The organism is Sphingomonas chungangi, from assembly GCF_013778325.1.
GTDB classification, from domain to species: Bacteria; Pseudomonadota; Alphaproteobacteria; order Sphingomonadales; family Sphingomonadaceae; genus Solisphingomonas; species Solisphingomonas chungangi.
The window spans coordinates 387533-500798 of the sequence record NZ_JACEIB010000006.1; the positions used below are offsets into that span (position 1 = coordinate 387533).

113 protein-coding genes and 5 pseudogenes (1 of these 118 only partly in view) are annotated in these 113266 nt (G+C 63.7%); 64 read left to right on the forward strand and 54 right to left on the reverse strand.

What is annotated here, in order from left to right; genetic code table 11:
* The 7 genes from HZF05_RS10145 to HZF05_RS10175 form a co-directional block, all read right to left on the reverse strand.
* Window positions 1-544: the 5' portion of a class I SAM-dependent DNA methyltransferase gene (locus tag HZF05_RS10145; protein ID WP_246331858.1), read on the reverse strand. Its footprint begins 41 nt before the window's first position; only the first 544 of its 585 coding nucleotides appear in the window; the start codon lies at window positions 542-544; the stop codon falls past the left edge of the window.
* Window positions 541-1173, reverse strand: a complete 633-nt coding sequence (locus HZF05_RS10150) for a PIG-L deacetylase family protein (protein WP_246331860.1) — start codon at window positions 1171-1173, stop codon at window positions 541-543. The genes HZF05_RS10145 and HZF05_RS10150 overlap by 4 nt, the downstream gene beginning before the upstream one ends.
* Before the next feature lie 32 nt (window positions 1174-1205).
* Window positions 1206-2315 carry an acyl-CoA dehydrogenase family protein gene (locus HZF05_RS10155; RefSeq protein ID WP_160365940.1) on the reverse strand — a complete coding sequence of 370 codons (1110 nt, stop codon included), beginning with the start codon at window positions 2313-2315 and terminating at the stop codon, window positions 1206-1208.
* A complete protein-coding gene (locus tag HZF05_RS10160) occupies window positions 2312-3364 on the reverse strand; it encodes a glycosyltransferase (protein ID WP_160365941.1) in 1053 nt (350 codons plus the stop codon). The genes HZF05_RS10155 and HZF05_RS10160 overlap by 4 nt, the downstream gene beginning before the upstream one ends.
* Window positions 3361-4278, reverse strand: a complete 918-nt coding sequence (locus tag HZF05_RS10165; protein ID WP_160365942.1) for a glycosyltransferase family A protein — start codon at window positions 4276-4278, stop codon at window positions 3361-3363. Before HZF05_RS10165 ends, HZF05_RS10160 begins: the two co-directional genes overlap by 4 nt.
* Window positions 4275-5390, reverse strand: a complete 1116-nt coding sequence (locus HZF05_RS10170; RefSeq protein ID WP_160365943.1) for a glycosyltransferase — start codon at window positions 5388-5390, stop codon at window positions 4275-4277. Before HZF05_RS10170 ends, HZF05_RS10165 begins: the two co-directional genes overlap by 4 nt.
* A 287-nt stretch (window positions 5391-5677) precedes the next feature.
* The gene (locus tag HZF05_RS10175; RefSeq protein WP_160366162.1) at window positions 5678-6241 is read right to left on the reverse strand and encodes a ferritin-like domain-containing protein; all 564 of its coding nucleotides are present in this window, start codon (window positions 6239-6241) and stop codon (window positions 5678-5680) included.
* 732 nt (window positions 6242-6973) lie between these two features.
* Here HZF05_RS10175 and HZF05_RS10180 point away from each other — a divergent pair.
* From HZF05_RS10180 to HZF05_RS10250, 15 genes are all read left to right on the forward strand, one after another.
* Window positions 6974-7492: a YciE/YciF ferroxidase family protein gene (locus HZF05_RS10180; RefSeq protein WP_160365944.1), complete on the forward strand. Its 519-nt coding sequence runs from the start codon at window positions 6974-6976 to the stop codon at window positions 7490-7492.
* Between the two features lie 140 nt (window positions 7493-7632).
* On the forward strand, window positions 7633-7905 hold the full coding sequence (locus tag HZF05_RS10185; RefSeq protein WP_220129790.1) for a DUF3175 domain-containing protein: 273 nt from the start codon (window positions 7633-7635) through the stop codon (window positions 7903-7905).
* Between the two features lie 36 nt (window positions 7906-7941).
* Window positions 7942-8520, forward strand: coding sequence for a cysteine hydrolase family protein (locus HZF05_RS10190; protein WP_160365946.1), 579 nt, complete (start codon window positions 7942-7944; stop codon window positions 8518-8520).
* Between the two features lie 25 nt (window positions 8521-8545).
* Entirely contained in the window at window positions 8546-9439 is an 894-nt protein-coding gene (locus tag HZF05_RS10195; RefSeq protein ID WP_160365947.1) for an SDR family oxidoreductase, read from the forward strand.
* Window positions 9440-9455: 16 nt separating this feature from the next.
* Window positions 9456-9749: a plasmid stabilization protein gene (locus HZF05_RS10200; protein WP_160365948.1), complete on the forward strand. Its 294-nt coding sequence runs from the start codon at window positions 9456-9458 to the stop codon at window positions 9747-9749.
* Entirely contained in the window at window positions 9746-10654 is a 909-nt protein-coding gene (locus HZF05_RS10205; RefSeq protein ID WP_160365949.1) for an SMP-30/gluconolactonase/LRE family protein, read from the forward strand. The genes HZF05_RS10200 and HZF05_RS10205 overlap by 4 nt, the downstream gene beginning before the upstream one ends.
* Window positions 10651-11856, forward strand: a complete 1206-nt coding sequence (locus HZF05_RS10210) for an alpha-hydroxy acid oxidase (RefSeq protein WP_160365950.1) — start codon at window positions 10651-10653, stop codon at window positions 11854-11856. The genes HZF05_RS10205 and HZF05_RS10210 overlap by 4 nt, the downstream gene beginning before the upstream one ends.
* A gap of 63 nt (window positions 11857-11919) precedes the next feature.
* Window positions 11920-13701, forward strand: a complete 1782-nt coding sequence (locus HZF05_RS10215; RefSeq protein WP_160365951.1) for a thiamine pyrophosphate-requiring protein — start codon at window positions 11920-11922, stop codon at window positions 13699-13701.
* The gene (locus HZF05_RS10220) at window positions 13701-14495 is read left to right on the forward strand and encodes a hypothetical protein (RefSeq protein WP_160365952.1); all 795 of its coding nucleotides are present in this window, start codon (window positions 13701-13703) and stop codon (window positions 14493-14495) included. The genes HZF05_RS10215 and HZF05_RS10220 overlap by 1 nt, the downstream gene beginning before the upstream one ends.
* A complete protein-coding gene (locus HZF05_RS10225; RefSeq protein WP_220129791.1) occupies window positions 14488-15129 on the forward strand; it encodes a gluconate 2-dehydrogenase subunit 3 family protein in 642 nt (213 codons plus the stop codon). The genes HZF05_RS10220 and HZF05_RS10225 overlap by 8 nt, the downstream gene beginning before the upstream one ends.
* Window positions 15119-16768, forward strand: a complete 1650-nt coding sequence (locus tag HZF05_RS10230; RefSeq protein WP_160365953.1) for a GMC family oxidoreductase — start codon at window positions 15119-15121, stop codon at window positions 16766-16768. Before HZF05_RS10225 ends, HZF05_RS10230 begins: the two co-directional genes overlap by 11 nt.
* A gap of 9 nt (window positions 16769-16777) precedes the next feature.
* Window positions 16778-17782 (forward strand): SDR family oxidoreductase, encoded by a 1005-nt coding sequence (locus HZF05_RS10235; protein WP_160365954.1) that lies wholly within the window; start codon window positions 16778-16780, stop codon window positions 17780-17782.
* The gene (locus tag HZF05_RS10240) at window positions 17779-19575 is read left to right on the forward strand and encodes a glycoside hydrolase family 15 protein (protein ID WP_160365955.1); all 1797 of its coding nucleotides are present in this window, start codon (window positions 17779-17781) and stop codon (window positions 19573-19575) included. Before HZF05_RS10235 ends, HZF05_RS10240 begins: the two co-directional genes overlap by 4 nt.
* Window positions 19572-20612: an AI-2E family transporter gene (locus tag HZF05_RS10245; RefSeq protein ID WP_160365956.1), complete on the forward strand. Its 1041-nt coding sequence runs from the start codon at window positions 19572-19574 to the stop codon at window positions 20610-20612. Before HZF05_RS10240 ends, HZF05_RS10245 begins: the two co-directional genes overlap by 4 nt.
* Before the next feature lie 284 nt (window positions 20613-20896).
* Window positions 20897-21268 carry a hypothetical protein gene (locus HZF05_RS10250; RefSeq protein ID WP_160365957.1) on the forward strand — a complete coding sequence of 124 codons (372 nt, stop codon included), beginning with the start codon at window positions 20897-20899 and terminating at the stop codon, window positions 21266-21268.
* Window positions 21269-21522: 254 nt separating this feature from the next.
* Here HZF05_RS10250 and HZF05_RS10255 read toward each other — a convergent pair whose 3' ends face one another.
* From HZF05_RS10255 to HZF05_RS10285, 7 genes and pseudogenes are all read right to left on the reverse strand, one after another.
* Window positions 21523-22152, reverse strand: a complete 630-nt coding sequence (locus HZF05_RS10255; RefSeq protein ID WP_160365958.1) for a MarC family protein — start codon at window positions 22150-22152, stop codon at window positions 21523-21525.
* A gap of 57 nt (window positions 22153-22209) precedes the next feature.
* Complete coding sequence (locus HZF05_RS10260) at window positions 22210-22821, reverse strand: hypothetical protein (RefSeq protein ID WP_160365959.1); 612 nt, start codon at window positions 22819-22821, stop codon at window positions 22210-22212.
* Window positions 22814-23275: an NADH dehydrogenase ubiquinone Fe-S protein 4 gene (locus HZF05_RS22415; protein WP_160365960.1), complete on the reverse strand. Its 462-nt coding sequence runs from the start codon at window positions 23273-23275 to the stop codon at window positions 22814-22816. Before HZF05_RS22415 ends, HZF05_RS10260 begins: the two co-directional genes overlap by 8 nt.
* The gene (locus HZF05_RS10270; RefSeq protein ID WP_160365961.1) at window positions 23238-23753 is read right to left on the reverse strand and encodes an Hsp20/alpha crystallin family protein; all 516 of its coding nucleotides are present in this window, start codon (window positions 23751-23753) and stop codon (window positions 23238-23240) included. The genes HZF05_RS22415 and HZF05_RS10270 overlap by 38 nt, the downstream gene beginning before the upstream one ends.
* A 93-nt stretch (window positions 23754-23846) precedes the next feature.
* A complete protein-coding gene (locus HZF05_RS10275; protein WP_160365962.1) occupies window positions 23847-24326 on the reverse strand; it encodes an Hsp20 family protein in 480 nt (159 codons plus the stop codon).
* A 184-nt stretch (window positions 24327-24510) separates the two neighbouring features.
* Window positions 24511-24724, reverse strand: a pseudogene (locus tag HZF05_RS10280) (protein usg).
* Window positions 24725-24777: 53 nt separating this feature from the next.
* The gene (locus HZF05_RS10285) at window positions 24778-25014 is read right to left on the reverse strand and encodes a hypothetical protein (RefSeq protein ID WP_160365963.1); all 237 of its coding nucleotides are present in this window, start codon (window positions 25012-25014) and stop codon (window positions 24778-24780) included.
* Between the two features lie 271 nt (window positions 25015-25285).
* Here HZF05_RS10285 and groES point away from each other — a divergent pair, with 271 nt between their 5' ends.
* From groES to HZF05_RS10300, 3 genes are all read left to right on the forward strand, one after another.
* The gene (gene groES / locus HZF05_RS10290) at window positions 25286-25600 is read left to right on the forward strand and encodes a co-chaperone GroES (protein WP_160365964.1); all 315 of its coding nucleotides are present in this window, start codon (window positions 25286-25288) and stop codon (window positions 25598-25600) included.
* Between the two features lie 60 nt (window positions 25601-25660).
* Window positions 25661-27283, forward strand: coding sequence for a chaperonin GroEL (groL, locus tag HZF05_RS10295; protein ID WP_160365965.1), 1623 nt, complete (start codon window positions 25661-25663; stop codon window positions 27281-27283).
* Window positions 27284-27442: 159 nt separating this feature from the next.
* Window positions 27443-27754, forward strand: a complete 312-nt coding sequence (locus tag HZF05_RS10300; protein ID WP_181638840.1) for a hypothetical protein — start codon at window positions 27443-27445, stop codon at window positions 27752-27754.
* A 477-nt stretch (window positions 27755-28231) separates the two neighbouring features.
* On the opposite strand, the gene HZF05_RS10305 is transcribed toward HZF05_RS10300, so the two are convergent.
* Window positions 28232-28654 (reverse strand): low affinity iron permease family protein, encoded by a 423-nt coding sequence (locus HZF05_RS10305; protein ID WP_160365968.1) that lies wholly within the window; start codon window positions 28652-28654, stop codon window positions 28232-28234.
* Window positions 28655-28820: 166 nt separating this feature from the next.
* Here HZF05_RS10305 and HZF05_RS10310 point away from each other — a divergent pair, with 166 nt between their 5' ends.
* On the forward strand, window positions 28821-29567 hold the full coding sequence (locus tag HZF05_RS10310; RefSeq protein WP_160365969.1) for a Crp/Fnr family transcriptional regulator: 747 nt from the start codon (window positions 28821-28823) through the stop codon (window positions 29565-29567).
* An 872-nt stretch (window positions 29568-30439) separates the two neighbouring features.
* Here the strand turns inward: HZF05_RS10310 and HZF05_RS10315 are convergent.
* From HZF05_RS10315 to HZF05_RS10325, 3 genes are all read right to left on the reverse strand, one after another.
* The gene (locus HZF05_RS10315) at window positions 30440-30694 is read right to left on the reverse strand and encodes a hypothetical protein (protein ID WP_160365970.1); all 255 of its coding nucleotides are present in this window, start codon (window positions 30692-30694) and stop codon (window positions 30440-30442) included.
* Window positions 30695-30757: 63 nt separating this feature from the next.
* Window positions 30758-31027: a hypothetical protein gene (locus HZF05_RS10320; RefSeq protein ID WP_160365971.1), complete on the reverse strand. Its 270-nt coding sequence runs from the start codon at window positions 31025-31027 to the stop codon at window positions 30758-30760.
* A gap of 534 nt (window positions 31028-31561) precedes the next feature.
* Window positions 31562-31858 (reverse strand): hypothetical protein, encoded by a 297-nt coding sequence (locus HZF05_RS10325; RefSeq protein ID WP_343046870.1) that lies wholly within the window; start codon window positions 31856-31858, stop codon window positions 31562-31564.
* A gap of 282 nt (window positions 31859-32140) precedes the next feature.
* Here HZF05_RS10325 and HZF05_RS10330 point away from each other — a divergent pair, with 282 nt between their 5' ends.
* The 6 genes from HZF05_RS10330 to HZF05_RS10355 all read left to right on the forward strand — a co-directional run bounded on the left by HZF05_RS10330 (window position 32141) and on the right by HZF05_RS10355 (window position 40824).
* Entirely contained in the window at window positions 32141-35062 is a 2922-nt protein-coding gene (locus HZF05_RS10330; protein WP_160365972.1) for a S8 family serine peptidase, read from the forward strand.
* Window positions 35063-35098: 36 nt separating this feature from the next.
* A complete protein-coding gene (locus tag HZF05_RS10335; protein WP_160365973.1) occupies window positions 35099-35395 on the forward strand; it encodes a PilZ domain-containing protein in 297 nt (98 codons plus the stop codon).
* Between the two features lie 4 nt (window positions 35396-35399).
* A complete protein-coding gene (locus tag HZF05_RS10340; protein WP_160365974.1) occupies window positions 35400-36908 on the forward strand; it encodes a GGDEF domain-containing phosphodiesterase in 1509 nt (502 codons plus the stop codon).
* Window positions 36909-36931: 23 nt separating this feature from the next.
* Window positions 36932-39436: an ATP-binding protein gene (locus HZF05_RS10345; protein WP_181638841.1), complete on the forward strand. Its 2505-nt coding sequence runs from the start codon at window positions 36932-36934 to the stop codon at window positions 39434-39436.
* A 64-nt stretch (window positions 39437-39500) separates the two neighbouring features.
* The gene (locus tag HZF05_RS10350; protein ID WP_160366165.1) at window positions 39501-39887 is read left to right on the forward strand and encodes a response regulator; all 387 of its coding nucleotides are present in this window, start codon (window positions 39501-39503) and stop codon (window positions 39885-39887) included.
* Window positions 39888-40410: 523 nt separating this feature from the next.
* Window positions 40411-40824, forward strand: coding sequence for a PilZ domain-containing protein (locus HZF05_RS10355; RefSeq protein ID WP_160365976.1), 414 nt, complete (start codon window positions 40411-40413; stop codon window positions 40822-40824).
* Between the two features lie 737 nt (window positions 40825-41561).
* Here HZF05_RS10355 and htpG read toward each other — a convergent pair.
* From htpG to HZF05_RS10370, 4 genes are read right to left on the reverse strand one after another with little or no spacing between them, the layout of a single operon-like run.
* On the reverse strand, window positions 41562-43448 hold the full coding sequence (gene htpG / locus HZF05_RS10360) for a molecular chaperone HtpG (protein WP_160365977.1): 1887 nt from the start codon (window positions 43446-43448) through the stop codon (window positions 41562-41564).
* Between the two features lie 11 nt (window positions 43449-43459).
* Complete coding sequence (locus HZF05_RS22465) at window positions 43460-43687, reverse strand: hypothetical protein (protein WP_484592870.1); 228 nt, start codon at window positions 43685-43687, stop codon at window positions 43460-43462.
* Complete coding sequence (locus HZF05_RS10365; RefSeq protein WP_160365978.1) at window positions 43645-44115, reverse strand: WYL domain-containing protein; 471 nt, start codon at window positions 44113-44115, stop codon at window positions 43645-43647. The genes HZF05_RS22465 and HZF05_RS10365 overlap by 43 nt, the downstream gene beginning before the upstream one ends.
* 18 nt (window positions 44116-44133) lie before the next feature.
* Window positions 44134-44445 (reverse strand): hypothetical protein, encoded by a 312-nt coding sequence (locus HZF05_RS10370; protein ID WP_160365979.1) that lies wholly within the window; start codon window positions 44443-44445, stop codon window positions 44134-44136.
* Between the two features lie 109 nt (window positions 44446-44554).
* Here HZF05_RS10370 and HZF05_RS10375 point away from each other — a divergent pair, with 109 nt between their 5' ends.
* Window positions 44555-44743, forward strand: a complete 189-nt coding sequence (locus HZF05_RS10375; protein ID WP_160365980.1) for a hypothetical protein — start codon at window positions 44555-44557, stop codon at window positions 44741-44743.
* A 224-nt stretch (window positions 44744-44967) separates the two neighbouring features.
* Here HZF05_RS10375 and HZF05_RS10380 read toward each other — a convergent pair.
* From HZF05_RS10380 to HZF05_RS10390, 3 genes and pseudogenes are all read right to left on the reverse strand, one after another.
* Window positions 44968-45383 (reverse strand): annotated as a pseudogene (locus tag HZF05_RS10380) (Ros/MucR family transcriptional regulator).
* 198 nt (window positions 45384-45581) lie between these two features.
* Window positions 45582-45851, reverse strand: coding sequence for a hypothetical protein (locus HZF05_RS10385; RefSeq protein ID WP_160365981.1), 270 nt, complete (start codon window positions 45849-45851; stop codon window positions 45582-45584).
* A 132-nt stretch (window positions 45852-45983) separates the two neighbouring features.
* Window positions 45984-46406, reverse strand: coding sequence for a DUF6481 family protein (locus HZF05_RS10390; RefSeq protein ID WP_160365982.1), 423 nt, complete (start codon window positions 46404-46406; stop codon window positions 45984-45986).
* Between the two features lie 568 nt (window positions 46407-46974).
* On the opposite strand from HZF05_RS10390, the gene HZF05_RS10395 reads away from it, so the two are divergent.
* Complete coding sequence (locus tag HZF05_RS10395) at window positions 46975-47343, forward strand: hypothetical protein (RefSeq protein ID WP_160365983.1); 369 nt, start codon at window positions 46975-46977, stop codon at window positions 47341-47343.
* On the opposite strand, the gene HZF05_RS10400 is transcribed toward HZF05_RS10395, so the two are convergent.
* Together HZF05_RS10400 and HZF05_RS10405 are read right to left on the reverse strand one after the other, a co-directional pair.
* Window positions 47295-47732 (reverse strand): PIN domain-containing protein, encoded by a 438-nt coding sequence (locus tag HZF05_RS10400; protein WP_220129792.1) that lies wholly within the window; start codon window positions 47730-47732, stop codon window positions 47295-47297. The genes HZF05_RS10395 and HZF05_RS10400 overlap by 49 nt on opposite strands.
* Complete coding sequence (locus HZF05_RS10405) at window positions 47725-47973, reverse strand: AbrB/MazE/SpoVT family DNA-binding domain-containing protein (protein WP_160365984.1); 249 nt, start codon at window positions 47971-47973, stop codon at window positions 47725-47727. The genes HZF05_RS10400 and HZF05_RS10405 overlap by 8 nt, the downstream gene beginning before the upstream one ends.
* 683 nt (window positions 47974-48656) lie before the next feature.
* Between HZF05_RS10405 and HZF05_RS10410 the strand changes: the two genes are divergently transcribed.
* Window positions 48657-49040, forward strand: coding sequence for a response regulator (locus HZF05_RS10410; RefSeq protein ID WP_160365985.1), 384 nt, complete (start codon window positions 48657-48659; stop codon window positions 49038-49040).
* A gap of 483 nt (window positions 49041-49523) precedes the next feature.
* On the opposite strand, the gene HZF05_RS10415 is transcribed toward HZF05_RS10410, so the two are convergent.
* Window positions 49524-49694 (reverse strand): hypothetical protein, encoded by a 171-nt coding sequence (locus HZF05_RS10415; RefSeq protein ID WP_160365986.1) that lies wholly within the window; start codon window positions 49692-49694, stop codon window positions 49524-49526.
* A 1-nt stretch (window position 49695) separates the two neighbouring features.
* Window positions 49696-50118: a response regulator gene (locus HZF05_RS10420; protein WP_160365987.1), complete on the reverse strand. Its 423-nt coding sequence runs from the start codon at window positions 50116-50118 to the stop codon at window positions 49696-49698.
* Between the two features lie 402 nt (window positions 50119-50520).
* Between HZF05_RS10420 and HZF05_RS10425 the strand changes: the two genes are divergently transcribed.
* Window positions 50521-53715: a TRCF domain-containing protein gene (locus HZF05_RS10425; RefSeq protein ID WP_160365988.1), complete on the forward strand. Its 3195-nt coding sequence runs from the start codon at window positions 50521-50523 to the stop codon at window positions 53713-53715.
* A gap of 505 nt (window positions 53716-54220) precedes the next feature.
* A complete protein-coding gene (locus HZF05_RS10430) occupies window positions 54221-54406 on the forward strand; it encodes a hypothetical protein (protein WP_160365989.1) in 186 nt (61 codons plus the stop codon).
* Between the two features lie 42 nt (window positions 54407-54448).
* Here HZF05_RS10430 and HZF05_RS10435 read toward each other — a convergent pair whose 3' ends face one another.
* Window positions 54449-55015: an ATP-dependent Clp protease proteolytic subunit gene (locus HZF05_RS10435; RefSeq protein ID WP_160365990.1), complete on the reverse strand. Its 567-nt coding sequence runs from the start codon at window positions 55013-55015 to the stop codon at window positions 54449-54451.
* A 179-nt stretch (window positions 55016-55194) separates the two neighbouring features.
* Here HZF05_RS10435 and HZF05_RS10440 point away from each other — a divergent pair, with 179 nt between their 5' ends.
* Window positions 55195-56292 carry a DNA topoisomerase IB gene (locus HZF05_RS10440; RefSeq protein ID WP_160365991.1) on the forward strand — a complete coding sequence of 366 codons (1098 nt, stop codon included), beginning with the start codon at window positions 55195-55197 and terminating at the stop codon, window positions 56290-56292.
* Window positions 56293-56445: 153 nt separating this feature from the next.
* Here the strand turns inward: HZF05_RS10440 and HZF05_RS10445 are convergent, their stop codons facing one another.
* Window positions 56446-56688: a hypothetical protein gene (locus HZF05_RS10445; RefSeq protein ID WP_160365992.1), complete on the reverse strand. Its 243-nt coding sequence runs from the start codon at window positions 56686-56688 to the stop codon at window positions 56446-56448.
* Window positions 56689-56749: 61 nt separating this feature from the next.
* A complete protein-coding gene (locus HZF05_RS10450; protein ID WP_160365993.1) occupies window positions 56750-58222 on the reverse strand; it encodes a phytoene desaturase in 1473 nt (490 codons plus the stop codon).
* A 198-nt stretch (window positions 58223-58420) separates the two neighbouring features.
* Between HZF05_RS10450 and HZF05_RS10455 the strand changes: the two genes are divergently transcribed.
* Window positions 58421-58648 (forward strand): DUF3072 domain-containing protein, encoded by a 228-nt coding sequence (locus HZF05_RS10455; RefSeq protein ID WP_160365994.1) that lies wholly within the window; start codon window positions 58421-58423, stop codon window positions 58646-58648.
* Between the two features lie 146 nt (window positions 58649-58794).
* Here HZF05_RS10455 and HZF05_RS10460 read toward each other — a convergent pair whose 3' ends face one another.
* The gene (locus HZF05_RS10460) at window positions 58795-58992 is read right to left on the reverse strand and encodes a hypothetical protein (protein ID WP_160365995.1); all 198 of its coding nucleotides are present in this window, start codon (window positions 58990-58992) and stop codon (window positions 58795-58797) included.
* A gap of 137 nt (window positions 58993-59129) precedes the next feature.
* Window positions 59130-59318: a hypothetical protein gene (locus HZF05_RS10465; protein ID WP_160365996.1), complete on the reverse strand. Its 189-nt coding sequence runs from the start codon at window positions 59316-59318 to the stop codon at window positions 59130-59132.
* A 126-nt stretch (window positions 59319-59444) separates the two neighbouring features.
* Between HZF05_RS10465 and HZF05_RS10470 the strand changes: the two genes are divergently transcribed.
* Window positions 59445-60029 carry a glutathione binding-like protein gene (locus HZF05_RS10470; RefSeq protein WP_160365997.1) on the forward strand — a complete coding sequence of 195 codons (585 nt, stop codon included), beginning with the start codon at window positions 59445-59447 and terminating at the stop codon, window positions 60027-60029.
* Window positions 60030-60278: 249 nt separating this feature from the next.
* Window positions 60279-62888, forward strand: coding sequence for a PAS domain-containing protein (locus HZF05_RS10475; RefSeq protein ID WP_160365998.1), 2610 nt, complete (start codon window positions 60279-60281; stop codon window positions 62886-62888).
* A 34-nt stretch (window positions 62889-62922) separates the two neighbouring features.
* Here HZF05_RS10475 and HZF05_RS10480 read toward each other — a convergent pair whose 3' ends face one another.
* From HZF05_RS10480 to HZF05_RS10500, 5 genes are all read right to left on the reverse strand, one after another.
* Window positions 62923-64260: an NRAMP family divalent metal transporter gene (locus HZF05_RS10480; RefSeq protein ID WP_246331865.1), complete on the reverse strand. Its 1338-nt coding sequence runs from the start codon at window positions 64258-64260 to the stop codon at window positions 62923-62925.
* Between the two features lie 2 nt (window positions 64261-64262).
* Entirely contained in the window at window positions 64263-64565 is a 303-nt protein-coding gene (locus HZF05_RS10485) for a hypothetical protein (RefSeq protein ID WP_160365999.1), read from the reverse strand.
* A gap of 24 nt (window positions 64566-64589) precedes the next feature.
* Complete coding sequence (locus HZF05_RS10490; protein ID WP_160366000.1) at window positions 64590-65192, reverse strand: general stress protein; 603 nt, start codon at window positions 65190-65192, stop codon at window positions 64590-64592.
* A 54-nt stretch (window positions 65193-65246) separates the two neighbouring features.
* Entirely contained in the window at window positions 65247-65504 is a 258-nt protein-coding gene (locus HZF05_RS10495; RefSeq protein WP_160366001.1) for a GlsB/YeaQ/YmgE family stress response membrane protein, read from the reverse strand.
* A 107-nt stretch (window positions 65505-65611) separates the two neighbouring features.
* Window positions 65612-67114, reverse strand: a complete 1503-nt coding sequence (locus HZF05_RS10500) for a PAS domain S-box protein (protein ID WP_160366002.1) — start codon at window positions 67112-67114, stop codon at window positions 65612-65614.
* 203 nt (window positions 67115-67317) lie between these two features.
* On the opposite strand from HZF05_RS10500, the gene HZF05_RS10505 reads away from it, so the two are divergent.
* A complete protein-coding gene (locus HZF05_RS10505; protein WP_160366003.1) occupies window positions 67318-67812 on the forward strand; it encodes a nucleoside deaminase in 495 nt (164 codons plus the stop codon).
* 6 nt (window positions 67813-67818) lie between these two features.
* Here HZF05_RS10505 and HZF05_RS10510 read toward each other — a convergent pair whose 3' ends face one another.
* Both HZF05_RS10510 and HZF05_RS21865 read right to left on the reverse strand, forming a co-directional pair.
* Entirely contained in the window at window positions 67819-68262 is a 444-nt protein-coding gene (locus tag HZF05_RS10510; RefSeq protein ID WP_160366004.1) for a DMT family transporter, read from the reverse strand.
* Window positions 68263-68305: 43 nt separating this feature from the next.
* Window positions 68306-68878 (reverse strand): hypothetical protein, encoded by a 573-nt coding sequence (locus HZF05_RS21865; protein ID WP_246331867.1) that lies wholly within the window; start codon window positions 68876-68878, stop codon window positions 68306-68308.
* A 496-nt stretch (window positions 68879-69374) separates the two neighbouring features.
* Here HZF05_RS21865 and HZF05_RS10525 point away from each other — a divergent pair, with 496 nt between their 5' ends.
* Window positions 69375-69569: a hypothetical protein gene (locus HZF05_RS10525; protein WP_160366005.1), complete on the forward strand. Its 195-nt coding sequence runs from the start codon at window positions 69375-69377 to the stop codon at window positions 69567-69569.
* A 9-nt stretch (window positions 69570-69578) separates the two neighbouring features.
* On the opposite strand, the gene HZF05_RS10530 is transcribed toward HZF05_RS10525, so the two are convergent.
* On the reverse strand, window positions 69579-69947 hold the full coding sequence (locus HZF05_RS10530; protein WP_160366006.1) for a hypothetical protein: 369 nt from the start codon (window positions 69945-69947) through the stop codon (window positions 69579-69581).
* 593 nt (window positions 69948-70540) lie between these two features.
* Window positions 70541-71596 (reverse strand): FUSC family protein, encoded by a 1056-nt coding sequence (locus tag HZF05_RS10535; protein ID WP_160366007.1) that lies wholly within the window; start codon window positions 71594-71596, stop codon window positions 70541-70543.
* A 177-nt stretch (window positions 71597-71773) separates the two neighbouring features.
* On the opposite strand from HZF05_RS10535, the gene HZF05_RS10540 reads away from it, so the two are divergent.
* The gene (locus tag HZF05_RS10540) at window positions 71774-72172 is read left to right on the forward strand and encodes a MarR family winged helix-turn-helix transcriptional regulator (RefSeq protein WP_160366008.1); all 399 of its coding nucleotides are present in this window, start codon (window positions 71774-71776) and stop codon (window positions 72170-72172) included.
* Here HZF05_RS10540 and HZF05_RS10545 read toward each other — a convergent pair.
* From HZF05_RS10545 to HZF05_RS10555, 3 genes are all read right to left on the reverse strand, one after another.
* Window positions 72151-72828, reverse strand: coding sequence for a carbonic anhydrase (locus tag HZF05_RS10545; protein WP_160366009.1), 678 nt, complete (start codon window positions 72826-72828; stop codon window positions 72151-72153). The genes HZF05_RS10540 and HZF05_RS10545 overlap by 22 nt on opposite strands.
* The gene (locus HZF05_RS10550) at window positions 72825-73154 is read right to left on the reverse strand and encodes a hypothetical protein (RefSeq protein ID WP_160366010.1); all 330 of its coding nucleotides are present in this window, start codon (window positions 73152-73154) and stop codon (window positions 72825-72827) included. Before HZF05_RS10550 ends, HZF05_RS10545 begins: the two co-directional genes overlap by 4 nt.
* A 68-nt stretch (window positions 73155-73222) precedes the next feature.
* Window positions 73223-74923 (reverse strand): chloride channel protein, encoded by a 1701-nt coding sequence (locus tag HZF05_RS10555; protein WP_181638852.1) that lies wholly within the window; start codon window positions 74921-74923, stop codon window positions 73223-73225.
* Window positions 74924-75124: 201 nt separating this feature from the next.
* Here HZF05_RS10555 and cysK point away from each other — a divergent pair, with 201 nt between their 5' ends.
* From cysK to cobA, 9 genes and pseudogenes are all read left to right on the forward strand, one after another.
* Window positions 75125-76054 (forward strand): cysteine synthase A, encoded by a 930-nt coding sequence (gene cysK, locus HZF05_RS10560; protein ID WP_160366169.1) that lies wholly within the window; start codon window positions 75125-75127, stop codon window positions 76052-76054.
* 191 nt (window positions 76055-76245) lie between these two features.
* Window positions 76246-76827, forward strand: a complete 582-nt coding sequence (locus HZF05_RS10565; RefSeq protein WP_160366011.1) for an ANTAR domain-containing protein — start codon at window positions 76246-76248, stop codon at window positions 76825-76827.
* Window positions 76824-78029, forward strand: coding sequence for a CmpA/NrtA family ABC transporter substrate-binding protein (locus HZF05_RS10570; protein ID WP_160366012.1), 1206 nt, complete (start codon window positions 76824-76826; stop codon window positions 78027-78029). Before HZF05_RS10565 ends, HZF05_RS10570 begins: the two co-directional genes overlap by 4 nt.
* Before the next feature lie 200 nt (window positions 78030-78229).
* A complete protein-coding gene (locus HZF05_RS10575) occupies window positions 78230-79474 on the forward strand; it encodes a nitrate/nitrite transporter (protein WP_160366013.1) in 1245 nt (414 codons plus the stop codon).
* A 61-nt stretch (window positions 79475-79535) separates the two neighbouring features.
* Entirely contained in the window at window positions 79536-80753 is a 1218-nt protein-coding gene (locus HZF05_RS10580; RefSeq protein ID WP_160366014.1) for an alginate export family protein, read from the forward strand.
* 238 nt (window positions 80754-80991) lie between these two features.
* Window positions 80992-83520, forward strand: a complete 2529-nt coding sequence (gene nirB, locus HZF05_RS10585; RefSeq protein ID WP_160366015.1) for a nitrite reductase large subunit NirB — start codon at window positions 80992-80994, stop codon at window positions 83518-83520.
* Window positions 83521-83525: 5 nt separating this feature from the next.
* Window positions 83526-83864, forward strand: a complete 339-nt coding sequence (gene nirD / locus HZF05_RS10590; RefSeq protein ID WP_181638842.1) for a nitrite reductase small subunit NirD — start codon at window positions 83526-83528, stop codon at window positions 83862-83864.
* 1 nt (window position 83865) lies between these two features.
* Window positions 83866-86472: a molybdopterin-dependent oxidoreductase gene (locus HZF05_RS10595; protein ID WP_160366016.1), complete on the forward strand. Its 2607-nt coding sequence runs from the start codon at window positions 83866-83868 to the stop codon at window positions 86470-86472.
* A pseudogene (cobA, locus tag HZF05_RS10600) lies at window positions 86469-87203 on the forward strand (uroporphyrinogen-III C-methyltransferase); the annotation flags it as partial. The gene HZF05_RS10595 and the pseudogene cobA, both read left to right, overlap by 4 nt.
* A 614-nt stretch (window positions 87204-87817) precedes the next feature.
* Here the strand turns inward: cobA and HZF05_RS10605 are convergent.
* Window positions 87818-89824 (reverse strand): putative bifunctional diguanylate cyclase/phosphodiesterase, encoded by a 2007-nt coding sequence (locus HZF05_RS10605; protein WP_160366018.1) that lies wholly within the window; start codon window positions 89822-89824, stop codon window positions 87818-87820.
* 1125 nt (window positions 89825-90949) lie between these two features.
* Here HZF05_RS10605 and katG point away from each other — a divergent pair.
* The 3 genes from katG (at window position 90950) to HZF05_RS10620 (ending at window position 94112) form a co-directional block, all read left to right on the forward strand.
* Window positions 90950-93166, forward strand: a complete 2217-nt coding sequence (katG, locus tag HZF05_RS10610) for a catalase/peroxidase HPI (protein WP_160366019.1) — start codon at window positions 90950-90952, stop codon at window positions 93164-93166.
* 277 nt (window positions 93167-93443) lie between these two features.
* Window positions 93444-93806 (forward strand): HU family DNA-binding protein, encoded by a 363-nt coding sequence (locus HZF05_RS10615; RefSeq protein WP_343046871.1) that lies wholly within the window; start codon window positions 93444-93446, stop codon window positions 93804-93806.
* Between the two features lie 87 nt (window positions 93807-93893).
* Entirely contained in the window at window positions 93894-94112 is a 219-nt protein-coding gene (locus HZF05_RS10620) for a hypothetical protein (protein WP_160366021.1), read from the forward strand.
* Between the two features lie 632 nt (window positions 94113-94744).
* On the opposite strand, the gene HZF05_RS10625 is transcribed toward HZF05_RS10620, so the two are convergent.
* The 3 genes from HZF05_RS10625 to HZF05_RS10635 form a co-directional block, all read right to left on the reverse strand.
* Window positions 94745-95218 (reverse strand): hypothetical protein, encoded by a 474-nt coding sequence (locus HZF05_RS10625; RefSeq protein WP_160366022.1) that lies wholly within the window; start codon window positions 95216-95218, stop codon window positions 94745-94747.
* A gap of 801 nt (window positions 95219-96019) precedes the next feature.
* Window positions 96020-96235 (reverse strand): hypothetical protein, encoded by a 216-nt coding sequence (locus HZF05_RS10630; RefSeq protein ID WP_160366023.1) that lies wholly within the window; start codon window positions 96233-96235, stop codon window positions 96020-96022.
* 41 nt (window positions 96236-96276) lie between these two features.
* Window positions 96277-96543, reverse strand: coding sequence for a hypothetical protein (locus HZF05_RS10635; protein WP_160366024.1), 267 nt, complete (start codon window positions 96541-96543; stop codon window positions 96277-96279).
* Window positions 96544-97427: 884 nt separating this feature from the next.
* On the opposite strand from HZF05_RS10635, the gene HZF05_RS10640 reads away from it, so the two are divergent.
* From HZF05_RS10640 to HZF05_RS10690, 10 genes and pseudogenes are all read left to right on the forward strand, one after another.
* On the forward strand, window positions 97428-97592 hold the full coding sequence (locus HZF05_RS10640) for a DUF3309 family protein (protein ID WP_160366025.1): 165 nt from the start codon (window positions 97428-97430) through the stop codon (window positions 97590-97592).
* A gap of 239 nt (window positions 97593-97831) precedes the next feature.
* Window positions 97832-98026 (forward strand): DUF3606 domain-containing protein, encoded by a 195-nt coding sequence (locus HZF05_RS10645; protein ID WP_160366026.1) that lies wholly within the window; start codon window positions 97832-97834, stop codon window positions 98024-98026.
* Between the two features lie 302 nt (window positions 98027-98328).
* Window positions 98329-98658 (forward strand): annotated as a pseudogene (gene ligD, locus HZF05_RS10650) (non-homologous end-joining DNA ligase LigD); the annotation flags it as partial.
* Window positions 98659-99465 (forward strand): exodeoxyribonuclease III, encoded by an 807-nt coding sequence (gene xth / locus HZF05_RS10655; RefSeq protein WP_160366027.1) that lies wholly within the window; start codon window positions 98659-98661, stop codon window positions 99463-99465.
* Complete coding sequence (locus HZF05_RS10660) at window positions 99462-100061, forward strand: DNA-3-methyladenine glycosylase (RefSeq protein WP_160366028.1); 600 nt, start codon at window positions 99462-99464, stop codon at window positions 100059-100061. The genes xth and HZF05_RS10660 overlap by 4 nt, the downstream gene beginning before the upstream one ends.
* Before the next feature lie 14 nt (window positions 100062-100075).
* Window positions 100076-100312, forward strand: coding sequence for a hypothetical protein (locus HZF05_RS10665; protein WP_160366029.1), 237 nt, complete (start codon window positions 100076-100078; stop codon window positions 100310-100312).
* A gap of 167 nt (window positions 100313-100479) precedes the next feature.
* On the forward strand, window positions 100480-100809 hold the full coding sequence (locus HZF05_RS21870) for a hypothetical protein (protein WP_343046872.1): 330 nt from the start codon (window positions 100480-100482) through the stop codon (window positions 100807-100809).
* Between the two features lie 322 nt (window positions 100810-101131).
* The gene (locus tag HZF05_RS10675) at window positions 101132-101821 is read left to right on the forward strand and encodes a hypothetical protein (RefSeq protein ID WP_160366030.1); all 690 of its coding nucleotides are present in this window, start codon (window positions 101132-101134) and stop codon (window positions 101819-101821) included.
* A gap of 175 nt (window positions 101822-101996) precedes the next feature.
* Window positions 101997-102957 (forward strand): annotated as a pseudogene (locus HZF05_RS22470) (IS110 family transposase).
* Between the two features lie 402 nt (window positions 102958-103359).
* A complete protein-coding gene (locus tag HZF05_RS10690; protein ID WP_160366033.1) occupies window positions 103360-103773 on the forward strand; it encodes a hypothetical protein in 414 nt (137 codons plus the stop codon).
* 480 nt (window positions 103774-104253) lie between these two features.
* On the opposite strand, the gene HZF05_RS10695 is transcribed toward HZF05_RS10690, so the two are convergent.
* From HZF05_RS10695 to HZF05_RS10705, 3 genes are all read right to left on the reverse strand, one after another.
* Window positions 104254-105684, reverse strand: a complete 1431-nt coding sequence (locus HZF05_RS10695) for a mechanosensitive ion channel family protein (RefSeq protein WP_160366034.1) — start codon at window positions 105682-105684, stop codon at window positions 104254-104256.
* A gap of 115 nt (window positions 105685-105799) precedes the next feature.
* Window positions 105800-106714: an MBL fold metallo-hydrolase gene (locus HZF05_RS10700; RefSeq protein WP_160366035.1), complete on the reverse strand. Its 915-nt coding sequence runs from the start codon at window positions 106712-106714 to the stop codon at window positions 105800-105802.
* A 130-nt stretch (window positions 106715-106844) separates the two neighbouring features.
* Window positions 106845-107735: a hypothetical protein gene (locus HZF05_RS10705; RefSeq protein WP_160366036.1), complete on the reverse strand. Its 891-nt coding sequence runs from the start codon at window positions 107733-107735 to the stop codon at window positions 106845-106847.
* Between the two features lie 278 nt (window positions 107736-108013).
* Between HZF05_RS10705 and HZF05_RS10710 the strand changes: the two genes are divergently transcribed.
* The 5 genes from HZF05_RS10710 (at window position 108014) to HZF05_RS10730 (ending at window position 112151) form a co-directional block, all read left to right on the forward strand.
* Entirely contained in the window at window positions 108014-108763 is a 750-nt protein-coding gene (locus HZF05_RS10710; RefSeq protein ID WP_160366037.1) for an SDR family NAD(P)-dependent oxidoreductase, read from the forward strand.
* 36 nt (window positions 108764-108799) lie between these two features.
* The gene (locus HZF05_RS10715) at window positions 108800-109342 is read left to right on the forward strand and encodes an RrF2 family transcriptional regulator (RefSeq protein WP_160366038.1); all 543 of its coding nucleotides are present in this window, start codon (window positions 108800-108802) and stop codon (window positions 109340-109342) included.
* Window positions 109339-109980, forward strand: coding sequence for a response regulator transcription factor (locus tag HZF05_RS10720; RefSeq protein ID WP_160366039.1), 642 nt, complete (start codon window positions 109339-109341; stop codon window positions 109978-109980). The genes HZF05_RS10715 and HZF05_RS10720 overlap by 4 nt, the downstream gene beginning before the upstream one ends.
* Window positions 109981-110062: 82 nt before the next feature.
* Window positions 110063-110458, forward strand: coding sequence for a response regulator transcription factor (locus tag HZF05_RS10725; protein WP_246331870.1), 396 nt, complete (start codon window positions 110063-110065; stop codon window positions 110456-110458).
* Between the two features lies 1 nt (window position 110459).
* On the forward strand, window positions 110460-112151 hold the full coding sequence (locus tag HZF05_RS10730) for a sensor histidine kinase (RefSeq protein WP_220129793.1): 1692 nt from the start codon (window positions 110460-110462) through the stop codon (window positions 112149-112151).
* Between the two features lie 5 nt (window positions 112152-112156).
* Here the strand turns inward: HZF05_RS10730 and HZF05_RS10735 are convergent, their stop codons facing one another.
* Window positions 112157-112978, reverse strand: coding sequence for an alpha/beta fold hydrolase (locus tag HZF05_RS10735; RefSeq protein WP_160366040.1), 822 nt, complete (start codon window positions 112976-112978; stop codon window positions 112157-112159).
* Window positions 112979-113266: the final 288 nt, after the last annotated feature.

Genomic DNA, 113266 nt, shown 5'->3' on the forward strand with positions numbered 1-113266 from the left:
GATCGGTTCTTTCGGCGACGAAGACTGATTTCAGATCCGACCAGAGCGATCCAACAGCCTCGTCCGCGCTATGCGGATAGTCGGTCTCCCCGGTATAATGAACGAGGATGACCCTTCCGCCGGACGCCACCCCGTCCCGCAGCCATTCGCTGGCACGATCAAGATCGACCACGCCCCAATAATAGACAACCTCGGACAGGATCACGAGATCGAAGGCGGCGGCGTGCGGCGTTTCCTTCGGAAAAGCCATCTGAGCCAGATCGAGACCGGGACGATCACCCACCCGCTCCCGCGCCTTGGCGAGCGCCTTGCTCGAGATATCCACCGCCAGGAGGCTATCGCACAGAGCGACGAGCTTCTCGGTCAGCACTCCGTGCGCGCAGCCAATCTCCAACGCACGGGCGTAGCGGCGATCAGCGATCGCATCATGCGTCGCCTGAAATTTCTTGGCTTCGTAGTCGCTCGACGCCAGATCCCAGGGGTCGTCGTCGGCGGCGAAGATGTCGTCGAAATAGGTTGCGTCGAGGCTCGACCGGCTCATCATGACAAACGTCTCCGCAGGGTCAGGCAATCAGCCGCCGGCATGCGCTGCGTCCTGGTGTCGAGGCGGAAGCCATCCCCGAAGAGCGGGGAGAGCTGGCTCCTGTGAGCCCGCAAGGCTTGACGGCGGCGCGCCGGCGGCATCCGGCAGGTATGGTAGCGACGACAAGCTTCGCCGGGCGCTGTTCCCCAGACATGGTAGGAAAAGAGCGTGACCCCGCGTCGGGCGTGGCGGATCGCGGCCTGCGCCAGATGCCAGGCTGCGACATGGTCGCAATGATGCTCCTGAACGTCGCTGACCGCGATGGCGTCGATCCGCCGGTCGCGCAGCCACGCACCGAGCCGCTGGGCGGCACGGCGGAATTCCAAGCCGTCGCGAGGGTGGGGGTTGGCGTCTTTCCAGCCAAGGCAGTCGATCATGGACCGATCACCGCCCAGGCGATGCAAAGCGTGCCCGGCCTCGCGTTGGCGCGCCCGGGCAAGCCCGGCTGTGCCGGGCGGATGCGACCCCGTACCGTCCGTCAGATAGACAATACCGTGGAGCCGGCCGGAGCGGGCGGTCTCGGCGATCAACGCGCCCGCGCCCAGCGTCTCGTCGTCCGGATGGGGCGCGATGACGAGCCATCGCGCCATGGTCCATGGGCTCGACGATAGCGGTAGCGACATCACCACAATCTGTCGTCCGAGCGCCAGACGTCTCGCGCGAGCAAGGCTTGCGCGGCGCAATCGCGTGCATGATCGGGACCGGCCTGCCGCAGATAGAGCGCAAGGTCGCGGCTGATCTTGTCGACCCGTTCGCCGTCGAAGGCACTGCGCGTTCCGAGCAGGCGCGCGCTTGCCTCCATCACATCGAGCCCGGCGCGCTCGACCACCCCTCGAGCGAGCCTGGCAAGGCTGACCGCATCGTCTTCGTCGGCGGCGGCGCGCCGTGCGGCTTCGCGGACCCAGAATCCGGCAGTCCGCGCCGCGACATAGGCATCGGCGAGCCGCGCGCGCTGGACGGGGTCATGGCGCGCATTCTCGCCAAGCGCGCGGACGGTCTCGGCGAGTAGCGCCTCGACGCCGCCGAGCTGCGCTGCACAGAAACGCCAGGCGCCGGCCGTGAAGCGGGGGTCGCGGTCATAATCGCCGGGTTGCCCCAGCCACATGGCGGGCGCAACGGAGCATCCGGTCAGATCATAACGACCGCTGGCGCTCGCTCGCATGCCGCGGACGCGCCAAGCCGACAGGTTGGTCCTTTCGGGAGCCTTGGCCGGCACGATCGCAAGACGGCGGGGGCCGTCCGACCACGCTACGGTTGCGAGCGCATAGTCAAGTCCGCCCGCGCCGCTCGCGAACATCTTGGAGCCGGTGAGCGTCGTGCTGTCAGCCTCGAGGCGAACACCGGGTGGAGGCTCGGTCGCCCAGACGCCGAACCACGACCCCGCCTCCAACATGGCACCCAGCCAATCTAGCTGCGCGGAGGTTGCGTACCAGCCGAACAGGCAAAGCGCGTTGATATGACCTTCGAACAGACGCCCGATACTGAGATCGCCTCGGCCGACGATGCGCAGCGCGTTCAAGAGCGCATCATTGCGCGCGACTTCGTTTGGAAAATTCTCGCCCCCGGCAGCCGGGGGCGCGAAGCGGCGATGCAGGCCGACCGCCGACAGGACAGCGAGACTATCGACCGGAAACAGTGGTGCGGCGTCGTAGCGCGCGCCAAGCCCGGCCAATATTTCGACGATATCGTCGAGCTGTGCCTCGACCGGGGAGGGGGCTAGGTGACCCGTCATGCGGAGCGGCTCCGTGTCCTGATGGTTTCGTCCGAAAGCATCTCGAGCCAACGCGCGACCCGCCCCGCGCCGCCGCCCCGGGTCAGCCGCTGTGCGATCGCCGGATCGATCCGCAGCGCGCGTTCGACCAGTCCCGGCCATTGGCCTGGTTCGGGCCAGACCGCGGGCACGATCGCTGCGCCGAGCGCGCTCAAGCGCTCTGCTTTCGCCGCCTGTTCATCATACGGCCGCTGTTCGGGTATGCAGACGAACGGCTTGCGATGGGCGAGCACCGCCGAGACCAGACCGTCTCCACCCGCGCCCACAACGACAGCGGCGCGCGCGATCATCGTCTCGGCATCGTCCACCCAGCCGCGAAATTCCAGATTAGGCGGCATGTCGGCCGGTATCGTGGCCGGCCCGATCACCTGCCACCGGAAGGCCGGTGTCGCACTCGCGGCATCGGCCCAGAGTTCGCCACTCGACGATCCGCCACCGCGTCCGACCACGCCCAGCACGACATCGTCATCGACCCGGACGGCTGTGGCCGTATCGGCGATCATGGGCGCATAGAAGGTCTTGCCGCGGATCGCTTTTGGTAGGCGATCCACTTCAAGCTCCGGATGAAAGGGCGCCAGCAATGCGGCGGCGCCGCGGAAGGCGTCCAAATGCGGGCGGTCGAAGCGGCGACCGCTCAGCCGGACATATACCGTCGGGACCGACGCCAGGCGGGCGAGCATCGCGACCTCGACCGACACGTCGACCACCATCAACCCGGGCCGGGTCTTGGCGATCCAGTTCGCGATCAGCGCGGTACGCTGGCGGACGCCTTCATGATCGATTGGCACATAATGCAGCGACGAGGGCCGTTCGCCATGATCCCGCCCATCGAAGCCCGCGCCACTCATACGGTCGTCAGGCAGGTCGATTGCCGCGACATGCTTGGTGCGACCAGCGAGGCCCGTGCCGAGCAGGGTGACGGGGGTCTGCAGGGCGCTGGCAATCGCCAGCGCCCGTTGGCGGTGGCCGTCGCCATGATGGTGGACATAATATCCAATGGGACGGCTCATGCCGGGTTCCATTCGGGCAGGGGCATGTCGCAGGGCATCGGGGGCAGCGCGCGTTCCGCAAGCGCGACATCTTCCTTTCCCGACAGGCGCAGCGTCCGCCGCCATTCCGCCCGATCGCGCCAATGCTGAAAGGCGGGCACCAGTGGCACCGTCGCCTTATCGCAAGCTTGGCCCCAGCGCGCCATGTCGGCCGCCATTCCGCCTTCGGCCCGCCCGACCGCGCGCGGCGAGGTTCGCGTCCAGACACTCTGCGGATGGACGAGCCTGCCGCCGGCCGCGACCGCAGCGTCAACGAGCGCGCGATCCTCGCCGCACGGGATCGGCGGCACACCGCCGGCGCGGCGATAGAGGGCGATGCTGAGCATCAGGCTCGCGCCGGTATGATCGCCGTGGCGGGGCGCAACGTCCCACTCGCTGGGATCAATCTGATCCTCAATGGTACGGACATGGTGCCAATAGAGGTCAAAGCGCCGCCGCAGGGCAAGCAACCCCGGCCCGCATTCTGCGTCCTCTTCGTCGAGCTCGATCCGGCCGCCGATGATCCGGTCATGACCCGCGACCGCAAGATTGGCCGCGATCCAGTCTTCGGGCGGCCGACAATCCGCATCGGTGGAGATGAGATAGCCGTCGTCGCCGTCGAGCACGTCACATCCGAGCGCCATCGCCGCGCGACGCGCGGATCCGGCATGGGCGTACGCCTCCGCAAAGCTGATCTCTTCGAGAGAAAGCAGGACGCGACCCTGGGTCGCATGCACCGCATCCCATGCGCGCGCAACCGTCGCGTCTGCGCTGTTATTCACGCTCAGCGCAAGGCGAACGGGTTGGCCGATCGATTGCCGACCCAGTGCTTCGATCAATGTCCCGATGCGGTCCGCTTCATTTCGCGCGGGCACGCACACGCAAAACAGCATCATGCGACGTTTGCGATCGCAGTCATGCGATCATCGATCAACGGCTCGTCTGGAAGGATTAACGGCGGTTCAGCCGTCATTTCGGCGTAGACCTGCTCGTAGGCATCGACCATCGCCTCTGCATCGCAGACGCGTTCGGCACGCTCGCGACACGCGGCGCGCCTGAGGTCGACGGCTTGGAGCGCCGCAGCCGCGAGCGAGGAGACATCGTCCGGCTCCGCCAGCACGCCGCAACGTTCATCAAGGATCGCCGGCACGCCGCCACGTCGGAATGCCGCCACGGGCGTGCCGCAGGCGAGCGCCTCCGCGACCACAAGACCATAGGGTTCTTCCCAGCGCGGCGTGCACAAAGCCGCTTTCGCGCCGCCGACCAGCGCCGCAAGGGCATCATGATCGAGATGACCGACATGGATCACGTCGGCCCCGAGCATCGGTCGGATCAGGCGGTCAAAATAGCCCGGATCCGAGATCGGACCAGCGATACGCAACGGCAGGCCTGCTTCTCGTGCAGCAGCGATCGCGAGGTCCAATCCTTTTTCCGGGACGATCCGACCATACCAGACCAGATACGCTTCGGCGGCACACTCGAGCGACGCCGGGAATTGGGTAAGATCGATGCCGTTTGGAATGACCCGGTCGACCCGAGTCGCCTCGCGCCACAAGGCGGCTGTCGCTTCGGAAACTGCCACGTAGCGAATCCTGGCCTTGCTCAAGCGAACGCCGCTCTCCAGCCAGCAGAAGGGCGGCGTGTGCAGGGTCGTCAGCATCGGGGTCGCGATCGTGTCGGCCATGCTCACAGGAAGGTAATGCAGCGAGTTGTTATGGATGACGTCGAAGCCGCGCGAACGCAGATCGGTCATCAGGCGCAGATAGGCGTGATGCTCCCGAAAAAACGCAATGTCGTTCGCCTCGTCCGTGCCAACACCCAGCAGCGACGTCTCGTCGCAGATCGCCTCGACGCCAAGGGCAGGATCGGAGCGGGTGGACGCGAAGAGCGTCACATCATGACCCCTGCGGCGCAGCGAGCGGGCAAGCATGTGGGTATGCATTTCGAGGCCGCCAGCAAAGGGCTCGCTGATTGCGTGCTTCAAATGAGCGATGATAGCTATCCGCACGCGACCCTCCGCAAGGCCGCGCAGACGGTTCGCGGCAGGATCGGATTCAACGAGCTCGAGCCAAACAATATCCGTTGATTTGGATTAGTGTAACTCTTGCTGCAGATTAGTTTCCGGTACGTTTTGACTATAGAACGCGAAGCCGCCGGCATCTTGCTGTTTAATTTCAGTTTAGGGGCAGGATACAGCCCTTATGGCGAGAAGAGCACCCGCAGTTGTATGGACGTTGACGCGACCGGCGCTGCGATTTATCCGGCCGGGCGAAACTGGTCCGACCGAACCAATCCCTATTTCCCGAGAAAGGGCTCTCCCTCATGCGCGACGAGAAGGTCGTGCATGTCAGACGCATGATCCTCTTCTTCGGCGAGGATATGTTCGAGCATGATACGCGTTGTCGGATCGTCATCGCCGAAATAGCGGATGAGCTCCTGATAATGTTCGATGACGATCCGCTCGGCGACAAGGTTCTGCTTGATCAACTCGACGAGATTTCCGCCGTTTCCGTATTCTGTTGCGGCGCGCGAAGCGAGACCTTCCGGATTGAGGTTGGGAACGCCTCCGAGCTGATCGATCCGCTCCGCCGCCATGAGCATATGTTGGTGTTCGGATTCCGCATGTTCGGCAAATTCGGCCGCCACGCTTTCCGACGTGATGCCCTCGGCGGCGATGGCGTGCATGCGATAGCGCAGCACGCAGACCAGTTCGGTTGCGACTACCGACTGAAGCAACTCGATCGTTTTCTCAGGGTCGCCCTTGTAGGTCGGCATGATCGCACCGTCCTCGAGCGATTTGCGTGCACGCTCGCGCAGCGTCTGAACGTCGGTCAAGAAAGCGTCTGAGGCTTCGGCCATCACGGATCTCATCTAGCTAGGGTCTTCGACCGCACAAGCTTCCAAGACCTCCACGGTTCCTTCTTTGATTCATTCTCAAATACTGGGTTGATCTCGAGACGGGGCATAGAGATCGGCCGCACGCCGCGCACAGTGACCGATCAGATCGCCCGCGAGCTGAAGGCGGCGGCCTTTTTTTTGAACTTTTGCACGCGCGCCGCTTATCCCCGGACGATCAGCACAGATGTGGGATCTCGTTGCCCTCGACGATGATCTCGTGGCCGGCTTGCCCCGAATGCAAAGCGTAATCTCTTTCTTGCCACATCAATTGCCGCCTGGCCCGGGGGGAGCATCGAGAGGATCGAGTGCCGGACCACCCGGGAACGGATTTACCGTATGCATAGCTGGCAGCCGGACAGCTAAGCCGATGCGATCTGCTCGCCAGTTCCAAAAGTCGCGGTCTTTAAGTACAGAGCGGCGATGAGCACGATCGTTTTCGTGCACTCAGGCGGGGCACTAATCCCTCCTCAAATTGCCGGTCGCCCCATCGCATGCCGTCCACGGTCCTGCGGGTCTTCGCCTAATCCAGCACCCGTGCGAGGCCTTCGCATAGATTAGGATAATCGAGCAATCGTCGCGCGCGACCGGTCGCCTGTCGATTCCGGTCGATGGGATCGCAACCCGACGACGGGTCGCCGGTTCGTCGCGCGGGCGTGTTGCCCGTCTCCAACCTGACCGACAGGAGAAGCGACCATGGGTCTCTTTACCCGCGACATTCAGACGTTCGACGACCTGTACGTCCATCAGCTCCAGGACATCTATTATGCCGAGCATCAGATCACGAAGGCGCTGCCGAAAATGATCGAGAAGGCGACGGCGCCTGAACTGAAGAATGCCTTCGAAAGCCATCTGCGCGAGACCGAGGGTCAGATCGAGCGTCTCGAGCGGGTGTTCGGCCAGCTCGGACTGGAGATCAAGGGCACGACCTGCCCGGCGATCGAAGGCATCATCAAGGAAGCCAACGAGGTCGCCGGCGAGATCGCCGACAAGGAAGTGCTCGACGCAGCGCTGGTCGCCGCCGGCCAGTCCGTCGAGCATTATGAGATCGCGCGCTACGGCACGCTGATCGCTTGGTCGAGGCTGCTCGGACGGGACGACGTCGCTCAGATCCTCGACGAGACGCTCGCCGAGGAGAAAGGGGCCGACGAGAAGCTCAATGCCCTCAGCATCGATCGGATCAACCGGCGTGCAGCGGCGGTGCAGACTGCCTGACCGTCTGGGCCGCCTCCGGGCGGCCCATCCGCCAAAGCGCTGATCAAGCTGGTCATCCGCCCATGCGTGTTGGACAGCGACACGTCCGCGATGAGAACGAAGTAGCTGATGGGTGATCCCTCGCTCGAAAGGAGATGGCAATGGTCCAGCACAAATGGTCGCAGGACGTCACCGAGCATTCGGATGCGCTCGATCTGGAGGAGGGGATTTTCAAGAACGATGACCCGGCGGAGATCGCGAAGTCGCTGAAGCGATCGGCCGAGCACAGCAAGCGGCGCAAGGGCACCCCGCTGCAATCGGCCATGGGAATGCTAACTTTTTACATCAATCGCGCCGGAGACAATCTGTCCAAGGCCGAGCGAACGAAGCTCGAGCGAGCGAAGGACGAGTTGCGCGCGTTGTTCACAGATTGAGCGGAACGATGTGGCGAAAGGGGAGCATCCGGACCGATGCCGAAGAAACTGCCGGCTTCGAATAGCACCGCGTTGCTGATCATCGACATGATCAACGACATGGATTTTGACGAAGGTGACGATCTTCTCGTCGAGATCGACGCCGCGGTTGAGGTGATCGCCAGATTGCGCGAAGAGGCTGAGGCCGCGAAAGCTCCCATCATTTTCGTCAATGACAATTTCGGCCAGTGGCACGCCGATTCCTCGCAAATCCTCGGCTATGTTGAAGGGACCGCAGGCCGGGATGTCGCTCGACGCTTGAAGCCCCGTAACCAGGACTATTTCGTCATCAAGCCGCAGGTATCGGGATTCTATGCCACCAACCTGCCGGCGCTGCTGCCGCGGCTGGGCGTGAACCGGCTTGTCCTAACTGGTGTCGCTGCCGACATCTGCGTGCTTTTCACGGCCGCTGACGCCCACATGCGCGAATATGCTCTGTGGGTACCAAAGGACGCGGTTGCGAGCGACCGCCCCGAGCATCGCGACTGGGCGCTCGGCATCATGGCGAAGAGCATGGATGCCGAAATCCGACCGACCACGCAGCTCTCGTTCCGGCAGTGGCTGCAGAGTGCCTGACTATGCATTTCATCGGGAGAAGACCATGACCGACCGGCTGACCAAGCAGGACCCGCGCGCCCAATATCCGCGACCGCCCTTTCCCGAGCAGCCCCAGTCGGCTCCGGGCCTAGCAAAGAAGATGGATCCGAAGCCCGACCATGGCGAGACCAGCTACAAGGGCGCGGGGAAGCTGGCGGGCCGCAAGGCGTTGGTGACGGGTGGCGACAGCGGCATCGGTCGCGCTGCCGTGATCGCTTTCGCCCGCGAGGGCGCTGACGTCGCGATTTCCTACCTCGCTGACGAGGAGCAGGATGCGCACGAGGTGGTAAAGCTGATCGAGGCTGATGGCCGCAAGGCTGTCGCGCTGCCCGGAGACATTACGGAAGAAGCGTGGTGCCGGAAGATGGTCGAGAAGGCGGTTTCCGATCTCGGCGGCCTCGACATTCTCGTGATCAACGCTGGTCGCCAGCAATATCGCGAGAACGTCGAGGAGGTGTCGTCGGAGGATTTCGATCGCACTCTGAAAACCAATCTCTACGCCATGCACTGGATCGTTCAGGCTGCCGTACCTCATCTCGACGCCGGCTCTTCGATCATTACAACCGCGTCCGTCCAGGCTTACGACCCTTCAGCGATCCTGCTTGATTATGCGACCACCAAGGCCGGCATCGTCGCCTATACCCAGGCGCTGGCCAAGCAGATGATCGAGCGCGGTATCCGCGCCAATGTCGTGGCGCCCGGCCCGGTCTGGACGGTGCTCCAGCCGAGCGGCGGCCAGCCGCAGGAGAAGGTCCAGAAATTCGGTCAAGCGAGTGCCTTCGGTCGGCCGGGGCAACCCGTCGAACTCGCACCCGTTTATGTCCTGCTGACGAGCCAGGAAGGCAGCTACATCAGTGGCGAGGTCTATGGCGTGACCGGCGGGGCTGGCGTGGCCTGAAGAAAGGAGGACGACGATGCCCCGTGGCGACAAGAGCAGCTACACTGACAAGCAGAAGCGCAAGGCCGAGCATATCGAGGACGGTTACGAAAAGCGCGGCACGCCCAAGAAGGAGGCCGAAGCGCGCGCGTGGGCGACGGTCAACAAGGAATCCGGCGGCGGCAACAAGTCTGGCTCGGGTCGCGGCAAAAAAGAGAGCCACAGCGCGTCGTCGCGAGGCGGCAAGACGCACAAGTCCGGTTCGCCTGAGCAGCGCTCCGCGGCTGCTCGCAAAGGCTGGGAGACACGGCGCCGGAACGGCAATGCATGAGCGCGGCCACAATCGTCGCGGACATCGAGGTCGTCTGCCGAGACGGCTCCGTGATCGGCGAATGTCCCACCTGGGTTTCCGCCGAGAGTGCGTTGTATTGGGTCGATATCAAGGGACCCGCCCTCTATCGCCTGCATCACCAGACCGGTGACCGGCGGACGTGGAAGCTTCCGAGCGATTGCGGCGCTTTCGCGCTGGTTCACGGACAGGCCGCCGCGATCGTGGCGCTGCGCACCGGTCTCTTCCGGCTGGATCTCACGACGGGGGGCCTCGACCGCCTTATGGCGCCGCCCTTCGATCCGGCACTGTTCCGCTTCAACGAGGGCATCGTCGACGAAACGGGTCGCTTCTGGTTCGGCGTGATGTTCGATCCGCTGGACGGGGACACGAGCCATCCGATGAAAGGGCAGCTGCACAGCTATTCGGTTTCGCAAGGGATGCGGGTCCATGACGATCGGGCGGAGATCCATAACGGGATGGCGTTCGTGCCAGGTGGGCGCGACATGATCATCGCCCACAGCGAGGATGGCTCGATCAGCCGCCTCCGCTTCGATCCCGGAAATGGGACGATCGGCTATCGGCGGCCTTTCGCCCGCGTTCCGTCCGAACTGGGCGTGCCGGACGGCGCGGCGATGGACGAGACCGGTCATTACTGGTGCGCGGTCTATGACGGAGGCCGATTGCGCCGCTTCACGCCCGATGGTCAGGTAGACCGCGACATCCTGCTGCCCATCAGCAAGCCGACGATGTGCTGCTTCGCCGGCAAGGATCTCGACACGCTCTATGTCACCAGTGCGACGGAGCACCTCACACCCGACCAGCGCCGCGAGCAACCGCTCGCAGGCGCGCTGCTGCGGCTGGACCCGGGCGTGCTAGGCCTGGCCAAGCCGGTTTACGTGCGATGACGAACGTCACCGCGCAACTGGACGGCAGCCCCAAACGCCGCCTTTATGCCGGTCCTGATCTCGAGCGCGCCAAGACGATCGACGATCTTCGCGCGCGTACTCACAAGCTGATGCCGCGCTTCGTGCTCGAATATTTGGAGGGTGGCGCCGGGGACGAGGCGACGCTGGCCCGCGAGCGCGAAGCGCTTTCCGAATGGCGCTTCGTTCCGCGCCAACTGGTCGACGTGTCGCATCGCTCAATCGAGGCGGAGGTGCTGGGCAAGCCGTCGCCGATGCCGCTTGCGATCGCGCCTTCAGGCCTGAACGGCCTGTTCATGCTCCATGCCGACACCGCGCTAGCTGAGGGCGCGGCGCGCTTTGGGGTGCCGTTCACCCAGGGAACCATGTCGAACGATCTCATGGAGGATGTCGCCAAGGTCGAGGGGCTGCGGCACTGGTGGCAGCTCTATGTCTTCGGCGGCGACGAGATCTGGCAGGAACTGCTACGCCGGGCCGAGGCGTGCGGTGTCGAGGCCATCCTTTTGACCACCAATGCCCAGATCTACGGCGATCGGGAATGGGAGGCGCGCGTCCAGATCGACGGCAAGCCGACACCGTCGGCGGCCTTCGACGCGACATTGCATCCCCGCTGGGCGGCCACCACCCTGACGCATGGTCTACCGAGCTTCGCCAATGTGATCGACTTCATCCCCAAGGATCAGCGCAGCTTCTTCGCCTCGGCGACGTGGATCCGCGATCAGATGTGGAAAAGCCTGTCGTGGGACACGGTGGCAAAGATTCGCGAGCGCTGGAAGGGCAAGCTGATCCTCAAGGGCCTGCTTCATCCGGACGACATTCGTCGCGCGCTCGGTTCCGGCGTCGATGGTGTCGCGCTTGGCACGCATGGCGGGCGGCAGGAGGATTGGTCGGTCGTCGCGCTCGACGTGCTGCCCCAGGCACGCGAGATCGCAGGCGATAGAATGACGCTGCTGATGTCGGGCGGCATTCGGCGCGGCACTGACATGCTCAAGGCGCTGGCTTTGGGCGCCGATGCCGTGCTGACAGGACGCGCTACCCTATACGGCCTTTGCGCCCACGGGGCCGACGGCGTTCATCGCGCGCTCCAGATGCTGCACGATGAGGCGCGCGATGCGATGGGGCAGATCGGCGTGGTGGACCTGAAGGCGCTCGGACCGGACGCGCTTGTCTCCATGAAATCATAGACATGCCGGAACGCTGGCCGTCGCCCACCCGTTACCCGTTCATTCCAAGACATGGAGGCGAACATGGCCCAGACAGTCGGCGATTTCTTCTGGGACCGGCTGCATGCCTGGGGTGTGCGGCGTATCTTCGGCTATCCGGGTGACGGCATCAACGGCCTGCTCGGCGCGCTCGACCGTCAGAAGGAGCGGTTCGAGTTCGTTCAGGTCCGGCACGAGGAGATGGCCGCCTTCATGGCTTCCGCTCACGCCAAATTCTCCGGCGAACTGGGCGTCTGCCTTGCAACCTCCGGTCCCGGCGCGGCGCATCTCGTCACCGGCCTCTACGATGCCCGGCTGGATCATATGCCGGTGCTCGCGATCGTCGGACAGCAGGCGCGCGCGGCGATCGGCGCGCATTACCAGCAGGAGCTCGACCTGCCGTCGATGTTGAAGGATGTCGCCGGCGAGTTCGTTCACATGGCGACGGTGCCGGCCCAGGTCCGCCACCTGACCGACCGCGCGGTGCGGATCGCCAAGGCGCGCAGCCGGGTGACGGCGCTGATCTTCCCCAACGATCTGCAGGAACTTCCGATGGAGGAGCCCGCGCGCGCCCACGGCAACGTCTTCTCCGGCATCGGCTGGTCGCGTCCCGAAGTGGTGCCGACGGCACCCGATCTCCAGCGTGCGGCCCAAATCCTGAATGCCGGCAAGAAGATCGCCATCCTCGTCGGCGCGGGCGCCAAGGAGGCCACCGACGAGGTTATCGCAGTCGCCGACCGTCTCGGGGCGGGTGCAGCCAAGGCGCTGCTCGGAAAGCAGGTGCTGCCCGACGATCTGCCGTGGGTCACTGGGTCGATCGGCCTGCTCGGAACCAAGCCGAGCTACGATCTGATGATGGAATGCGACACGCTGCTGATGCTGGGCTCGGGCTTCCCCTATGCCGAGTTTCTGCCCGAGGAAGGCAAGGCGCGCGGTGTGCAGGTCGATATCGATCCCGGCATGCTCTCAATCCGCTTCCCGATGGAGGCCAATCTCCAGGGCGATGTGAAGGCGACGCTGAAAGCGCTGCTGCCGTTGCTGGAGCAGAAGAGTGACAGCGCGTGGCGCGACAAGATTGGCGGCTGGACCAAGGATTGGTGGACGCTGCTCGACGAACGCGCCAGGGCGAAGGCCGATCCGATCAACCCGCAGCGGCTGTTCACCGAGCTTTCGCCGCGGCTGCCCGAGCGCGTGATCCTCACCAGCGACAGCGGTTCGTGCGCCAATTGGTATGCGCGCGATCTCAAGATCCGGCGCGGCATGATGGCATCGCTCTCGGGCGGCCTGGCGTCGATGGGGGCGGCGGTCCCCTACGCGATTGCCGCCAAATTCGCGCATCCCGATCGTCCGGTGATCGCCTGCGTCGGCGATGGGGCCATGCAGATGAACAACATGGCCGAGCTCATTACGATCGCCAAATATCACCACCGCTGGGCGAACCAGACCCTGATCGTCGCTGTCCTCAACAACGAGGATCTGAACCAGGTCACCTGGGAGCAGCGGGTAATGGAGGGCAATCCCAAGTTCGAGACCACGCAGGACCTGCCCAACGTGCCCTATCACCAGTTCGCCGAGATGATCGGGCTGGAGGGCATCTACTGTGACAGTCCCGACGCCGTCGGCGCGGCCTGGGATCGCGCTCTGGCGGCCGACAAGCCCGTCGTCATCAACTTCAAGACCGATCCGTCGGTGCCGCCCCTTCCCCCGCACATCAAGCTGGAGCAGGCGAAGAGCTTCATGTTCTCGCTGACGCAGGACCCCGACACGCGTTCGGTGATCCGCGACACGGCGCGGCAGGTCATGGCCAAGATCCTGCCGGGCGACTGATGGCCAGCGAGGTCGATACGGCACCGCGCACGGCCGCGCGCCTGCTCGCCGCGGGTGCGTCGACGCTCGGCGTATCCGTGCTTCTCGACAGCGCGATGGAGCATTATCGCGGCTCCTTCCGTAATCCGGCGATGGCGCTCCCGCTCGCGGCCTCTGCGATCTCGATCGCGTTCGATGGCAGCGGGCGTGGAGGCGGCTTTCCCAGGACTGCTTCACACAGTGCGTCGGTTGCGATCGGGCTGACCGGATTGGGTTTTCACACGTTCAACGTGTTTAAGCGGCCGAGCGGACTGACCTTCAACAACCTGTTCTACGGCGCTCCGATCGGGGCGCCCGGAGCGCTCATTCTCTCGGGGCTGCTTGGCGCCGCGTCCGACCGACTTTCGGGCGACGGAGGTGCACTGGGATCGGGCAGGCTTCTGGCCGGCCTCGCGGCGTTCGGCATCTTCGGTTCGGTCGGTGAGGCCGGGCTGTTGCATCTGAAGGGGTCCTTTCAAAACCCCGCCATGTGGCTCCCGGTGACGATCCCGCCGCTGGCGGCGGCAAGCCTTGCTGTCGACGCCATGACGGGAGTGCCGCGACCTTGGACGACCGCGCTGCTCGGCGCCACAGCACTCGTCGGAACCGTCGGCGTGGCCTTCCACGCTTATGGCGTCAGCCGCAACATGGGCGGCTGGCGCAACTGGCGGCAGAATTTGCTCGCCGGGCCGCCCATGCCGGCGCCTCCGGCCTTTGCCGGACTCGCGATCGCGGCGCTGGGCGCTGTCCTGCTGATGAGGCGCGCCCGTGGCTAATCGCTTCCCCGGCTATGACGTGCTCGCCAAGCGCGACACACTGAGCTGGAACGACAAGACCCGCGAGGTAATCGCCGAGAGGCTGGCGATGTCCGAGCGGAGCGACTTGCTGAGCGATCGCCAGCGCGCGACGCTGCGTACGGCGATCGACCGCATCGTGCCCCAGCCGGAGGGTCGCGCTCCGGTCAATGCCCTGGCGCTTCTTCTCGCAAAGATCGCGGACGATGGTTCCGATGGGCATCGTCATCATCAGCTCCCGGGGCTGAGGGCCTGTTACGAGCGCGGCCTCGACGCGATTGAGGAAGAAGCGAAGGCGCGCCATGGAACGAGCTTCCACCTGCTCGACGGAAGCCAGGCCGACCTTCTTCTGAGCGCGATTGAGCGGGGCGATGTTTGCTCCAATGCGTGGGGCGACCTGCCGCCCGCCATCTTCTGGGGCTGGCGGCTTCTGCCCGACATCGTGTCGTCCTATTACGCCCATCCATCCGCCTGGAGCGCGATGGGCTTTGGCGGACCCGCGAGCCCACGCGGCTATGTCCGCATCGAAGGCGATCGACGCGACCCGTGGGAAGCGGTGGAGGCCGACGACGGTACCCTCATCCCGGCCGCCCGACAGAACAAGCATGTCGGCTGACGACCCGCAGCAGGTTCCTCGCGCGAAGGGCGGCCGCGCGCCCGACGTTTTCGAGCCCGGCGGCTGGGTGCCGATGCGATCTCACAGTCAGGACGAGGAGGTCGATTTCGTCATCGTCGGTACTGGCGCGGGCGGCGGCACGCTGGCTTGCAAGCTCGCCGAGGACGGATTTTCAGTGGTCGCCTTCGATGCCGGGCCCTATTGGCGCCCGCTCGAGGATTTTGCGTCCGACGAGCATCACCAGAGCAAGCTCTACTGGACCGACGAGCGCATCACGGCCGGCGCCAATCCGATCAAGCTCGGCGCCAACAATTCGGGCCGCTCGGTCGGCGGCTCGACCGTCCATTACGCCATGGTGGCGCTGCGTTTCCGGCCCGAATGGTTCAAGGCACGCACCAGGCTCGGCTATGGCGCGGACTGGCCGATCGACTGGCAGGAGATGTGGAAATATTACACCGAGGTCGAGCAGGCGCTGACGATCTCCGGTCCGATCAATTACCCCTGGGGACCGCGCCGTCCTCGCTACCCCTATCGCGCGCATCCCCTGAACGAAGCGGCGAAACTGCTCGCGCGGGGCGCCGAGGCGCTGGGCATCGATTGGACCGAGACGCCGATCGCCACGCTGTCGGCGCCCAAGGGCAAGGCGCATCGGTGCGTCTATCGCGGCTTCTGTGTCACCGGCTGCTCGACCAACGCCAAGCAGTCGGTGCTCAATACATGGCTGCCGCGTGCCCTGACGGCAGGTGCCGAGATCCGCGATCTCGCCATGGTCGGCCGGATCGAGGTCGACAAGGCCGGCCGCGCGACCGGCGTTCATTATCATCGCGAGGGCGCATGGCACTTCCAGAAGGCCAGGAACGTGGTGGTGGCCGGCTATGCGATCGAGACGCCGCGCCTGCTGCTCAATTCCGCTTGCGAGCAATTTCCGGACGGCCTCGCCAATTCATCCGGCCTCGTCGGCAAGAACCTCATGGTGCAGCTCAACCAGGCAGCCTGGGGACAGATGAAGGAAGAGGTGCGCAGCTACAAGGCGCCGCCGAGCCTGACCATCTCCGAGCACTGGAACTACGAGGACAGGGGCAAGGACTATTTCGGCGGCTGGGCCTATATGAGCCAGGGGCCGCTGCCGATCACATGGGTGAAGGAACTGGCCGGCCAACGCGGACTATGGGGCCAGCGGCTGATCGACGAGATGGCGCGATCCAACCACAATGTCGGCCTCAAGATGGTCGGGGAGGTGCTACCGGACGAGCGTAACCGCGTAACGCTGGCCGAAGAAACGGACCGCTTCGGGCTGCCGATCGCCAAGGTCGAATTCTCCTACAGTGACAATGACCGCGCGATGATGAAGCATGCGCTTTCGTTCATGGACGACAGCCTTGCCGCCGTCGGTGCGACCGAGCGGTGGAAGGAGTGGGACGACACCTGCCATTTGAACGGCACCGCGCGGATGGGCGACGATCCCAAGACCAGTGTGGTCAATGCAGATGGCCGCAGCTGGGACATCCCGAACCTGTGGGTGTGCGACGGTTCGGTCTTCCCGACGGTCGGCGGCGTGAACCCCTCACTTACCATCCAGGCGATCGCATGCCGGACCGCCGACCGCATCAAGGCGCTGTCCGCGCGCGGCGAGCTTTAGGAGAGAGATATGGCGAAGCGCCCACCCATCGTAGTTGTCACGGGCGCGAGCGCGGGCGTGGGGCGCGCCGTCGTGCGCCGCTTCGCGCAAGACAAAGCCTCGATCGGCCTGATCGCGCGCGGTGAGGACGGCCTCAGGGCCGCTGCACGCGAGGTCCAGGCGGCCGGTGGGCGTTCGCTTTCGATCTCCTGCGACGTGTCCGACCATGCCGCCGTCGACGCCGCCGCAGAGCGCGTCGAGAACGAGCTTGGGCCGATCGACATCTGGATCAATGTCGCCTTCGCGGGCGTCATGGCGCGCTTTGTCGACATCTCTCCCGAGGACTATGCCCGCGTCACCGACGTGACCTATCACGGCCAGATCAACGGCACACGCGCCGCGCTCAAGCGCATGATGCCGCGCAACCGGGGGCATATCGTGCTGACCGGTTCGGCGCTCGCCTATCGCGGCATCCCGCTGCAGTCGGCCTATTGCGGGGCCAAGCACGCAATCCAGGGTTTTCAGGATTCGCTGCGCGCCGAGCTCTTCCACGCCCGAAGCCGTGTCCATATCGCGATGGTGCAACTTCCCGGCGTTAACACCCCGCAGTTCGACTGGATCAAGACCGATCTGCCGTGCAAGCCCAAGCCCGCCAGCCCGCCCTATCAACCGGAGGTGGCGGCGGAAGCGATCCACTATGCGGCCCATCATCGGCGCAAGCAGATACTCGTCGGCTTCCCGACCGTGGAAGCTGTCTACGGTGATATGCTCGCCTCGCCCCTGCTTGATCGGTATCTTGGCAGGACCGGATTCTCCGGCCAGCAGGATGACCAGCCCGTCGAGCCCGGCCGGCGCGACAATCTCTGGGAGTCGGTGCCCGGCGATCACGGAGCGCATGGCCGGTTCGGTGCCGAGGCGCGACGATGGAGCCCGCAGCTTTGGGCGACGACGCATCGGGGCTGGATCGCCGGCACGGGAGTCGCCGTCGCGGGTCTGGCCGGGCTCGCGCTTGGCCGCCGGGTGAGGCGCGCATGAAGGGCTGGCGCCCCGGCCGCATCGAGGATCATGGCATGATCGGTGACGGCGAGACCGCGGCTCTGGTCCACCGCGACGGTACGATTGACTGGCTGTCGATGCCACGTTTCGATTCTGAAGTATGCCTTGCGGCCCTGCTTGGCACCGAGGAAAATGGCGGATGGTGGCTGGGGCCCAAGACCAAGGTCGTGAAGACGAGCCGGCGCTATCTCGACGACACGCTCGTGCTCGAGACACTGGTCGAAACCCGAAGGGGAACCGCAGCCATCCTCGACTTCATGCCGACCCATCGTGGCCAGGCGCCCGACATCGTCCGCATCGTCGAAGGCAGGAGCGGCACGGTCGAGATGATGAGCAAGCTGGCGCTCCGCTTCGATCATGGCCGCACGCATCCGTTGGTCCGAACCCTGTCGCTCCGCGAGGTCGTCGCGATCGCGGGCCCCAACGCGGTCGTGCTGCGCTTCGAGACCGAAATCGTCAAAGGCGAGCGCTGCTTCGACAGCCGCTTCACCGTCCGGGCCGGTGAGCAGGTTGCGATGACGATGACCTGGTTCCCAAGCCACGAGGATCCGCCGGAACCGGTCAATCCCCCTCTGGCGCTTCGCGAGACGTGCGACTTCTGGAGACGCTGGGTCGGACGGATCAACTTTGATGGCGCCGAGCGCGATCCGGTCGTCCGCTCGCTGATCCTGCTCAAGTCGCTCGTCCATCGCCAGACCGGCGGCATGCTCGCCGCCGCGACCGCGTCATTGCCAGAGCGGACGGCAGGATCGCGTAACTGGGACTATCGCTTTTGCTGGCTGCGCGACGCGACCTTCACGCTCCAGGCCTTCCTTCGGGCTGGGCTGAAAGGCGAGGCCCGTGCCTGGATCGAGTGGATGCGTCGCGCGATCGCGGGCGAGCCCACCGAGGTGCAGCCCGCTTATTCGATCGACGGCGGCCGGCTGGCGCTCGAGTGGGAGGCCGACTGGCTCGCAGGCTTCGGTGGCGCACAGCCCGTGCGCTTCGGCAATGCGGCGCTCGGTCAATGTCAGCTCGACGTCTATGGCGAGGTGCTGGACGCGCTCTCGCTTGCGACCGACGCAGGAATGGAGGCGCCGCCCGGGCACCCCGTCACCCATCAACTCGCCGAGAAGCTTGTTCGTATCTGGCAGCAGCCGGATGCCGGCATCTGGGAGAGCCGCGGTCCGCTTCGTCACCACACCTATTCGAAGGCGATGTGCTGGGTCGCCTTCGATCGCGCGGCCAGCCTGATCGAAGGGGAAGCGCCTCGAGAGGCAAAGCGCTATCGCCGGCTTGCCGACCGCGTTCGCAAGCAGGTGCTCGGCAACGGGTTCGACGAAAGCCTGAACACGTTCACGCGGGCCTATGATGACAAGGCGCTCGATGCCGCAACGTTGCGCCTGGCGCTGGTCGGCTTCCTCGATGCCAGAGACGAGCGCATGATCGGGACGGTCGCCGCGATCGAGCGCGATCTCATACGCGGCGGCCTCGTCTACCGCTATTCGACCGATGCGACCGATGACGGTGTCGGCGGCGAGGAAGGCGCTTTCCTCGCTGCGGGATGCTGGCTCGCCGAGGTCTATCATCTGCAAGGTCGATCGGACGACGCTCGGGCATTGCTCGGGCGGATCGGAGAGGCCGCCAATGATCTCGGCCTGCTGGCTGAGGAGGCCGCGCCCGACGGCCGGATGCTGGGCAACATCCCGCAGGCTTTGTCGCATGTCGCCTTCGTCAATGCGACGATGCGGCTGGCGGGCCAATCCGTGCAAGGTGGAAAGCGCCGGCCTTGAAACGCCTCGCCCCAAGATCCGACGACCGTTGTTTCATCCGTCGGCTTGCGATCGTCGCCATCGCCTTGGCATTTTGCCTGTTCGTCTACCGGATCGGCGACATTGTGCTCCTCGCCTTCGGGGCGAGCCTGGTCGCCATCCTGCTCGCGACCGTGGCCGATTGGCTGGCGGCAAGGTCGAAAATGCCACGTGCCCTGGCACTCGCCATCGCCAGCTTGCTGATGCTGGCCATCTTCGGGCTGATGGGCTGGCTGTTTGGCGCGGAGACAGGCGCCCAGGCTACTCAGCTATGGCAGACGCTCCCGAACGATTGGGAGAAGCTCCGGCAGGCTATGGAGTCCAATCCGATCGGAAGGCTCTTTGCCGATTCCTTTCGCCAAGGCTCGCAAGGCAGCCGCTTCGCGCATCTCCTGCTGAGCGCCGGCTGGAGCAGCGTGGAGGTCGCAGCCAATTTCCTGATCATCGTCATCGGCGGCATCTTCTTCGCGGCGCAGCCGGACATCTATCGCCGCGGCATCCTTCACCTGACTCCTCACGGCTATCGCGCCGTTGCGGCGGACGCGATGGACGACCTCGTCGAGGCTCTGCGCCTTTGGCTCCTCACCCAGCTCGTTTCGATGACGATGATGGGCGTGATGATCGGCCTCGGACTGTGGTGGTCGGGCGTGCAAGCGCCGGCGGCACTCGGCCTCCTCGGCGGCTTGTCGGAGTTCACGCCCTATGTCGGGCCGACGCTCGCGATGCTTCCGGCGATCATTATGGCGCTGGTCGGCAAGGGCTCGATCTGGGGTGTGGTCGGAACCTATGTCATCGTCCGGATCGTGCAGGTCCACTTCATCACGCCGCTTATCTCGCAACGCCTGGTGTCGGTGCCCGCCGGGCTCTACCTTTTCCTGATCCTGGCGATGGGCGTCGCTTTCGGCGGTTTCGGCATTTTTTTCGCGGGGGCACTGTCGGTCGCCGCCTACACGCTCACCATCCGGCTCTATGTCCGCGAGACGATAGGCGACGATGTAGCCCTGCCGGATGACGAGTGATACCGGACGGATAGATCAACAGCGCTTCAACAGCCGCTAACGCTTTCATGCGGCGCGCATCTCGCCTATGGCAGCGCGTCCGGCGTGCAGCCCGCCGAGCCTCTACCGTATAACCAGCCGACTGACGGTTGGACGCGGACTCGTACTCAATCGCCAAAGATGCAAGATTGCGTGAATGATGCGATTTTCGATGAGCTGTAATGCAGCGGAGCCGCTCGGCAGATCCTCGCGCGATCGGCCGTGCAAACATAACATTGCGCGTAGCGGGAAAAGCTGGAGCGTGGGTGCGAAGCGGCTACATTGAAGGCGTTGCGCAAGGGAAGCATATCCTGAAATTCTTTGTTCCCTATACCGATGGAGATAAGCAGGCTGAAAGGGTCTGGACAAACGTCCGCGCGTTTCTCACTGAAAATGGCCTTTCCACCACCGATCGTCGCATACGAAAGGTGTATTTCAGGCATCAAGGACGAGATTATGAAGCCGAGGTGGGGAAAATGTTCGCCGACCTTCAAGAGGAGGCTGTCATCATTCTTGAAGCCGCCCATCGCAACCTGATCTATCTTTGCACTCCTAATCGAGGGGTGGTCCGCGGCGGACCATATCTCATCGGCGTCCATCTCACCGAAACCTATGTCGTGGATTTCGACAGGTTCTGACGATGACCGGCACGTCGAGGTTGCTTTAGCAGGTATCGGCAATCGAGAGATCGGCCCAACTTCTTGCGTGGCGTGCGGTAATTTCAAAGCGCTGCGCTTCTCCGATGTTTCCCGAGGGTCACGGCCGGCGGCCTGAGCCATGCTTCGACAGAAAGATGCCCGCCCAAATTCCTATCGCCGGAAAGTCTGCGTGAAGTGCGGCATCGGGCCGGCGACGAAGGGCTTTGCGGTCGATCACATCTACGTCGGGGGGCTCACCGAATGAACGCAGCGCTTCCAAGGCCGTCAAAAACGAACTGTGTGGCTAGCCCCGCAAGTAAGACACCGGATATCCGGCGCACGACGTCGGCTCCGGTCAATCCCAGCAGGATCACCAGCCGCTCGGCCATCCGCATTGCGGCGTAGGTCAGAGCAAGACAGACGGCGATCATCGCAAGCACGCCGGTCACCTCGATCCAGCCCTCGGTCCGCCCCATCAGGAGCACGGCCGCGGACAGCGCGCCCGGCCCGGCAATCAGCGGGAAAGCCAGAGGGAACACGGCGATATCGCCGGGACGCTCGGCATCATGGCGCTCGCCCTCGCTGATCGACGAAAGTCCGGGCCCGGAAAAAGTCAGGCTTAGCGCTTGAAGGAAGAGCAATATCCCGCCGGCGACGCGGAAGGCCGGCATCGAAATATGGAGCAGACCGAGCGTGAAGTTGCCGCCGATGGCGAAGAGCAGCAGGACCAGCCCTGCAATCGCGGTCGAACGGATCGCGAGCCTTGCCCGCTCGCCACGATGGACGCCGGCAGTCAGGCTGGCAAAGACCACTGCGGTCTCGATCGGTCCGATCGTGACCAGCAGCATGACGAAGCTGGAGAGGACGCTGGGCGGCACGTGCATAGGAAGTTCGGTCAAGATGCGGGCGGAGGCGGCGTAAAAAGCCGCCTCCGCCTTGATTCAGATGGTGTTGGCCGCGCGTGAGCGTTCAGCCATGTCGGTCTCGCCGGCTCGCGTCGTCGCGGGTACCGCTGGCCCGGTAGGCGAATCGAGCCGGGTCGGCGTCGGCACCCGGTTCGTCGGCGCGCAGTCGCCCGAGCTGCTGGACACGACCTTCGGCTTCTGATCCGGCCCGTATGACGTTACCTCGACGCTGCGGCTGCACATTTCGTTGCCGTTGCCGGTCGAGACGAGCCGATAGCTCACCGTGCCCGGCGGCAATTTGGAAAGCGCCGCAAGATCGAGCTTGCCAGCGTCAGGCGTCAGAAGAGGCTGAAGAGCACCAATCTCATGGACCATCGTGTCCATGTCGCGGTCCATCGAGGCGGCAATGCGATCGAAAGCCGCGAAGGGCGCCGTGTCGAAGGCATCGAGCAGGGCAGTCGGCGCGGCCCCGGAGGCCGGCGCAACCGTCACCTTGGGCGCGACGTCGCCGGCATATTCGATCCTGGCGACGGAACCGTCGGGCAGCCCGACCTTCAAGATGTGCATGTCCCGGTTGGCGGCCAATGCGGCGCCAGCGATAGCCAGCGCCACGACGCCGGCCAAGGCAGGTGTGCGGAATTTAGGCATGTCTGCTCCTTTCCTGGTGTTCGCCGAATGGATCCGGCCTGATTGGCATCGCGCGAGCCGAACGCGACGCTGGCTGGAGAACCTCGAATCGAAGGTGCTGCAAGCGACAGTATCGCTCGGCCGCTTCGACGGTCGGGAAGCGCAGAACAAGATGGGCGAGAGGGTCGCTGCCGCCCGTCCAGCCAGTCAGCGGATCGACGAAGGACCGCGCCCGCGCCGCAAAGCGCAGCCGCCATCTGTCGCGACGCGCCCGACCGCTCTGGTTGGTGGCGATCGGTGTCGGCTCGATGATCGCCAGGGCATCCGGTGGCAATGCACTCGACGGATGCGGCCGTGGAACGCCGTTGTCGTTCGCCGCCGTCTCCGGCCGGGCTTCGCGACGGACAGGCCCGGGACGCAGGTCCCGGGCCATATCCTCAAGCGGCCGCGCCATGGATCGGGATACGGCGGACATTCTCGTTCGCCGCCTCCGTCCTGGGAAGCGTCACGGTGAGCACGCCATTATTGAAGGTCGCGCTCGCCTTGTCACGGTCGATGCCCCCGGGCAGGCCGATGCGCCGTTCGAAGCGGCCGTAGCTGCGCTCCGAATAGCCGCGCTCCTTGTCCTCCACCTCGGCTCTCTTCTCGCCGCGGATCGTGAGCACGCCGTCCTCGACCTGGATGTCGATATCCATCTGGTTCAGACCGGGCAGCTCGGCGGTGACGCGGATCTCCTTGTCGGTCTCGGCAAGCTCGACCTGCGGCCAGCCGGGTCCGCGGTCGAAGCTGGCAACGGACGGAACGCCGAAGCCGCGGAAGACATCGTCGAACAGGCGGTTCATCTCGCGATGCAGCGAGAGCAGCGGATGGCTTTCGACATCGCGCTCGCCGTTCACAGGCGCGGGCAGCCGGTTTTCCTGCCGGCTCCAGGGAATGAGATCACGAATAGCCATGATGGTCATCTCTTCGTTTGGCTGGAAACTGGGCGTGACCCGCCGGTCGCCGCCCTGTGCAGGGCGACGCCGACGAGCCCGTTCAGTACGAGATTAAGCTGCCTGGTGTTCGGCCTTCGGAGCCTCGATCCGGTCATTGGCGGGACTACCGCCGCCGATCTCGATCTTGCGCGGCTTCATCGCCTCGGGGACGACACGCTTGAGCTCGATCGAGAGCAAGCCGTTCTCGAAGCGGGCATCGCCCACCTCGATAAAGTCGGCCAGCTGGAAGCGACGCTCGAAGGTGCGGGTCGCGATGCCGCGATGCAGATACTGGCGCTGGTCGTCCTGGTCGGCCTTGTTGCCTGAGACGGTCAGCTGGTTCTGCTGGGCGACGATCTCGATCTCGTTCGGCGCGAAGCCAGCGACCGCAAGAGTGATGCGATAGCTGTCCTCGTTCTCGCGCACGATGTCAAAGGGCGGATAGCCATCCGCTGGCCCGTCGGCGCGCGTGCCCGTTTCGAGCAGGTCGAAGAGCCGGTCGAAGCCGACGGTTGAACGCCGGAACGGCGTGAAGTCGAAGTTGGTCCTCATATCCAAATCCTCCAAAAGAAGCGATCTGGGCACGAGGAGCGCCGGCAAGGTCGGGAGCCAGCGCCCTCTATGTCCCGCCGGACCCGAACACGGCGCCCGGCACGAAATGAGCTAGGAAACGGAAAATCGGCCTTCAAGATTTTCGACAAAAAATTTTCGCCGAGGCGGGATGTCGTCCGACAGCTCACTGGAGGGTGATGATCCCCTCGACCGCGTGGAATTCTGCGGGCCGGATCAATCGGTCGTGGGCAACTCTCACCCAATGGAGTGCCGCCCCGATCTCGCGACCCCAATAGCCCAGGAAGTCGAACAGCACCGGAAAGTCGGGCGCCAGATCATGTTTCCTGCCAGACGAACAGCTGGAGGAGCGAGGGCGCATCGGGCCGATAAAAATCGATCCCGGCGGTGGTGAGCCCCTAGCCCTCCAGCTGCGCGATAAAAGCCCGGTCACTCATTGCAGCGATGCGCTGTTAGCCGGTGGCTCGTCGAGCGCCCGTATCGCTGCGAAGACGTCGTCGACAGGAACTGCGCGCTTCGCGCCAACTGGCTTACGCAGGGCCGGTTGATCTTTTACCGCAGACTGATCGGATGCCCAAGACGCCAGGATTGCGCGCTTGACCTCCGGCTCCAGGCTCGGATGTTGCACAACGTCAAAGGGATGGAGATAGTGGGAAAAAGGTTCGGACATGGCGATACCTCCTGTCTGAATGCCGCTCCTTTCTCGGCCGACGAAACGCCGGCAACCGGAAGATTTTGGTTGAAGCTTTCGTCTGGTCAAGAGGGTAGGGCGCGTTGCCAACGCAAAAAATTCCTCTTGGCACTCCCACATCTCAAGTGCTAAAATGCTCTGCGCGGGTGCCCGGAGGCGGTTGTCCGTTCCCCTGTGGCCCGCCCGCGACTGCCGTCGCGCGAGCGCCGGCAGATCCTATCATCGCTGAAGCAACAGGAGGTTTGTGCTCATGCATTTCCGTCCCCTTCACGATCGCGTGCTCGTGCGCCGTGTCGAGGCCGAGGAGAAGACTGCCGGCGGGATCATCATCCCCGACACCGTCAAGGAGAAGCCCCAGGAAGGCGAGGTGGTCGCGGTCGGCGTCGGTGTGCGAGACAAGGACGGCCAGCTCGTCGAGCTCGCGGTCAAGGCCGGCGACCGGGTGCTGTTCGGCAAATGGTCGGGCAGCGAGGTCCGGGTCGATGGCGAGGATCTGCTCATCATTAAGGAGAGCGACATCCTCGGCGTTATCGACACTATCGTGCCCCTGAAGCAGGCGGCCTGACCGCTCCGCTTTGCTTCGCATTCTCAACCACAATCGTCGAAAGGACAGGAGACAGATACCATGGCTGCCAAGGACGTGAAGTTTGCGTCGGACGCGCGTGATCGCATGCTGCGCGGCGTGGATGTGCTGGCCAATGCCGTGAAGGTGACGCTGGGGCCCAAGGGCCGCAATGTCGTGATCGACAAGAGCTATGGCGCGCCGCGCATCACCAAGGACGGCGTGACGGTCGCCAAGGAGATCGAACTCGCCGACAAGTTCGAGAATATGGGCGCGCAGATGCTGCGCGAGGTCGCGAACAAGCAGAATGACAAGGCCGGTGACGGCACGACGACGGCGACCGTGCTCGCCCAGGCGATCGTGCGCGAGGGCGCCAAGGCGGTCGCGGCCGGCATGAACCCGATGGACCTGAAGCGCGGGATCGACCTTGCCGTCGGCGCCGTCGTCAAGGACCTCGAGAGCCACGCGCGCAAGGTCTCGGCAAACAGCGAGATCGCGCAGGTCGCGACCATCTCGGCCAATGGCGACGAGGAGGTCGGCCGCATCCTGGCGGAGGCGATGGACAAGGTCGGCAACGAGGGCGTGATCACTGTCGAGGAGGCCAAGAGCCTCGCGACCGAGCTCGAGACGGTCGAGGGCATGCAGTTCGACCGCGGCTATCTGTCGCCTTATTTCATTACCAATGCCGAGAAGCTCAAGGTCGAGCTCGACGATCCGTACATTCTGATCCACGAGAAGAAGCTTTCCAACCTGCAGGCGCTCGTGCCGCTGCTCGAGAAAGTTGTGCAGTCGGGCCGTCCGCTGCTGATCATCGCCGAGGATGTCGAAGGCGAGGCGCTCGCTACACTCGTCGTCAACAAGCTGCGCGGCGGTCTCAAGGTTGCGGCGGTCAAGGCGCCGGGCTTCGGCGATCGCCGCAAGGCGATGCTCGAGGACATCGCCATCCTGACCGGTGGCAATGTCGTCTCCGAGGAGCTCGGCACCAAGCTCGAGAACGTTACCGTCAATATGCTCGGCCGCGCCAAGAAGGTGACGATCGACAAGGACAACACCACCATCATCGACGGCGTTGGCACGAAGGCGGACATCGATGCCCGTGTCGCCCAAATCCGCCAGCAGATCGACACCACGACCAGCGACTATGATCGCGAGAAGCTGCAGGAGCGGCTCGCCAAGCTCGCCGGCGGCGTCGCGGTGATCCGGGTCGGCGGCGCGACCGAGGTCGAGGTCAAGGAGAAGAAGGACCGGGTCGACGACGCGCTCCATGCCACCCGCGCCGCGGTCGAGGAAGGCGTTCTCGCCGGCGGCGGCATCCCGCTGCTGCGCGCGATCAAGGCGCTCGACGGCATCAAGGCCGCCAATGACGACCAGCAGTCGGGCATCGATATCGTCCGCCGGGCGCTGCGCGCACCCGCGCGCCAGATCGCCGAGAATGCCGGCGAGGACGGCGCCTACATCGTTGGTAAGCTGCTCGAGAGCCAGGACTATAACTGGGGCTTCAACGCGGCGACCGGCGAGTATCAGGATCTCGTCAAGGCGGGGGTTATCGATCCGGCCAAGGTCGTGCGTACGGCTCTCCAGGATGCGGCCTCGGTCGCGGCGCTGCTGATCACCACGGAAGCGCTCGTGGCCGAACTGCCGAAAGACGAGAAGCCTGCGGCAGCGATGCAGGCGTTGGACTATTGATCCTTGGACCGGGGCGTATGTCCCGGTCCGTATCCATCGACCTATAAAAATGTCGGAGAGATGCAATGCAGCACGAAGAGCGGCAATATCTCGAGACGAGGCTCAAAGATGAGGAGTTAAGGGCCGCTCAAGCGGTCAGCCCGGAAGCAAGCAACATCCATGCACAGTTGGCTGAACTGTATCGGCGACGCCTCGCTCCTGAAACTGCAAGAGGAACATGGGCAAAAGGGTGCGCGCGTTGATTGCCTTCCAGCGATAGAATCTCGGGTCGAGGCGGCCTCCATGGACGACGGCGCTGTGCGTGTAGCCCCTGGCGAAGAGGGCCTTGAGCGTCGAATGCCGCGCCCGCGCCGCACCGCTCGACTCCGTGCCCGACAAGCCCGGTATCACGACATCCGTGAAGACAAGATCGACATCGAACTCGCGTTGCTGATCGTTCGCGGATCAGGCGTGCCGCTCTCAGGCCAATAGGCTCCGATCATGGCACGAGCTGTCTCCACGGAGACCGGCACATCACCATGCTTTTTACGAAAGTGGAGCGGTATGCCGCCGGCGGAACGCGCGTCGGCGTAGATGGGAGCGGGTCCGCCATTCAACATCACCCAGCTTCACACGCATTCGGACGACCGAAATCCTTGACCTTCCCAAAGGGGTGGCGAATGCGTCTTCCGCGACGTTGGACAATGATCACCTTCGCATCGCACGAATGTGGTACCATAGGCGCCTGTGTGAAAGCGGTCACGCGCACGGTGCCGATCTCGTCCGGCGTGAGCGCGCGCTACCATCAGGCCGCGGAAAACAGGGCCGGCCACTTGCCTGGCTTGGAGCCGGTCGAACCCTCGATCACCATGCCTGGTTGATCTTCCCGGTCCGCGCATAACATCACCTTCTGCCTGCGGAAGGCTGCCCGAAACCGCCCCTTGCTCCCCTTCGCCTTGCGGCACCGGGTCAATAGCGCGACAACAGTCGATCGACGCTGTGCTGGACAGTCTCGTGCTTGCCCTTGTAGCGATCCGGCTCTTTCTTGCAGTCCGCCTCCAGCGCCGTCCGGATCTCGCATATCTGTGTGTCGGTGAGATGCTCGATGCCGATGAACGTGCCACGAGCGTCTTCGACCGCGCGGATCAGCTCATCGAGCTTCGCCTGCATCGCGGCACCATCACGGTTCTGGCTGTTTTGAATGAGGAACACCATAAGGAATGTAATGATCGTCGTCGCGGTGTTGACGATGAGCTGCCATGTATCGGAATAGTGGAAAATAGGCCCGGTAATGCCCCAGATGATAATCGCCAAGAGTGCGATTACAAACGCGAGAGGCTGACCGGCAAAGAGAGCAATGCTCCCCGCTAGCCTGGTAAATATACGGTCCATCAATTCCCCTCCTCAAGACTCAAGAACCGACCCTGCACTTCCCGAACGTTTTGCCGGCGAAATGGATGCGGCGTATGCAGCAGCGCGTCATCATCCGGGAACCGTCGCTTTGCATCGACGTTTGCGGCTCATTCTGTCGGCAAATCTGGTCCTCGGAAGGTCCGATATGGACATCGCACATCTCGACCGCTTCGTGCGACGCCTGCAGTCAAGAGCTGAACTGCAGGAGCAGACATGTCACGCGCTCCAACGGCTCAAGTTCTCACTCCTCGGACTCCGTCGCGGAGTGACGATCGGAAGCCGCCTGCATCCCAATCACCTTATGGTCGTCGCAGATGGTGTCGCCGCACGCTTTAAAACGACGGGGACAGGCGCCCGGCAAATCGTTTCTTTCTATGTCCCGGGAGATCCACTCAATCTCCAGGATCGCTTTGTCGATGACGCCGAGGATCAGATCGAGGGGGTTGGTGTCGCCAGCCTCGTGCTCGTCCCGTGGCCATCAATCGATCGTCTCTGCGCCACGAATCCAGAGCTGAGAGCCGCATTGTGGCGTAGCGCATCAACGGAAATGTCGATCCTCCGGGAGTGGTTGACGACCGTGGGCCGGCGCGAGGCGGAAAAAAGGTTAGGTCATCTGTTGTGCGAGCTTATCGTCAGACTGAAGGCGGTCGGGTTGAGCGACGGTACACGGATGGCGTGGCCCTTCCGGCAGGAGCATTTGGCAGATGCGGCAGGAATGACCGCGGTGCACGTCAATCGCATGCTTCGTCGCTTGCGGGAGAGAGGCTTCGCAACCGTGAGGAGCGGGATTGCCGAGATTGGGGATTGGGATCGTCTTCGAGAGTTTGCCGAGTTCGATGACGTCTATCTCGGGCTGTCCACGTTCCGTCCGACTGCCACCATAGCTGTTTGAGGTTCAGTCCGGCTGCAAGGCCGCGGCGCATCCTGCTGCCAACCTTTTGGCGATATCGCCCTAGAGGCCGCCAACTCGCTTCCGAAAAGCGTTATACGAAGCGGCTTCCCGACCAGCATGTCTCGTCAGGCAATCGTCGCAACTGGTTGGGCTTCGCGATACCGCCTTGCTTCATCACGAAACATCGAATGGGCCGGTTCAACCGAGCATAAATTCCATATATCTGGTACGCCAACGAGGCTAAAGCTTATCACGCATGGCGACAGACGATCAGAGGCGAAACGCGACGCCTTGGGGATGGGGCCACTCGCCACGAGAACGTCCCATGCCCAGGTTGGGCGGATATAAGAATAAACGAATGAAGAACATCGAGGGTGGCGGTTTGGTTGTGCCAATGCGGAACCAGCCGGCTCGAACCGCATTTCCACCGCATTTATGGAGGCGGTGGTGATTGAGCTGGAAACCCTCATTGATCGCGCTCTTGCGCCAAAGCCGATACCCAACGGCAAATATTCTGAGCGAGCCGATTCATTGGCCAAAGGCGACTTCGAAGACCTCGCGGATCGCGAACTAGACAGGCCCTCGGTTCGACAGGCTATCTATCGCCGATCAATTGGAAGAGCGGGCTGAGATGGACAATCCCGGCCGGACCCTATCAAGCATTGTCAGGCGCGTAGCGATTCGGGCTAGCCAGCTCACGGGTGTCGACGTCTCCAAGATTCAAGGCGATTTGCAACCGAACCATTTGCCGGAAGGCGGATGGCTGGTCCATTTAACCGGGTCTTCGCTGCAGGTCCGAGCTGCGGTCGAGCAAGCGATCTCGGAGATTGAGGCATAGGTCGCCGCTGCCGGTTTTGGGTGATCAGAGTGGTTCAGATCGAGCGCTCAGCCTTTGTCGCCTGCTCGTCCGCCGCACCTCGCGAGGCGCCCCCGGTCTTTACCTGATCGCCGCCCTTAACCGCCCTCGCGCCTTTCGAAGGATTGCCATGTTGAGGGATGTCGTCCAGATCCTTCTGCCCGACTTCGTCCTCAACCTTGCCCTGATTTATCGAGAGCGCGCTATCGCCATTCTCCGCCATAGCGGAGGAATAAGCGCCGGTGTCGTCGATGCTGTCGTCGTAGATCAAAGCGATCTCCTGTTCATGGATGGGCCGACCGAGACGAGCAGCCCGGCATATATAGTCCGATCACTACGGCTGCGCCGGGTCGCTCGTCTCCGTGTCACTGACCAATGTTTCGTCGGGACGTCCATCATCCATATGGTCTGAGAGGCTTTTGGGCGGCCGTCCTGATACCGAGTCCGTGATGTTCGCCTGAGCATCCTTTGCAACCTCCTGGCCGCGATTGCTTCCTTCTTTCGGCGGGCTGTTCGAGTGCTTCGATGGATCCTGTTCCATGCCGGCTTGACGCGAAGGATCGTCAACACTCCCGTCACGCTTTTGCTCGCTTCCGTCGTTCATCTCCGCCTCCACATGTACGAGAGAGATGGAAACGCTCCGCGAAGACAATCTCCTACCAACTTGCGGCAGATTAGGACGAATTCGTGTGAGCAGAGGATTGCGCCGTCAAGTGATGCGGTTGCCGCATTGCCAGCCGGGACAGCCTCGGCGCCGGAACCCGAAGACGCACATCGTCCCGAGTTGCTGATGCGGGGGTTGGCGCGCGGCTTACCTTCGTCGCCGCGCACGCACGTGCCGGACAAACGCTGGCGATCGGCTGGTCGGCGCTCGTTCACAGCAAGGTTACGCTGGTGGCTTGTAGGGTACGCAACCCGGCCGGCGAGCGCGCGCAAAACCTGATCGCAGCAAGCCTCTCGCCCGAGACGGCGATGCTGTCGTCGCCGATGCGTGGTTGCGGGGAGAGTGTGTGATGCCTGGCCGGCTCCCCGCGCTTGTCGACGCCGAGGGCATCGCGGTTCCGCTCTCTACGAAGTCTTGTCGATGTCGAACATGCGAGGCGCCGTTATCCACGACGCCTCGCGCGATTTCGCGGCGCTAGTTCTTTGTCCCCCCCGAGGCCGCATCGCCGACCTTGTCAGCCGCATGGGAGACGCTCGTCGCCGCGCCAGCAATTGCATGATCCTTGCTCGTCTGAGCCTGCTGCATGTTAAAGAGGTAGATACCACCGATAATCACGGCGATAAGCAGAACCACCGCGATGATCGCAGTCCCGCCGCTTCCACGACGCTCGATGACGGTTGTTCGATCGGTTCCACGTGCATCTGGCATTTTGTCCTCCTCTCGAAATCCGCAATGCCGAGAAAACGGCACGTGCTCGATGTCGTTCCGCATCGCTCCTGGGTTCCGCCACACCGATCGATTAAGCGCTTCACGCCTGGCCCGACCTTTGACCACGTCATCGAACGCTGCAACGCTTAACTTGCATCAATTTGCGTTCGTTTTCAGCTAGTTGAGGGATCAACCTTAGCGGTCCGTTAAGCGCGATTGGTGCGAAATTCTCCACGACTCACGCGCAAAGCGGTCGCGAGGGAATCTTTTGGGGAATATGAGATGGTCTGGCGCTCGGGACGCGTACGGCGTGTCTGCTCGGTCCTGGCAGGCGCCGCGGCGGTTATGACGACCACAGGTGCGCTTAAAGCTCAAAACACCGTGCGCCCCATGTACGGCAACATCGCCCCCTTCTATGGCCATATCGATCCCTTCTGGGGGAACATCACGCCGTTCTACGGGAACATCGCCCCCTTCTACGGGAACATCACGCCCTTTTGGGGTAACATCGCACCTTTCTGGGGCAATATCACGCCCTTTACCCAGCCGACCGACGCTGCGACGCTCGCGCTGTACGGCACCAAGAACGATCCGTTCTGGGGTACAGGACCGCTCAATCCCTATACGAGCGCCAGCAAGTATGGGATCGCATATAGCCAGGTCGGCGCTTTCTGGAAGACCGAGGCGAGCAACTGGCAGACCGTGCAGACCGCGTGGGGCCGTGCGAGCACGCAGAGTGATTATCAGGCGCTCGCGACCCTGATCCAAGCCAGCATCATCAATCCTGCCGGCACATTCTGGGGCGGCGCGATCAAGAAGTCCGCCGGGCCAAGCGCGACGGCGAACACGTACCTATCGAAGCTCATCGTCCAGGCCGGCATTACCTTCAACGCCGACGGGACCATCAATGCATCGAGCCTTGCGGGTGTCAGCGAGACGCAGCGAGCGGTGCTGTTTCTGGGCCTGTACGATTCTTTGATGACGTTGACCGGCACGGGGCACGTCGACTGGTGGATGGGAGCAACCGGGTGGAGCCCGGCGCTCGCCGCGACCGAGGGAACGACGCCGACTGGAGGTGTTCCTCCGACCATCGGCATGCTCGATTTCGCGATCTCCGCCGACAACAAGCATCTCTCGAAGCAAATCACCCAATATGGCTCGACCGTCTTCAACGATGGTCATGGAGCCGCGGTCGGCAGCCTGATCATGGGATCGGTCGACGGGTCGGGCGTGATGGGCGTGATGCCGGCGGGTTCAGTGAACGTGATCGTCTACGATCCCTACGATTCGACCGGGACCACGAACTGGACCGACGTGGGGACCGGGGTCGCGGCCCTGAACGCCGCGATCTTCAAGGGCAAGACGGTACCGGTCGGCGTCCTCAACGCGTCGCTCGGCGTACCCGGCTGGACTCTCAATCCAGGCTGGAACAGCGCGCTCACGACCGCGGGTGCGCATGGCCATGACCTCGTCATCGCCGCAGGCAATGACGGTGTCACCCAGACGCAGAACGTCGCGTGGAACTTCGCCACTAATCCGACGATCATCCTCGTCGGCTCGGTCGGCGTCGACGGCACGATTTCCAACTTCTCCAATCGTCCCGGTGAAGCCTGCCTCATCCCGGTGGGCGGATCGAGCGCCTGTACGGAAGCGAATAAGCTCAAATACCGCTTCATCGTTGCCCCAGGCGAGCTCATCCTCGTCTCAGACGGGAAGGGCGGCTTCGTGCGCCAGTCGGGCACTTCGCTCGCGGCGCCGCTCGTGTCGGGGGCGATCGCTCTCCTCCAGAACCGCTGGCCGTGGCTGTCGAAATATCCTGACGAGACCGCCCAGATCATCCTGCAGTCGGCGACCAAGCTCGGCACCAACCCGGGAGCGGACGCGGTCTATGGAGCGGGCGAGCTTAATATTGCGGCTTCCCAATCGCCGCTCAATTGGCGTAGCCTCGCTTATTACCCGGTCGTCAACGGCAAAGCCAGCCTCGTACCTCAATCCTTCTTCGTCGCGACGATGGGGATCCGTGTCGGCAACCAAGCCGTCTGGAACGCGAACAACGTCTCCTACTCACTGATCGAGACGATTGGTAATACCCATCGCGATTTCCAGATCCCGCTTTCCTCGAAACTTGTCGGCACGATGGCGAAAAGCGAAGCCGGCGGCCAATATTATCAAAGTTATCTGACCTCTGCACTGCTGGCTCAGGCGGGCAAGTTCAGCCAGCTTGCGGGCTCGGCGCCGAGCACCGCTGTCTTCGGCTTCGGCAATAGCGGCGCGCCGTCGGCCGCGTTCGGCGGCCTGGTCATGCGGACCGTCATTGAACGGCGCTCGTTCACGCCGGGCTTCCGGGCGGACGGAAACCTCTACACCTCCGACAATATGATCGGCGGCGAGAATTTCGCGCTGCGCTTCGGCACCGGGCAGGGCGCGGCCGCGCTTGATGCACAAAGCGGCTTCGGCTTCCGCAGCGACTATGAAGTCGGGCAGGGCGGCGCGAGCCCCTATCTCGGTCTCGCGTCGGGCGGCGCGTATCTGAACGCGAGTTATCTGCTGGCGCCGGGGGTGAGTGTCAGCATCGGAAGCACCAGCCGTGACGATCGCCGCGACCTCGCCTCTCTCGGGCTCGCCATTGGACCCGAGACCGCCGGGCTTCGCCGCTATCGGGCCAGGGCCGAGCAGATCGGAATGGGTTATGCGGTCAGTCCGCGCCTTTCGCTTCACGCGGCGGCCACAATCCTTCATGAAGATGCGGCCGCGCTCGGCATCCAGTCGCTCGACCCCGCCAACCTCAAGGGCGGTTCGACCACGACCGGCATGACTATCGGCGTCGATTTCAGCGTAACCAAGACCCTGCTCCTTTCGGCGTCCGGCACAGCCGGCACCACTAGGCTCGCCGGCGGCACGATCAGCACGCGCTCGCTGGGCTTGCTCAGCACCGCTGGTGAGATCGCGCTCACCAAGGCGCGTCTCTTTGGGCGAAGCGATCGGATCCGGTTCGCCGTATCGAAGCCGCTTCAGGTCGATGCTGGTCGGCTACATTTCGCATCCGTAGGCGTGGTGGACCGCGATACCGGCGACCTTGGCCTGATCGACCAGAGCTTCAATCCTACGTCCGGGCGTTTGCCGGTTGCGGGCGAGATCATGTACGGTCACAGCTTGGCTGGCGGCAAGGCTGCCGTTTCGCTCTTTGGCCGTGCCCAGATCCATGACGCGCTGAACGACGGTGGCACGAGCTACGCCAGCGGCGCGCAGGTGCAATGGGCATTCTGACGCGGTCGGACTCTATGACAGAAGGCGGGGCCAGGCATGCCGCTGCTGGAACGGGTGCGAGCCGCCCGCCACAAGATTTTCGAGCCCGCTTCCGCCGAGATCAACGGTGAGACCCTACGCGTCCATTTGATCAACGTGTCGCGCGATGGGGCGCTACTCCATCTCGGCGAGAGAGTGAGCAGCGGCGACCGAATGATCGTGCGCGTCCGCGACACGGACATGCCCGCGCTGATCATGTGGGTCAAACCGCCGCGTTGCGGCGTCCGCTTCGATCGGCCAGTTCCATCCTATCTGTTGCAGACTCTCCTGTCGGGGCGCTCGCTGCAGATATAGTCGCTTGTTCAAGATCTTATTCGGCTCAAGCGTCGCGTCGGTTAACCCGATTTTCAACTCGATCGCCGATCCTCGGTTCATGCTGGACGACATCCCCACGCGACTTTGGCGCCATTTGACGGCCATCCGCCGGTGGTTGCCGGACGCGACGGGGATTGCGCACCGCTTAAAAGAAGACAGGATGGCGCCGTCGCAGACGGGCTATTTCGATATGCTTCGGCGCGAAAGCGCATATGCACGTTCGCCGCGCGAAGAGACCCGGCTTTTCATGGCGGTCGGCGAGATCGAGCGATTCAATCTTTTGCGCGAGACCCTGGGCTTTGAGTTGGCCGATCGCGTCGTCTCGACCATCTGCGAACGTCTCGTGGCGGCCATAGGCGACTGCGAAATCGGCCGTGCCGATCGCACGACCATCGAGTTTGCGTTCCGGGCGAGGTCTCTGGCCGATGCGCGTGCGCGCCTGATCGCGGCGACGGCAGCCGTCGCGACGCCGATCACATGCGATGGCGTTCTGTTCGAACTCCATTTCCTCATTGGCGCAACGGATACCGGAAGGGGACCGATCTCGCTCGCGGCAGTGAAGCGGGCCGAGGCGGCTTTGGAAGAGGCGCGACGCCGACATGTCCGGCTGTTCATTTCGGAAGCCGATGCTCCCGACGGCAACGCCGACCGGCTGGCGCTCGTGCGCGACCTCCAGACGGCGGTTACAAGGGGCGAACTCGCGCTGGTCTATCAGCCTAAACTCCGCAACCGGAGCTGGACGATCGATGCGGTGGAAGCGCTGCTTCGCTGGCGTCATCCGATGAGAGGAGACGTTCCTCCCGACATCTTCATTCCGCTTGCCGAAGAGACCGGATGCATCCGCAGCCTGACCGAGTGGGTTGTCGAGCGTGCCATTGCCGATCGCGCTTGTCTTGCTGAGCAAGGCTGCCCCCTCACGGTCGACATCAACCTGTCGGGGTTGCTGGTGGACGACCTCGATTTCGTGGCGTGGCTCCTGGCTCGCCTGGCCGACGTGAAGGGCGGCATCGGCTTCGAGATCACCGAGACAGCAACGATTGCCGATCAGGAACGAGCGGAAGCCAACCTTTCCGCTTTGGCTGCGGCTGGCGCGCGCATCGCGATCGACGATTACGGTGCCGCCTTCTCATCGCTGGCCTATCTCCAGCGGTTGCCGCTTAAGGAACTGAAGATCGACAAGAGCTTCATCTCGTCGCTCGCCAGCAATCAGCGCGACCCGTTGCTGGTGCGCTCGACCATCGACCTGGCGCACGCGATGGAACTGGAGGTGACCGCAGAAGGCGTCGATACGCCCGAGGCAATGGCCTTACTGCGCGTAATGGGATGCGACCTGCTCCAGGGCTACCTCATTTCCAAGCCACTCGGCGTCGATGCGCTGCGGGAGTTCGTGCTGGGCGGCGGACAGCAGCAAGCCCTCGACCAGCTACCGGGCGTTGGTCGTGCCTTGCGAGAACGGGCCACCGCAAATTTGAAGGACAGGATCGCATCATGACACCGAAGCGAGCGTCTCTGGCCATGGAGTCCGTGCGCAGAAGCGTCATGCTTGGCGTGGGCCTCACCGCGCTTGCGGTCGCGCCGGCGAGCGCGTGGGCGGCTACCGGCAGCGATCAGGCAACCCAGGCATTCGACGCCGCCGTGGCGGCCGCAAAGGCCGCCATGATGGCCGACCCCGCCTCGGCCATGAAGCCCGTACTGCTCGCCGAGCAGCTGGCGAAGCGGCTCCCGGACGCTAAGGCGGTCGCCACCGGCACGGCTACGGCCGAGTGGCTCCACGGCGAGGCGCTGAGCCGCGTCAACCAACCCGGCCAGGCCCTGCCTTTGCTGGAGCAGGCGCTCAAGGGGGCGGCTGCGGCCGAGCCCCGCTCGAAGCTCGTTGCCGACGTCACGCTCGCGCGCGGAACGGCCGAGACCGCGATCGGTGATGTCCGCGCCTCCCTGGCTGATTTCCAAAGAGCCTACGAGCTCTACGTGGCTTTGGGCGACGGTCGTGGGCAGGCGAAAGCGCTGCTCAGCATGGGCGGGATCTATTCGGATGCAGGCGACAATCAGCAGAGCCTGCGATATTATTCCCAGGTTCCCGACGTATATCGCGGCGATCCGGCGATCGAACTGGCCGCCCACAACAATCTCGGAGAAACCCTGAAAAAGCTCGGCCGCTATCGCGATGCCGAGAAGGAGTATCGCAAGGCGCTGGTCGCAGCATCGTCGCTTGGTAGTGCGATGCTGCAGGCGCGGATTCTGACGAACCTCGCCTCAGCCCAGCTTCTGGACGGCGGGATCGATGGTGCGAAGATCAGTATCGATCGCGCTTTGGCTGTCGCGAGCGCAGGCGATGCGGCGGGTTGGCGTCCGTTCATCTGGGGCGTCAAGGCACAGATCGCTGCGAAGGAGGGCAACTATCAGCGCGCTTCCGCCTATCTCGACCGTACCTTCGCGGGCATCAATATCGCGACAACGACAACATCGTTTCGCGATTTTCACGAGACCGCCTACCACGTCTATCAGCATCTCGGTCGCTACGAGCTGTCTTTGAACCATCTTGAAGCGTTCAAAAGGCTGGATGACGAGATCCAGAAGCTGACCGCATCGAGCAGTGCTGCGTTGGTCACGGCCCGCTTCGACTTCGCCAATCAGGATCTTCGCATTGCCCGCCTGAAGGCGGAGAAGGGCCGGCAAGAAGCCCGGCTCCAGCAATCGAAGGCGCGCTTTTGGACGATCCTGTTCAGCACGATCATGTCGGCCGCTGCGATCGTTTTGGGCCTATTGCTGGCCGGTTTCGTCTCGCTATCGCGGAGCCGGAACCGCGTACGCGCGGCGAACGCAGAACTGAGCCACGCAAACCACTCGCTGCAGGACGCGCTGCGCGCCAAGACCGAATTCCTGGCGACGACCAGCCATGAGATCCGCACACCGCTGAACGGCATCTTGGGGATGACCCAGGTTCTGCTCGCGGACCAGAAGATCGATCGATCACTTCGCGACAAAATCGAAGTCGTCCATGGCGCCGGCGAAACCATGCGGGCACTGGTCGACGACATCCTGGACGTCGCCAAGATCGAAACGGGCAACCTTGTTCTTCAGAAGGCGGACTTCGACCTCGGGCAGCTTCTGCGAGAGGCCGAACGCCTTTGGCGAGGCGAAGCCGAAGCGAAGAAACTGACCTTGGAGCTTGATATCGATGCGGCGCCGGCCTGGGTCAACGAAGACGAGGATCGCCTCCGACAAATCGTCTTCAACCTCATGTCGAATGCGCTCAAGTTCACGCACGAGGGTGGGGTTTGCCTGCGTGCGCGGACCGTCACGGTTGATGAGGTCGATCAGCTCGTCATCGAGGTCGCCGATACCGGCATCGGCATCGCCGCGGACAAAAGCGAGTTGATCTTCGAGAGCTTCCGCCAGATCGATGGTGGCACCAGCCGCCAATATGGCGGCACCGGGCTTGGCCTGGCAATCTGCCGAAACCTCTCCCGCGCGATGGGCGGCGACGTGACCGTGGCCAGCGAGCTTGGCCGGGGAAGCTGCTTCACGATCAGTCTCCCACTTGCCGCTGCGGTCGATCGATCAGTTGTCGTCCGCGCCGAGAGCCCGGCGGCGACCAGTCTCGCCATGGCGAAGGTCGTGCTCGTCGAGGCGAACCCTTTAACCCAGCGCATCATCTCAAACGTGCTGGCGCCCGCCTGCGAGCAGGTCGTCGCGGTCGCGTCCCCCGCAGAGAGCTGCGCGGCCATGGTCCGTCAGCCATGCGATCACATCCTGGTCGAGGCGGGTAGCTGTGGCGCGGATCCCGCCGACGCGATCTCCGCGCTTCGCTCGATCATCGCCGCCGCGCGCGGCTGCAATGCGCGTGTCTCGATTCTTCACGGTCCGGCAGCGCCAATTGCCGAGACCGATTTGCTTTCGCTCGGCCCTGATCAGTTGCTGGCTAAGCCGATCGGCGCGCCCGACCTGCTCGCCGAGCTTGGCAAACTCTATAGCGAACGGCCTCTCGTAGTGCGGTCGGCTGCGGACAAAGCGGCCTGACGGGCATGCGCAACATAATTTTTACCTTGGTCAGCTAGATAGTATCCTGATGAGCAACGCGGCTATGCAGATCCTGTTCGTGGAAGACGACGCGATGAATCGCCGCGTCGTGCGCGACATGCTGACGATCGTCGGCGCCGAGATGACGGAGGCACATGATGCCCGAATGGGTCTCGATATGCTAAGCGCTCGCCAGTTCGATATCGTGCTAATGGACCTGCGGATGCCCGGCATGGATGGACTTTCCGCCATCCGTGCCATTCGCGAGCGGAGCGATGCTAAAGCCAAGGTTCCCGTTATTGTTGTGACTGCCGACACGGCCGTCGGTCTGCGCGAGACTTGTCTCGATCACGGCGCCGATGACGTACTATCGAAGCCGGTTGCGATGAACGCCTTGTTTGACTCCATCGGTCGAATGATCAGCGAACGTGGCGATGCCGTCCTTATCTAATGGGTCGAATGCAACTATCGAAACCGTTTGAGAACTTTGTCCGAGTTTCGATCCGCGACAATGGGCGTGTTTAGCGGCATAGATCTCATCGTTTCAGCTGCGGACCGGGCGCGGCGTCAAGCTCTCGTTTCGGCACCCGCTTCCCACAGAGCCTTGTCTGGCGAGCGCGGATCATCCTTTCGACGGATGACGGGCTGGGCTCGTTGCGATCTTGGCGGAGATGGGCAAGTCGAGGACCAGCGTGTGGCGCTGGCATTCAATTTCCCTTGGCTAGGCCCAACGGCTGCTCGACTAGCGTGATCTCGCCCGGCTCGTTTCAACATGATGAAACTGTGAAGTGCCCAGTGCCTGAGGGCCGCGATCGACGGAAAGTGCGTCGCCAACGGCTCGCTGACAAACATTGGGCCGGTTCATCGGGCGCAGGACCAAATGTCGGCCGTTCTGGAAGCGCCGGGTTTTCAATCATTCGTCAACCAACATGCCGTAGCGAACGATGGCATCCTTCGAAACGTGCGTGTGCGCCATGACCGAGACTGATTCTCTTCCGAACAGCGAACAACCCCGTCCGGAGAACCAGCGTATCGCGACGCGGGAGAGTATTTTCCTCGGTGCAGATATCATGTTCGAGGGCGAGGCGATTCAAGGCCGCATCCGCAACATATCCTCGACAGGGGCGTATCTTGAAGCTGACGCAGCCTTTGGTGCGGGCGACCGGATCACGATCTCCTTTCGCGGCTTCGCTGATGTCGGGGCGACAGTGACACGTGTGGCCTGCCGAGGGGTTGGGCTGCGCTTCGATGACAGGATTGATCCTGCGAGATGCAAGCGACTCGGTTCGAGTCCAGGCGCGCCGCAATTTGAGTTGGTACGCTATGCTCCGGCGCCAATTTTTATAAAGCGCCCGCCGCGCCAGAAGCAATTCGGTCGGCGTCGCTAATCTTATCGCTGTCGAGCTACTGGCAAAAGAGAATCAGTCAGCGCAATCCGGCGAATTTTGTAACGTGAAACGAGCGGCCAGACCACCAACATAAGATAGACAATGATTGATCGCGGCGTTCGACTCAGGCCTAGGATTGAGTGGTCGAGCGCGCCGGATGCGGTCAGACGATCATCTTCGTCGGGCTGGATAGCGTGGACGACCACCGGTCGCCGTCTCACAGAATGGTGGCGCCGACCAGCCGGATCGAGAAGAAGGCGGGCCGTCTAGTGCTCGGCATTCGGTACCTCGATCGGGTCGTTGGCGGGACCCGCAGCCTCTTTTCTACATCAGCCGTTCGGCGAGGAATGTGACGGGCGTCAAGCGCGCGCCATTGGGTCCATTGACCGTCTGTCCGGGTCGAGGTGGTCGACCATATCCTTTCGAACACCATTCTTCTCGACGAGCTGATCCGCGGCGCTCGAACTACGGGCCGCCATTCTGTCGCATCGGCTGGCAGGAGTTCAAGCCGAAGCCCGGCCACCGCCTCGGAATTTAAGCGCTTTTTTTTGATCGCTAGACCGAGGATCGTTTTTCGGCCCTCGTATGGCAGAATTTCGCTGGAACGACGAAACATCGAGAGGATTGAGCCGCCTGCGCTCCCCCACGACAAACTGTGCCGGATCGCGTGGCTGAAAGCCGTTCGTCAGCAAACGTCCGCGTCCGGATGGACGGCAAATCCGCGCGCGGCAATATGGTCATTTAAGACCGCGCTCCAGCAAGCGCATTAGGCGGCCGGAAAAGGCGCGCGGATCGACAGGCAGTTCGCCATCTGCGATCCGAGCTTCATCAAAAAGCAAATATGCGGCATCCTTACGAAGTGCGTCGTCGCCTGCATCGACAGCGCTCAGCTTCTCGATCAGCGGATGGTTCGCATTGACCTCGAGCACCGGCTTGGCCGCAGAATCGAGCCGACCTGCACCGGCGAGAAGCTTTTCGAGCTGGCGGTCCATGCCGGTCTCCGGCGCGACGAGGCAGACGGCGCTTGTCGTCAGGCGATCGGACGCGCGCACGTCCGATACGGCATCGCCGAGCGCGTCCTTCACGAAGGAGATGAAACCGGAAACCGCGTCCGACGCGGCCGCCGCCGGCGTTTCACCTTCGACGAGCGGGATGAGGCTCAGGTCGGCCAGCCCCTGCGTCACGGACTTGAAGGGCTTGCCATCATAATCGACACCGGCGGTAACCCAGAAGCTGTCGATCTGATCGCTCAGCAACAGGACCTCAATCCCGCGCGCGCGGAAACCTTCGAGCTGAGGTGATGTCGCGAGCCGATCGAGATCGGTGCCCGTCGCATAATAGATCGCCGTCTGGTTTTCCTTCAGGCCGGCCACATAGTCCGTGAGCGACCGCCACTCGCCCTCCGATGTGGTGGACTTGAATCGGGCCAAGCCTAGAAGCGCTTCGCGGCGCGCATAATCCTCGTAGAGGCCTTCCTTCAGCACCGGCCCAAAATTGTCCCAGATGTTGAGGTAGCGGTCGGCATCGGTCCCAGAGAGCTTGTCGAGCTCCGACAGCACGCGATTCGAGACGCCCTTCTGGATCGCGGCGAGCACCGGGCTTTCCTGGATCATCTCGCGCGAGACATTCAGCGGCAGGTCGTTCGAGTCGACGAGTCCGCGCACGAAGCGGAGATAGCGTGGCAGGATCTGCGCTTCGTCGGTAATGAAGACGCGCCGGACATAGAGCTTCATGCGCCCGGCCCGCTCGGGCTCGAACAGGTCGATCGGCTTGTTCTCGGGGATGAAGGCAAGCACGGTATATTCGTGGAGGCCCTCGGCGCGGTAATGCAGCGTCAGCGCGGGCTCGTCGAACTGCCCGGCGGCGCTGCGGTAGAAATCCTTATATTCTTTCGCGGTGATCTCGGACTTGGGCTTGGTCCAAAGCGCCGCGCCATCGGCGATCTGCTTCGGCTCCGCGTCGGGCGTGTCCTTGAGGAAGATCGGGACCGGCACGTGGCCCGACTGCGTCTTAATTGTGCGCTCGATGGTGAAGCTCTCGGTGTAGCTCGCCGCATCCTCTTTGAGGTGGAGCAGCACACGGGTTCCGCGGGCAGGCGCGTCGGCAAGGGTTGCCGGCTGGATCGTATAGGTACCAAGGCCATCGGAGGACCAGATGGACGCAGCCTCCGTGCCTGCGCGCCGCGATGTTACCTCGACCCGATCGGCGACCATGAAGGCGGAATAGAAGCCGACGCCAAACTGGCCGATCAGATGGCTCCCCTCGGCATCCTTGGCGCCGGCGATGCGGTCCATGAAGGCCTTGGTGCCGGAGCGTGCGATCGTGCCCAGCGCATCGGTGAGTTCGTCCTCGCTCATGCCGATGCCATTATCCTCGATGGTCAGCTGGCGCGCGTCGGGATCGAGGATGACGGTGATGCGCGGCTGACCGCCATCTCCGAGAAGGGCGGCGTTGCTCAGCCCCTCGTACCGCAGCTTCTCGCATGCATCGGCCGCGTTCGAAATCAGCTCTCGCAGGAAGACATCTTTGTCGGAATAGACCGAATGCACCATCAGGTGCAGCAGCTTGGCGACGTCGGCCTCGAAGGAACGGGTTGCGGGCGCGGCCTCGGTAGTCGTCGTCATACGGATTCCTGTCAGTCTCCTTGGTAAGTGCAAAGCAGATGACTGACCTGCGCGCGGCTTTCAAGTACAGCGATAGCCGATGCCGAGGGTAACCCGGCGCACGAAGCCGGATATGCCGTGACGCGCATCAGGGCAGCGCCCTTGAAGTCCGATCGCCGATAGCCCTTCACCATCGCGCGGAGACTCGCCGGTTCGATCACCTCGACCTTGTCGCCCCGCGGAAGGAGCTGCCAGCCCATCTCATGCAGTCCGCGGGCGCTGAAGGGACAGTGACCGTCTCGTCCTCATTCTTGACCCTGAACTCGTCGGGATGGAAGACGAACCGTCGGGCGCGTTCGGCAGCATCGGCCGCAAAGCGCCAGTTTACAGTCTCGACCTCCGCCAGATTGACGCAGGAACTGAAACCCGCCCTGGCGTGGGTGCACAGATCGAAGCCGCGATCGGGCTCGAAGCTCTCGGCGAGGATCTCGACTGCGAATATGCCTTCGACGCGGCAGTGACGCAGCACGCCGTCGCTGCGCTGGATGTCCTTCGCGACGAGATAGCGGTGGGTGCCGAGAAGCAAACCATAGGGCGCGACCTCACGCCAGCGGGGCTCCGCGTCGCCCCAGCTCGAATAGAACATCCAGATGTGGTGGCGGCTCTTCAGCGGTGGCGAGGGCCTCATCGACTTCGCTGTCGGCCATCAGCCGGGGGCCGGGGCGGCGGGCGAGGCCGAGTGCCTGAAGCAGCGCCTCGTCGTCGACCTCGATGCGCGCGCGAGAGCCCCTCGGATGTTGGCGAGCATCTTCTCTTCGAGGCTCCGCAGGGTTCGTGCCTCGTTGGCGGCGCCATCATGCACGAGCTTGTCGATCGCGCGGGCGAGCACTGCGAGTTCCTCCGGTTTCGGCGACAGGAAGGCGACAATGCCCGTGGTAGGGAGAGGCCAGCGCGGTTGGTTCACCTCGTCCGTCCAGCGCTCGGTCTCCGGGAACCGGTCGGTGAGCGCCACGGTCATGCGTTGCGCGGTCCGACGGTCGCACTCTGCGATCTCGGTAATCTCTGCGGGCGTAGTCGGCTGCACGCGCAGGTTGCGCCGAACATCACTCCGCCTGTAGGTGCGTGGCATGAGCAATGCCGAGCAATACCGCGCCCAGGCCGCCGCCCAGCGGGCGCTGGCCGAGAAGAGCGATCTCGCTAACCGTCGCGCCATGCACGAGCGGTCGGCGATCATGTGGGACGAGATGGCGGCGTCGGCGGAGGACACAATCGAGCGGGCGCTGGTGAACGCTGCATCCAGGGCCGGCAAAGGCTGATCACGGAACGCGAGAACGAACGCATCCGCGGAAGGACGGAGCGATCCGGCCGCCGTCCTCACATCGTCACGTAGGAGCCCCGTCGGCATCGCCGACAGGGATTGGTGGCCTGGCCGCGCCCTCGCGAGCGCGTCCTTCGAATGATCAGCTCTCGGCCGGCTCGGTGACCGGCGCATCCGGCTTGGGCTTGGCCTCGCGTTTCGCGGGTGCCCTGGCCGCGCGCCTCAGCGCTGTCTTCCCGGTTTCGGCCGGCTTCGCCCAAGACCGATCTGTTTAGCAAGGCCGCGGCGTTGCTCGGCATAAGCGGGCGCGACCATCGGGTAATCGCGCGGCAGGCCCCACTTCACCCGATATTCCTCCGGCGTTATGTTATAGTTTGTGCGCAGGTAGCGCTTCAGCATCTTCAGTTTCTTACCGTCTTCGAGGCAGACGATGTAGTCGTGTTTCACCGACGCGCGGACGGCGACGGCTGGTTCCGGTTTCGGTTCTTCGCGGGACGGCGGCGCACCGGCGGCTTCCAGGGCGTCGTAGACCTTCTCTATGAGCGCTGCGACGTCTGTGCTCGGAAGTTGTTGTTCGAGACATGCGCCGAGACGATGTCGGCGGTCAGGTGAATGAGATCGGAACGGGCGTCAGCCACGGGAGTACGTCACAAGTAAGGGGGTGGCCGTCCCTATATCGGAAAGTGGGCTGGTCCAATAGTTTCGGGAAGTGCGGAGGTGACCTCTGCCCGGAAGAAAGAGAGTGGGACCGACTGTCTATTGCTTGCTTGCGAGGTAGCAAATTGTGCCGGCGGTTTTGGTTGAACCATGCTCGACCCTGCCCGGGGCTCGATCGATCAGGCGCTAACCTCCGCCACCAGGAAGTGGCCGTGCACGCCAGCGCGTACTTCCCGCGCCTCGCGGAACGGGACGAGGCCGGCGCGTATCTTGGCGGCCAGGGTTTCCATGGCGGGACTGGCACCTACCTCGTGGAGGTCGATCGCAACCATTATCGGCTTCGTCTCGTCTGAGACATAAGCGTACACGGTCGGGCCATCGGGCATGTCCCAGTACCGGGACTTGAAGCTTCGGGTGGGGAAGTCGGAGAGTTTCGCGATAGCGGCCATGGAAGAATCCTGCCGGAGCCTGCGATGCGGGTCTACCGCTCTCGACGGCGCAAGACGGACAATCCACAGGAAAGTTCGCTCAGGATGGGCAGGACCGTCAACGCGTGGTGTCGCTCGACGCTACCATCATGATCATCGCCGCTGCTGCCGGGCCTTGCGCGCCGCATAGCGTGCGTCGCGCGCAGCCTTGCGGTCCTCTTCGGTCCAGTTCTTCCGCTCGGCGACCTTGAGCGCCTTGGCGTCAGCCTTGGCCTGCGCCGCAGCCTGCGACGCCGCCCTGACCGCTTCGGCTTCAGCCGTCACGGCGGCTTCAGCCGCTTCCGCAGCTCGACGCTCTTTTTCCCGCTTGGCTTCAGCCATAGCCTCGCGGGCGCGCACGTTTGCGGCGCGCTTTTCCGCCTCTGCCGTTTCGCGCGCCCGGCGGCGTGCGGCGCGTTCCGCCATCGCCGCCTCATCGACGGGCGGCCGGTTCCTATAGAGTTTCAAAGCGGCGGTTCTGGCTTGAGCGGCCAATTGCTGCCGCTCCTGGAAGTTCGGGCTTTTATATCCGTGCATCAGTCTATGGTTTTCCCTCGGTATTCTTGTGCGTTGCCCAGCGATCGACCCTCATGCCCATGCGACATGCGGGGTGCCCGACACCTCGCGAGCTATCCGCTTGTCCCAATTGGCAACAGCGGGATCGATCGGACACTGACCGTGATCCGCGGCAACTGCCGGGGCCATACAGGATGCTGACGGTGAAAGGCGAGTCTCAGCAATGCAGCGAAAGCGTTCGTCGGTCGCATCGGAACCTGACGGCGCACAGACCTGGGTCTGTTGTCGAACGTCGCAGGATCGCTGAGACGCGACTGGATATTGGCCCAGGCGTCCGAGCAGCTCATTGTTGTGCCGGTTTTGGCGGCGGCGGTGTAGACGGTGGAGAAAGTGGCGGGCCCCGCCGTCGCACCGAAGGCAGCGGCGAGGTCGGTCGTGGTGCCGGACAGCTTGTCGTCGCCTATGCCATAGCGGACGACACGCGAGCGACCGAGTAGCGCTGGCGCGCTTTCATTGTCGCGGAGCGATGGCACGGCTCACCATCTATGCTATTCAGCGTGTGTAACGTTCTCAAACTGGTGTGTTTTCCTTGCGCGCGATCCTCGCCGCTATCCTGGGCTGCGTCTTCGGCGGTTGCACCGCCTCCGGCGCTGCGCTTGCCAAGCCCGTCGGCCTGACCTGCACGGCGGCCAATGGCGCGATCGTGCGCCTGAACCTGGATATCGCCGCCCGTCGCTATCAGAAGGAAGGCTTTCCAAGCGTGCCCATCGAGAGCGTCACGGACCACCGGGTGGTTCTTATGCACGACAAGACCGCCACCCTCGTCGTGACCGCCTTCCTCGATCGCGATACCATGACTTATGTGGCAGCCTCCGAAGAGGCTCTGACCCACCAACGCAGCGAGACTCGCTACGCCTGCGTGATAGGCCCAGCCTTTTCCGTGGCGAATACCGGCTGATTTATCGATCGATCTCGAGCGACAGGTTGATCGAAATGTCCTTTCAGGCCCGATCGGTCGTCAGCGCTGTCGCCTGCTTCGCCTGCGCGAGGGCCAGGCAACTCCGGTCGCCGAGCGACAGCCCGGAATGCCGTGTCGGCCCGTAACTCCGCGCCAAGCGCGGCCTGCTCGGCGTCGACCGGCAAGATCTCGATATCGAGATCATCCAGCATCGCGCGTGCCACGTCGATCCCGACGCCACGATCGAACAGCTTCGACAATGTCTTGTGCACATAGACCGCAGAGAGCAAAGTGTTGCTCAGCCGAGTTACGACCTCTTCGGCGCCGGGTTCCCGAAACAGGGCACAAAGCAGAGCAGACGCATCCAGCACATAGCGATCATCACTCACGGCGACCCTCGGCCCTCCGGTCGGCGATCAGCTCGTCCGACAAGAGGCCAGGCTCGGGCGCGAAGGCCTGAAGCCGATCCTGGATACGGCGCAACGCTGACTTCGCCGGGCGGATGCGGACACCGTCGCCATCGACCTCGAACAACACGGTATCGCCATTCTCCAGTCCCAAAGCGCACCGGATGTCGGCCGGCAGCGCAATCCGGCCGCCCGCGATGACCTTTCCTTTCTGCGCGCTCATTCCGGTGTCCCCCCGTTGGTTCTGATGCGAGGATAGTACTGCTTTATGTGTGTCGGAAAGCAAGCAGGTTGAGGCGCATTAGACCTTGCCTCGTCTGACGCTCGGCACATGGAAGGGAGAGATAAAAGACGGACAAGGGAGGCCCCAATGTCCGCTCGTCATCTCCAAGCCGATTGCGATGCTCGACAAGCTAGCGGCCGAGCTGATGCGACGTCTGGGGGGAACTGGTGCCAAGGACGGGGCCAAGGCATGTGCCGCTGTCCCGCCCATGCCGACCGTATCCCGAGCCTGTCGGTTCGTATCAGTGAACTACGCCTTCTAATTCGCTGTTTCGCCGGCTGTCCAAGCCGGGCCGTGATCCGGGAACCGCATCGCCGCTTGCCGGACGCCCTCGCGCGGCGCTAGCGCTGGATCAATATCAGCGCGCCCGGACGTCGAGCGCGTCCGCGCCCGCATCGCTGGTCTCTGGATGGCAGGACAGCAAATCCAGCGTCGCCCGCCGATTCTAACTGCGAAACCGTACGATCGTCACTCCCACTGACGCGATTTCATATCATCCGCAAAGCCCGCTGGGTCCAAGACGCGCCCGTTGGTTCCATCGTTGCGCCGAAACGGTGTAGCAAGCTGGCCTTCCATGATGCCGATCGGCAGCGCATGCGTTTCTTTTGGGATCGGAGAGCATGATGTGCCACGCGCTGGTTATCGAGGACGACTATCTGGCAGCCGACTATGTCGCTGCCCTTGCTGAGATTGCTGGCGCCACGACCAGCGAGATCGCCCAGACCGAGGGGGCCGCCGTGGAGGCTGCCCGTAAGCGCCGCCCGGATATCATCCTCTGCGACGTCAGGCTCGAAGTAGGCTGTGGCAGGGCAGCGGTGACGAGGATCGAAGCGGAGATCGGCAGCATCCCGGTGATCTACGTCACAGGAGAACCCGATGCCTGCGCCCAGGGCGATGGCGTCCTTGCGAAACCTTTCCATCGAGATGCCTTCCTCGACGCTTTCCGCAGGCATGCAACAACTCGGGTTTCCGAAGGCTCCACGAGCCCGCGACAGGCAGCGGGCTGATCAGCATTTGCCGAGGTTTGGTCGAGAGGCACTCGAACTCTGAGGAGACTAGAGAAGGAGGCCCCGAGAGTGACGGCGTTGGCAACGGCTCAGTCGTGACCGCTGCCTTTCGCCCTGAGTCATTCGACCGCAATATTTTCGCCACCGCTCTTCTCATGCCCCGCGCGGACATCGCGAACCTTCTGGTCGTCGGCCAGATCGACCGGCAGATTGATTTCCACCGGCAATCGCAGGATCGGAAGCCGGATCGACGCCCGAATGGCCTCTCTCCGCGTCCATCGCTTGGGGTGCAGCCGGCACTATTGTCGTCTCCATCGGGAGCGAGAAAGATGTCGGCGCGGTCAATGCCCAGCTCCTCGACAAGATGCTCAAGCGCCGGCTCGGCAAACGGTCTGGGCCGTTAGTCGTGTCACACCGATTCTTGATGCGCTACGCGTGGGCAGACCGGTCGGACCTCCGGATAACAGGACGACAGGCAGCGCGTCAGTGTGTCGGGTTTGTCTGAGGGCTCAACTGCTCCTGCATCGAACCCGTGCTCGATGCTGGCGTGATCCGTGGCTGCTGGTTCGACCGCACCATGACGACGCCGGCGACGATGATAACGAGCACGACGCCGGTCAGCAGAACTATTTCCCGACGGTCGGTATTACGCATCTCAGACAGCCGCCTTGAGAGGTAGGGGCTTCTTCCCGTCCGGCAGCTTCTTACGAAGATGATCGTGGACGACCTGAGCGCTGAACGGCTTCGAGATGAAGGTGGCCTTGTCCGGCATGTCGCCCGCTTCGGGCTGCACCCTGCCGCTGGCAACGATGATCTCGATCTCAGGAAAGCGCTCCGCCACATGATGCGCAAGCGCGAAACCGTTGGTCTCTCCGGGCATCTCGACGTCGGTAAAGAGGAGCGTGATGGTGTCTCCGCAACCTTCCAGCAGGGCTTTGGCTTCATCGCCACTCCCTGCCTCGTAGAAGCGAAAGCCGGCCTCCTCGAGGATGTCACATGAGTTCATCAGCACAAGCGCATCGTCGTCGACGACCAGAGCATAGGGGGGCGTCGAGATATCGTCGAATGGTTCGGCCATAGATGATCCTTCTGTCCCGCCGACCCCAGACTCCTCAGCAAGCCAGTCGATCCATCCGTTTCGGCATTGGATTGTGAACTCAAGAGGGACACTAAAGGGTTCAGGCGCCGATCGATCAAGAACGGACGCGATCGCTCCTGCGGCGCCTTCCTCAACAGGTCGCGTTCGCTTTCGACGGAGAACGGATTGATCTTGTATGGTCGTGCGAATTCCTCGCAGGGAGCGATTGGACTGATCGGGCTATCATTCATGCGGGAGGCGGAGCACTTCGCTTCAGCGCCAGACATGGCGACCAAGCGAACACAAATCGGGCCGCAGCGGTGAGCTCTACGCATGATCACACAGGAACGCGTTGCTCCCGCCGCCCGTTGCGCTCGTTCCTGCCGCTTTCCGGAAGCTTCCATGGCCGATGACGCTCCTCCGCTCGACATACTGACCGCCCCCATGGCCGAGCCAGAGCTGGGCGTCGGTGAAACTGTGGCGGCGCTGGCGGACGCGCTCGCCGGAGGCGATTTGCTGTTCGCGGCCGCTGATGAGCAGCGTGCTGCCGGCGCGGCACGCGCGCTCGCTGCGGCGTTGCCCGGGGTTGCCGTGCTGCTGTGTCCCGGAAGCGACGCGCTTCCCGGCGATAATGCACCGGCTTCTCCTGCCAATGTTGGTTTTCGGGTCGCGGCGCTGCGGCAGCTACGATTTCTACTGAGCCAGAACGAGCGGAACCGTATCGCGCTCATCACCACAGGCGAGGCGCTTGCTCGCACATATGCCGTGCCTGCCTCCTTTGACGCCGAGCCGCCCCGTGTCGATCGCGATATGCCGCTTCATCTTCCCGCGCTATATGAAGAACTTGTCGGCATCGGCTATATTCCCGATGATCGCGTCGATGAGCCGGGCGAAATCGCGTTGCGCGGCACGGTGCTTGATGTCTTTCCAGCCGATGCCGAGCGTCCTCTGCGCATCGAGGTGGCAGATGGACATATCATCCACCTGCGCAGTTTTGATCCTGCCAACCAGCTCACCGTCGGTGACGAGGTAGGCTGCGAGATCGGACGCGTCGCGGAGCCGGACGTGGCCGGCGGGGGCGTCACGTTGCTCGACCATTTGCCCGGGGCCGGTCTCGCTATCAGTCCGGCGGCCGAGGATCGCCGGCGCCGTTTTCTTGCGCTCGCCGCCGACGCCGCTCGCCGACGCGGCAAACGCGCCACCCGCGATGCGATCACGAGCGCTGCGTGGGAAAATGCGCTCGATGGCCGCATCATGATCGACCTTCGCCGCGTCGGCGACCCGCCCCCGCGCTTTGTCGAGGCGCTCGCGCCCGCCCGTGCTTTCAGCGCGGCCGTCCGCGCCGCGGTCAATGCAGGCGAAAGGGTCGCTCTTCTTGGAAGCGAGCGCGATCTTCGATTCCTAACTCGCCGCGCAGCTGCGGCGCTGAAGCAGTCTCCGAAGCCAGTTGGCAGCTGGACCGATGTGCTCGGCGCCGAGCCTGGCACGGTACTCACCCTCGCCATGCCCGCCGAGCGAGGCTTTCGTCGACCGGGCGTACTTGCCATCGCTGCAGCCGATCTGCTCGGCAGCCGGGCCGAACGCGACGACACCGCGCCTGGCGCCGGCGGCGCGGCCGTGTTTGCCTTGGGCGAGATCCGTATCGGGGACGTGATCGTTCACGAAGATCATGGCATCGGTATCGTCGACGGCCTCGCGGCGATGCCGGATGGGAAGAGCGACAAAAGCGGCGAAGCGATCCAGCTGCGCTATGCCGGCGATACGCACCGCCTCGTTTCGACCGACGAGGCCGACCGTATATGGCGCTACGGCGCCGATGCCAATTCCGTCACCTTGGACAAGCTCGACGGATCGAGCTGGTTGAAACGCAGGGCCGAAATCGACGCCGCCGTCGCACAGAGTGCCCGCGCAATGACCGAGCTAGCTGCTGAGCGCGCCACCCGCTCTGCTCCCAAACTTGAGCCTCCATCCGCCGCCTATGAGCGGTTTGCGTCCAGTTTCGCTTATACCGAAACGCCGGATCAGGCGCGGGCTATCGCTTCGGTGCTCGCCGACCTTGCCTCGGGACAGCCGATGGAGCGACTGATCGTCGGCGACGTGGGCTATGGCAAGACCGAGGTGGCACTGCGAGCTGCTGGCGCGGCCGCTCTCGCCGGTAAGCAGGTCGCGGTGGCCGCTCCCACCACCGTGCTCGCCCGCCAGCATATCGAGACCTTCACCGAGCGGTTCGAGGGCACAGGTCTCGAGGTGGCGGGGCTTTCGCGCCTATCCAGCGCCGCCGAGAAGAAACGTGTGCGCGCCGGGCTAGCGGACGGCAGCATACGCGTGGTGATTGGTACCGCGGCGGTTGCCGGTAAGGGGATGAGCTACGCAGACCTCGGGTTGGTCATTATCGATGAGGAACAGCGTTTCGGCGCCGCCGATAAGGCGCGGCTGCGCGACCTGAGCGCGGGCCATGTTCTGATCCTGTCGGCTACCCCGATACCGCGCACTTTGCAGAATGCGCTTATCGGTCTGCAGCAGCTATCCGTTATTGCAACGCCCCCCGCACGCCGTCGGCCGATCCGTACCCAGGTCGACTCCTTCGTTCCGGAGACCGTACGGACCGCGCTGCTGCGCGAAAAGGGCCGCGGCGGGCAGAGCTTCGTGGTGGTGCCGCGGATCGAGGATATGGGTCCACTCGGGGATCAACTGCGCAAGCTTGCTCCGGAGCTTGATCTGCTCGTGGCACATGGCAAGATGCCCGCCGCCGACATCGACGAAATAATGGTGCGCTTTGGTAGGGGCGACGGTGACGTGCTGCTTGCCACCAATATCATCGAGGCGGGGTTGGACGTGCCCCGCGCTAACACGATGGTGATCTGGCGCGCCGACCGCTTCGGCCTTTCCCAGCTTCACCAATTGCGCGGCCGTGTTGGCCGCGGCAGCCGGCGCGGTCAGGTGCTACTGCTTACCGATCCCGAGCACGAGATAGCTCCGCGCACGCTAAAGCGGCTCCGTACGCTGGAGGCTTTCGACCGGCTCGGCGCAGGTTTCCAGATCGCCGGGCGAGATCTCGATCTGCGCGGCGCGGGCGACCTGCTCGGCGAAGCGCAGGCCGGGCACATGAAGCTGATCGGTGTCGACCTCTACCAGCACCTTTTTGAGAGCGCTGTTCGCGCGGCACGCGGCGAGGACGTGGAGCGCTGGGTGCCCGAGATGCATCTCGGCGTTGACGGCTGTCTGCCTCAGGAGTGGATACCTGATGAAGACTTGCGCCTGACGCTCTATGCGCGACTGTCGCGTCTATCCGATGCACATTCCATGGATGCCTTCGCCGACGAGCTCGAAGACCGCTTCGGTGCGCTGCCCCCGCCCGCCAAGGTACTGCTCGCCATCGCTCGCATCCGCATTGCCGCCCGTATTCTCGGCATCGCAAAAATCGATGCGGGTCCTTCGGCGATCGCGATTACGCCGCGCCGTGATTTCGCAGGCGACCCCAGCATGGCCAAGCTGATTGAGAAAAATGGCCGCTTTTTACTTCGCGAAAAGATCGAAGATCCGTGTGCTCGTCTTGAGCGCGTCCTCGAACTGATCGAATGTTTTTACGAGGAATGACCTATATCGCTCGCCCGGGCGAGGTTTTTGCTCCCATGATTTGAAAGCGGAAGTGCAGACGTATCGTCTCACAACCGGATACCGGCGACACTTCGGTCGACCGTAGCGATATGAAGAAGCATTTCGCGTCGATGAAACCTCGGAAGCTTTTCAGGCCTTGAAACGGTCCGGCTGAGTTTTGGGCCGGTGCTATCTTTTGGGGGCGCGGGACATGCTAACGGAAGAGGTGACAGAAGCGCCGAAGGGTGACCGCCTCTAACGCAGCGTCTCTCTGACGTCTGCAGCGTTCGAGATCAGATCGCCAGGAAACGATCCTTGCCGGAACAGGCCGAAGACATCATGAGATGCAGCGGCTTTCGAACTCGGTCCGCACGGGCCCGTTACCGGCATCGCTTCCAAAAAATGCCATCGCAAGACGAACTCGAATTCCATGGCGTTGCGAAGCTGTAACTATGTTTCCGCAGGGGACTCCGGTAGATCGCTCTGTCTCCTTGAGGTGCGCGGTATGCTTTTCGATTGGTTGGCGAGCGCTAAAACAAGGCGCTTCGCGCAGGAAGAGGCCACCTATGCGCTGCGCGAACATGGCGAGCGCGCCGAAGATGTCGTCCATGCGAAGATGGTACAGACCACCAGCGCGCAGCGTCGGCAAATCTATCGCCTCGCTTTAAAGGCGCTCCGGGAGCTGCGGTAGGCAGAGCGCAGGGCGTAATCAGCCCGACAAACACGAGGCCGATCAGAGGATCGCCTCGATCAGGCCGAGTTCGAGCGCCTCGTTCGCCTCGACGTACCAGTTTTCCGGCGCGCGCCGCATCACCTCGTCCAAGGTCACCTGCGAGCCGTTGACCAGGTTTGCGAAACCCTCGTTCTGAATGGCTATCGAGGCCTCGATCTCGTTCAGCGCCGCCTTAAGTACGGGGATGCAGGTCGTGAGGGGGCCGGATATCTCGAGGGTCTTGGTGAGCAGGCGCTCGTGGATCATCAGGCGCGTTCCGCGGGTGAGGTAACGGTTCTCCCGGGCGAAGAAACCCATAAGGGTGGTGCCGGCCGAGTAGATCGCCGCTTTTCCCAGGAAGACGAAGCGACGCCTGGGTTCGATCTCGGAATGGAAGCGGATGTCTTCGCCCATCATCCGCGCCACCTCGGGGTCGCCGCCCAAGGTCGAAAGCTCCACGGTGACCAGCCCCTCGGTCGGCGCGTTCGCGAGCTGGCTCCGGAAGCTTTGATACATCTGGTAGTCGACGCTGCCATGGAGAAGGATGGACGGAGCATCGAAATCGGCGGCCGACAGGTTTGAACTCACGGGCGATCTCCTTCGTTTCGATTGTCGCCGCCAGAACCCGGGCCGTCCTACAGCGTTCCCAGCGAAACCAGGCGGACTCGAAAATCGCGCTAACCAAGATCAGTCTTGGTTCGCGGAGCGCCGTCGGACGGAACGAAGGTGCATCGCCGACGCTTGCGCGGAAGCGCAAAGAGGATGTCATGGAAGAAGCGAACGACAACATCGTCGACCCCAAGGACGCAGCGGAGTCTGTCGGCCTGTCCTATGTTAGTGACGAAACGCCGGGGATCACGAGGCGAAAGGCCGGCAGGGGGTGGAGCTATCGCGACCCGAAGGGCAGGATCCTGAAGGACCGCGATACAATAGAGCGGATCGACAAACTCGCCATACCGCCAGCCTATACCGCTGTATGGATATGCCCCGATCCCAACGGCCATCTGCAGGCGACGGGTCGCGATGCGCGCGGACGCAAGCAATATCGATATCACGCACGGTTTCGGGAAGTGAGGGACGGCACGAAGTACGAGCACATGATCGCATTTGCGCAGTCGCTGCCGACGATCAGGCGGGCGGTTGCAGAGCATATGGCGATGCGGGGTCTGCCAAGAGAGAAGGTGCTGGCGACTGTCGTGCACCTCCTTGAGACCACCATGATCCGGGTGGGCAATGCCGACTATGCGAAACAGAACAAGAGTTACGGCCTCACCACGCTGGCCAATCGCCACGTCCGTATCGACGGGACCGAACTCAGATTCAGGTTCAAGGGGAAAAGCGGCAAAGAGTGGAATCTGAAGATCCGCGACCGCAGGGTGGCCCGCATCGTGCGACAGAGCCAGGAACTTCCGGGGCAGCAACTTTTCCAATATATCGACGAAGACGGGGAGCGGAAGGGCGTCACATCCGGTGACGTCAACGAATATCTCAAGACGATTTCCGGCACCGCCATCACCGCCAAGGACTTCAGGACCTGGACGGGCACCGTCCTCGCGGCGCTCGCGCTGGCGGAACTCGAGCGGTTCGACAGCAAGGCCGCCGCGAAGCGGAACGTGCGAACAGCGATCGAGCAGGTGGCGGCGCGGCTCGGCAACACACCGACGGTCTGCCGGAAGTGCTACATCCATCCCGAGATCATCGAAAGCTACCTCGCCGATGCCCTCGTGCTGGAGGTCAAGCAAGAGGTGGAGAGAGAGCTTGCCGAGGATGTCGAGGGACTTCGGCCGGAGGAGGCACTCGTCCTGGCCTTCCTTCAGCAACGACTTGCAAGGAAGGCTGACGCGATCCAAGCCGACGCAGCCTGAAGAAGTTCACCATCGATCCCGGCGGATGCGTGTGGCTATGGTGAGCTTTCGCCCTTCTGCAGGCTGCAATCCCGCGACGATAAGTTCCATTAATCGTTGTATTCCATACGCGGAAGGACAAGCTTTCGGCCTCGTCCAAGCCTTGCATGAGTATCAATCGATGAAGGGGATACGCGCGCCGATCGCGGCCAGAGCCGCCTGATAGTCAACAATACCCTCCGCTTTCCAAGGCACGCTCGCCGTTGCGGCCGCTGACCAGTCGCGTTCTCCTCTCATTGCCTCGAAGCGGTGGAAAATGAAGCCGTAATCGACGTCATCCCTGGCCGAGAACCTGCTTGCTATCCGCTCCAGTGTCCGTCGAATGCCTTGTTCCGACGCACCGCAGATACCTCCCATCTCCATCTCCTGCCAAAAAATTTCGAACGCTTGCTTTCCACCCTTGTGCCAGGCGTCGAGCTCAGATCATCAAACCTGCGGTCGCCTTCGCGCTGCCGACCACGCCCGGTATGCCCGCTCCCGGATGGGTGCCCGCCCCGACGAAGAAAAGGTTTGGGATATGGTCGTCCCGGTTGTGGGCCCGGAACCAAGCACTCTGGGTCAGTCTCGGCTCGAGGCTGAACGCGCTCCCGACATGCGCTCCAAGATCAGCCTCGAAGTCTCGCGGAGTGTAGTGGAAGCACGTGTGGAGCCGGTTGAACAGATCGGGGATCAGCCGATCGCGGACACGACCGAGCACGATCTCCCGATATCTCGCGCCAAGGTCGTCCCAGTCAGCCGCCAGGTGACCGAGGTGCGGAACCGGGGCGAGGGCGTAGAAGGTCGAATGGCCGGGGGGCGCCATGTCGGGATCGGTCGCGCTCGGATGATGCAGGTAGATCGAAGGATCGTCGGGGAGCGTCGCGCGATCGTAGATGTCGGCGACGAGTTCGCCATATCGATCCGAGAAAAGGATCGAATGGTGCGCGATCTGCGGAAAGTCGCCCCTCAATCCGAAATGCACCACGAACAGGCTGGGCGAGAAACGCTTGCGACGGAGCGATGATGCCCGTCTTCGACCGTAATCGCTGCCCTTGAGCATGTCATATGTCTGGACGAGGTCGCCGTTCGACGCGACCATTCCGGCTTCATGCCGCTGGCCAGACGAGGTTTCGACGCCCGTGACACGACCGTCCTGCGATAGAATGCGCGCGACCTTCTGGGAGAGCTCGACGCGCCCTCCAAGGCGCTCGAACAGGGCGACCATTCCATTCACAAGCGCGTTCGTGCCGCCACGCGCGAACCAGACGCCATCCTTTTGCTCGAGACGGTGGATCAGCGCGTAGATGCTGCTCGTTCTCATCGGGCTGCCGCCGACCAGCAAGGTGTGGAAGGAGAGCGCCTGGCGAAGCCTGTCGTCCCTGACATAGCTCGAAACGACGTCGTAGACGGAGCGCCAGGCCCGATGTCGGGCGAGGGCAGGGGCAGCCTTCATCATCGCGCCGAAGTTCAGGAACGGCACCGAGCCGAGCTTCACATACCCCTCCTCGTACACCGCGCTCGAATAAGCGAGGAAGCGCCGATACCCTTCCAGCTCTCCCGGATCGATCGCGGATATCTCCGCTTCAAGGGCGTCGTGATCGTTGCCGTAGTCGAAGCGCGTTCCGTCGTTCCACAGCAGCCGGTAGAACGGTGTCACCGGAACAAGATCGACATCGCGCGCCATGTCCTGGCCGGACAGTTGCCACAGCTCCTGCAAGCATGCCGGATCGGTTATCACGGTTGGGCCAGCGTCGAAGGTGTAGCCGTCGCGCCTCCAGACATAGGCGCGACCTCCGGGCTGATCCCGACCCTCCAGAACAAGAGTAGCAATGCCTGCCGACTGAAGCCTGATGGCCAGGGCTAGTCCTCCGAGCCCGGCCCCTATGACGATCGCTGATCTGCCGTGCGGCATCGAACTCTCCTGGTTTGTCGCCTTCAATGCCGCCAGGGGCCCGATTTTGTCCCGCCGACCTGATCATACTCGCGTCCCGCCGATGCCGGCCATCGTCCGATCGCCGGGCTTACTCCAACCGCCGCCCACGTCGCGCGGCAGAGGAACAGAGAATTACCAATCGCGTTTAGAACATAACACGAACAAAGGTAAGGTGCCATGGCTGGACAGTTTCACAATCCGAAGCTCGACGAGCATCCCGGCTCGAACGCGGAGAAGGATCCGAAGGATTGGGTCTCGGGCGAAGAGCCCATGACGGGCGCCCAGGCATCCTATCTGACCACCCTGAGCGAAGAGGCGGGGGCGGCGCCGCCGGACATCGGTTTGACCAAGGCTGAGGCGTCCCAACGTATCGATGCCCTCAAGTCGGATCTTGGACGGGATTGACCGTCGTTCGGAGACGCCTCAGGTGCCCGGCGATCGAACGCCGGGCGCTGCCCAAATTTCCCGCGCGATCCGGTCTATGCCGAACCGACCACCCCATGTGGTGACGGGATATGTCGTCAACGGGACTGGGGTGCCTCAGCCAGATGTCATTGATACCCGCCTTCCTTGCGCTCCTTGGCCGCCTTCCGCTGGGCTTCGAGATTGTCCTCGTCTTCGTTTTCGGCCGAGACCTCCGGTTTCTCCTCGAGCGTCTCGGGCGATCCGTTGTCGCGATCCTTCCGGATCTCGTCTACGTCGTGATCGAAGCCGGGCTCTTCGCCCTGCGCGGTGTCCTTCATCGTCATATGCTGATTCCTCTATCCTTCTGCGGCCCTGTTGTTTGGCGGGGAAGGCGGCTGCGCAGAACCTGCGCTCATCTCGGTCCATCTCTCTCCGTGCTGACTCAGCAACGGTCCTAACCGGCCGCCGGCGAGAATGTCTGTCAATGTTTGGACCCGCGCAGGCTGTTGAGAACTGCGACGGCCGTCACGCCGAGAAACGCGGCGCTGGTCCACGGTCGCGCCTTGGCGAAGCCTTTCACCTTGTCCGCGATCGGCGCATCACCGGAGAAATGCTCGTGGATCGCATCGGTGAGGGCGGTCTTGGAGTTCGAGATCGGCGTGTCGGACATGGTCGTCTCCGGATTGCTCGCTTGAGGCGGATCATCTGAAACGCACGTCCTTCCCGTCTGTGCCGGACCCGCGTGATGGTGCCGATGCGTGGTTCACGCGTTGGAGGGCCGTATGGGAGACATTGCATGAAACTCTATTACTCGCCTGGCGCCTGCAGTCTGTCGGATCACATCGCGCTCCACGAGGCCGGCTTGTCGTTCGATCACGAGAAGGTCGATCTGAAAGCCAAGACAACACAAAGCGGCGCCGACTATCTGTCGATCAACCCGAAGGGCTACGTGCCGGCGCTCACCCTCGATGATGGCGAAACGCTGACCGAGAACGTCGCGATCCTGGACTGGATCTCGCATCAGGACGGCGCCCTCAAGCCATCTGGAGCTATGGGCCATACCCATCATCTCCAGACGCTTGCCTTCATCTCCACCGAAATCCACAAGAGCTTCAAACCGTTCTTCACGGGAGCCGGCGACGAGGATAAAAGGAAGGCGAAGGACATGATCCTCAAGCGTCTCGGGTATTTGTCGGACGCGATGGCCGGTGACTACCTGTTTGGTGATCAGGTCAGTGCGGCCGACTGCTACCTCTTCGTGATGCTGCTCTGGTCCCAGAAGAATGGGATCGATGTGCCGGACAGGCTGTCCGCCTATCGTGATCGGATGATGGCCCGACCCGCCGTACATAAGGCGATGGCGCATGAGGGGCTCTTCTGAGCGGTTCACCGCTCCGGTCAGGGTCATCCTATCGGGGCTCGATCACGTCTCTCGATCGTCGGTTTCGCACATGTGAGCTGTGTCTTAAGAGCCATGAGGCCGATCGCCGCCGGGCATGGGACCGAGTGTTCGCGTCACGCGCCGAGGAGCAAGCGTCTCAACGCGGTCGAGCACACCTCGCTGGAACCTTGGAACGGCTTTTCCGGTTGAGCGCGTTCGATTGTCACGATTTCTCAGCGGACGGAGCGGATGGCGAATAGCGAGCCGGGCAGGCGGAACAGCGCCGACGCGCAACGGATCGAAGCAGAGGTATTGGGTCTCGACAGTGGTACCGATCCATTCGTCGCGGCGGTGCGCGCAACGCGCATGCCGATGATCATCACCAATCCGCGCCTGCACGACAATCCCGTCGTCTTCGCCAACGACTCCTTCTGCAGGCTGACCGGCTACGAGCGGGACGAGATCCTTGGGCGCAATTGCCGGTTCCTCCAAGGCGACGAAACCGATCCCGTAACCGTGCGCGCCATCCGCGATGCGGTGGTTGCCATGCGCCCGATCGAGATCGACATCCGCAACCATCGAAAGTCTGGCGAGCCGTTCTGGAACCGGCTGCTGCTGGCGCCGGTGTTCGATGAAGACGGCAAGCTTGCCTATTTTTTCGCCAGTCAGGTCGACGTCACGCTGGAGCGCGAGCGGCTGGAGGGCCTGGAGAATTCCAATGCCGCGCTCATGGCGGAGATCACGAACCGCCTCCAGCGTCAGAACGAACAGGAGCGCGAACTGGACTTCGCGCTGCGCGCGGGCCGGTTCGGAACCTGGAGCATCAATTTCGAGACAGGCGAGCTTGCGTCGTCGCCGGCATGCCGGGCGTTGTTCGGGGTTGATCCGCAGCGGACGTTCACCTTCGAGGACCGGATCGCCGCTATTCATCCCGACGATCGTGAGACCAATGTCGACGCCATCGAGCGGACCAGGCGCGAGGGGGTCGATTTCGACCAGACCTACCGGATTGTCACGCCCGCGGGCGAGATCCGGTGGCTCACCTCTCGTGGCCAGCCGTTTCTGACCGCCGATGGCAAGCCGCTCCGGCTTGCCGGCGTATCGTCGGACGTTACCGAGCAACGACGGGCCGAACGCATGCGCATGGCCCTGATCGAATTGAGCGACGTGGTCCGCGACGTGGAGGATCCCGCCGATATTTCATTCGAAGCAGCCAGGATCATTGGCGAGGCGCTCGAGGTCAGTCGGGCAGGCTATGGCCTCATCGACCCCCGGCGTGAAACGATCACCATCGAACGCGACTGGAACGCCGATGGTGTTTCTTCGCTCGCGGGTGTTTTGCAATTCCGGGATTATGGCAGCTACATCGATGATCTGAAGCGTGGCGAGGACGTGATCATCCCGGACGCCAGGCTTGATCCTCGCACGCAGGACGATGCCGGCGCGTTGGAAGCGATCAGCGCCCGGGCGGTCGTCAACATGCCGCTGACCGAACATGGCGGGCTCGTCGCGTTGCTCTACCTCAACCACGCCGCCGCCCGCGAGTGGCCCGAGGACGAGCTTGCCTTTATCCGTGAGGTGGCTGAGCGGACCCGGGTTGCCACCGAGCGGCGTCGCGCCGAGATCGACCTCGCCGAGCTTGCGGCATCGCTCGAGCGGCAGGTCGAGGAAAGGACCAAGGATCTGCTGGCGGCGGAAGAAGCGCTCCGACAGTCCCAGAAGATGGAGGCGGTTGGCCAACTCACCGGCGGCCTCGCCCACGATTTCAATAATCTGCTCACGGGCATCACGGGCAGTTTGGAAATGATTCAGATGCGCTTCGCGCAAGGACGGGGCGCGGACGTCGATCGCTATGTCCAGGCGGCTCAGGGCGCAGCCCGCAGAGCGGCGTCGCTGACGCATCGCCTGCTCGCTTTCTCGCGGCGACAGACACTGGCGCCAAGGCCGACCAATGCGAAGGACCTGGTCAATGGCATGACCGACTTGATCGAGCGGACCGTTGGTCCGTCGATACAATTGGAGGTCGTGAATGCCGCCGGGCTATGGCCTGTCTTGGTCGATCCGAGCCAGCTCGAGAATGCTCTCCTCAATCTTTGCATCAACGCCCGCGACGCCATGCCCGATGGCGGGACGATCACGATCGAGACCGGGAATCGCTGGCTCGACCGGCGAGCCGCCGCCGAGCGCGACATGGAGCCGGGTCAATATGTTTCGCTCTGTGTATCCGACACCGGCACGGGCATGAGCAAGGAGACCATATCGAAAGCCTTCGACCCCTTCTTCACGACGAAGCCGATCGGAATGGGCACGGGCCTCGGCCTTTCGATGATCTATGGCTTCACACGGCAGTCCGGCGGTCAGACCCGGATCTATTCGGAGCTCGGACAGGGATCGATGGTCTGCCTCTATCTGCCGCGCCATATCGGCGAGGCGGAGGACGCTGCTTCACCCGAGGCGGAGCCCGCGCCGATGCCTCAGGCGCGCGATGGCGAGACCGTTCTCGTGGTGGACGACGAACCCACGGTCCGGATGCTCGTTACGGATATCCTGGAAGGCCTTGGCTATGCGGCCCTGGAGGCGGGGGATGGCGCGTCCGGGCTCAAGATACTAGAGTCCGACAAGCGTGTGGACCTGCTCATCACCGATGTCGGACTGCCGGGCGGCATGAATGGACGGCAGCTTGCGGATGCGGCGCGCACACGCCGTCCCGACCTCAAGATCCTTTTCATCACCGGCTATGCCGAGAATGCCGTGCTGAGCCATGGACATCTCGCGCCTGGCATGCACGTTCTTACCAAGCCCTTCTCCATGGACGCGATGGCCCAGCGGATCACAGAACTTCTCGATCACCACCGGTGAGCGGTCGGAGATCCGGGCGCCGGCGGCTGAGTGTTTAACGGATCACGATCATCGGGACGACGGCGATCAGCATGACGGCCGTCGCGACCCATCCCACGCGGTACAGCCGCTGCCCGATCACGAACTTGCCCATCGCTCTGCGCCGGCGCGCGACCAACATCATCCCGGCCATGATCGGGACCGCGACGACGCCGTTCACAACGGCGCTCCAGAACAGGGCCTTGATCGGATCGAGCGACGACCAGTCGATCGCGATCCCCAGGAGGGTCGCGCATCCGATCACGCTGTAGAAGCCGACCGCTTCCCAGGGCTTGTGCTCAAGGCCGCATTTCCAGCCTCGGCTCTCTCCGATCGCATAGGCCGCAGAGCCGGCCAGGACCGGCACCGCCAGCAATCCCGTGCCCACGATGCCGAGCGCGAACAGCAGGAAGGCGAACCGGCCCGCAACGGGCTGAAGCGCCTTGGCCGCATCCGCGGCTGTGGCAATGGCGGTGGTCCCCTGCGCGTGCAGTGTCGCGGCCGTGCCGAGCATGATCGCAAGCGCGACGATGTTCGAGACCGCCATCCCGGCGAAGGTGTCGAGCTTCATTCGCCGGAATTCCCGACGCGCTTGCCAGGGGGCATCGACAAGAGGTTCAGCCGAATCGTCCTGCCTGACTTCCTCAACCTCCTGCGCGCTCTGCCAGAAAAACAGATATGGGCTGATTGTCGTGCCCAGGATCGCCACCACAGTCACGACGGCGTCCTTGCTCGTGACGCGGGGGACAACCAGACCGAGCAGCGCGTCGCGCCAGTCGATCGTCACCATGAAGATGAGGGCGACATAGGCGAGCAGGCACAGCGTGATCCACTTTAGAACCGCGGCATAGCGGCGGTAGGGGAGGAAGAGCTGCAACAGGAGCGAGACAAGGGCGAACCCTATCGTCAGCCAGTGTGAATCCACGCCGAGCACGAGCTCGCCTGCGCTTCCCATCGCGGCGATGTCGGCACCGATGTTGATCGTGTTCGCGACGAAGAGAAGTACGACCAATATGCTCACCAGTCCTTTCGGAAGCAGGTCGCCCATGTTCTTGGCGAGACCGCATCCCGTCACCCGGCCGATATGGGCGCTGATGAGCTGGACCGCCGACATGAGCGGGTAGGTCAGGACCATCGTCCAGAGCAGGCTGAAGCCGAACTGGGCGCCCGCCTGGGAATAGGTCGCGATACCGCTCGGATCGTCATCGGCCGCGCCGGTCACCAGACCAGGTCCGAGCTGCTCGAACAGTGCAATGGACCGAAGGCGGGTTCCAAGTTTCATCGGGATCGAAGCTCTAGTGTCTGTGATTGAGCGGGAAAGCAGCGCCGCGACGGATGTCGCGGCGCTGTCCATTCTCATTCGCCCGTCGTGACATTGCCCTTGAAATCGAGACCGACATGGACGGTCGCGCCGTCTTTCTGCGCCATTCCGCGCCAGACGCCGTCCTTGTCCTTCTTCAGGCGCGACACCTGCGTGTAACCGGACTTGGCGATATGCGCGCGGGCCTGCTTCTCCGTGACGCTGTTCGCGCCGCGCGACACGGTCCCATCATCGACCGTGTGTGCGGTCTTGATCGCCGCATTGGGCTTGGCGCCGGTCTGCGCCTGTGCCGGCACTGCGATCAACAGGCCGAGACAGAGGGGAATGATCGATTTCATCGCATTGTCCTTTCAGATGCCGGATCAGGGGCGCTGGAAGCGAAGCCGTTCGGCTTCGATCTCGGATGCCGTATATCCCGGTGCATTCTCGTCGAAGCGTTCCCAGCCCTCCGCTTCATAGGCCTGGCGGCGATCGATCAGATTGACGCTCCGGTCATCGCTGAGGATAGCGCGCGCGGTGGGCACCAACGGTTCGTCCACCTTCGCGGTCACCAATGTGCCGCCGCGCCGGACGCCCTCGGCGTAGACGTGAGCATCTTGCTCCGGCACGCCAGCATTTGTGAGCGCTCCGACGAGTCCACCCGCGGCTGCGCCCACGAGCGCACCGCCGGCCACGCCCACTGCTGTCGCCACCAGCCATCCGGCGGCGACGACAGGCCCAATGCCGGGAATGGCGATAAGCCCGAGACCGGCAAGAAGACCTCCGACACCGCCGACGGCCGCGCCGATCCCGGCGCCCGCGCCGGCATCCTGGGCAGCCGGGTCGAGTTGGGTGTGGTGTTCGCCGCGCGTGTCGTTGGCCACGATGCTGATGTCGCGGTGGGCCACGCCCGCCGCCTCGAGATCCTGGACCGCGCGACGGGCATCGTCATAACGGTCGAACAGGCCAGTGAGTGTCTGGGTCATATCATCTCTCCTGCCGGAGCAAGGCTCCGGCTTGTCATTGCGTCATGGGCTTGTTCAGCGTGCCGTCCCGCGGACGACGAGGTGGTAGAGGACGAGAACGACGACGGCGCCGACGACCGCGACGAGCAGGCTGTAGAGGTTGAGACCGGTGACGCCGGCCGCGCCGAACTGGTTGAACAGGAAGCCGCCCACCACGGCTCCGATCACGCCGAGCACGATGTCGAGCAGGACGCCTTCGCCGGTCCGATTGACGATCTTGCTGCCGACGAAGCCGGCGATCAGACCAAGGATGATCCATGCGAGAACAGACATACGTCTTCTCCTGATGCTCCGAACGAGGTTTCGGATGCAGGAAAGCTAGGGGCGCCCGCCCAGATGCCAAAGATGCAGCGACACCCAATCGCTTGGTGCATCGGCACCTATTCGTGGCCGGGATCACTCCCCAAATGATGCCCGCGATCCCGCGCCCAGATGATCGCCTCCGCACGGCTGTGCGCGTCGATCTTGGCGTAGAGGCGGGCAACGTGATTGCGAACGGTGTTGCGCTTGAGGCCGAGCGCATCGGCGATGGCCTCGTCGCTTTTGCCCTGCGTGATAAGGATCAGGACCTCGCGCTCGCGCCGGGTGAGTTCGACGCTCGACACCGCCGAACCCATGGGCGCCACAGGGGTTCGCAACGCAGCGAGGCGATCCATGATCTTCTGGCTGAGCCAGCTTGAATCCTGCATCGCGCCTTCGATGGCGGCGATGAGGTCGAGTTCTGTGCGCTTGCGATCGCTGATGTCCTGAAACGCGCTCAGGATGCAATATTGGCCGTTGATGGTGACGGTCTCGGCAGAAGCGAGGCAGGTGAGCAGCGAACCGTCCCGGGTCTTGAGGTTCAGTTCGTAGCCTCGGAAAGCGCCGGCCTCGGCGACGCGCTCCTCGATCTCGCGCCGCACCTTGCCGCTTTCGAAGAGCTCGATATCCGCCGGCCTGCGGCCGACAACCGATTCGTAACCCCAATCGGTCAAGGCGAGGAAGGCGTGGTTGACGTTGAGAATGCGCTGACCTTCGAGGCTGGTGAGAAGCATCGGCACCGGAGCGAAGCGAAAGGCGGTCGCGAAGCGCTCCTCGCTCTGTCTCAGCGCCTGCTCCGCACGCCGTCGCGGCTCGAGGTCGGCGAAGGTGAAGATCATGCACTGCTCGTTGTTCGGCATCTCGGCAGGGTGACCCGCCAGCAGGACGAGCTTCGTGGCACCTGAAGGCAAGGGTAGTTCCGCCTCCATCTGGGGAATGGTTTCGCCGGCCTTGAGCAAAGACTTGGCTTGATCGCGCCGCTCCGCCTCGGCGAGGATGTCGAGCTCGTAGAGGGTATGGCCGATGATCTGGTCGCGATCCCACCCCGAAAGTTCGAGGAAGCCCTCATTGACACGCACATAGCGCAGATCGTCGAGCCGCACGATCAGGGCCGGCGCGGGGTTGGCGTTGAACATGCTTTCAAAGCGCTCTTCCGCCTCGAAGGTCTCCGTCGCATCCGCGATGACGAGGATGCGGAAGGCGGGGCCATCATCCTGCCGATCGAGTATCAGACCGCGCTCGCGATGGATCCAGTCCGGCTCCGACATGCCCCGTCTGCGCACCTCGACCACGACATCGTGAAAGCTTTCGCCTCGGGCCAGACGCGCCATAGGTGTCGCTTTTCGCTCGAGCTCTCGACCATCGCGAAAACGAAGATCGAACCGGCGGTCATAGTCCTTGGCCGATACGCCGAGATCAGCGATCGTCTCGCAACCATGCATGGTCAGGGCTGCGGGATTGGCAAAAAGGATCCTGCCGTCTTCCGCCAGGATGATGATGCCATCGCTGACGGCAGCGAGAATGTCGCGGAGCAACTCGTGGCTGTCGGCAACCGGAACTGGCTCTTGATCTGCTTTCGTCATGCTCGTCGCCAACCGTCTCGCCTCGCCGCTCGAATCCGATCCGCAGGGGGCGGACTGGTTCAACATGCGCGCTGCGATTTCGGTCCGTATGAGGACTCCTCCCGTCGAAGACTCCCGAGCCTTGCGGAATGCCTTTTGAGGGGCCTGAGGGGAGCGAGTTCGTCGAGAGTGCGTTCGGCAGGTCCGGCCAGGGAGCACTTTCGATGTTCAGCGAAGAAGACGAGCGATGGATGCATACCGCGATCGAGGCGGCCACCGAGCGCGGCCGCGATCCGAGCCTTTCGCCGATCGGGGCGGTCATCGTCCTCAAAGGCCGCGCGATTGCCGTCGAGCGCAATCGCACCGAGGAACTGTGCGACGCGACGGCTCATGCGGAGATGATGGCGTTTCGCAAGGCCGGGGTGGCGGTCGGCGACATGGAACTGCGCAATGCGGTGCTCTACTCGACGCTGCAACCCTGCGGCATGTGCACTATGGCCTCGATCTGGTCGAAGGTCGGTCGCATCGTCTACGGCGCCGGCCGCGACGACGTGCACCAGATGTATTTCGAAGACCGCAACTTCGACACGATGAATTTCGTGGCGGACGCCTACCGGGACGATCTCGTCCTGGAAGGGGGATGTCTTAGAAAAGAATGCGCGGCACTCTATTACGGGCCGGACGATGACGTGCCGAAGGAGGAACAGGGTAACATCTAACCCGGGTCAGAAGATGGCAAAGAGCGCCACGCCGGCGATCATGAGCAGCGCACCGACGATCCTCCCGATCCCGGCGGAATGCTGGGTAAAGCCCAGGAGGCCGAAATGGTCCAGTGCGACCGAAGCGACGGTCGATGCGGTCACCGTCAAACCGATGAACAGTGCCGCGCCAAGACTTTCCGCCGTATAGATCATCGCGGTGACGAAGCCGAAGCCGAGCAATCCGCCCGTCCAGCCCCACCAGGGTATGGAGAAGATTTGTCCTCCGCCCGGCCATCGCTCGCCAACCGCCAACGCGGCGACCAACGACGCGGCGAGCGTGGTTATGGCAATCAGTGCCAGCGACAGAAAAGGGGCGTCTAGCCCCTTTCGCAGCGCGGTGTTGGTGCCGGCTTCAAACGCGTTAAGCGTGCCTGCGATGAGCGCGATCAGGACGAAAAGCGCGCTCATGCGACAGGCTTCGAGCATAGGCGGGGGTGCGCGTGTGGCTCCGTCATTCGGTTTCGACCGAGGTGGCGCCAAGATCTTTCAATCGGCCGACAACGCCGTCACGATCGCGCTCGTTGGCGAGATCGATCGACACGATGATCGCCTCTCCGAGAGCCGGATCCTTTTCAGCCGGCACACCCGGGTGCCCGCTCTCGACGTCCGCGCCGTCGGCCGTCTCGCCGCTGCTGGCATCAGCTCCGTCGGCCGATACGAATATATCGGTTCGTTCGATCCCCATGTCCTGCACAAGGTGCTCGATTGCCAGGTCCGCAGCGCGCCGCGTAGCAAAGCGCGCCGTGATGCTGAAACCATTCGTCGCTTCGGCTTCGCGCTCCTCCAGGATTTGCCGCTCGGCCTCCTCGTCATAGCCCGACGATGGCGCGGGCTCCCCGTCGCCGGGGCGCGTCTGGGACGGTGCGTCCGAGGTCGGGAAGCTCTCGTCGAGCGCCACGTCGAGCTTGGCATCGACGTTGGTCGGATCGGATTTCAGCTGGGGATGGGTTTCTGCGTCGTGCGCTTCACGAACGTCCGGTGTTTTGTCATCGGTCATGTCGGGCTCCTGGATCGTGACGGTCAACAACGATCCCGAAGGGCCCCTGGGCGCAGGCCGACGACGGTAAATTATACCAACCTGGATTAGCCGTTAGGCATGGCATGCGGGTGGCCGCGATTCTTCAACCCTTGCTTATATTTCGTCTCCAGCGTGCACCGGCATTCGCCCGACCGCATCTGACGCGGTCTTCTAACCTGCGATGTCGGGCCAATGTGGGCGCACGGCAAGCCATGGCCGGGCGTCGTAACTGCCCCACTTTCACCGGCGGCGCTCCATAGCCGCATCGCCTCTTCGACATCATCCCCGCGCGAAGCGTGATCCGTCATCGAACCGCTCAATGCTGAAGCGAACGCCGCGTTTCGGGCACGATGATCTCGCCTCCTAAATCTTGGCGAGACGGTTCAGGCCTGGCGGCTACCGGCATGGTCAGCTTGGTCAAAGCAACTGAGTTGACCTGAAGCAATGCGCTCTTCCGAATTTCCTGATTAGGTTTGATCGAAAAGATCGGGGCACTGCAGCAATGCACTATCGTTTGTACACGCTGGATAGAGCGCGGGGCACGATCAAGGCTGGGACGGATCTCGAGGCACCAGGCGATGGCGAGGCAATCGAGTTGGGCAAGGCAGCCCATCCGGAGGGCGGCGCCTTCGAGCTTTGGTGCGCGAAGAGGCGTGTCTTCAGCAATCTCGAAGCCAGCAATCCGTCGCAGGCCTGATCGCCTAAATCATTGCGCGTTTGGAACTTCGAACGCCGGACCGGCGACGCAGGAGTAACGCGTTTCTGTTACAGCGTGCGACTTCCTGTCATTGGACGAAGCAACATAGTCCATCGTGGCGCGGTCGATCGACGCACTCACCATAGAGTCGGCCGTCATGTCGCGCATCAGCACGATCTGCCTGCCGATCGAGTCCGCGATCGGCAGACGGGGAAATCCCTCCTTCTGGAACGTACGATGCCCTAGATCGAGGTTGAGCCGCACGACCGCCCCGTTGAGCGCGGTGCAGGTCAGTCCTTCCGGCTTAGTCAGAACGCTGACAGAGGCTGAACAGCCAAAGGCTGCGCAGCCCAGTAGGGCCGCGATGGGGACGCGCAAAGAGATCTCATCGGCTTGAGGACGGTAGGAAGACGACTTTAGCAGAACAGCCAGGTCGGTCCACCGGATTGCTCTGAGTTTCAAGACTATGACGGAGATCCGAGGGCATGATATCGTGGTATTTGCGTCCGAACGGCGCTCGATCTGCGGTATCGAATTCGTCAAGGTTTGCGATCACCGCGCTGGGCCTGCCGCGTATGGAGGGGGAGGCGCCGACAATCCCATCCAATCCTCCTGAGTGACGGGAGGAGGGCACGCCAGGATCCGCGGTCAGTGGTGCAGTACTGCGGGCTATTATAGTTGCTATTGTATCAGAAGATGAATTGATATCGATGGCTAGGAGGGGGTCATCGGTGTGTGAATAGATATACTCCGACGATCTCTAAACATTCACGCCCGCGTTCCCGCATCAGTTAATTGCGATCGAACAGCTCGAACCCGGTAGCGGTCAAAGGCGCCAGCGGTCCGAACTGCCAAGTCGCTCGGCCAACCGAAGCAGGCGATGCGAAGGCCTGCCCGGCAAGCCGCGCAAGAGCTTCATGTCGAGCTGCAAGAAGGTCTGACGACATGGGCGGCTGGCCGCACGCGCCCGCTCACGAGGTCCGGCGTATCCCGACTCGATCGCCGAGCGAGAAGGATCTCGGAAGCGAGTGGGGCACGACCAGCGCCACGACGAGCGCAAGGACGCCGCCGATCAGCGTGGCGATGACCCGGTGTTCGGCATTCGCGATCGGCGAGGTCTCGCCAAGCGAGATTAGGAGCACGACCGTCGCGGTGATCGACGCCGTGAGGGCGGCGTAGTGCGCCTTCTGCAGGGCGAAGGCGGCTCCAGCCGCGACTGTCATCCCGATCAAGAGCAAGGCCGGCTGACCGCGACACGCGAGGGAGAAAAGGGTGGCGATGATGCAGCCACCGATCGTCCCGCCGAGCCGCGCCAGCCCCCGGATCCGTGTTTCGTGGAGCCGAGGCTTGAGCACGATCAGCGCTGTCATCGGCGCCCAGTAGCCATTGGCGAGATGGAGCGGGACGATCAGCAGGATGCTGCCGCCGACGCAGAGCGCGGCCCGGAGCATGTGAGCGACGAGAAGTCCTCGATCCGTGCTCGGCTTCAACGTGTTCACGATGATCGGCGCGGCGGCGCCAGGAAAGAAGCGGGCGAGGGCCCAGACGGTCGCAAGCTCAGCAACGCCGCCAACGGCCACCATCCCTCCGCGCCATGCCGCGGCTGCGGCGTGGCCTTCGTAATAGCCGGCCACGAAGTAGATGATGACGACTTGAAGGACTACCCACCAGAGGTCTTCATCGCGAAGCGCCAGCGCCGCGCATCCGGCCGCCGCCGCGGCTGCCGTCATCAGGAAGACGAGGCTGTGCTGGCCGAGTACTGTCCCGAGGAAGGCTGCAATCGTCATGCCGACGAGCGCTCCGATCATGGCGCCCCAGCGACGTCCGCCGAGCTCGCGCGCGGCGCCGAAACCAACCGCGAAGGCGGCGCCCGCCGCGACCGCACCGCCTGCCGCCCAGCCGAAGGCTTGGCCCAGGAGGATCAGGATTGGCATCGCGGGCACGCAGAGCGCGGCCTCTCGCCAATGAAACGGATCGAAGTGCTGCCGTTGGAACGTCAGCGTGGTCCAATTCGGCGCCTGCTTCATCGATGCGTCAACACTGCTGCGAATGGGAAGTTCAAAGGGGGTAGTGGACATCATTCCCAGGCGAGCACGATCGTGTCTCGCCGTGCTCCTTCGTCAATCGGCTGCACAATGACCGGCGTCAGGTCACGAGTGCAACAGATGGATGTAGTTCTGGGCCAATATCCCTAGAAGACACTGATGGATGACGAACTGAGCGACGCGCACTATGAGGCCCTGGCGAGCATTCGTCACGAATTGCGGCGATTCCTGCATTTCAGTGAGCAAGCCGCCTCTGCATCGGGGGTGACAGCGCAGCAGCATCAGGCGTTATTGGCAATCCGCGCGTCGGGCGGCTCGATGCTCGTGGGAGCGCTGGCGGATCATCTGCTGCTTCGACCTCACAGCGCGAGCGAGCATGTCGATCGTCTCGTCAAGCTGGGCCTGGTCCGCCGCGGTGGCGGCACGACGGACAAACGACAGGTCCCGGTCGAACTGACATCGCAGGGCAAGGCGATGCTGGCATCGCTCTCCCGCGTGCACCGTGAGGAGCTCCGGCGGATACGCCCCTTGCTGACTCAGCTCATCGGGACGCTCTGACGAGCGAACTGGTAGCTTTGTTGGATCTGGATGTGGGGAGCCGCGCCACCGGGGTTCGGCGCGGTGCAGACATGACCGAGCAATCCGTCTCCAATGCCATAGACCAATCCATACAAAGCCAGCTCTCGGCCGCTTCTCCAGGCCTCAGTCACGATTGGGTGCTGCGATAGCGCTTGCACCTGCTCGATCACATTGAGTTCGCACAACCTGTCCAGCTTCGCACCCTGCGAACAGCCAGCGAGGTCATCGTGGCGTTGCCCATATAATCGACGAACAGGCGCCAACCACTGCGCGACCGCGTCAGCCGGTTCGGTGAGAACCGCTTCGATCCCGCCGCAGCCGTAATGGCCGACCAGCAGGATGTTATCGATGCCCAGCACATCGACAGCGTAGGCGAGCGCGGCGGTGAAATTCGGATCCCCGGGCTCAGCAAGATTGGCCACATTACGATGGACGAACATCTCGCCCGGATCGAGATCGACGATCTCGGTCGCCGGAACCCGGCTATCGGCGCAGCCGATCCAGAAGTAACGGGGGCGCTGTTGTCCGACCAGGCGAGCAAAGGAGCCCGGATCGCTGGTCGTCTTTCGTCCGGCCCACGCTCGGTTACGTCGGAGAAGATCCGGGACGGGACCATCCGCAGCACCGACCGTCATGTCGGCGAGTGAAGGTTCGGCACGCTGCCTCGCGTTTTGCCCTTGGTTCCGTCCTTAATCAGACGGCGCAGGCGATCCTGCTCTCGCCAGGTTCGACCCACCGGGAGCAGTGCGAGAGCGCCGATCCCAAGGAAGAAGATCACCATCTGGACGAATGGGCGTCGTGCGGCGCCGGGAATGATGAACAGTGATGCCAGCACCAGCCAGGGGCCGAGCTCAGGCAACCGCATCCACTTGAAGACGTGCCACGCGGCCCAGGCGACGAGCGCGGCAGCAACAATGCCGCCGAACACCTGGAGCAGACAATTGGCAAATACGACGAGCATATCGCGGTCCCCCTGCTGGTTCGGGCAGCATCATGATATGAATATCGTAGAGCGATATATGTTCCCGATCAAATTGATTTTGCAAAGCGCGAACGGGCGGTTTCGGCCTGGCGGTGCGCGCTCCGCGCCTTGAGCAGATCCTGCCTCGAAAGGATGCCGACGACGCGCCCGGTTCCCGCATCCACGATCGGTACGCGGCCGATACCGGTTTCTATGATCATGTCCGCGATCAGACCGCACGGCGTTTCAGGATGCGCCGCGGGCTGCGAGACGTCGGACAGCGTTTCGGCGAGACTGACATCGCCTTCCGGATCGGTGACCCGCCAGCGGAGCGCGTCCGTGCGCGAGACGAGGCCGAGCAGGCGCCCGTCAGCATCGACGACTGGATAGCTGCGATGCTTCGCCTCATCGGCGAAGAAAGCGCTGGCCGCTGAGATGCTCATCGTTCCAGGCAGCGTATCCGGGTGGGGCGTCATCAGCTGCCCTGCCTGGAGGAAATCGAGCGGATCGACGGTATATTCCTGCAGGATGTGTCGGCCGCGCCGGGCGATCTTCTCGGTGAGGATCGAGCGCCTCATCAGCAGGACGCTGACCGCATAGGCACCCCCGGCGCTCGCGATCGTCGCAGGAAGACTGGCGAAGTGGCCCGTCAACTCGGCCGCGAAGAGCGCGCCCGTCATCGGTGCCCGCATCGCGCCGCTCATGATTCCTGCCATGCCGATCATCGCCCAGAAGCCGACATCACCCGGCAGCGCGTGGCCGAGCAGGCATCCGGTGGCTCCCCCTAAGATGAGCAGCGGCGCGAGGATACCGCCGGACGTACCCGATCCCAGCGCGATCAGCCACACGATCGCTTTCACGAACAGGATTGCCAGGACCACGCGCATGGCGAGACTGCCGTCGAGCAACGTCTGGATGCTGGCATAGCCCGAGCCGAGCACGTGCCGATCAATAAGGCCACCAATGCCAACGAAGATCGCGCCGATCGCAGGCCACCACATCCAGTGGACGGGCAGGCGATGGAACAGGTCCTCCACGCGGTAGAGCGTCGTCGAGAGCAAAGCCGCTTCCAGGCCGACGATCAGCCCGATGACGGCGGCGGCGGCCAACACCCAGAGGCCGGCGGGCTGTGCGGAAGCGGTCGCGAACATCGGCCCCGCACCGATCAGCGTCGGTCGCCAGGCAAAGGAGACGAGCACGGCGACGACGACCGGCACGAAGCTGCGGGGCTTCCATTCGAACAGCAGCACCTCGATCGCCAGCAGGATGGCGGCGAGCGGCGTTCCGAAGATCGCGGTCATGCCGGCGGCAGCGCCCGCCACGAGCAGCGTCTTGCGTTCGGCCGCGCTCAGATGGAAGCATTGGGCGAAGAGCGATCCGATCGCCCCTCCGGTCATGATGATCGGCCCCTCGGCGCCGAACGGGCCGCCGCTGCCGATCGAAACGGCGGCGGAGAGGGGCTTAAGCAACGCAACTTTGACAGACAGGCGGCTCTCGCCGAACAGGATGGTCTCGATGGCCTCGGGGATGCCGTGGCCCCTGATCTTTTCCGAGCCGTAGCGCGCCATCATGCCGATGATCAGACTGCCGATCAAAGGGATGACAAGCACCGCGAGCCCGACGGCACTGTCGGTGATGAGCGCGGGTGCAGCGGACAGCCGCCCGAACCAGAACAGGTTGGTGGCGACCGCGATCATCTTGAGGAGGATCCAGGCGCCAAGAGCACCGCCTGAGCCGACCACGACCGCCATGGCCGCCAACAGCAACATGCGCGCGTCGACGCTGTGATCGGCAAGCGGGCGCCGGGCGAAATGGTCGGGATTGATCGCTGTCACTACGAGTCCCAAAAAATGTGCGAGCCAGATATATCGCATACCGATATAGAACAAGGCGCGACATCGATGGTTGGAGCGCGGACGGTCTCCGGAGGCATGGTGTGTCGACCGGAGCATCAGCGGAGGAGATCCGGAATGAAGGCTGCCAGCATCCTGGAGATGATCGGAGGGACGCCCCACGTCCGCTTCGCCCGCATGTTTCCCGACGTCGAAGTGTGGATAAAATCGGAGCGCACCAATCCTGGTGGCTCGATCAAGGATCGCATCGCCCTTGCCATGGTCGAGGACGCCGAGCGGACGGGAAAACTCCGGCCGGGCGGTACGATCATCGAGCCGACCAGCGGAAATACCGGGATCGGCCTCGCCATGGTGGCGGCCGTCAAAGGCTACCGGCTCATTCTCGTTATGCCCGAAAGCATGTCGATCGAGCGCCGCCGCCTGATGCTCGCTTATGGCGCGACGTTTGATCTCACCCGCCGCGAACAGGGCATGAAGGGGGCCATTGAGCGTGCCGCCGAGCTTGCCAGGTCAATCGACGGCGCCTGGATCCCCGGCCAGTTCGAGAATCCGGCGAATATCGATGTTCACGCCCGCACCACGGCGCAGGAGATACTGGACGATTTCCGTGACGATCCGCTGGATTTCCTGATCACGGGTGTCGGGACCGGCGGACACATCACAGGCGTAGCGCAGGTGTTGAAACCGGTTTGGCCAGATCTGAAAGTCTTCGCCGTGGAGCCGACCCTGTCGCCGGTCATCTCCGGCGGTCAGCCCGGTCCCCACCCGATCCAGGGGCTCGCGGCCGGCTTCATTCCCGCCAACCTGCACACGCGGCTCCTCGATGGCGTGATCACGGTCGAGGCGGCCGCGGCCAAGGAGATGGCGAGGCGCTCGGCGCGGGAGGAAGGGGTGTTGGTCGGAATCTCGTCCGGCGCGACGCTTGCGGCCATCGACCAGAAGATTTCGGAGGTGGGAGGGAATGCCAGGATATTGGGTTTCAACTACGACACCGGAGAGCGCTATCTCTCGGTCCCGGATTTTCTGCCAGGAGCGGAGCAGGTCTAAGGTTTGATCTTGGCCAATTGCTGCCCGCGCACGATGAGCCGATCCCTGCATGGGCGTGCCGCATGACCGCCGCCTGGGGCATGATGAGGCAGGAGCTAAAGCTGTGGCATGCATCAGCCGTAACGGCTGCAATTGACGAATAGCGGAGAGGCCGTCACTCTTTCGCAGATGCAACATCGGGCGGTGGATCAGTGCGGATCGTAATCGTCGATGACACGGGTCTGCGCGCGACCGTCCTGGAGGATGGCCTGCGCGACGCCGGCTTCGACGATATCCATATCGTGCCCCCGCGCGGCGGCTTTGTCGCGCGGATCGAGCGGCTGGCGCCCGACGTCGTGCTGATGGACCTGGGCTCCCCCAGCCGCGACACGCTGGAGGAGATGCTGGTGGTCAGCCGCGCGCTGGCGCGCCCCATCGCCATGTTCGTCGATCAATCGGACGACATCATGATCGGCGCGGCGATCGACGCGGGCGTCTCCGCTTATGTGGTCGACGGCTTACGCAAGGAACGGGTGAAACCGATCCTCGATCTCGCCATCCGGCGCTTCAACGCCTTCGCCCGGCTGCAATCGGAGTTGGACGAGGCGAAGAGCGCCATCGCCGAGCGCAGGACGATCGACCGCGCCAAGGCCATCCTGATGAAGAGTCGCAACCTTTCCGAGCCGGATGCCTATGCGCTGCTGCGATCGACCGCGATGAACCAGGGCCGCCGCATCGCCGAGGTGGCCGAGGCGCTGATCACCGCGAGCGATCTTCTGGGAGGGGCTGCATGACCCGGATTTCCGCCGCCTTCCTGCCCTTGACCGACAGCGCCGTGCTGATCGCCGCGCGCGAGAAGGGGTTCGCCGCCGAACAGGACATCGCGCTCGACCTGATCCGCTCCGAAAGCTGGGCGACCCTGCGCGACCGGCTGGTCTACGGGCAGGTGCAGGCCGCGCACATGCTGGCGCCGCTGGCGATCGCGGTGACGCTGGGGCTGAGCCAGCATCCCGCCGCGCTCTCGGCGCCGTTCAAGCTCAGCGTCAACGGCAACGTGTTCGTGATGGGCACCGCCTTCGCCGCCGCGCTCGATCCGGACATTGCGCGGCGCATCGGCGACCCGATCGCCACGGCGCACGATTTCGCCGGCGCGATCGGACTCTATCGGCGCAAGCCCGTGATCGGCATCGTCCATCGCTTCTCCTGCCACGCGCTGCTGCTGCGCTACTGGCTGGGCTATGCCGGGATCGATCCGGATCGCGATCTGGTGCTGCGCGTGCTACCGCCGTCCCTGATGGGCGCGGCGCTGGAGGCGGGCGAGATCGACGGGTTCATCGCCGGCGAACCGTGGAGCACCGTCGCCGTGCAGGCGGGGCTCGCCGAGATCGTGATGGTTGGCGCGCGCGTCTGGCAGCGCGGCGTCGAGAAGGTGCTCGCGATGCGCACCGGCTGGATGGAGGACAATGCGGAGGTCGTCGACCGGCTGCTCCTCGCGCTCGACCGGGCGGCGGCGTGGTGCGACGATCCGGCGCATCATGGCGAGTTGGCGGAGTTGCTGTCTCGGCCCGACTATGTCGGACGGCCGCCGGAGGCGATCCTGCCGACGCTGACCGGGCGGTTGGTGGCGCGGCCGGGCGATGCGTCCGTCGAGGTGCCGGCGACGATCCTGTTCCACCGCGAGGCGGTCGGCTTCCCGTGGCGCAGCCATGCGCTGTGGATCTACTCGCAGCTGGTCCGCTGGGGGATGGCCGAGCCGTCGCCCGAGGCCGAGCGGCAGGCGGCCGACGTGTTCCGATCCGACATCTATCGCCGCGCGCTGGCTGGCACGGGCGCACCGATGCCGGGCGCCAGCCTGAAGGTAGAGGGCGCGCTTTCGGAGCCGATGGGCGTCGGCTCGCACAGCGCCGGACTGGTCCTCGGCCCCGATCGCTTCTTCGACGGCCGGGTGTTCGATCCCGCCGATATCGATGGCTATCTCGCAGCTTTCCGACGATGATAATTTTTGCACTTGCGAAGAGAGACGCTTTCGTGACAGCTTGAGTCGTCGCGCAAGGATGCGCGCGCTTCACGGAGCGGCGCCCCAACGAGGGGGCGACCTCCACCATCGAACCAGCAAAGCCGCTGTCCGGCCGTCGCCATGTGCGAGGGGCCGGAGGCGGCTTTTTTCGTGTCAACGCAATCCGAGGGGGATTCGACATGGCGACGGCCTATTGGCAGGACGGGAAGGCGGAAAGCGCCGGCGGCAGCTTCTGGAGCGCGGGCCATCGGCCCACTTTGATTGCCGCGTTCCTGTATTTCGATCTGGCGTTCATGGTGTGGGTGCTGCTCGGGCCGCTGGGGCCGGAGATCGCCAAGACGCTCCATCTCACCGCCGCCCAGAAGGGCCTGATGGTGGCGACGCCGACGCTCGCGGGCGCCTTCCTGCGGCTGGTCAACGGTTTGCTGGTCGATCGCATCGGGCCGAAGCGATCGGGCGCGATCAGCCAGCTGATCGTGATAGCCGGCCTGCTGACGGCGTATCTGACGGGCGTGAACAGCTTCGGCGGCACGCTGGCGCTGGGCGTGATCCTCGGCTTCGCCGGCGCCAGCTTCGCGATCGCGCTGCCGCTCGCCAGCCGTTGGTACCCGCCCGAACATCAGGGCAAGGCGATGGGCATCGCCGGCATGGGCAATTCGGGCACCGTGCTCGCGTCGCTGTTCGCGCCGATGCTGGCCAAGCTGTTCGGCTGGAACGCGGTGCTGGGCCTGGCATGCATTCCGCTGGCGATCGTGTTCGTCGTCTATCTCGCGCTGGCGAAGGATGCGCCCAACGCGCCCGCGGCCAAGCGGTTCGTCGATTATCTGCAGCCGCTCAAGACGGCGGACGCGTGGTGGCTGATGCTCTTCTATTCGGTGACCTTCGGCGGCTTCGTCGGGCTGGCCGCCTCGTTGCCGATCTACTTCACCGACCAATTTGGTTTGACCACGGTCATGGCCGGCTATTGCACCGCCGCCTGCGTGTTCGCGGGATCGCTGGTGCGCCCGCTGGGCGGGGCGCTGGCGGATCGGATCGGCGGCGTGAAGACGCTGAACGCGGTCTATCTGGTCGCCGCCGCGGCGCTAGCCGGGGTGAGCGGCGCGCCGACGCTGGCAAGCGCGCTCGGCCTGTTCGTGGTGGCCATGCTGGCGCTCGGCACCGGCAACGGCGCGGTGTTCCAGCTGGTGCCGCAGCGTTTCCGCGCCGAGATCGGGGTGATGACCGGCCTCGTCGGCATGGCGGGCGGCATCGGCGGCTTCTACCTCGCTTCCTCGCTCGGCTTCGCCAGGCAGCTGACCGGCAGCTTCGCGCCGGGCTTCCTGATCTTCGCGGGCCTCGCGCTGGTCGCGGTGGCGGCGCTGACCGCGATCAAGGCCCGCTGGCGCGCGACCTGGGAGGCGGCCGCCAACGGCGTCCGCATCTGAACCCAAGACCCGGACGGGCGGCGCACCGACGCCGCCCGCCGGACCGATCGAAGGGGCATCCATGAAAACTTTCATCGCAACGGCGGCCGTGCTGGCCGCCGCTGGGCCGGCTTGCGCCCAGACGATCCAGCTGAAGCCAATCGCCGATTTCCGCATCCGCTACGAAGATGTCGATCAGGACGGGCTGCCGAAGGACGCCGATGCACTCACCTTTCGCCTGCGCGGGGGCGTGCAAGCCACCGACGGGCCATGGTCCGCGCTGGTCGAGGGTGAGGGCACGCTGGCGGCGATCGACCATTATGACGATGGGCTGCACGGCGCGAGCAACCGCCCGCTGATCGCCGACCCGCAGGATATCGGCCTTTATCGCGCGCAGATCCAATACAAGGCGAAAGATTTCACCGTCACCGCAGGCCGGCAGCGGATCACGCTCGACGACGAGCGTTTCGTCGGCGCCGTCAACTTCCGAGACAATGGCCAGACCTTCGATGCGGTGCGGGTGGAGGCGACCCCGATCAAAGGCCTGAAGGCGGACGTTTCCTACCTGTGGAGCGTGCGCACCATCTGGGGCATCGATGGAAAGGCGGCGCGGCAACAGGCGGTTTCCGGCAACAGCGTGCTGGCCAATCTTTCCTACGCGACGCCGATCGGCACGCTGACCGGCTTCGCCTACCTGATCGACGAGGACGAGTTCTCCGTCCAGAAGTTCGCGCTCTCCAGCCAGACCTATGGGGTCCGCTTCGCCGGCGCCCATGCCTTCTCCAAGGCGGTGAAGCTCGGTTATCAGGCGAGCTATGCCACCCAGTCGGATTGGCACCGGAATCCGAACAGCTACCGCGCCGATTACTACCTCGTCGACGGCACGCTGGACGTCTCCCTGCTCAAGCTCGACGCCGGCTACGAGGTGCTCGGGGCGGCGCACGGTGCCGAGGGCGGCGTCGCGCTCACCAGCTTCCAGACGCCGCTTGCGACGGGCTTCAAGTTCCAGGGCTGGGCGGACAAGTTCCTGACCACGCCGCCCAACGGCGTGCGAGATCTCTATGGCAGCGCCGGTCTCGGCTGGAAGCAAATGGGGCCGGCCAAGGCGGTGACGGTGCAGGCGGTCTATCATCGCTTCACCAGCGACCGGCTCGGCCAGCATTATGGCAACGAGTGGGACGCGCTGGCCTCCGCAAAGCTCGCTAAGACCACGATATCGGTGCGCTACGCCGATTATCGCGCGGACCGGCTGTTCACCGACACGCGCAAGATCTGGCTCCAGCTGGACTGGGCGCTGTGATTTTTGCCGCAGTGCAAAATCGACACTTGAGCGACGCCCCGATTCGGGTCATCATCCACCTCGAACGGGCAAGGACGCCCGATCGATCATAGCCGGAGCCATCCAGAGCGGGATGGCGCCGGCCCATCGCCCCGGCGGGTTCGTCCCCCGGTCCACGATGCAGGCAAGGCCGCCATCCCGACGTCGCTGAACAAGCGAGGTCCGGATGGCGGCCTTTTTCATTTCCGGAGCAGAGCGCATGGATTTCCAGAGGCACGACAGCGTAGGAGAGGAGGCGGCGGTCGATCAGGCCGCCGCCCGCAACCTTCCGCACCTCGTCGTCATCGGCAACGGCATGGCGGGGTGCCGCGCGGTGGAGGAATTGCTGGCGCGCGATGCCGGCCGTTACCGCGTCACGATCTTCGGCGCCGAGCCGCACGTGAACTACAACCGCATCATGCTCTCGCCGGTGCTGGCGGGCGAGAAGACGTTCGACGAGATCGTGATCAACGATCGCGCCTGGTATGCGGACAATTGCATCGAGCTGGTCGTCTCCGATCCCGTCGAGAAGATCGATCGCGATGCCAGGACGGTCACCGCGCGATCGGGCCGGACGGTCGCTTACGATCGGCTGCTGATCGCGACCGGCTCCGATCCCTTCATCATCCCGGTGCCGGGTCGGGACCTGCACGGCGTGATCAGCTTCCGCGACATGCACGACGTCGATCGGATGCTGGCCGCAGCCGAAGCCGGTAGAAAAATGGGCGGCGGCGACGCGGTGGTGATCGGCGGCGGCCTGCTCGGGCTCGAGGCCGCGCACGGCCTCACGCTGCGCGGCATGAAGGTGACGGTGCTGCACATCATGCCCACGCTGATGGAGCGCCAGCTCGACGAGGCCGCCGCGTGGCTGCTCAAGACCGCGCTGGAGGGCAGGGGCCAGACCATCCTCACCGGCGCCGACACCGCCGAGATCTTCGGCGACGGCAAGGTCGAGGGCGTGCGCCTGAAGGACGGGCGCGAGATCCCGGCCAGCCTCGTCGTGATGGCGGTCGGCATCCGCCCCTCGGTGGCGCTGGCGCGCGATTGCGGGCTGGAGGTGGGGCGCGGGATCAAGGTGGACAATCATATGGTCACCTCCGATCCCAGCATTCTCGCGGTCGGCGAGTGCGTCGAGCATGACGGCATGGTCTACGGCCTCGTGGCCCCGCTATGGGAGATGTGCCGGGCGCTGGCCGACGGGTTGGTGGAGGCGCCGACCGGCTATCGCGGCTCCGTCACCTCCACCAAGCTCAAGGTGGCGGGGCTGGACGTCTTCTCGGCCGGCGATTTCTCGGGCGGCGACGGCACCGAGGACATCGTGCTCCGCGACGCCTCGCGTGGCATCTACAAGCGCGTCGTGCTGAAGGAGGATCGCGTCGTCGGCGCCGTGCTCTACGGCGATACGGCGGACGGCGGCTGGTATTTCGATCTGATGCGCAAGGCCGAGGATGTCGCGGATCTACGCGACATGCTGATCTTCGGCCAGGCCTACGCCTCCGGGGGTGGGCGCGCGGACCCTAAGGCGGCCGTTGCGGCGCTTTCCGACGATGCGGAAATCTGCGGCTGCAACGGCGTCAGCAAGGGCAAGGTGGTCGCCGCGATCGAAGGCGGCGCGTGCAGCCTTGATGCGGTGCGCGCCACGTGTAAGGCCTCGGCCTCCTGCGGCTCGTGCACAGGCCTCGTCGAGACATTGCTGGCGCTGACGCTGGGCGACGATGTCGAGACCGGGCCGAAGACGATGTGCAAATGCACCAGCTTCACCCATGACGACGTGCGCCGCGAGATCGTCGCGCAGGGGATGCGATCGATCCCCGAGGCGATGCAGAAGCTGCATTGGTCGACGCCCGACGGCTGCTCTTCGTGCCGGCCGGCGCTCAATTACTATCTGCTCTGCGCGCTGCCTGGTGAATATGAGGACGACCAGCAGAGCCGCTTCGTCAACGAGCGGCTCCACGCTAACATCCAGAAGGACGGTACCTATTCGGTCGTGCCGCGCATGTGGGGCGGCCTCACCAGCCCCCGGGAACTGCGCGCCATCGCCGACGTGGTTGAGAAGTTCAACGCGCCGATGGTGAAGGTGACGGGCGGCCAGCGGCTCGACATCTTCGGCATCAGGAAGGAGGATCTGCCGGCCGTATGGGCCGATCTCAACGCTGCCGGCATGGTCTCGGGCCACGCCTACGGCAAGGCGCTGCGCACGGTGAAGACCTGCGTCGGTTCCGAATGGTGCCGCTTCGGCACGCAGGATTCGACCGGCCTCGGCGTCCAGATCGAGAAGATGACGTGGGGATCGTGGATGCCCCACAAGTTCAAGATCGCCGTCTCGGGCTGCCCGCGCAACTGCGCCGAGGCGACGATCAAGGATTTCGGCGTGGTCTGCGTGGATTCGGGCTACGAGCTCCACATCGGCGGCAATGGCGGCATCAAGGTCCGCGCGACGGATTTCCTGTGCAAAGTCGAAACCGATCGGGAGGCCATGGATATGTGCGCCGCCTTCATCCAGCTCTACCGAGAGGAGGCGCGCTACCTTGAGCGCACCGCGCCCTGGGTGGAGCGCGTCGGCCTCGATCACGTGAAGAGCCGGATCGTCGATGACGAGGGCAACCGCAAGGCGCTGACACGGCGCTTCCTGCATTCGCAGAGCTTCAGCCAGGACGATCCCTGGGCCGAGCGCGCCGCAGGCGCCGACCGGCAGCTTCACCATCCCATGGCCGAATTCCAGCCGATGACGGCTGTCGCAGCGGAGTGATCGACATGATCGGAGACTGGATCGATATCGGCTGGGTCAACGAGATCCCGGTGCGCGGCAGTCGCACCGTGCCGGTGGTCGGCGGTGAGGAGATCGCCGTCTTCCGCACGGCCGACGGCAAGGTGTTCGCGCTCGCCAACCGTTGCCCGCACAAGGGCGGCCCGCTCAGCCAGGGCATCGTCCACGGCCACAGCGTGGCCTGCCCGCTGCACAACTGGCAGATCGCGCTGGCGACGGGCGAGGCGCAGGGCGAGGACAAGGGCTGCACGCCGACCATTCCGGTGAAGATCAGCAGCGGCCGGGTGCTGCTCTGCCGCGCCTCGACGCTGAAGGCTGCCGCCTGAGGTGAGCCAGGCCGTCCGCACCACCTGCGCCTATTGCGGCGTCGGCTGCGGCGTGGTCGCGACGCCGAACGGCGAGCGCTCGGTCGCGATCGCGGGCGATCCCGATCATCCCGCCAATGGCGGCCGCCTCTGTTCCAAGGGCACGCATCTCGGTGAGACGGTGGGGCTGGAGGGACGGCTGCTCCTCCCGATGATCGGGGACAAGCGTGCAAGCTGGGACAAGGCTCTCGATCTCGTCGCGCGGCGCTTCAGGGAGACGATCGCGCGGCATGGGCCGGACAGCGTCGCCTTCTACGTTTCCGGCCAGCTGCTGACCGAGGACTATTACGTCGCCAACAAGCTGATGAAGGGCTTCATCGGCTCAGCCAATATCGACACCAACTCGCGGCTCTGCATGTCGAGCGCGGTGGCGGGGCATGTCCGCGCCTTCGGGGAGGATGTCGTGCCCGCGAGCTACGACGATCTCGATGCGGCCGACCTGTTCGTGCTGGTGGGTTCCAACACCGCCTGGTGTCACCCGATCGTCTACCAGCGCATCCAGGCGCGCCGCGCGGCCTCGGGCGCCAAGCTGGTAGTGATCGACCCGCGCCGTACCGAGACATGCGAGGATGCCGATCTCCACCTGGCGATCCGGCCCGGCACCGACGTAGCGCTGATGAATGGGTTGCTCGCCTATTGCTGTCGCGAGGGGCTGGTGGACGAGGCCTATCTCGCCGCCAGCGTCAGCGTGCCCGAAGGCTTCTGGGAGAGCCTCGACGAAGGCCACGATCTCTGGACCATCGCCAAGGTCTGCGACGTGCCTCCGGCCGATCTCCAGCGCTTCTACGACCTGTTCGCCGCGCACCCGCGCACCGTCACCCTGTTCAGCCAGGGCATCAATCAGTCGCTGCGCGGCACCGATCAGGTGAACGCGATCTGCAACGTTCATCTCGCCACCGGGCGGATCGGCAAGCCCGGCGCCGCGCCCTTCTCGATCACCGGCCAGCCCAATGCGATGGGGGGCAGGGAGGTGGGCGGCCTCGCCTCCAGCCTCGCCGCGCACATGGATTTCGCGCCCGACAATATCGCGCGGGTCGGGCGCTTCTGGTCGGCGCCGCGTATGGCGACGAAGGCCGGCCTCAAGGCGGTCGATCTGTTCCGTGGCGTGAGCGAGGGGCGGATCAAGGCGATCTGGATCATGGCGACCAATCCGGCCGTCTCCATGCCCGACGCCGGCCGGGTGCGCGAGGCGCTGGCCGGTTGCCCCTTCGTCGTCGTCTCGGACGTGATCGCGGATACCGATACGACGCGCTATGCCCATGTTCGTCTGCCTGCCGCCGGCTGGGGCGAGAAAGACGGCACCGTTACCAACTCGGAGCGCCGGATCAGCCGCCAGCGCCCCCTCTTCAGTCTGCCCGGCGAGGCGCGGCCCGATTGGTGGATCGTCAAGGAAGTCGGCCGGCGGATGGGCTGGGGCCACGCCTTCGCTTATGATCGTCCCGCCGACGTGTGGCGCGAGCATGCCCGCCTCTCCGCCTACCAGAATGATGGCGCGCGACTGTTCGACCTCAAGACCCATGCCGCGATCGGCAACGAGGCGTATGACGCGCTGGAGCCCTTCTCGTGGGGTGGGCGGCCATTCGCCGATAGCCGCTTCCCGACGCCGGACGGCCGGGCACGGCTTGTCGCCGTGCGGCAGGCGCCGCTCGCCGATCCGCTCAGCGCCTGGCCGATGACGCTCAACACCGGCCGCTATCGCGACCAGTGGCACACGATGACGCGCACCGGCCTCTCGCCGAAGCTCGCGCGCCATCGCGAGGAGCCGCTGGTCGAGGTCCACCCGCGCGATGCCGAGCGACTTGGCCTTGCCGAGGGCGACATCGCCCGCGTCACCACGCCGCAGGGCGACAGCCTGTTCCGCGTGAGCCTGAGCGCCGGCCAGCGGCGCGGCGAATTGTTCACGCCGATCCACTGGACCGATCGCCAGTCCACCGGCGGACGCACCGGCCTGCTGCCGCGCCCGCTGGTCGATCCGCATTCGGGCCAGCCGGGCTTCAAGCAGACCCCGGCCCGCGCCGAGAAGGTGGCGGTGGAATGGCGCGGCTTCCTGCTGCTCCACGGCCATGCCGAGCTGGTGCCGGATTGCCTGTGGGCGACGCGGGTGACGGTGCCGACCGGCACGCTCTACGAGCTGGCGGGCGCTGGCGATCCCGCGCGGCTCGATCGCTGGTTGCCCAAAGGCGAGCGCGTCGAAGTGTCGGATGCCCGGCGCGGTTCGCGCAGGACGGCGATCATCGCCGACGGCAGGCTGGCCGCCGGCCTCTTCATCGCTCGCGATGACAGCCTGCCGCCGCGCGACTGGCTGATCGCGCAACTGGGCAAGGCCGCCAACGCCGCCGTGCTTGCCGGGCGCCCGGCGGGGCAGCAGGTCGATCGCGGCCCGATCATCTGCGTCTGCTTCGATGTCGGCTTGCGCACGATCGTCTCGGCCATCGCCGAGCAGGCGCTGGTCGATGTCCCCGCGATCGGCAAGGCGCTGGGCGCCGGCACCAATTGCGGCTCCTGTCGCCCGGCGCTGGCCCGCATCCTCGCCGAGCATCCGCCCGGCCAAAAGGAAGGAATCGCATGACGCAGGACGACTTCGTGCCAGGGACGGTCTGGCTGGTCGGCGCCGGGCCAGGCGACCCGGAACTCCTCACCCGCAAGGCCGAGAGGCTGCTGGCCCATGCGGACGTGGTGTTTCATGACGCGCTGGTCGGCGCCGGCGTGCTGGCACTCGCCAGGCCGGGCGCCGAGCTTGTGAGCGTCGGCAAAAGATCGGGGCGTCATTCGAAGAGCCAGGGGGACATCAACGCCCTGTTGCTGAGAGCGGCGCGCGAGGGGCGGCGTGTCGTGCGGCTGAAGGGCGGCGATCCCTCCATCTTCGGCCGCTCGGCGGAGGAAATGGAATGCCTGGCGGCGGCAGGAATCCGCGTGCAGGTCTGCCCCGGTATCACCGCTGCCAGCGCGGCGGCCGGTTCGGCCGGCATCTCGCTGACGTTGCGTGGCCTTGCGCGTGGGTTGACCTTCGTCACCGCGCATGCGCGCGCCGGGGAGATGCTGGCGATCGACTGGCCGGCTCTCGTTCGCAGCGAGGCGACGCTGGCGGTTTATATGGGACGCAGCGCGGCCGGTGAGGTTGCGCGCAACCTCATCGCGGCGGGCCTGTCGTCCGAGACGGCGGTGCTGGTTGCCGTCGACGTGTCGCTGCCAAGTGAGCGGCTGGTGCGTGGCCGACTTTCCGCGCTTCCTTTCCTCGTCGAGGCGGTGAGCGACGACAGCCCGACCTTGCTGCTGATCGGCGAGGCGACGAAAAGCTCCCCTGGTACCGGGTTGTCCGATGAAAACGCTTCGGCGAGCTTGAGCCCAGTTGACCTCCACGTCAGCCATCGCGCGAGGTTGCGACCGATGTTGACCATCGCGGTCGCGCAAGGCACCCCGGAGCCTATGAGAAATCAAACTCTCTGGGTGCCGACCCCGTCGGGAGAAATTGAGGTAATCGTAACAGGCGAGGCGCTGGAAGTGCTTCGGGCGGGCGGCCACTTGTTTCAGGATGGAATCAGTCTCATTCGTCACTACCGCAGCTTCATAGCCGAGGTTGCGCTGGACAAATATCAGCAGGAGGGAGATCGATCTCGGGCGGTCGTCGTCGATGCAACAGACGTCGCCGACTGACCTCAACGCCGAGATACGCCGAGCATTCATCTGCCAAGGTTGGCTTCGTCCCTGCAGGCGCACTCCAACTGGCTATGATGTTGCCCCGTATCTTCATCCCGCGGCTTCAAAGCCAGATCATTCCTGAACCTTTCCACCGGCCCCGACGTCGGGGGGTACGCGACGATCGACGAGGCGACCTGATCGACTTCGTGTGCGGCCGTTATCCGTGACACAAGAACTCGGTCTGGCGTCAGCTACGTGAATGGCTGGCAAGTTGGCTATGCGGCAGATTCTTCATTTGAAGAATGAGCGAGTTTGATAGACCGGATCCTCGTAGCTCGCGCTGCCTCCGCATTGCCTGCGCGATCATGGCCGGCCTGCTGGATCCATTCCAGCAACGCGCCCGCCTTCATCGGTTTCGCAAAATAATAACCCTGAGCCTGCTGATAGCCTAGCGCTATCAAGATGTTGAGTTGCGCTTCACTTTCGACGCCTTCGATGACACATTCCAGACCAAGAGTGCGACAGAGACCGACCACGGCAGACAGAATGGTTCGGTTTGATGCCTCCTCCACGTTGATCGCGAAACTGCGATCAACCTTGACCTTGTCCAGCGGCAGCCTTCTCAGATAGCCCAGACTCGAATAGCCCGTCCCGAAATCATCGAGCGCGACACGCGCGCCGAGCTGGCGAAGATGCTCGATCCCGCTTACGGCTGCCTCGAAATCACGCATCAGCGCCGTCTCCGTGAGCTCGAAGGTGATACGCCGCGGGTTGACACCGGCTTGGCGGATCAACCCGGTCAGCTTGTCGAGAGTGTCGGGTGCGCAGATGTCATGCGCAGAGAGATTGAACGAAAGATCCAGCTCGAAGGGCAGTTGAGCCAGTTCATGGACGGCCTTTCCGAACAAGGCGAGCGTCAGCGCCTGGATACGGCCAAGTCGCTCGGCGGTCGTAATGAAACGATCCGGCGGCACCGCGCCGATCATCGGGCTTGTCCAGCGTCCAAGCGCTTCGATGCCCAATATCCTGGAAGTCTGAAGGCACAGAATGGGCTGGTAGCAGACCGACAACTCCGTTTCGAGATCAGCACTCTGCAGGGCCGCCTCGATCGCGCGTTCCGAGCGGATCAGGGTTTCATGTTCGAGCGAAAACAGCGCGCAGCCGCCTCGTTTGGTGCTCTTCATGTGGTAAAGCGCGTAATCGGATCGATCGAATAATTCGTGCACGCTGTCGCCGGCCTCCGGATAGACAGCGATACCCGCCGAGCAGCCGAGAGCAACGCGCTGGCCATCGATGAAGAATGGAACGGCAAGCATATCGCAAATGGCCTGGCCCGTCGCCGGTATCGATCCGACATCATCGGTGAAGAGAAGGCCGAACTCGTCGCCTCCCAGCCGGGCGAGCAATACGCCGTCCGATGCCATGCCCGCCAGGCGCCTGCCGACCTCGGACAGCAGGCGATCTCCCATGGCGTGCCCGTAGGTGTCGTTGACCGGCTTGAAGTGATCAAGATCGAATACGCCCACGGCCAATTGCGACCCCGTCGCTTTAGCGTTCTGAAGCGCTTCTTCGAAGCGACTGAAGAAATAGCGCCTGTTTGGCAGGCCGGTCAGAACGTCGGTGTGCGCGAGGAGGGCATTTTCGGCATTCAGGCGCTCCGTCTCGGCTTGCTTTGCGCCAAGTTCGGTTCGGGAGCGGATCATGGCGGTGAAGCCATCGAAACTGTTCAGCAGGACCCACACCATGACGCCCGTCACGAGGGCGATATTGAGCGCCATGGCGACGAAGACGGGATCTCCGCGCAGCAGATAGTATAGGAGATATGGGCCAGTGACGACCGCCGTCACCAACATCGCGGCCTGAGGAAGATATACGAGGCAGAAAATGCAGCCAATGACGGTCGCTGCGATAAACAGCGCGACATGGCCGCGTTCATCCGGCCCGCCATATTGGTCGATAAGAAGCGACCATGCGATGAACACGGCGCCTAATATACCCGCGAGTGCCGTCGTCCGAACGAGTTGCGATCGCGCCGCACCGACGCTGATCGTCTCGGCCTTTTCCGCGGTGAGCCAGGCGACGATACGCCAGCCACATATCGCGATCAGTACACCCAGAAATCCCAGCGTGGTCCATCCCGGCGCAAAACCGTAATGGGTATATCCCACCGCGCAGGCGTTGAGCACAAGCAGGGCGTAAAGCAGCGGAACCTGTCGCTTGAGCTCTGCATATTGCGCCAGGATGATCTCCGGCTCTTGCGAAAATGCAAAGACGTCCTTCATCGTTGCCCTGTCTGGCAGATCTCCAGCGCTCCTAAACCCCTGTCCGGGTTAACAAAATGCGCTTGCTGCGTCCGATACCGACCAAAGTCGATGGTACGCTGCGGGAACGGCCTCATTTCGCAGCTTGGCTGCCGGCTGCCCATCCGCCTGGTACCGCGAAAGGTCTTTCATAATCCTGTAGGCCGTTCCAAAGTGCAATCGCTCCCGGTTTGATCTACCCCTTGACGTTGACAGGATATGCCATCGCCAGCGGTCGACGAGGGGGGCTGCGCCCAAACCCTGCGGGCGTTCGACGCCGATATGACATTGGTCCGGATCTGCCTCGAAGACCAAGCCAGCGTCGGGATACCCGGAAGCAATTTGCCCCTCTATGCAGTGGGGAGATATCAGGAGGTCAAGAACGGCCGCGCTTTCGCAGGGCGCCGCGCGACGTCGCCTGTCTTCGTTACCATTTCACCTCACAATGCCGACTTTATGGTGGAAGACATTGAGATATCGGGCTGAACATCGTCCGCTTGGTGGATCGGACTCGGCGGACACTATGCTCGTACGTGCGGTGAACGGGGGAACCCCGCCACCATCCGCGCCGGCGAGGTGGGGAGCGGCCTGGACCCAGGTCGAGATCGATATGATGCTGGCGATGATTGCGAAACGAAAGCCGCAGAACGAGGTTGCGCAAGCACTGTGCCGCACCCTCGGCGCGATCAAAATCAAACTTTCTCAGGTTCGCCACGATAGGCCAGACAGCACCCCGTCCGTTGCCTCTCCGGACACCGCGGCAGTCGCACCCCTTCGGCGCAGGCCCTGGAGCAGAACCGAAACCGAGGCTCTCCGCGTGATGATTGCGAAAGGATGGGGAGACATGAGAATTGCGAAGGTGCTCGACCGGACTCCCGTCGCCATCTCCGTCAGACGGAATCGGCTGAGGATCCAGGCCTCGAAAACTAGCGGCCTACAAAAGCGTATCTGATGTGGATGACATCATCGTCGTTCGTGCAGGCGCGCACCCGCTCGATAAGCGTCATTTGGGAAATCGGTTAGGGCACCGCCAGCGCATGTCTTAGTCAGAAGCCTCCAGACAAATGCGGCCACCCCCGGGGGTACGCATGTGGAGAGGAGCGAGACATGGACGCCAAAGTTGGAGAAACGGTAACCGGATGCCCCTTCGGGCATGCGGGCGGATCGACCAAGAGGACTGGGAACCGCCAATGGTGGCCGGAAGGTCTCAGCCTTGTCGGGCTCAACCAGCATTCGCCGCGCTCCAATCCGCTTGGAGCTGACTTTGACTATGCCGAAGCGTTCAAGACGCTCGACCTCGACGCGGTCATGGCTGACCTGAAGGCCTTGATGACCGATTCCCAGGATTGGTGGCCGGCGGATTTTGGCCATTATGGCGGCCTCTTCATACGCCTCGCCTGGCACAGCGCCGGCACGTACCGGATCACGGACGGACGCGGTGGGGCCGGCGGCGGCCAGCAGCGCTTCGCACCGCTCAATTCATGGCCGGATAATGCCAGCCTCGACAAGGGCCGCCGCCTGCTGTGGCCGATCAAGCAGAAATACGGCAATGCGCTGAGCTGGGCCGATCTATTCGTCCTGTCCGGCAACGCGGCCCTAGAATCGATGGGCTTCAAGACCTTCGGCTTCGGCGGTGGTCGCGCCGACACGTGGGAGCCTGAAGAACTTTACTGGGGACCCGAAGGCACCTGGCTTGGCGACGAGCGCTATTCGGGCGAGCGCCAGCTCCATCCGGCCCTCGGCGCCGTGCAGATGGGGCTCATCTACGTCAATCCGGAGGGGCCGGGCGGCGATCCCGATCCGGTCGCGTCGGCAAGGGATATCCGCGAAACGTTCGCGCGCATGGCGATGAACGACGAGGAAACTGTTGCGCTGATCGCTGGCGGCCATACCTTCGGCAAGACCCACGGCGCGGGCGATCCATCCTTTTTGGGACCGGAGCCCGAGGGCGCGCTGATCGAGGATCAGGGACTTGGATGGCGTAGCAAGTTCGAGAGCGGATCGGGCGCCCACGCCATCACCTCGGGCCTCGAAGTGATCTGGAGCCAGCAGCCGACCCAATGGTCCAACCACTATTTCGACAATCTTTTCAAATTCGAGTGGGAGCTGACGACCAGCCCAGCCGGCGCGAAGCAGTGGGAGGCTAAGGACGCGCCGGAGGATATTCCCGATCCCTTCGATCCTGACAAGAAGCGCAAGCCAACGATGCTGACCTCGGATCTCGCACTCCGCTTCGATCCGGAATATGAGAGAATTTCGCGGCGCTTCTATGAAAATCCAGACCAGTTCGCCGATGCGTTCGCGCGGGCCTGGTTCAAGCTTACCCATCGCGACATGGGTCCGATCGGCCGCTATCTGGGGAAGCTTGTTCCGCAGGAAGAACTGATCTGGCAGGATCGGATACCAGTTCTCGATCACGAGGTGATCAACGAGAGCGAAATTGCTTCGCTCAAAGAGACAATCCTCGGCACCGGCCTGGGCGTCTCGGAGCTGGTTTCCGCGGCTTGGGCATCGGCATCGACCTACCGGGGATCGGACAAGCGCGGCGGCGCCAATGGCGCGCGCATACGCCTCGCGCCGCAGAAGGACTGGGATGTCAACAATCCGGCGCAGCTCGCGAGGGTTCTCGACGCGCTCTCGAAGGTGCAGGCCGATTTCCAGGCGAGCGGCAAACGAGTATCTATCGCCGACCTGATCGTGCTGGGAGGGGGCGCTGCGATCGAGAAGGCGGCACGCGATGGCGGCGTCGAGGTAAGCGTTCCGTTCAATCCGGGTCGGATGGACGCGACGGCCGAGCAGACCGACGCCGACTCATTCAATGCCCTTTATCCGGTGGGTGATGGGTTCCGGAACTGGTATCACTCGTCCAACTTCATGGCACCCGAGGAGTCGCTGGTCGACAAGGCGCAACTCATGCGTCTTTCGGCTCCGGAGATGACGGTGCTGGTTGGTGGCATGCGGGTGCTCGGCACCAATGCGGATGGCGGGGACGAGGGCGTTTTCACCGATCGCGTTGGAACGCTGACCAACGACTTTTTCGTCAACCTGCTCGACATGGCCACCGAATGGCAACCGACGGGCGACAGGAACCGCTTCGTGGGGCTCGATCGCACTACTAAGGAAGAGCGCTGGACTGCTACACGGGTCGATCTTATTTTCGGATCGCAGTCCGAACTGCGCGCGATGGCAGAGATCTATGCTCAGTCTGATTCGAAGGAGCGATTTGTCCAGGACTTCGTGAAGGCCTGGGGCAAGGTGATGGATGCGGATCGGCTCGATCTCCAAAAGCCCGCCGATGCGTTCAGTCAAAAACTTTCGGCGTAGGACTACCGGGCGGCGCAGACTGCGCCGCCCGATATCCATGCGAAAGGCAGAATGGGCTCAACTGAAAACGGTGGGAGGCTCCCGAGACTGGCGGCTGCGCGTCCATATCGACACCCGCACAGCGTCAGACCACGCCGGAGGTTATTTCAGATCCCTCGGGTCTTTCCGACCCTGATCGGTTCATTCGCGGTCGACATTTTTTAATCCTGATAAAGGAACGCATCTGGGGGGTCTGGTAGCGGGTCGGAAAACGCCGGAGAACAGTATGACGCGTAGCGTGTTGGTCGCCCGCCTTGCCGAGGCCAATCCCCATCTCCCCCGAGACTCGGTCGAGCGGCTTGTCTCGGTCTTCTTTTCCGCCCTCACGGATCAGTTGGTGACCGGGGGACGAGTGGAGCTCCGAGGATTTGGATCTTTTTCGACCAAGGCGCGCGGAGCCCGCGTCGCTCGTGATCCCCGATCAGGCCGGCCGGTCGACGTCCAGGCAAAGCGCGTGCCGGCGTTTCGACCGGCCGCCGGCTTGAAGAGAGCGCTCAACGCCCGTTTTGTCGAACGACCCACGATCATCGAGCCGACCGATCAGGCGGTCGGGACTGTCGCCTTCGATTCGCCAGCCAAACCCGCACAGGTGGTAATCTGATCGATGCCGAGAGAATGCCCGCCTCATGGACACCTGCAAGATTCGGTAGTGGCGCTCCCAGGCTCCTCGTAGGGCATTTGCGACAACATGCGGCACTGGTCGAAATTTTCACGAAGCGCCAAGATCAAGACGGCGGGCTATCTGATCTCGGTAGTGAGCGTGGTCCTTCTGGCGATCGTTTCATGGAAGAACGCGCAGAAGGATCCGGTGCTGGCGGTCTGCCTGTTCGGTGGCGCGATGACGTCAATGCTCGGCATGGGGCTGCGCTGGTGGAGCTATGAAATCGAGGAAGGCGAGAAGAAGTGAAGCCTGCGGCGGCAGAATGGCTCTTCGATAAATCTTGAGCAACCTCCCCATTTATAGATGTCAGATTACTTTGAACGCACTGCCGGCAACATCCAGGATCCGATCCGCGGCGGGCTCCCGATGTCGCACGCTAACATGGACAGCGGAATTCTCCGGCGGATCAACATCGCCACGATAGTGCCGAAGTCGAAGGGCCGGCGATGGCGGCGACGACGCGCGAGATCGCGCGGAAGCGCAAGGTGGTGGAGGTCGTCATGGCAGTGACTCTGGTATGTGCGCCCGGCATGGAGGCCGGGTGCGATCCGGTGTTCAGGCGAGAGCATCTCCGCGACGATGTTGCCGCGCGCCGCTTTGGAAAAGGGGGCAGGTCTGGGGCGTGGCGTCGGCGATGGCACGCGCCGTGGCGGCCTCGACACGCATAGGTCCGGCAGGCAGGCGCACCCGAAAGCCAACATTCCGCTCCGATGCGCCTATGGCTCGCGCGATCGGGAGGGCGACCTTCAATAGCCTGGAAGGATCGGGCGATTTCTTCTGGCCGGCGCTGTTGAGCCTGCCGGTTGCGTTTCCGGTGGATGGGGTTCTGCTGAAATGGATCGCCTCAGGGGCCAACCGTCCGGATAGTCAGTCACGGCTCAGGCGCCCGAAACTGAGGGCGCAGGCGACCGTCGATTGGGTCTCGTCGCGCGAGGTTTTCTTGGCGGGATCGTGCTGATCGTCTTTGCATACTCCGCAAAAAGTCCGATCACCGTCCATGAGAATGCCCAGAAGGTGTCTGGACCAAGGTGCGACTTTGCGATCTGAGCTACCATCTGGGCGCCCGCGATCAACCAGAGCAACAGCCGCAGATCTAATAGCGGTGTCGTCGGCACATCGAGCAGGCAGGCCGTGGCGACGGTGATTACGACGCCGGCCAGGATCGCAAACAGGATGAAGCCGCCATTGGCATATTCCGAGCCAGAGCCGATCCGGGCTGGGATCGTGAGCGTTGCCGCCAACCAAGCGTATCGGGAAAACGCATGTTGAGTGAGCCCGAGGCGCTGACAGATCCAGATGATCGGCGGGTGAAAAATGCGCGTGCCGATCCAATAATCTACGCAGCGGATCATCGGCTCGCCTTCGGGCGACAACGCGAAAGCGTCAGGGCGCGTTCGATCGCGCGAAGGGCCGCCTCCCGTCGCCAACCATGTAGAAGCTGCCCGGAAGCTCGTCGCTCGGACCGGACCTCCACCAACGCCGTGGCGAGCATCTCCTTCGCGCGCTCCTCGACCGTGCTCATGTCGATCAGCCTTCATCCTGTCGCTCTCAGGCGTGATGACAGCGTCTCCGTCTGCCCGAGCGCAGAGGATAATCGCCGGGCGGCCGGTGAGTTGCGGCGAAGGTGGGCAAATCCCTGTCAATCAGGAGTTCGGCTCTGTTGGCACCGAAGAAATCTCGAGCCGCATTTGTAGCTTTTCTGCGTACCCCGGCAATCGGCCAACGGTTGCGCCGGAGACTGTGGCCATACCATCTTTCACGCCCCCATTGGCAGCTCGGCACCTCGCCTGCCGTCGTGAACGCTTCGCGCTCGAAGACTGACACGGCAGGCGATCCGTCTTGCCCCCCGTCGAGAGCACGCGTCCTTGTTGACGTAGACATCGACGGAGCCGTCTAGATGGAACGCAACTCATGCCTCGGCCGGAAGTGGCATAATCCCACGTCCGGCCGGTTCGGCGCGAGCAGGACGGTCTCTCACAGCGCTTCAACGTGGATTGCGCGGCCTTTCAGGGGTTCGGCGCGCGCCTGATCCCGCTGTTGACGTTCGGTCCCACACGAAGCCCGATGCGCCGCCGCCGGGCGGGCAGCACCCAGCGCCACCGGCCGCACGGGCAACCAATGACAAGCCGGAGGCTATCGCCTGAGATCAACCGCTATGCCTTGGTCGCCTGGGCGTCCGGGCTACCGTGCTTTCTGCCATCGGTGATCTTTATCCGATCGCCCCCTTTCACCGTCTTGCCGCCCTTCGATGGATCCGCATGCTCGTGGATCCTCTCCAACTCCTTCCGGGCGGCTTCATCCACGGCTTTTCCCGGCTCCGCAGTTGCTGGGTGTGATCCGACGTCGTTGTTGATATCCTTGCTCGTCAAAGGCGCCTCCTGGTCTCAGTCATACATCGTGAAAAGCGGGGTCACGTCGGCTGCCCTGGCCGGCGGACCAACTCGGTCTCATCATCCTCGAGCGCGATATCCCCGACGCCAAGCTCGTCATCGCTGGGGACGACTTCCTCAGCTGGTGTTAGCTTGTTGTCTCGCTCGTCTCCGAGCCCGTCATCGTCATTGGCGCCCGTTGAGATTGTCTCGCTGATGTTGGCGCGACGCTGGCCCTCTGGCTCCGTGCCGCGGTTGCTACCCTCCTTCGGGGGATCGGCCGGCTCGTGCTCGTTCGTATCGTCCATCTCCACCTCCACATCATGAGAGGTAACGAACGCTCCACACCGGCAAATTCTCACCACTCCTGACGCAGATCAGCGAGATTTTGCGGCGAGCCGAGCCAGTGCGCATGAGTTGCTTCTCTCGCATTTCCCGATCCAGCGCTGGCCCGCCTGGATAGAGGCGATCCCCCTCCCTTACGCGACTCGCCTGTTCGCTCTCATACGCCGAGATCGCGGCGCGGATCGCCTGTGCGAACGAGGGGTGCGGCTGTATTCGATTACCCGATGCCGTCCCGCTCTGATGGTTGTTGCATCGCCGCGGCTGGGAAGATTGGCTTCCGGGCATCGCCCGCCATTTCTATTGCCGGCAATGGAGGCGTTTGCATCGCTGGATCCTGCGCCCCGACTACCGTGTCATCGACGATAGGTCGGCTGGCGGTCGTTTCGACTACCCGCCCGAGAGCGAATGGAAACGTCTGATCAGTGCTATCGCAGCTGACCGGCCAAGGAGAGGGGCATGGCAAGCCACCGCGAGACGATCAGTCTCCACGATCCCGATCATAATCGCGCGATCCAGATCATCACCGCAGCGACGGCTGCCGCAACACGGGCGACCAGGGGCGATCCACAACCGGCCGTCCGAGCGCTCGCCCTCGTCCTGTCCCACTACCGCGATGCCGATCGCGGTCTTGCGACCAACAAGGCGATCCGCGAGCGCGGCGAGGAGGTCGGAAAGAACTTCGCAGGTCTGGTGCGCTGGATGCGCGGGGTCCGCGGGCAGCCGACGAGTCGATGTTGCACGCCATCGTGCGCGACATGGCTGGGCGTAGACCCAATGCCCGATCACCTGACCTGGATCGTTTCGGATACGGGATTGTTTGAGATGCTTCGTATGAGGAGCAAGTGTCATGCTTTACCCAATTTTGATCATCCTGCTCATCCTCGCCTTGATCGGCGGCTTGCCGACGTGGGGCTATAGTGGCGACTGGGGATATTATCCCGACGGCGGGATCGGCTTGATCCTCGTCGTCGTGCTGGTTCTCTGGCTGATGTCCCGTCGCCGCGCTGTATAAATTGCTTCAACACGCGACGCTCTCGCCTGGGTGGTTGCTGCATCCACCACTGCAGCAGCGCCTTGCAAACGAACGATGTGCGGGCATCGAGCCCAATCGTTGCCGCAAGGAGGTTCGGCATGTCGGCAGTCGGAAGGCAGCGGTTCAGCGCTTCATGCTGCGACAGATATTTTCGGAAGTCCTGATCTGGAACTCAGGCATCCGCCCATCGATTCCACGCCGGAGAAAGGAGACTTTTCATGAGCGATGACAAAACCAACCGGGGCGAGGGCGATCGCAGCCGGGTTGCTGGCGGCGAGGACTATGAGGTCGAGTATTTTGCCCGCAAGCACGGGATCAGCGTCGAGCAGGCCAGAAAGCTCATCGACACGCACGGCAATGATCGCGAAACGCTCGATCGGGAGGCCGAAAAGCTGAAGGCGTCGGCTCACTGAGGAACGCGGCGTCCCTCTTGAAGACTTGTGGGCATAGGCTGACAAGACTGACCGGGGATGCCACGTACCTTTCTAGCCAAGGAAAAGACCGCGACTGGCTCGCACTGCGGCACGCCGGGCAAAAGCAGAGCGAAGCCGCCAGCATTTCGTGCGGTCCAGCTGGCATCGCGTGTCGAAGCCGTTCCCAGGGGCAATCGCTGGCTGCACGAAATGAAATATGATGGCTTCCGCACATTGGTTTCGGTCGGAGGCGGTGAGGGAGGGCTTGCACGGCATCGCTTGGCCACGCCGCGCGCCGAATGCCGCAGGTGAAGGATTTCGCGCACCGGCTGGCACGTGCTGTCGCCCAGAGCGATCCCGACCATTTCACCGCCGCGCTGCCGAAGGCACAGCGCAAGGGGAGGATTTTCGTGGACTATCTGCGCAATCAGTGCGGCGCGACCGCCGTTATGCCCTACAGCGCAAGGGCGCGTTTGGGCGCGCCGGTTGCCGCCCCGATCAGCTGGAAGGAGATGGAGACGATCACGACGGGTCGCTTCCATGTCGGCGACGCTGCAGAACTGGTGAAACGCGCTGCATCGAAATCCCTGTCGGGATGGGGGCGTGCCGACCAGTCGCTGCCCGATCTCTAGATGAAGATCGCCACATACAATGTGAACGGTGTGAACGGGCGTCTGCCTGTTCTCCTGCGCTGGCTCGACGTGGCCCAGCCCGACATCGTCTGCCTGCAGGAACTGAAAGCCCCGCAGGACAAGTTCCCGGAAAAAGCCATCCGCGAACGTGGCTATGAGTCGATCTGGCATGGCCAGAGCCGCTGGAACGGCGTCGCGATCCTGAGCCGCGTGGGAACTATCCACGAGACGCGCCGCGGCCTGCCGGGCGATCCCGACGACGTGCAGAGCCGATACATCGAGGCGGCGGTGAACGGCGTGCTGATCGCCGGCCTCTATGCGCCGAATGGCAATCCGCGACCCGGTCCAAAGTTCGATTTCAAGCTGCGCTGGTTCGATCGGCTGCTTGCCCATCTGGACGGACTGGTCGGGATGGACGCGCCGGTCGTCATCGCCGGAGACTTCAACATCATTCCGAGCGACCGTGACGTCTATGTGCCCGACCGCTGGCGCGACGATGCACTGTTCGCGCCTGAGGTGAGGGAGGCCTATTCCCGTCTGCTCGGCCAGGGCTGGATAGACGCGCTTCGCCACGAGCATCCCGGCGAGACGATCTATACCTTCTGGAAATATCTCCGCTACGCCTTCGAGCGGGACGCCGGCCTGCGGATCGATCACATCCTTCTCAATCCGGTCGCCGCTTCGCGTCTCGTCACCGCGCAGGTCGATAAGGCTCCCCGCAGCTGGCCGAAGACCAGCGACCATACGCCGGTCTGGATCGAACTTGGCGATGACAAGCGGAAACGGCGGAAGCGATCAGCGAAATGAATCGGCAGGCTGCATGTGAACTGCCGGCGGCCTTTTTTGCCAAGGACGCGCTCACGGTCGCCCGCTCGCTGATCGGAGTCACTCTGTTGGTCGATGGCGTCGGCGGCGCGATCGTCGAGACGGAGGCGTATGATGCGACGGATCCCGCCTCGCATAGCTTCCGGGGCAAGACGGCGCGCAATGCCAGCATGTTTGGTCCTCCAGGCCACGCCTATGTCTATCGGAGCTACGGCATTCACTGGTGCCTGAACGTCGTGTGTGGAGAAGGCATTGCTGGAAGCGCTGTGCTGATCCGCGCGATCCGGCCGGACGCCGGTCTCGACATCATGATCGACAGGAGGGGGCTGTCGGATCCGCGGCGGCTGTGCGCAGGGCCGGGCCGATTATGCCAGGCGCTTGGCATCGACGGGGGATTCGACGGCATGCGCCTCGATGGGCCGCCTTTTCAACTCTTGGCTGGCGAGGCGACCGAGGTTGTCGCAACGCCGCGGATAGGCATCTCGGTCGGCGTGGACACGCCGTGGCGCTTTTGCGCCTCAGGGTCGTTGTATCTCAGTCGCCCGCACCGCGCGGACGCGACGGGCAGGTCGGGCTGAGGGGCCTTTGGTCAATGCAATTCAAGGACGAGACCATTACCGTCGAAAGCAGGTTCGGACCGATCAGGACGCGTGTGACGGCCGACGCGCTTCACATGCTCTGGGGAGCAGATGTCGGTCCCCAGGATGCGAACGGTCTGGTCGCGGAAAACCGGGCCATGATCGAGCAGATTGCCGTCATGAAATTCGAGGCGGGCAACGTCGAGGATGACGGTGTGGTGGAGGTCTCCGACTTCGATCTCGAGGACTGATTTAGGCTCCGCCGATTCGGACATATGCCGCGTCGCGCTTTCGCACTCGCTGAAACATTGACTGCGTGTTTTCGTTGGGCGGTAGAGAGGACAAGCGGAGAAAGGGGTCGGATATGGCTACACATGATGCCACATCGCGCGAAGGTCACAGACGAACCGCGATAGGAGTGTCGACCGATGCCAAGCCGCTGATCGGGATCGCGGCTGGAGCCGCGGTTGGTTCTGCCGCGATCGCGGCGGCACTCATATTTGCGGGAAAGATCAAGAACCCCTTCGTAGATGGTCCTTTCGAAAATCTTAAGCGGCGCACGCGGTCGACAAAGCATTCAGGCGCGTTTGCGGCGTTCGACGGCCATGAGGCCCAGGGCGTAACGCGCCATCCGATCCGTGATGCCGGGCCAAACGCCGTGCGCGATCAGGAGCATGGGAGAGCCTGGGATCGCGTCGATGAGGCGTCGGACGAGTCCTTTCCGGCCAGTGACCCACCCGCATATTGAGTACTGCTGAGGTTCTTCCGCTGTCGAAGTACCGCTGGACGCGCGCGCGGGCGCTCTGCTTGGCTTTTGCGCGATAACAAGATTCTTGGCGGATGTCAGTCGATCCGCCGGAAGCCGCCTAGCGGGATAGCGTCAATGGCTGCCGTAGAACCGCTTTTGTTCGCTTCCCGATTGCCGCAGGTCCGCTTTCTCCAAATCGAAGAAGAGCCTGCGGGCTTCGACCGATTTCACAACGCAAATCAGGCCCCGACGGGGTGGCTTGCTCGCTGTTTGACCGAAAAGTGCATCATGATAGACTCTGCGTAGCTGCGGGGGGCGCATAATGATCGGACAGGGCAAGGCCTATTTTTTGTTTCTGATCGGGCTTGCCGCGATTGTCGCCGGTTTCTGGCGAACGTTCTTCGGGGATCCGCTCAGCAACGACAATTGGCACACTCTCCACGGGATCGCCTCGACAGGGTGGGTGCTGTTGCTAATTGTGCAGTCATTGTTGATCGGTCGCGGCAGCTATCGCTTGCACCGGCGGTTAGGTTGGACGTCGCTGGCTCTGGTCGCTTTGCTTGTGGGGACAAGCAGCTACATGGTCTGGATCGAGCTCGTCGGAGACGAAGGGTTTCCGCGCGACCTTCGGCTTAGCCTCGTCTTCCTCGATATCACATTCCTGCTCTTGTTCATGGCGATGTACGGCCTCGGCATTGCGTACCGTCGGAACCGCCGGCTGCATTCCCGCTTGATGGGTTCGACGATCCTGATTGGTCTGGGTCCTGCCCTTGGGCGGCTCTACGCCCAGCATATACCGGCCCTGCATGGCCTTTCTGGCGGCCTGAAATGGACGTTTTATACGATCGAGGCAGTGCTGATCATCGCAATCATGGCGGAACTGTTCAGCAAGCGATCGTCTTGGCCATTCCCTGCCCTGTTTGCGATCTTTATCGCGATTCAGGCTGGTACGATCTGGGCGACGGGCGATGCCTTTGCTGCGATCGCCCGAGCAGCCGGGGCGCCAGTCTAGCTCGAGCCAACTGCGTGAACCCGCTGCCGCCATTCGTTCTTCGGCATTGACAACGCGAAGCAGCGCGATCGAAAGCCGCCTGTCGGTGACGCGCCAATTGCGTCGGGGTGGACGCCCCCTGACGGCATCGATGTGCCAGTGTGGAGGTGTTGAAACACCACTGAGGGAGGCGTCCGTGTCGCAGGCTATCACAATCGGGCGGGATATCGCCAAGACCGTTTTCCACGCGCATGGCGCCGACTAGCGCGGCGGCATGGTGTTCAGCCGCAAGCTGAGCCGATGGAAGCTGCTCGACTTCTTCGCGAAGCTGCCGGCGTGCCTTGTCGCGATGGAGGCTTGCGGTGGCGCGCATTGCTGGGCGCGTGAGCTGCGGACGATGGGTCATGAGATCCGATTGATCCCTCCCGTCTACGTTAGGCCGTTCGTGAAGCGGCATAAGAACGATGCAGTCGATGCGGAGGCGATCTGCGAGGCGGTGCAGCGGCCGAGCATGCGCTTTGTGGCGATCAAGAGCGAGGAGCAACAGGCGGCAGGCATGGTGTTCCGCACCCGCTGGGTCGCACCACGCGGCCTGGCGCAGGTGGCAATGCTCGCCGACCTCCTCGACGATTCGGTCGTCGCTGCCCGAGGCGGCGCCGGCCATGCTGCGCGTCATAGCGGACATGCTCGCCGGGCTCGACGACCGAATCGTCGACCTCGACAACGAGATCGCCAAGCGCGCTCGCGAGGATAAGGTGGCGCGCCGGCTGATGACCATCCCGTCATCGGCCCAATCGCTGCCACCGCGATCGTCGCGCTCGGTCCACCGGTCGAGACCTTCACCAGAGACCGTGATTTTCGCCGCCTGGCTTGGGCTCGCGCCGCTCCAGCACTCGACAGGAGGCAAGCAGACGCTCGGCCGCATATCGAAGATGGGAAAACGCACGATCCGGCGCTTGCTCATCATCGGCGGCAGCTCGATTGTCAGGCAGGCGTCTATGCGTGGCGCGCCGGCAGGCTCATGGCTGGAGCGGATGCTGGCGCGCAAACCGCGCATGCTCGTCTCAGTGGCGCTCGCTAACAAGATGGCACTCATCGCTTGGCTGGTCATGACCAGGAACGAGGATTGCAGAGCTCCGCCGGTGGTCGCGGCGTAACCCGGGGCAGCGGCCAGAGGCGTCGCGGACGTAGGCGGTCGAAGGAGAGTATGGCGCAACGGTCGGCGAGACGAGGCCGCAAGAACCAGGGTACGGCGGAGCGCTAGCCAAGCGCGGAAAGCTGATGTGGTTCCGGTCCGCGGACTCCCATACTGGCCCGCAGCTATGGCGCCGCTCATCGAGGCCAGACAGATGACAGCATCCGACTACGTGCCGATCTACCCCGATTTACCGCTGCATCCGAAGGGACGTCCACAGACGTCGTTCTAGCCGCCTTGAGGAACTGGACGGTGCATGCCGCCTTTCGCGGTTACCCGGCATCAGTTTTTGCCAACGAGGATCATGGACCCAACGCGCCCTCAAGCGCATTTTTACCAAAGGACAGGCTGCAGGGGTTATAGCGTGCGGGGTTTTCCGCTTCATATCTCGCTGATCGCCGAAGCTCATCGTGACCGAGGTTCCAAATACGTCTTTGAAGATCGTTTGTTCGCCGCTCCGGCGATCATCGCGTACGATTTTGCCGTGGCACTTCAGAAGCCTCTGCACCGAATCTATTACAGCGATGACCAGCACCCGAAAGTGGAGATCGAGCGCAAAAGCGAGCCGTTCGGCAAGCTGTCAGCAGCGATCATGGGGTGTGCGCTGATCAAGCTTTCGATCTCGCGAGGCTGGACCACGGGCGGGGTGTGGCGGACCGAGCACCGGACGATCACGCTCTTCGAATTGGAGGATGATGCGCAAGCCTTTGCACGGGAGCATCGCACAACACACCACGTAGCGGGTTTCGCTGAGAAATGGCTATCTGGGGACGGTTAAGCACCGGAATTGTCACGGCGATTTAATACATTCGTGAGACAGTGATTAAAGCAGGGTGGGATCGAATATGCATGAGGATCGAGCGGTCGGTCACGACATTTGGCGGGAAATCGAGCGCGCTGAGGGTGAAGCGATGCTCCAAGCTTGGTGCGGTAGGAGCGAGCCGGAGCCCGTCTCAAAGCGATCAACGCGCGTTGCTGGTTTTCGCAGGCCTTCCGCACTCGTCAGCAGGCTTTTTAGCGTCTTCACTAAGACTTTAACGCCCGGCCGCTAATCTAGCGCTGAGGAAATTAGCGGTCTTGCCGACGGGTTTTGTGATTGGTTGTGCCGCTATATTGCGGTTTCCAGTCGCCTCTTTCATCCGATCAGCAGGCGAGTGCCAAAAGCCGCAAGTAACGCCATCGGCATGGCGATCACTCCAACCTCTAGAAAAGCAAAGAACGCGACGTCCTGGCCCTCACGGCGGATCGCTTGATCGTCCTAGGCATGCGCCCTTAGGAATCCGCGGATGCGCCCGAGGATCGACCCTCCGTGATCGAGAGGCTGGCAGTTCCGGGCAGCATCGTCACGATCCAGCAGGGCAAGCCCGCGTTGCACCGAGCGTTCCAAAGCAGTGCTCAGCGCCTCGTCCTGTTTGAGCAATGTCTCGAGCGCCGCGCGTGGCAGCTCGATGGCAGATCCGGAGGTTAGAGCTTTCACGGTAACCGAGCGGGCATCGCCACTCATCATGCTCACCTCGCCGATATACTCGCCTGGTCCAATACGACCGTAGATAAGATCGCTGCCCTCGTCGCGTTGCCGCCGTATCTCGAAGATGCCGGACCCGATGACGAACAACGATGCCCCAACGCTGCCCTGCTCCATCAGAGCGTCGCCGGGCTCGAAATTGCGACGCAGCGTATCACCGGCGAGTTGCTCGATCTGCTCCGATGAGAGGCTTTCAAAGAGGGGAAGATTTTGAAGCAGAACGGCCGGCGTCTCGATCCTGCCATCTCCCACACCGGCGTGGCGGAACAGACGACGCACCTGACGAAGGAGCTGGCTTTTCGCCGACGTGAGCTTTGGTGTGGAGGCAACGAAATAATTAACGCCGATCGTCGTTGTGCGCGTACCAATGTGCTTCAGGGCAATTGATGGTGCCGGTTCGATGAGGATATCGGGGCACAGCAGAAGTGCCTGACGCACCAGGTCCATGAGATGCTCGGAAGGCGCGCTCGAAAGCGTGGGTATTTCCGCGGACGCAGCTCTGCGCTCGGTCGGCACACTCCTATTGATGATCTGATTGCGAGCGACGATGCTGTTGGGAATCGTCGCGACATCCTCACCATCGGTCTGAACCCGGATCGAGCGCCAATTCATCTCGACGACGATACCTTCAGCATGCTCTCCGATCGTGATGCGATCGCCCACGTGGAACGGCTGCTCCAGGCCGACGGCAACTCCCGAGAACACGTCGGCTAATGTGTTCTGGAGCGCGAGACCGAGTACGATCGCGAAAACGCCGGATGTCGCAAGCAGGCCAGCTACGGGTAAGTCGAGTACCGAATTTAGGATAATGAGGATAGCGGTAAGGTAGATCCCGCCAGCCAAGAGGTCAGAGAACAAGCGCGCTTGGCGGGAGCGAGCATCTCGCCCGAGGCCGAGCGTGGTCAGAGTTGCGACCAGGCGAGCAGCAATCAGCCACCAAACTACGGCTAATGCTCTCAACCAAGGCGCGTCGGATGCATGTACCGGCCCGCCGTTCATTGGGAGGGGGGTAAAGCCGCGGCTGGCGAGTTCGGCCAGGATCAGCAGCAACATGACGATCTCGCAGCCGATCTTTGTGGCCGTGGTTCGCGATCGCAGGACGACGACCAGTATGAGTGTGGCGAGGAGCAGCGCTGTCGGGACAGTTGAAACTCCGGCGATCATAAGCCCTCCACCCGAGTAATCTCACTCATTTCAGGCTGGAAGAGAAGATGAGAGCTTTGGACGCGCGTGGCGCGGACGCAGCGTGATGCCGCGCCCACGCCTCGTTCTCAACGGGTCAATAGTCCCAGAAGCCGGCAATCCAGCGGAAGGCGTCGCCATCCGTCCCGATCCGGCCAACAGATGGGAATGGGAGATGCGTGGCCACGACCAATTCGCCGGTCGCCGCCGCTTCCCTCATCAAGCGGACGCGGACCTGAACGGCCTCCTCGGGGTCATGCTCGAAGCCGTTCTGCCAGTCGGGATGCTCGAAGCCGACCGGGAACAGCGCGTCGCCGGCGAACACCAGCCGATCGTTGCCGGAGGCCAGCCGGACGACGCTGTGCCCGGGCGTGTGGCCGCCCGTGCGCTGGACCATGACGCCCGGCGCGACTTCGTGCTCCGTCTCGAAGATCCGCAGCTTGTCGCCATATTCGGCGACGAACTGCCGGGCGGTCGCCTGCAGGACCTCCGGGATTGGCGAAGGCATGACGGTGCGGGAGAAATCGGGCGCCTTCCAGAATTCAACCTCCGCCGCCGCGGCGTGGACCCGCACGTCCGGGCGCAACCCGTCCTTCACTTCGTCGACGAGCAGGCCACCGATATGGTCCATATGCATGTGGGTCAGCACCACGTCGGTGATCGCGGACAGCTCGATGCCCGCCGCCTCGAGGCGCTTCGGGAACTGCCCGGCACGGGGAAAGCCGGGGAACTGCCCGCCGAGCCCGGCATCGACCAGGATGGTCCGGTCGCCGCTTCTCACGACCAGCACATTCAGCGCCCAGTCGAACGCATCCGGCCCCAGGAACTGATCCGTGAACCAGGCGGTGCGGGTCTCCCGATCGACGTTGGTGGACATCGTCTCGGTCGGGAGTGGGAGCACGCCGTCGCTGATCACCAGCACATCGATCTCACCGATCTTCAACGCATAGCGCGAGGGCACCAGCTCTTCGACCCGCGTCGCGGCGGGGCGTTCCATAATATCCGTCTGCATGTTTCGATCCTCATGATCGCCGCCTCGTCTGCGGCTTCGATGAGGTTAGGAGCGTGCCGCGCGCACGGTCATCGAGGCTGAGGCATGAGCCGGACCATACCGAGGTACAGGTCCGGCACTATGCTCGTCGTCACGCGCTCGGCGATCGCCCGGCGAGCCACAGGGCCAGGTTGCGGGCGTAACGGCGGATCGAACGCTGCGCATCCGGAGATTGCGCGAGGCGATTGCCCGGCGCCTCGCTCACGAAGCCGGGGCAACCCGAAGTGGTGTCCCAATTGTAGTCGGCGAAGTGGTGGAAGGTCGATTGAGCGATGGCCGGCCCGATCGAGCCCGACGGCTCGAAGGCGACCGCGAGGTTGAAGCGCCTGCCGCTCTCGCGGCTCACGCCGGTCGCGATAACGCGCGCCGTCGGATCGTCGGCGGGCGCGCCGACCGCGCCTTCGTGGGGATGGGCGGGCAGGTAGCGGATGACGCCGCCCGGCGCGTCGGGATCGCGCAGCACGGGATGCGGCGGCGCGACGGGCTCGATCTCCTGATAGTCGCCGTTGGCGCCCGAATGATAGTTCGGCCAGAGGATGTAGCTGGTCTCGCTGTCGTCGATCACGTGCCGGCTTTCGTCCGGATCGGGGTTGTGGCTGTGGAAGAAATGCGCGCGGCCGACGCCGCCCAGCGAGCAGACCGAGCTGCCGAGATCCATGTGATCGCGCGTGACGAGCAGCCCGCCGCCGCGCGCCCGGAATCGGCCGATCGCTGCGCAGTCCGCCTCGTCGAGCCCCTCGCCGGTGTCCACCGCGAACAGCCAGAGCTGATCGAAATCCGATCGATCGATCGTGGAGATGACGGGATCCGGGCCGGTCGCAGTCTCGCGATCGCGGGCGGTGACGTGGAAGAGCGGGGTACCATCCTCGCCCCTGAGGCCGGCGAGATGGTCGCGCAGCAGCGAGAAGCGCTGGATGTGCCAGTCGTCCTCGACGAGAGGGATGGTGGTCTGGAGCAGGATACGGATCGGAGCGGTTGTCATGGGGTCCTCGGGGTGCGCGATTGCGGTTCGGTCCGTCGGTATCGACGCGGGCGCGAGGGGTAATCCATGCCGAGGTGCGGACCGTGATCCGCCCTTGGGATGGTCCAGCGCATCCGTCGAGGCTGCCTGACCTATACTCTCGTATCGGACCGGGCGCACCATCGAACCCGGATGAAGGGGATCGCCGACCTCTGTCCACGGCCGACGGCACCTGGGCATAGCTTACCAGGACCACTTCACCCGCCATGAGCGCTTCTTCACCATCGGAGAAACGGATCATGGGAATACTCGTCGGCAAGGTCGCCTTCGTCACCGGAGGCAGCAGCGGCATCGGTCTGGCGACGGCCGCCTTGTTCGCGAAGGAGGGGGCTCACGTCGTCATTTCAGGGCGTCGGCGCGACATGCTCGATGCCGCAGTTCTGGATATCGGGGCCGGCACCGTTGGCCTGGACGGGGATGTCGCCGACATCGCGTTCCATATGCGTGCCGCGGACGAGATCGCGGCGCGTTTCGGCGGGCTCGACATCTACGTCGCCAATGCCGGCACCAACACGATCCGCCAATCCTCCGAGGTGTCGGTGGAGGAATACGATGCCCAGTTCGCCATCAACACGCGCGGCGTCTTCTTCGGCGTGCAGGCGATCGCACCCATCATGCGCGACGGTGGTTCGATCGTGGTGACCGGATCGCTCGCCAGCGAAAAGGTGCTCGAAGGCCATGCCGTCTACGCCGGCACCAAGGCGGCGATCGGCGCCTTTGCCCGGAGCTGGGCGCTGGAACTCAAGGCGCGCCGCATCCGGGTCAATATGCTCAGCCCCGGACCGACCGATACGGCGATCCTCGACAAGCTGGGCGTCCCGGCCGCGGAGCGCGAGTCCTTCATGGGATCGATGGCGGCGGCGATCCCGCTGGGGCGCTTCGCCGAGGCGGACGAGATGGCGCGCGCGGCCCTGTTCCTCGCCTCCGATGCGGGAAGCTTCGTGACGGGCGTCAATCTGCGGGTGGACGGCGGAATGGCGCTTGCCTGATTGCCCGAACAAACATGGAGTGATATTGTCCGCGTTATGGCTCATCTCACGGTCGGCGTCGAATATGGCATCCATTGCCTGCTCTGGATGGCGAGTGCGGAGGATAAACCGCTCAGCACAAGAGAGCTCGCCGCGCTTCAGGGCATCTCACACAGCTTCCTGGCGAAGATATTCCCGAAGCTGGAGAGAGCAGGGATCGTCCGAGCCTCCGAGGGTGTGCGTGGCGGCTACGTGCTGGCGCGCGAGCCCGGGCGGATCAACTTCCTCCAGATCGTCGATGCGATCGAGGGTCGCAAGCCGCTGTTCGATTGCCAGGACATCCGCGGGCGCTGCGCGCTGTTCGGCGGCGAGCCGCCGTCCTGGGCGATGCATGGCGTCTGCGCGATCCACGCGGTGATGCTGCAGGCGGAGAAGGCGATGCGCGACACGCTGACCGCCCGCACCCTCGCCGACGTGGGCCAGACCGTCATGAGCAAGGCGCCTGCCGATTTTTCAACCGAGGTCCAGGCCTGGCTTGGCGACCGCACGCGTAATCACGGTCGCAAGCCTCACACGTACGAAAGGGAGGTTCCGTCATGACCGTAGCCGAACCCGAAAGACCGCTGGTGCTCGTCGTCGACGACGATGCGGCGGTGCGATCGTCGATCGAGGAACTGATGCTGTCGGTGGGAATCGACGCCACCGGTTTCGGGTCCACCCGCGAACTGCTCGACGCCGAATTGCCCGAGCGGCCGGGCTGTCTCGTCCTCGACGTCCGCATGCCGGGATCGAGCGGCCTCGATCTGCAGCAGCAGCTGGCGACGAGTGGCAATGCCAAGCCGATCGTCTTCCTTACCGGCCATGGCGACATCCCGATGAGCGTGCAGGCGATGAAGGCCGGTGCGGTCGATTTCCTGACGAAGCCGGTCCGCGACCAGTCGCTGCTCGACGCGGTGACGCTCGGCATCGAGCGGGACATCGCGCAGCGCGCCGATGCCCGGCTGGTGAAGTCGCACGTCGATCGCCACGCGACGCTGACGGCGCGCGAGCGCCAGGTGCTGAGGCTGGTCGCGTCGGGCCGCCTCAACAAGCAGATCGCCTATGAGCTTGGCATCACCGAAGTGACGGTGAAGCTGCACCGGAGCAGCGTGATGAAAAAGATGGGGGCTCTTTCGGTCGGCGAGCTGATCCGGGCCTGGGACGTGTTGCCCGCCCATCTGCGCGAGACCGCGACCTAGACCATGGTATGGTTACAATCCGCCGCGGATTCAGCGACATATGATGCAGGGTGCAAAGCCCGCGTCAGTGAGGATCCACCGCTTGTCGAAGCCGCCCGTGATCGCGATCGTGGATGACGATGAGGCCGTGAGGGAGGCGCTGTGCGACCTCCTGCAGGTCGAGGGGCTGACGGCCCGGCCGTACGAGAGCGGTGCAGCGTTCCTGGCCGATGAGCGCGCGGATGACTGCGACTGCCTCGTCACGGACGTGCGGATGCCCGAGATGGACGGGCTGGAGCTGCAGCATCGCCTGCGAGCGCGCGGATCGACGCTGCCGGTGATCTTCATCACCTCCTCCGACGATCGGCAGGCCCGCGCCCGCGCGCTCGAATGCGGCGCCGTGACCTGGTTCACCAAGCCGGTCGCCGACCAGGCGCTGCTGGGCGCGCTCCGTGCCGCGCTGGACGGGCGCGATGCCCACGAACCGCCGGGAGACTGAGATGGCAGTCGCGTCCTTGTCCATGATCGAAGACGCTGGGCAGGGGCCGCTGGTGCCGCGCTCCGTTCCCGGCCTCGATCCCGAAACGACGGCTTGGTGGGCGCTCGACATCTCGGCGGCGAGGCCCGCGATCGACTCGATCGTGGCGGGCACGGCGGCCACCGACGGACTCGACAAGCTGCTGGCGGGGGTCCGCATCGCCGACGTCGACCAGAATAACATCCACTTGGTCGGTCCTTACGCCGGGCGTCGGGACCTGATCGGACAGCTGTTCACCGCCTGGTGCCCGCCGGAGAGCTGGCGACCGGTCGCGGAGCTGGTCCTCGCGGTGATCGCCGATCACCCGGCCGGTGCGCCCCGAACGCGGGCCATCACCTCGATCGCCTTCGAGGACGCCGCGCTGCACGCTTCGGCGGACGAAGCCTATCCCGACATCATGTTCCTCGCTATCGCCGGCACCGTGGCCGACAAGCGCTCGCTCTGGTCGGTACGGGCGAGCGAGGAGCGCTACCGCAATCTCATCCATCATCTGCCCTGCGCACTGCTGCAGGTGGATTCGCAGCCGATGCGGCCGATCTTCGACGAACTGCGCCGGCAGGGCGTCACCGACATCGCGCGGCTGCTCGAGGCCGAGCCCGAACGGGTGCAGCAGTCGCGCGACGCCGTGCTGGTGACGGACGCCAACAACAATGCCGTCAGGCTGTTCGGAGCCGATCGGATCGATCGACTGATCGGGTCAGTCGACTATGTCTTCGCGGCCTCGCCGGAAACCGCCCGGCGCGTGATCACGGCACATTTCGACGGTGTGCGGACCCATCGCGAGATCATGAAGATCCGACGCTTCGATGGCGTTCTGCGCGATGTCGAGCTGACGGTCACCTATCCGACTCCGCCCGAGCGGCTCGACATCACGCTGCTCACCCTGGACGACATCACCGATCGTCTTCGCACCGAAGCGCAGCTGCGCGAGCTGCAAGCCGAATATTCTCGCGCGGCGCGTATCTCGACGCTGGGCGAGCTGGCCACCTCGATCGCCCACGAGGTCAACCAGCCGCTCTCCGCTATCGTCACCAATGCCGAGACCAGCCTGCGCTGGCTGTCGCGCGAGGACCCCAATCTCGTCAAGGTCGGCCAGCTGACGACGCGCATTGCGGACAGCGCGCGCCATGCCAGCGACATCGTGCAGCGAATTCGGGGCATGGCCGCGCCGCGCGCGCCGGAGCGACTGCTGCTCGATCTGAACGGCATCGTCGAAGAGGCGCTGCTGTTCGTCCGCCACGAGATCGAATCCCGCGCGATCGACCTGTCGCTCCGGTTCGGTCGCGATCTGCCGCGCCTTTTCGGGGACCGGGTCCAGCTCCAGCAGGTGATCGTCAACCTGCTGCTCAACGCGGTGCAGGCGATCGGCCAGGGTGACGGGACGGCAGCGAGCATCGAGATCCGCACCCGCATCGACGCGGGCGGGCGGGTCGCCTTCGCGATCCACGACAGTGGGCCGGGCATCGCGGCGGAGAATATCGAGCGGGTGTTCGGCAGCTTCTTCACTACCAAGCCGGACGGCATGGGCATCGGCCTCGCCGTCTGCCAGTCGATCATCGTCGCCCACGGCGGCACGATCTCGGCGTCCAACCATCCCGACGGCGGCGCGGTGTTTCGCTTTGTGCTTCCGGCGGCCGGAACCGCCGGAAGCTGATCCGCCTAGCTGCGCAGGAAGGCAAGCAGATCGGCGTTGAAACGGTCGGCGTGCGTCTCGGTCAGGCCGTGCGGCGCGCCGGCATAATAGAGCGTCTGAGCGTGCGGGACGAGCAGGGCCGCTTTGTGCGCGCTGTCGTGTATCGGAACGATCTGATCGTCATCGCCGTGCGCGATCAGCGTCGGGATGTCGAAACGGCGAAGATCCTCGGTGAAATCGGTCTCGGAGAAGGCCTTGATACAGTCATAAGCATTGGCGAGGCCTGCGGTCATCGCTTGCAGCCAGAGCGCATCCAGAAAGCTCTGCGGGACATTGCTGTCGGGTCGGTTCGCGCCGTAGAACGGCACGGCAAAATCCCGGTAGAATTGCGAGCGGTTGCGCGCGATGTCGCGGCGCATCCCGTCGAACAGCTCGATCGGCAGGCCGTCGGGATTGCTCGCCGAGCGCACCATGACGGGCGGCACCGCGCCAAGCAGGACGGCCTTGGCGACCCGTCCGGTGCCATGGCGGCCGATATAGCGCGCGACCTCGCCGCCGCCGGTGGAGTGGCCGACCATCGCGACCTCGCGCAGGTCGAGCAGATCGAACAGCGTTGCGAGATCGTCGGCATAGCCGTCCATGTCGTTGCGTGTCGCGGTCTGCGCGGACTTGCCGTGGCCCCGACGATCGTGCGCGATCACGCGGAAGCCATTCTGTGCCAGGAACAGCATCTGGCCGCTCCACGCATCCGAATTGAGCGGCCAGCCGTGCGAGAAGGTGACGACGGGGCCTTCGCCCCAATCCTTGTAGAATATCTCGTGTCCGTCCTGGGTGGTGATCGTGGGCATGGAATGTCTCCTCGGGCGAAGGTGCCGAACCCGCCGCGTATCGACCGGTCGCTTGGCCTTCGATCCAACGGACGTGTAGGGCTGGCCCTGCGGTCGGAGTGGCGATGCCCATCCGGACGAGCATGCCGGGAGGCCTACGATGCGCTGACGACATCGGGATCGCCTACCCGTCGTGCCGGACCTGACCCAAGGGCGTGGAGCACCCGCCGTTTCGCGAGCGTCGCGCATCACTCGGCACGATGGAGCGGCTGCCGCTGATCCCCAATCATGGCCCCATCGGAAACCGGC

Bases quoted from the DNA above. Each gene is read 5' to 3' on its own strand.
- HZF05_RS10150 (WP_246331860.1), bottom strand. From the start codon at position 1,173: ATGGCGCGATGGCTCGTCATCGCGCCCCATCCGGACGACGAGACGCTG.
- HZF05_RS10155 (WP_160365940.1), bottom strand. From the start codon at position 2,315: ATGACGGGTCACCTAGCCCCCTCCCCGGTCGAGGCACAGCTCGACGAT.
- HZF05_RS10160 (WP_160365941.1), bottom strand. From the start codon at position 3,364: ATGAGCCGTCCCATTGGATATTATGTCCACCATCATGGCGACGGCCAC.
- HZF05_RS10165 (WP_160365942.1), bottom strand. From the start codon at position 4,278: ATGATGCTGTTTTGCGTGTGCGTGCCCGCGCGAAATGAAGCGGACCGC.
- HZF05_RS10175 (WP_160366162.1), bottom strand. From the start codon at position 6,241: ATGGCCGAAGCCTCAGACGCTTTCTTGACCGACGTTCAGACGCTGCGC.
- HZF05_RS10180 (WP_160365944.1), top strand. From the start codon at position 6,974: ATGGGTCTCTTTACCCGCGACATTCAGACGTTCGACGACCTGTACGTC.
- HZF05_RS10185 (WP_220129790.1), top strand. From the start codon at position 7,633: ATGGTCCAGCACAAATGGTCGCAGGACGTCACCGAGCATTCGGATGCG.
- HZF05_RS10190 (WP_160365946.1), top strand. From the start codon at position 7,942: ATGCCGAAGAAACTGCCGGCTTCGAATAGCACCGCGTTGCTGATCATC.
- HZF05_RS10195 (WP_160365947.1), top strand. From the start codon at position 8,546: ATGACCGACCGGCTGACCAAGCAGGACCCGCGCGCCCAATATCCGCGA.
- HZF05_RS10200 (WP_160365948.1), top strand. From the start codon at position 9,456: ATGCCCCGTGGCGACAAGAGCAGCTACACTGACAAGCAGAAGCGCAAG.
- HZF05_RS10205 (WP_160365949.1), top strand. From the start codon at position 9,746: ATGAGCGCGGCCACAATCGTCGCGGACATCGAGGTCGTCTGCCGAGAC.
- HZF05_RS10210 (WP_160365950.1), top strand. From the start codon at position 10,651: ATGACGAACGTCACCGCGCAACTGGACGGCAGCCCCAAACGCCGCCTT.
- HZF05_RS10215 (WP_160365951.1), top strand. From the start codon at position 11,920: ATGGCCCAGACAGTCGGCGATTTCTTCTGGGACCGGCTGCATGCCTGG.
- HZF05_RS10220 (WP_160365952.1), top strand. From the start codon at position 13,701: ATGGCCAGCGAGGTCGATACGGCACCGCGCACGGCCGCGCGCCTGCTC.
- HZF05_RS10230 (WP_160365953.1), top strand. From the start codon at position 15,119: ATGTCGGCTGACGACCCGCAGCAGGTTCCTCGCGCGAAGGGCGGCCGC.
- HZF05_RS10235 (WP_160365954.1), top strand. From the start codon at position 16,778: ATGGCGAAGCGCCCACCCATCGTAGTTGTCACGGGCGCGAGCGCGGGC.
- HZF05_RS10240 (WP_160365955.1), top strand. From the start codon at position 17,779: ATGAAGGGCTGGCGCCCCGGCCGCATCGAGGATCATGGCATGATCGGT.
- HZF05_RS10255 (WP_160365958.1), bottom strand. From the start codon at position 22,152: ATGCACGTGCCGCCCAGCGTCCTCTCCAGCTTCGTCATGCTGCTGGTC.
- HZF05_RS10260 (WP_160365959.1), bottom strand. From the start codon at position 22,821: ATGCCTAAATTCCGCACACCTGCCTTGGCCGGCGTCGTGGCGCTGGCT.
- HZF05_RS22415 (WP_160365960.1), bottom strand. From the start codon at position 23,275: ATGTCCGCCGTATCCCGATCCATGGCGCGGCCGCTTGAGGATATGGCC.
- HZF05_RS10270 (WP_160365961.1), bottom strand. From the start codon at position 23,753: ATGGCTATTCGTGATCTCATTCCCTGGAGCCGGCAGGAAAACCGGCTG.
- HZF05_RS10275 (WP_160365962.1), bottom strand. From the start codon at position 24,326: ATGAGGACCAACTTCGACTTCACGCCGTTCCGGCGTTCAACCGTCGGC.
- HZF05_RS10285 (WP_160365963.1), bottom strand. From the start codon at position 25,014: ATGTCCGAACCTTTTTCCCACTATCTCCATCCCTTTGACGTTGTGCAA.
- groES (WP_160365964.1), top strand. From the start codon at position 25,286: ATGCATTTCCGTCCCCTTCACGATCGCGTGCTCGTGCGCCGTGTCGAG.
- groL (WP_160365965.1), top strand. From the start codon at position 25,661: ATGGCTGCCAAGGACGTGAAGTTTGCGTCGGACGCGCGTGATCGCATG.
- HZF05_RS10300 (WP_181638840.1), top strand. From the start codon at position 27,443: ATGCACAGTTGGCTGAACTGTATCGGCGACGCCTCGCTCCTGAAACTG.
- HZF05_RS10305 (WP_160365968.1), bottom strand. From the start codon at position 28,654: ATGGACCGTATATTTACCAGGCTAGCGGGGAGCATTGCTCTCTTTGCC.
- HZF05_RS10310 (WP_160365969.1), top strand. From the start codon at position 28,821: ATGGACATCGCACATCTCGACCGCTTCGTGCGACGCCTGCAGTCAAGA.
- HZF05_RS10320 (WP_160365971.1), bottom strand. From the start codon at position 31,027: ATGAACGACGGAAGCGAGCAAAAGCGTGACGGGAGTGTTGACGATCCT.
- HZF05_RS10325 (WP_343046870.1), bottom strand. From the start codon at position 31,858: ATGCGGAACGACATCGAGCACGTGCCGTTTTCTCGGCATTGCGGATTT.
- HZF05_RS10330 (WP_160365972.1), top strand. From the start codon at position 32,141: ATGACGACCACAGGTGCGCTTAAAGCTCAAAACACCGTGCGCCCCATG.
- HZF05_RS10335 (WP_160365973.1), top strand. From the start codon at position 35,099: ATGCCGCTGCTGGAACGGGTGCGAGCCGCCCGCCACAAGATTTTCGAG.
- HZF05_RS10345 (WP_181638841.1), top strand. From the start codon at position 36,932: ATGGAGTCCGTGCGCAGAAGCGTCATGCTTGGCGTGGGCCTCACCGCG.
- HZF05_RS10350 (WP_160366165.1), top strand. From the start codon at position 39,501: ATGCAGATCCTGTTCGTGGAAGACGACGCGATGAATCGCCGCGTCGTG.
- HZF05_RS10355 (WP_160365976.1), top strand. From the start codon at position 40,411: ATGACCGAGACTGATTCTCTTCCGAACAGCGAACAACCCCGTCCGGAG.
- htpG (WP_160365977.1), bottom strand. From the start codon at position 43,448: ATGACGACGACTACCGAGGCCGCGCCCGCAACCCGTTCCTTCGAGGCC.
- HZF05_RS22465 (WP_484592870.1), bottom strand. From the start codon at position 43,687: ATGGGCTGGCAGCTCCTTCCGCGGGGCGACAAGGTCGAGGTGATCGAA.
- HZF05_RS10365 (WP_160365978.1), bottom strand. From the start codon at position 44,115: ATGAGGCCCTCGCCACCGCTGAAGAGCCGCCACCACATCTGGATGTTC.
- HZF05_RS10370 (WP_160365979.1), bottom strand. From the start codon at position 44,445: ATGACCGTGGCGCTCACCGACCGGTTCCCGGAGACCGAGCGCTGGACG.
- HZF05_RS10375 (WP_160365980.1), top strand. From the start codon at position 44,555: ATGAGCAATGCCGAGCAATACCGCGCCCAGGCCGCCGCCCAGCGGGCG.
- HZF05_RS10385 (WP_160365981.1), bottom strand. From the start codon at position 45,851: ATGGCCGCTATCGCGAAACTCTCCGACTTCCCCACCCGAAGCTTCAAG.
- HZF05_RS10390 (WP_160365982.1), bottom strand. From the start codon at position 46,406: ATGCACGGATATAAAAGCCCGAACTTCCAGGAGCGGCAGCAATTGGCC.
- HZF05_RS10405 (WP_160365984.1), bottom strand. From the start codon at position 47,973: ATGAGCGCGCAGAAAGGAAAGGTCATCGCGGGCGGCCGGATTGCGCTG.
- HZF05_RS10410 (WP_160365985.1), top strand. From the start codon at position 48,657: ATGTGCCACGCGCTGGTTATCGAGGACGACTATCTGGCAGCCGACTAT.
- HZF05_RS10415 (WP_160365986.1), bottom strand. From the start codon at position 49,694: ATGCGTAATACCGACCGTCGGGAAATAGTTCTGCTGACCGGCGTCGTG.
- HZF05_RS10420 (WP_160365987.1), bottom strand. From the start codon at position 50,118: ATGGCCGAACCATTCGACGATATCTCGACGCCCCCCTATGCTCTGGTC.
- HZF05_RS10425 (WP_160365988.1), top strand. From the start codon at position 50,521: ATGGCCGATGACGCTCCTCCGCTCGACATACTGACCGCCCCCATGGCC.
- HZF05_RS10430 (WP_160365989.1), top strand. From the start codon at position 54,221: ATGCTTTTCGATTGGTTGGCGAGCGCTAAAACAAGGCGCTTCGCGCAG.
- HZF05_RS10440 (WP_160365991.1), top strand. From the start codon at position 55,195: ATGGAAGAAGCGAACGACAACATCGTCGACCCCAAGGACGCAGCGGAG.
- HZF05_RS10445 (WP_160365992.1), bottom strand. From the start codon at position 56,688: ATGGGAGGTATCTGCGGTGCGTCGGAACAAGGCATTCGACGGACACTG.
- HZF05_RS10450 (WP_160365993.1), bottom strand. From the start codon at position 58,222: ATGCCGCACGGCAGATCAGCGATCGTCATAGGGGCCGGGCTCGGAGGA.
- HZF05_RS10455 (WP_160365994.1), top strand. From the start codon at position 58,421: ATGGCTGGACAGTTTCACAATCCGAAGCTCGACGAGCATCCCGGCTCG.
- HZF05_RS10460 (WP_160365995.1), bottom strand. From the start codon at position 58,992: ATGACGATGAAGGACACCGCGCAGGGCGAAGAGCCCGGCTTCGATCAC.
- HZF05_RS10465 (WP_160365996.1), bottom strand. From the start codon at position 59,318: ATGTCCGACACGCCGATCTCGAACTCCAAGACCGCCCTCACCGATGCG.
- HZF05_RS10470 (WP_160365997.1), top strand. From the start codon at position 59,445: ATGAAACTCTATTACTCGCCTGGCGCCTGCAGTCTGTCGGATCACATC.
- HZF05_RS10475 (WP_160365998.1), top strand. From the start codon at position 60,279: ATGGCGAATAGCGAGCCGGGCAGGCGGAACAGCGCCGACGCGCAACGG.
- HZF05_RS10480 (WP_246331865.1), bottom strand. From the start codon at position 64,260: ATGGACAGCGCCGCGACATCCGTCGCGGCGCTGCTTTCCCGCTCAATC.
- HZF05_RS10485 (WP_160365999.1), bottom strand. From the start codon at position 64,565: ATGAAATCGATCATTCCCCTCTGTCTCGGCCTGTTGATCGCAGTGCCG.
- HZF05_RS10490 (WP_160366000.1), bottom strand. From the start codon at position 65,192: ATGACCCAGACACTCACTGGCCTGTTCGACCGTTATGACGATGCCCGT.
- HZF05_RS10495 (WP_160366001.1), bottom strand. From the start codon at position 65,504: ATGTCTGTTCTCGCATGGATCATCCTTGGTCTGATCGCCGGCTTCGTC.
- HZF05_RS10500 (WP_160366002.1), bottom strand. From the start codon at position 67,114: ATGACGAAAGCAGATCAAGAGCCAGTTCCGGTTGCCGACAGCCACGAG.
- HZF05_RS10505 (WP_160366003.1), top strand. From the start codon at position 67,318: ATGTTCAGCGAAGAAGACGAGCGATGGATGCATACCGCGATCGAGGCG.
- HZF05_RS10510 (WP_160366004.1), bottom strand. From the start codon at position 68,262: ATGAGCGCGCTTTTCGTCCTGATCGCGCTCATCGCAGGCACGCTTAAC.
- HZF05_RS10525 (WP_160366005.1), top strand. From the start codon at position 69,375: ATGCACTATCGTTTGTACACGCTGGATAGAGCGCGGGGCACGATCAAG.
- HZF05_RS10535 (WP_160366007.1), bottom strand. From the start codon at position 71,596: ATGAAGCAGGCGCCGAATTGGACCACGCTGACGTTCCAACGGCAGCAC.
- HZF05_RS10540 (WP_160366008.1), top strand. From the start codon at position 71,774: ATGGATGACGAACTGAGCGACGCGCACTATGAGGCCCTGGCGAGCATT.
- HZF05_RS10545 (WP_160366009.1), bottom strand. From the start codon at position 72,828: ATGACGGTCGGTGCTGCGGATGGTCCCGTCCCGGATCTTCTCCGACGT.
- HZF05_RS10550 (WP_160366010.1), bottom strand. From the start codon at position 73,154: ATGCTCGTCGTATTTGCCAATTGTCTGCTCCAGGTGTTCGGCGGCATT.
- HZF05_RS10555 (WP_181638852.1), bottom strand. From the start codon at position 74,923: ATGTTGCTGTTGGCGGCCATGGCGGTCGTGGTCGGCTCAGGCGGTGCT.
- cysK (WP_160366169.1), top strand. From the start codon at position 75,125: ATGAAGGCTGCCAGCATCCTGGAGATGATCGGAGGGACGCCCCACGTC.
- HZF05_RS10570 (WP_160366012.1), top strand. From the start codon at position 76,824: ATGACCCGGATTTCCGCCGCCTTCCTGCCCTTGACCGACAGCGCCGTG.
- HZF05_RS10575 (WP_160366013.1), top strand. From the start codon at position 78,230: ATGGCGACGGCCTATTGGCAGGACGGGAAGGCGGAAAGCGCCGGCGGC.
- HZF05_RS10580 (WP_160366014.1), top strand. From the start codon at position 79,536: ATGAAAACTTTCATCGCAACGGCGGCCGTGCTGGCCGCCGCTGGGCCG.
- nirB (WP_160366015.1), top strand. From the start codon at position 80,992: ATGGATTTCCAGAGGCACGACAGCGTAGGAGAGGAGGCGGCGGTCGAT.
- nirD (WP_181638842.1), top strand. From the start codon at position 83,526: ATGATCGGAGACTGGATCGATATCGGCTGGGTCAACGAGATCCCGGTG.
- HZF05_RS10605 (WP_160366018.1), bottom strand. From the start codon at position 89,824: ATGAAGGACGTCTTTGCATTTTCGCAAGAGCCGGAGATCATCCTGGCG.
- katG (WP_160366019.1), top strand. From the start codon at position 90,950: ATGGACGCCAAAGTTGGAGAAACGGTAACCGGATGCCCCTTCGGGCAT.
- HZF05_RS10620 (WP_160366021.1), top strand. From the start codon at position 93,894: ATGCGGCACTGGTCGAAATTTTCACGAAGCGCCAAGATCAAGACGGCG.
- HZF05_RS10625 (WP_160366022.1), bottom strand. From the start codon at position 95,218: ATGATCCGCTGCGTAGATTATTGGATCGGCACGCGCATTTTTCACCCG.
- HZF05_RS10635 (WP_160366024.1), bottom strand. From the start codon at position 96,543: ATGGACGATACGAACGAGCACGAGCCGGCCGATCCCCCGAAGGAGGGT.
- HZF05_RS10640 (WP_160366025.1), top strand. From the start codon at position 97,428: ATGCTTTACCCAATTTTGATCATCCTGCTCATCCTCGCCTTGATCGGC.
- HZF05_RS10645 (WP_160366026.1), top strand. From the start codon at position 97,832: ATGAGCGATGACAAAACCAACCGGGGCGAGGGCGATCGCAGCCGGGTT.
- xth (WP_160366027.1), top strand. From the start codon at position 98,659: ATGAAGATCGCCACATACAATGTGAACGGTGTGAACGGGCGTCTGCCT.
- HZF05_RS10660 (WP_160366028.1), top strand. From the start codon at position 99,462: ATGAATCGGCAGGCTGCATGTGAACTGCCGGCGGCCTTTTTTGCCAAG.
- HZF05_RS10665 (WP_160366029.1), top strand. From the start codon at position 100,076: ATGCAATTCAAGGACGAGACCATTACCGTCGAAAGCAGGTTCGGACCG.
- HZF05_RS10675 (WP_160366030.1), top strand. From the start codon at position 101,132: ATGATCGGACAGGGCAAGGCCTATTTTTTGTTTCTGATCGGGCTTGCC.
- HZF05_RS10695 (WP_160366034.1), bottom strand. From the start codon at position 105,684: ATGATCGCCGGAGTTTCAACTGTCCCGACAGCGCTGCTCCTCGCCACA.
- HZF05_RS10700 (WP_160366035.1), bottom strand. From the start codon at position 106,714: ATGCAGACGGATATTATGGAACGCCCCGCCGCGACGCGGGTCGAAGAG.
- HZF05_RS10705 (WP_160366036.1), bottom strand. From the start codon at position 107,735: ATGACAACCGCTCCGATCCGTATCCTGCTCCAGACCACCATCCCTCTC.
- HZF05_RS10710 (WP_160366037.1), top strand. From the start codon at position 108,014: ATGGGAATACTCGTCGGCAAGGTCGCCTTCGTCACCGGAGGCAGCAGC.
- HZF05_RS10715 (WP_160366038.1), top strand. From the start codon at position 108,800: ATGGCTCATCTCACGGTCGGCGTCGAATATGGCATCCATTGCCTGCTC.
- HZF05_RS10720 (WP_160366039.1), top strand. From the start codon at position 109,339: ATGACCGTAGCCGAACCCGAAAGACCGCTGGTGCTCGTCGTCGACGAC.
- HZF05_RS10730 (WP_220129793.1), top strand. From the start codon at position 110,460: ATGGCAGTCGCGTCCTTGTCCATGATCGAAGACGCTGGGCAGGGGCCG.
- HZF05_RS10735 (WP_160366040.1), bottom strand. From the start codon at position 112,978: ATGCCCACGATCACCACCCAGGACGGACACGAGATATTCTACAAGGAT.